This window comes from Flavobacterium celericrescens, assembly GCF_011392075.1.
In the GTDB taxonomy this organism is placed as follows: Bacteria; Bacteroidota; Bacteroidia; order Flavobacteriales; family Flavobacteriaceae; genus Flavobacterium; species Flavobacterium celericrescens.
Genome location: NZ_JAAJBV010000010.1, coordinates 1 through 83940, shown reverse-complemented (window position 1 = coordinate 83940; position 83940 = coordinate 1). Strand labels below are relative to the sequence as shown.

67 protein-coding genes, 1 tRNA gene and 1 riboswitch are annotated in these 83940 nt (G+C 31.6%); of the genes, 17 read left to right on the top strand and 51 right to left on the bottom strand.

The features are described 5' to 3' along the window. Window positions 1–667: 667 nt before the first annotated feature. Window positions 668–1900, bottom strand: a complete 1233-nt coding sequence (locus G4L40_RS11880; RefSeq protein WP_166237420.1) for an ABC transporter permease — start codon at window positions 1898–1900, stop codon at window positions 668–670. Between the two features lie 7 nt (window positions 1901–1907). Here G4L40_RS11880 and G4L40_RS11875 point away from each other — a divergent pair, with 7 nt between their 5' ends. Continuing rightward, window positions 1908–3206, top strand: coding sequence for an exo-beta-N-acetylmuramidase NamZ family protein (locus G4L40_RS11875; protein ID WP_166237419.1), 1299 nt, complete (start codon window positions 1908–1910; stop codon window positions 3204–3206). A gap of 33 nt (window positions 3207–3239) precedes the next feature. Here G4L40_RS11875 and G4L40_RS11870 read toward each other — a convergent pair whose 3' ends face one another. Together G4L40_RS11870 and G4L40_RS11865 are read right to left on the bottom strand one after the other, a co-directional pair. Next, window positions 3240–3641 (bottom strand): PH domain-containing protein, encoded by a 402-nt coding sequence (locus G4L40_RS11870; RefSeq protein WP_166237418.1) that lies wholly within the window; start codon window positions 3639–3641, stop codon window positions 3240–3242. Window position 3642: 1 nt separating this feature from the next. Then, window positions 3643–4137: a YkgJ family cysteine cluster protein gene (locus tag G4L40_RS11865; RefSeq protein WP_166237417.1), complete on the bottom strand. Its 495-nt coding sequence runs from the start codon at window positions 4135–4137 to the stop codon at window positions 3643–3645. Window positions 4138–4211: 74 nt separating this feature from the next. Here G4L40_RS11865 and G4L40_RS11860 point away from each other — a divergent pair, with 74 nt between their 5' ends. Continuing rightward, on the top strand, window positions 4212–4916 hold the full coding sequence (locus G4L40_RS11860) for a class I SAM-dependent methyltransferase (RefSeq protein WP_166237416.1): 705 nt from the start codon (window positions 4212–4214) through the stop codon (window positions 4914–4916). A gap of 40 nt (window positions 4917–4956) precedes the next feature. Here G4L40_RS11860 and G4L40_RS11855 read toward each other — a convergent pair whose 3' ends face one another. The 8 genes from G4L40_RS11855 to G4L40_RS11820 form a co-directional block, all read right to left on the bottom strand. Beyond that, window positions 4957–5334, bottom strand: a complete 378-nt coding sequence (locus G4L40_RS11855; protein ID WP_166237415.1) for an energy transducer TonB — start codon at window positions 5332–5334, stop codon at window positions 4957–4959. Between the two features lie 4 nt (window positions 5335–5338). Next, window positions 5339–5971, bottom strand: a complete 633-nt coding sequence (locus G4L40_RS11850; protein WP_166237414.1) for a 7-carboxy-7-deazaguanine synthase QueE — start codon at window positions 5969–5971, stop codon at window positions 5339–5341. Between the two features lie 118 nt (window positions 5972–6089). Beyond that, window positions 6090–7757, bottom strand: coding sequence for a tetratricopeptide repeat protein (locus G4L40_RS11845; protein ID WP_166237413.1), 1668 nt, complete (start codon window positions 7755–7757; stop codon window positions 6090–6092). An 8-nt stretch (window positions 7758–7765) separates the two neighbouring features. Continuing rightward, the gene (locus G4L40_RS11840) at window positions 7766–8692 is read right to left on the bottom strand and encodes a PstS family phosphate ABC transporter substrate-binding protein (protein ID WP_166237412.1); all 927 of its coding nucleotides are present in this window, start codon (window positions 8690–8692) and stop codon (window positions 7766–7768) included. A 229-nt stretch (window positions 8693–8921) separates the two neighbouring features. Beyond that, window positions 8922–9722: an energy transducer TonB gene (locus tag G4L40_RS11835; protein ID WP_166237411.1), complete on the bottom strand. Its 801-nt coding sequence runs from the start codon at window positions 9720–9722 to the stop codon at window positions 8922–8924. 36 nt (window positions 9723–9758) lie between these two features. Further along, complete coding sequence (locus G4L40_RS11830; RefSeq protein WP_166237410.1) at window positions 9759–10325, bottom strand: ExbD/TolR family protein; 567 nt, start codon at window positions 10323–10325, stop codon at window positions 9759–9761. A gap of 18 nt (window positions 10326–10343) precedes the next feature. Beyond that, window positions 10344–10979 carry an ExbD/TolR family protein gene (locus tag G4L40_RS11825; RefSeq protein ID WP_166237409.1) on the bottom strand — a complete coding sequence of 212 codons (636 nt, stop codon included), beginning with the start codon at window positions 10977–10979 and terminating at the stop codon, window positions 10344–10346. A 62-nt stretch (window positions 10980–11041) separates the two neighbouring features. After that, window positions 11042–11863 carry a MotA/TolQ/ExbB proton channel family protein gene (locus G4L40_RS11820; RefSeq protein ID WP_166237408.1) on the bottom strand — a complete coding sequence of 274 codons (822 nt, stop codon included), beginning with the start codon at window positions 11861–11863 and terminating at the stop codon, window positions 11042–11044. A gap of 346 nt (window positions 11864–12209) precedes the next feature. Between G4L40_RS11820 and G4L40_RS11815 the strand changes: the two genes are divergently transcribed. The 3 genes from G4L40_RS11815 (at window position 12210) to G4L40_RS11805 (ending at window position 14553) form a co-directional block, all read left to right on the top strand. Continuing rightward, window positions 12210–13727, top strand: a complete 1518-nt coding sequence (locus G4L40_RS11815) for a helicase HerA-like domain-containing protein (protein WP_166237407.1) — start codon at window positions 12210–12212, stop codon at window positions 13725–13727. Window positions 13728–13814: 87 nt separating this feature from the next. Then, window positions 13815–14183, top strand: a complete 369-nt coding sequence (locus G4L40_RS11810; protein ID WP_166237406.1) for a DMT family protein — start codon at window positions 13815–13817, stop codon at window positions 14181–14183. 4 nt (window positions 14184–14187) lie between these two features. Then, window positions 14188–14553, top strand: coding sequence for a cupin domain-containing protein (locus G4L40_RS11805; RefSeq protein WP_166237405.1), 366 nt, complete (start codon window positions 14188–14190; stop codon window positions 14551–14553). Here the strand turns inward: G4L40_RS11805 and G4L40_RS11800 are convergent. The 3 genes from G4L40_RS11800 to G4L40_RS11790 form a co-directional block, all read right to left on the bottom strand. Beyond that, window positions 14550–15770 carry a hypothetical protein gene (locus G4L40_RS11800; protein WP_166237404.1) on the bottom strand — a complete coding sequence of 407 codons (1221 nt, stop codon included), beginning with the start codon at window positions 15768–15770 and terminating at the stop codon, window positions 14550–14552. The two genes, G4L40_RS11805 and G4L40_RS11800, sit on opposite strands and share 4 nt — an antisense overlap. Further along, window positions 15760–18255: a DUF2339 domain-containing protein gene (locus G4L40_RS11795; RefSeq protein WP_166237403.1), complete on the bottom strand. Its 2496-nt coding sequence runs from the start codon at window positions 18253–18255 to the stop codon at window positions 15760–15762. Before G4L40_RS11795 ends, G4L40_RS11800 begins: the two co-directional genes overlap by 11 nt. Before the next feature lie 86 nt (window positions 18256–18341). Further along, on the bottom strand, window positions 18342–19682 hold the full coding sequence (locus G4L40_RS11790) for an FAD-dependent oxidoreductase (protein WP_166237402.1): 1341 nt from the start codon (window positions 19680–19682) through the stop codon (window positions 18342–18344). A gap of 148 nt (window positions 19683–19830) precedes the next feature. On the opposite strand from G4L40_RS11790, the gene G4L40_RS11785 reads away from it, so the two are divergent. From G4L40_RS11785 to G4L40_RS11775, 3 genes are read left to right on the top strand one after another with little or no spacing between them, the layout of a single operon-like run. Then, complete coding sequence (locus G4L40_RS11785; protein ID WP_166237401.1) at window positions 19831–20466, top strand: flavin reductase family protein; 636 nt, start codon at window positions 19831–19833, stop codon at window positions 20464–20466. Then, a complete protein-coding gene (locus G4L40_RS11780; protein ID WP_166237400.1) occupies window positions 20466–20609 on the top strand; it encodes a DUF2256 domain-containing protein in 144 nt (47 codons plus the stop codon). The genes G4L40_RS11785 and G4L40_RS11780 overlap by 1 nt, the downstream gene beginning before the upstream one ends. Window positions 20610–20630: 21 nt before the next feature. Continuing rightward, on the top strand, window positions 20631–22163 hold the full coding sequence (locus G4L40_RS11775) for a cryptochrome/photolyase family protein (protein WP_166237399.1): 1533 nt from the start codon (window positions 20631–20633) through the stop codon (window positions 22161–22163). Between the two features lie 24 nt (window positions 22164–22187). On the opposite strand, the gene G4L40_RS11770 is transcribed toward G4L40_RS11775, so the two are convergent. From G4L40_RS11770 to G4L40_RS11695, 16 genes are all read right to left on the bottom strand, one after another. After that, the gene (locus G4L40_RS11770; protein ID WP_166237398.1) at window positions 22188–22763 is read right to left on the bottom strand and encodes an NUMOD4 domain-containing protein; all 576 of its coding nucleotides are present in this window, start codon (window positions 22761–22763) and stop codon (window positions 22188–22190) included. A gap of 73 nt (window positions 22764–22836) precedes the next feature. Further along, window positions 22837–23913 carry an agmatinase family protein gene (locus tag G4L40_RS11765; RefSeq protein ID WP_166237397.1) on the bottom strand — a complete coding sequence of 359 codons (1077 nt, stop codon included), beginning with the start codon at window positions 23911–23913 and terminating at the stop codon, window positions 22837–22839. 34 nt (window positions 23914–23947) lie between these two features. Then, a complete protein-coding gene (gene kynU, locus G4L40_RS11760; RefSeq protein WP_166237396.1) occupies window positions 23948–25240 on the bottom strand; it encodes a kynureninase in 1293 nt (430 codons plus the stop codon). Between the two features lie 123 nt (window positions 25241–25363). After that, window positions 25364–26413, bottom strand: a complete 1050-nt coding sequence (gene queA / locus G4L40_RS11755; protein ID WP_166237395.1) for a tRNA preQ1(34) S-adenosylmethionine ribosyltransferase-isomerase QueA — start codon at window positions 26411–26413, stop codon at window positions 25364–25366. A gap of 165 nt (window positions 26414–26578) precedes the next feature. Then, complete coding sequence (locus G4L40_RS11750) at window positions 26579–30070, bottom strand: gliding motility-associated C-terminal domain-containing protein (RefSeq protein WP_166237394.1); 3492 nt, start codon at window positions 30068–30070, stop codon at window positions 26579–26581. A 59-nt stretch (window positions 30071–30129) separates the two neighbouring features. Next, window positions 30130–31386, bottom strand: a complete 1257-nt coding sequence (gene aroA, locus G4L40_RS11745) for a 3-phosphoshikimate 1-carboxyvinyltransferase (protein WP_166237393.1) — start codon at window positions 31384–31386, stop codon at window positions 30130–30132. Beyond that, window positions 31386–31712: a DMT family transporter gene (locus G4L40_RS11740; protein ID WP_166237392.1), complete on the bottom strand. Its 327-nt coding sequence runs from the start codon at window positions 31710–31712 to the stop codon at window positions 31386–31388. Before G4L40_RS11740 ends, aroA begins: the two co-directional genes overlap by 1 nt. Window position 31713: 1 nt before the next feature. Beyond that, a complete protein-coding gene (locus tag G4L40_RS11735) occupies window positions 31714–32040 on the bottom strand; it encodes a nucleotide pyrophosphohydrolase (RefSeq protein WP_166237391.1) in 327 nt (108 codons plus the stop codon). Between the two features lie 194 nt (window positions 32041–32234). After that, window positions 32235–34211, bottom strand: a complete 1977-nt coding sequence (locus G4L40_RS11730; RefSeq protein WP_166237390.1) for a DUF3857 domain-containing protein — start codon at window positions 34209–34211, stop codon at window positions 32235–32237. Window positions 34212–34214: 3 nt separating this feature from the next. Continuing rightward, window positions 34215–36248 carry a DUF3857 domain-containing protein gene (locus tag G4L40_RS11725; protein WP_166237389.1) on the bottom strand — a complete coding sequence of 678 codons (2034 nt, stop codon included), beginning with the start codon at window positions 36246–36248 and terminating at the stop codon, window positions 34215–34217. A 1-nt stretch (window position 36249) separates the two neighbouring features. Beyond that, window positions 36250–38154 carry a DUF3857 domain-containing protein gene (locus G4L40_RS11720; protein ID WP_166237388.1) on the bottom strand — a complete coding sequence of 635 codons (1905 nt, stop codon included), beginning with the start codon at window positions 38152–38154 and terminating at the stop codon, window positions 36250–36252. A 5-nt stretch (window positions 38155–38159) separates the two neighbouring features. Then, window positions 38160–38612 carry a D-aminoacyl-tRNA deacylase gene (gene dtd / locus G4L40_RS11715; RefSeq protein ID WP_166237387.1) on the bottom strand — a complete coding sequence of 151 codons (453 nt, stop codon included), beginning with the start codon at window positions 38610–38612 and terminating at the stop codon, window positions 38160–38162. 24 nt (window positions 38613–38636) lie between these two features. After that, the gene (gene rsgA / locus G4L40_RS11710; RefSeq protein WP_166237386.1) at window positions 38637–39614 is read right to left on the bottom strand and encodes a ribosome small subunit-dependent GTPase A; all 978 of its coding nucleotides are present in this window, start codon (window positions 39612–39614) and stop codon (window positions 38637–38639) included. Window positions 39615–39754: 140 nt separating this feature from the next. Next, on the bottom strand, window positions 39755–41404 hold the full coding sequence (locus tag G4L40_RS11705) for a hypothetical protein (RefSeq protein ID WP_166237385.1): 1650 nt from the start codon (window positions 41402–41404) through the stop codon (window positions 39755–39757). Between the two features lie 132 nt (window positions 41405–41536). Beyond that, window positions 41537–42619 (bottom strand): bifunctional 3-deoxy-7-phosphoheptulonate synthase/chorismate mutase type II, encoded by a 1083-nt coding sequence (locus tag G4L40_RS11700; protein ID WP_166237384.1) that lies wholly within the window; start codon window positions 42617–42619, stop codon window positions 41537–41539. Between the two features lie 42 nt (window positions 42620–42661). After that, window positions 42662–43489: a prephenate dehydratase gene (locus G4L40_RS11695; RefSeq protein ID WP_166237383.1), complete on the bottom strand. Its 828-nt coding sequence runs from the start codon at window positions 43487–43489 to the stop codon at window positions 42662–42664. 264 nt (window positions 43490–43753) lie between these two features. On the opposite strand from G4L40_RS11695, the gene gldA reads away from it, so the two are divergent. After that, the gene (gldA, locus tag G4L40_RS11690; RefSeq protein ID WP_166237382.1) at window positions 43754–44659 is read left to right on the top strand and encodes a gliding motility-associated ABC transporter ATP-binding subunit GldA; all 906 of its coding nucleotides are present in this window, start codon (window positions 43754–43756) and stop codon (window positions 44657–44659) included. A gap of 55 nt (window positions 44660–44714) precedes the next feature. Here the strand turns inward: gldA and G4L40_RS11685 are convergent, their stop codons facing one another. The 10 genes from G4L40_RS11685 to G4L40_RS11640 form a co-directional block, all read right to left on the bottom strand. Then, the gene (locus G4L40_RS11685; protein WP_166237381.1) at window positions 44715–45164 is read right to left on the bottom strand and encodes a hypothetical protein; all 450 of its coding nucleotides are present in this window, start codon (window positions 45162–45164) and stop codon (window positions 44715–44717) included. Between the two features lie 175 nt (window positions 45165–45339). Then, window positions 45340–45729 carry a tetratricopeptide repeat protein gene (locus tag G4L40_RS11680; RefSeq protein ID WP_166237380.1) on the bottom strand — a complete coding sequence of 130 codons (390 nt, stop codon included), beginning with the start codon at window positions 45727–45729 and terminating at the stop codon, window positions 45340–45342. Window positions 45730–46172: 443 nt separating this feature from the next. Beyond that, window positions 46173–47129, bottom strand: a complete 957-nt coding sequence (gene metF / locus G4L40_RS11675) for a methylenetetrahydrofolate reductase [NAD(P)H] (protein WP_166237379.1) — start codon at window positions 47127–47129, stop codon at window positions 46173–46175. A gap of 1 nt (window position 47130) precedes the next feature. Then, on the bottom strand, window positions 47131–49803 hold the full coding sequence (gene metH / locus G4L40_RS11670) for a methionine synthase (RefSeq protein ID WP_166237378.1): 2673 nt from the start codon (window positions 49801–49803) through the stop codon (window positions 47131–47133). A gap of 161 nt (window positions 49804–49964) precedes the next feature. Beyond that, entirely contained in the window at window positions 49965–50966 is a 1002-nt protein-coding gene (locus tag G4L40_RS11665) for a homocysteine S-methyltransferase family protein (protein WP_166237377.1), read from the bottom strand. 98 nt (window positions 50967–51064) lie between these two features. Then, window positions 51065–51171: riboswitch (SAM riboswitch) on the bottom strand. A gap of 152 nt (window positions 51172–51323) precedes the next feature. After that, complete coding sequence (locus G4L40_RS11660; protein ID WP_166237376.1) at window positions 51324–52496, bottom strand: trans-sulfuration enzyme family protein; 1173 nt, start codon at window positions 52494–52496, stop codon at window positions 51324–51326. 91 nt (window positions 52497–52587) lie between these two features. Beyond that, a complete protein-coding gene (gene thrA / locus G4L40_RS11655) occupies window positions 52588–55002 on the bottom strand; it encodes a bifunctional aspartate kinase/homoserine dehydrogenase I (protein WP_166237375.1) in 2415 nt (804 codons plus the stop codon). 97 nt (window positions 55003–55099) lie between these two features. Beyond that, on the bottom strand, window positions 55100–56065 hold the full coding sequence (locus G4L40_RS11650; protein WP_166237374.1) for an alpha/beta fold hydrolase: 966 nt from the start codon (window positions 56063–56065) through the stop codon (window positions 55100–55102). A gap of 68 nt (window positions 56066–56133) precedes the next feature. Beyond that, window positions 56134–57426: an O-acetylhomoserine aminocarboxypropyltransferase/cysteine synthase family protein gene (locus G4L40_RS11645; protein ID WP_166237373.1), complete on the bottom strand. Its 1293-nt coding sequence runs from the start codon at window positions 57424–57426 to the stop codon at window positions 56134–56136. A gap of 463 nt (window positions 57427–57889) precedes the next feature. Continuing rightward, complete coding sequence (locus G4L40_RS11640) at window positions 57890–58774, bottom strand: T9SS-dependent choice-of-anchor J family protein (protein ID WP_166237372.1); 885 nt, start codon at window positions 58772–58774, stop codon at window positions 57890–57892. A 289-nt stretch (window positions 58775–59063) separates the two neighbouring features. Here G4L40_RS11640 and metK point away from each other — a divergent pair, with 289 nt between their 5' ends. Next, the gene (metK, locus tag G4L40_RS11635; RefSeq protein ID WP_166237371.1) at window positions 59064–60314 is read left to right on the top strand and encodes a methionine adenosyltransferase; all 1251 of its coding nucleotides are present in this window, start codon (window positions 59064–59066) and stop codon (window positions 60312–60314) included. Between the two features lie 68 nt (window positions 60315–60382). Here metK and G4L40_RS11630 read toward each other — a convergent pair whose 3' ends face one another. Both G4L40_RS11630 and G4L40_RS11625 read right to left on the bottom strand, forming a co-directional pair. Continuing rightward, entirely contained in the window at window positions 60383–63115 is a 2733-nt protein-coding gene (locus G4L40_RS11630; protein ID WP_166237370.1) for a TonB-dependent receptor, read from the bottom strand. Window positions 63116–63128: 13 nt separating this feature from the next. After that, on the bottom strand, window positions 63129–64028 hold the full coding sequence (locus tag G4L40_RS11625) for a GLPGLI family protein (RefSeq protein ID WP_166237369.1): 900 nt from the start codon (window positions 64026–64028) through the stop codon (window positions 63129–63131). A gap of 178 nt (window positions 64029–64206) precedes the next feature. On the opposite strand from G4L40_RS11625, the gene G4L40_RS11620 reads away from it, so the two are divergent. Further along, window positions 64207–64950: a hypothetical protein gene (locus G4L40_RS11620; protein WP_166237368.1), complete on the top strand. Its 744-nt coding sequence runs from the start codon at window positions 64207–64209 to the stop codon at window positions 64948–64950. Next, window positions 64950–65564 (top strand): deoxynucleoside kinase, encoded by a 615-nt coding sequence (locus G4L40_RS11615; protein WP_166237367.1) that lies wholly within the window; start codon window positions 64950–64952, stop codon window positions 65562–65564. The genes G4L40_RS11620 and G4L40_RS11615 overlap by 1 nt, the downstream gene beginning before the upstream one ends. A 44-nt stretch (window positions 65565–65608) precedes the next feature. On the opposite strand, the gene G4L40_RS11610 is transcribed toward G4L40_RS11615, so the two are convergent. Continuing rightward, window positions 65609–66553, bottom strand: a complete 945-nt coding sequence (locus G4L40_RS11610; protein WP_166237366.1) for a DUF3078 domain-containing protein — start codon at window positions 66551–66553, stop codon at window positions 65609–65611. Further along, complete coding sequence (locus G4L40_RS11605; RefSeq protein WP_207785382.1) at window positions 66546–68321, bottom strand: 1-deoxy-D-xylulose-5-phosphate synthase; 1776 nt, start codon at window positions 68319–68321, stop codon at window positions 66546–66548. Before G4L40_RS11605 ends, G4L40_RS11610 begins: the two co-directional genes overlap by 8 nt. Window positions 68322–68363: 42 nt before the next feature. Between G4L40_RS11605 and G4L40_RS11600 the strand changes: the two genes are divergently transcribed. Together G4L40_RS11600 and G4L40_RS11595 are read left to right on the top strand one after the other, a co-directional pair. Next, a complete protein-coding gene (locus G4L40_RS11600) occupies window positions 68364–68804 on the top strand; it encodes a nucleoside deaminase (protein ID WP_166237364.1) in 441 nt (146 codons plus the stop codon). Between the two features lie 78 nt (window positions 68805–68882). Further along, window positions 68883–69644, top strand: a complete 762-nt coding sequence (locus tag G4L40_RS11595) for an SIMPL domain-containing protein (RefSeq protein ID WP_166237363.1) — start codon at window positions 68883–68885, stop codon at window positions 69642–69644. Window positions 69645–69721: 77 nt separating this feature from the next. Here the strand turns inward: G4L40_RS11595 and G4L40_RS11590 are convergent, their stop codons facing one another. Both G4L40_RS11590 and G4L40_RS11585 read right to left on the bottom strand, forming a co-directional pair. Then, entirely contained in the window at window positions 69722–71272 is a 1551-nt protein-coding gene (locus G4L40_RS11590; protein WP_166237362.1) for an Rne/Rng family ribonuclease, read from the bottom strand. A gap of 264 nt (window positions 71273–71536) precedes the next feature. After that, entirely contained in the window at window positions 71537–71830 is a 294-nt protein-coding gene (locus tag G4L40_RS11585; protein WP_008254909.1) for an HU family DNA-binding protein, read from the bottom strand. A gap of 128 nt (window positions 71831–71958) precedes the next feature. On the opposite strand from G4L40_RS11585, the gene mutY reads away from it, so the two are divergent. Next, on the top strand, window positions 71959–73008 hold the full coding sequence (gene mutY / locus G4L40_RS11580; protein ID WP_166237361.1) for an A/G-specific adenine glycosylase: 1050 nt from the start codon (window positions 71959–71961) through the stop codon (window positions 73006–73008). 38 nt (window positions 73009–73046) lie between these two features. Then, entirely contained in the window at window positions 73047–73448 is a 402-nt protein-coding gene (locus G4L40_RS11575) for a single-stranded DNA-binding protein (protein ID WP_166237360.1), read from the top strand. On the opposite strand, the gene G4L40_RS11570 is transcribed toward G4L40_RS11575, so the two are convergent. The 5 genes from G4L40_RS11570 to G4L40_RS11550 all read right to left on the bottom strand — a co-directional run bounded on the left by G4L40_RS11570 (window position 73445) and on the right by G4L40_RS11550 (window position 80474). Further along, the gene (locus G4L40_RS11570) at window positions 73445–74659 is read right to left on the bottom strand and encodes a BaiN/RdsA family NAD(P)/FAD-dependent oxidoreductase (protein ID WP_166237359.1); all 1215 of its coding nucleotides are present in this window, start codon (window positions 74657–74659) and stop codon (window positions 73445–73447) included. The genes G4L40_RS11575 and G4L40_RS11570 overlap by 4 nt on opposite strands. A 92-nt stretch (window positions 74660–74751) precedes the next feature. After that, window positions 74752–76161 (bottom strand): alpha-amylase family glycosyl hydrolase, encoded by a 1410-nt coding sequence (locus G4L40_RS11565; RefSeq protein ID WP_166237358.1) that lies wholly within the window; start codon window positions 76159–76161, stop codon window positions 74752–74754. Between the two features lie 3 nt (window positions 76162–76164). Then, window positions 76165–77820 carry an alpha-amylase family glycosyl hydrolase gene (locus G4L40_RS11560; RefSeq protein WP_166237357.1) on the bottom strand — a complete coding sequence of 552 codons (1656 nt, stop codon included), beginning with the start codon at window positions 77818–77820 and terminating at the stop codon, window positions 76165–76167. 1 nt (window position 77821) lies between these two features. Beyond that, window positions 77822–80245 (bottom strand): TIM-barrel domain-containing protein, encoded by a 2424-nt coding sequence (locus G4L40_RS11555; RefSeq protein ID WP_166237356.1) that lies wholly within the window; start codon window positions 80243–80245, stop codon window positions 77822–77824. Between the two features lie 147 nt (window positions 80246–80392). After that, window positions 80393–80474: transfer RNA gene (locus tag G4L40_RS11550), tRNA-Leu, on the bottom strand. 108 nt (window positions 80475–80582) lie between these two features. Here G4L40_RS11550 and G4L40_RS11545 point away from each other — a divergent pair. Further along, window positions 80583–83940, top strand: a 3358-nt coding sequence (locus G4L40_RS11545) for a S8 family serine peptidase (protein WP_166237355.1), incomplete at its 3' end; no start/stop codon positions are given.

The following is an 83940-nucleotide window of genomic DNA, read 5'->3' as shown; positions in this document are numbered from 1 at the left end:
TCTTTTTATCGCCTCTCATTCGATTAGCGGGTGCAAAAGTACAACTCTTTTTTAATCTGGCAAGCTTTTTTGAAAAAATTTTTTGATTATTTTTTCTAATCCACTTAGCCACTATTTTTAAGAACTTGTACTCCCCGATTCTTTCGTTTCGGGTCGGCAAAGATACTACCTTTACTTTATATTATCCAAATCTTTTTTTGACTTTTTTTAAAGTTTTTTTGATTTGTTTAATCTCCCAGTTTGTGTATGAACTTCTGCTCTAATGCGGGTGCAAAAGTAGAAATCTTTTCTTTATCCACAAGCCTTTTGTAATCTTTTTTTCGTCTTTTTTCTGATGTTTTTCTTAACTCACTGATAACAAGGATTTAATACAACAAAGTTTTTTTTTATTTAACCGCAAAGGTGGCGCAATGGTTGCGAAGGATTTGTTAAACATATAAGTCATGTAAGCTTTTTTTTACTTATATATAATATAGGTAAAGTTCATAGAAGTGGATTGTGGGCTTAACTCCGTTAAGCCATAGCCTGCTGCAAAGGAGATTCCTTCTTCGGCGGAAGGACAAGGGCAAGTTCAAGTACAAAGGATTCCTCGCAAGCTCGGAAAGGACAAGGGTAGCGATAAATAGATATTTATCTGGAATGCAAAAACGTGTGCTGCTAAAAAAAATTAATCGAAACGTATTGCTTTTACTGGTGAAATTTTGGTGATGATGTAAGATGGGATTAACAACACCAACAAACAAACGATTACTGTTCCGATATTTAATAATACAATGTGAATCAAATTAATACTTACGGGCGCTTCGTTTACGTAGTAGTTTTCGGGATTGAGTTGGATTACGCCGAAGAATTTTTGAATTAACAATAAGGAAATTGCGATTAGATTTCCCCAAAATAATCCGCGGGCGATTAAATAGAAAGCGTTATAGAGGAATATTTTTCTAACATTCCAGTTGTTAGCACCCATGGCTTTTAGAATTCCAATCATTTGGGTGCGTTCTAAAATTAGGACTAACAATGCTACTACCATATTAATAGTAGCTACCACAATCATTACAATTAGAATTACTAAAATATTAAAATCAAACAATTTTAGCCATTCGAAAATGCTGTAATACTTTTCTTCGATGGTGATACTATTATATGTAGGCGGAATTTCTTTGTAGACTTCCTCCCCTTTTTCTTTGATTTTTGAGAAATCATCTACGAAAACTTCAAATGCTCCGACTTCTGTTGGTTGCCATTTATTGATGAGTTGCACGTGGCGAATATCTCCTATTATATAAGTAGCATCGAATTCTTGAAAACCTGAGTTGAAAATTCCAGTAATTAGGAAGTTTCTTTTATTTGGAAGTTTTCCGTTTTCTTTCATGAAGAAAGTTAGAAACTTATCTCCTACTTTTAAATGAAGACGTTTAGATAAGTATTCCGAAATCAGAACTTCAGTATTAAGTTCGGATTTTAGATTTGGGATTTTACCATCGACTAGATATTCTTCTAAATTGGTGAAATTATAATCTTTGCCAACACCTTTATATATGATTCCTTCGAAAGCTTTTTCTGTGCGAATGATTCCGGCTTTACTTGCTACGGCTTGAACGTGACTTATTCCTTCTACATTTCTGAACCTAGGATAAAAACTTTGATTGATGGAAATAGGTTCAGTAGTAACTTGCGATTGATTGTCATCGAAATTAGAAATAATAATATGTCCGTTGAAAGCTGAAACTTTCTCGCGAATTTTATCTTGAAGTCCAACACCCGTAGCCACCGCCATAATCATCATAATAATTCCGATGGCAATTGCCGTAATCGCAATTTTTATAATTGGCGAAGAAATACTACTTTTATAACTTTTAGCAGCAATTAGTCTTTTGGTTATGAAATATTCTAAATTCAAGGTTTTTATGACATCTAAATTATTTTTCAAAAGTACATTATTATTTTTTTCTTTACTAATCGTTTCGTGTGGAAGTAACAAAAAGGCTATTCCGCAGCTAAAACCGAGCAATAATAATGTTAATTTGACTTCTTCTTCAACAGATGTCGCTTTTAAAACCGGTGCTGAAAACTTTGAAAGTTATTTGCCTTTATTGAAAGATAAACGAGTTGGAGTTGTTACAAATCAGACGGGTATTATTAAATATGAGTCAATTGAAATGATATATGTACAAGATCCAAGAATCAAACCTCAAGCTAAATTAACAAATAAAGAAGTTTCAATTGTCGATTTTCTATTAGAACAAAACATCAATCTTCAGAAAATTTATGCTCCTGAACACGGTTTTAGAGGAACAGCTGATGCAGGTGAATTAATCGTTGATGGAAAAGACACCAAAACAAATTTGCCGATTATTTCCCTTTACGGAAACAACAAAAAGCCAAAACCAGAACAATTAGAAGGAATTGATATTTTGGTTTTTGATTTGCAAGATGTTGGCGCGCGATTTTACACATATATTTCGTCGTTACATTATGTGATGGAAGCTTGTGCGGAAAATAATATTCCACTTTTAGTCTTAGACCGACCAAATCCGAATGGAACTATTATTGATGGTCCGATTTTAGAAAAAGAACATAAGAGTTTTGTTGGGATGCATGAAATTCCGGTTTTGCATGGGATGACGATTGGCGAATATGCAAAAATGATTAACGGAGAAAAATGGTTGAAAGATAGTCTACAATGCGATTTGAAAATAGCGCCTTGTTTGAACTATTCGCACGATATGAAATATAGTTTACCTGTGAAGCCTTCGCCTAATTTACCGAACGATCAATCGATTAATTTATATGCGAGTTTGTGCTTTTTTGAAGGCACGAATGTAAGTTTAGGTCGCGGTACCGAAAAGCAATTTCAAATTTACGGTTCACCATTTTTACCTGAAAGCGAATTTGATTTCAGCTTTACTCCGAAACCAAATTTTGGAGCTAAAGACCCTGTTCATAATGGAAAGTTATGTTTTGGCGAAGATTTAACAGAAATTAGAAAAGTACACCGATTAGAATTAAAATGGTTATTGAAAGCCTACGAAAACACAGCAGATAAAACCGTTTTCTTCAATGATTTCTTTACCAAATTAGCCGGAACCAAAAAACTTCGCGAACAAATTGAAGACGGAATAACCGAAAAAGAAATTAGAAAAACTTGGCAAGAAGGTTTGGAACAGTTTAAAGAAGTGAGAAAGAAATATTTGATTTATGAATGATGATGGATGATGGGAGTAAAATTAACTTACTAATTAAATTGCAACTTCAATATTGGGATTAATCTTTATCAATTCATTTACAAATAACTGCTTATCTTTTGGGGAAATGTAAATCTCATCAAATTTATTATATTTAATAACTAGTCTATCCAAAGATAAAGCTGGCGCACTAAGTATTGAATTTGATTTTTCAATTTTTCTGATTGAATTGATTTCAATATTATCATTCACAATCCACATACTTTTTACAATCAGTTTATCTTCACTAATGATATATCTTGTAGTTTTAGACACAAATAGAATTACAAAAATTATCCCAATCAATGCCAGATAACCAAACATTTCGCCATCAAAAATTGACTGTATACTTCTGAATATTGGGTAAATTAGTGGTAATCCTAACCACCAATCGACTTTTGATTTATAAATTTTCATATTACAAAGGCAACTTCTCCTTCATTTTTTCCACAATATTAAACGCAGCTGGACAAATTGCAACATTTTTCAAAGTTAAATCTGAAATTTGTTGGAATTTCTTTCTGTCGGTATGTGGGAATTCTCGACAGGCTTTTGGGCGAACATCGTAGATGAAACATTTGTTGTCACTATCTAAAAACGCACATGGCACACTTTTTAAAACGTAATCATTATCTTCATCAATGCGAAGATATTGGTCGATAAATTGTTGTGGTTTTTGACGAAAACTTTTCGAAATTCGTTCAATATCGGCCGAAGTAAATAAAGGTCCGGTTGTTTTGCAACAATTGGCACACTCCAAACAATCCGTTTTTTTGAATTCGGCATCGTGTAAATCTTGCATTACATAATCCAAATTCTTGGGTGTTTTCTTTTTTAACTTGTCAAAATACTTTTTGGTTTCGTTATGTGTATCTTTGGCAAGTTTTCCGAGTTCGTCGATTTTTGGTTTCAAGTTTAAAGTTTCAAGTTGAGCCACAAAGTTAAGAACTTGAAACTAAAAAACCCTGAAACTTTAAACAAAAAGCAATGAAAGACCTTTTCGGAAAAGCCATTTTAGACTATCAAACCAATAATTCTCCAGAAGATTTAATTACTGAAACTTCAATTTCGGAAGCAGATGAAATGAGCGTTGCCTATTTGTTTCGTGATTTTAAAGACATGCCCAAATTAGAACAAAAGGCTTTGCAATTAGCAAAAGGAAAAGTTTTAGATGTAGGTTGCGGTGCTGGAAGTCACGCTTTGTATTTGCAAGAAAAAGGTTTTGATGTTACCGCAATTGATATTTCGGAAAATGCAATTAAAGCTTGTGAATTGCGAGGTTTGAAAAATTGCAAAGTTTCGGATGTCTTGGACTTAGATACTTCAGAAAAATTCGATACTATTCTTCTTTTGATGAATGGAACTGGGATTTTCGGAAAAATGAATCAGATTTCGAAGTTCTTGCAAAAATTAAAATCGCTTTTAAATGAAGGCGGACAAATTTTAATTGATAGTTCGGACTTAATTTATATGTACGACCAAGACGAAGATGGTGCTTACGAGGTTCCTGCAAATGGTTATTATGGCGAATTAACGTTCACTATTCAATATAAAGGAGAAACCGAAGACACTTTTGATTGGTTATATTTGGATTATAACACGCTACAAAACGCCTCAAATGCAAATGGTTTAGAATGCGAATTGATTTTAGAAGGGAAGCATTTTGATTATTTAGCGAAGCTATACATATAAAAACGAAAAATCCCAAAACTATCAATTTGGGATTTTTTGTTTATTTAAATGTCAAAGGCATTTTTAAGTTAATGCTAACTGGCTTTCCTCCTCTTGTTGCAGGTTGCCACTTTGGAGCTTTTCGCAAAACTCGAATTAATTCAACAGCCGAATTCGTTCCTAAATCGCGAACAACTTTTATATTTTTTACTTCTCCATTTTCATTTACGGTGAATTCAAAAATAATTTGTCCTTTTTTTTCAACTGTTTGAGTATCAAAATTGGTAATTATGTAATCGTAAAATTTATCAATTCCTCCATTTTGAAATTTGGCTTCGATAAACTCACCATCTAAGTACACTTCATCTTCTCCTCCTAATTGAGAAAAGCTCAAGTTTGAAAACAACACAAATACGGCTAATACTAAAAACTTCTTCATATAATTAAGGAATATTCAAATATTTATGCGTTTGCAATGAAACTCTCCATTTTGGATTGTTCATCACATAATCAACAATCAAAGGTGTCATTTCTTCTTTTTTACTCCATTCGGGTTGTAAAAATAAAATGGCGTTTGGATTTACTTTAGCTGCTTGTTCTTCTGCAAAAATGAAATCGTGTTTATTGTAGATGATTACTTTTAATTCGTTAGCGATATCGTAAGCACTTTGAACTGGTAATTTATTTTTCTTTGGCGACAAACAAAACCAATCCCAAATTCCCGAAACTTCGTAAGCTCCAGAAGTTTCAATATGTACTTTTAGATTTTGTGCTTTTAATTTAGAAGTCAATAACTTCATGTCCCATGTTAAAGGTTCTCCACCGGTAACTACAACTGTATCGGCATATTTTTTGGCGTTGGCAACAATTACATCGGTATTCGTTGGAGGATGTAATTCGGCATTCCAACTTTCTTTTACATCACACCAATGGCAACCTACATCACAACCGCCAATTCTAATGAAATAAGCTGCTGTTCCTGTATGATATCCTTCGCCTTGAATCGTATAAAACTCCTCCATTAAAGGCAACATTTCGCCTTTTTCAACCGCTAATTGTGTTTCTTTCTTCAACATTTACTTTTAAAATAGTTTGCAAAGATACTTCATTTAATTAAGAATTAAAATCATCTTTATTTTACAAACAAAAAAAGCCAGTAAAATACTGGCTTTTTATATTCTTGAGAATAATTTATTATTTTAATGATTTTAAAGAATCAGTAGCATAAGCATTTGTAGCATCTAACAATAATGTTTTATTGAAAAACTCTTTTGCTTTTGCTATATCAGAATTTGCATAATGCGCACCGATATTATTATATGACTCAATTAATTTAGATTTGTTTGATGGTTTAGCCATTTCTTCAGCACCTTTAGCTGTAATTTTTTCTAAATATGCTTCATAATTCTTAGCCATATTTTCATCATTCTCTAACAATCTATTGCATCTTGCTTTAAAAATATATGCGTCTTGATAATTTGGCGAAGATTTTAAAACATTGTCAAATGCTATCTCTGCTTTTTGTAAATCTTCAATATTTGGTTTTACACCATTCTTATTGTTATCATAATAAACAGACAAACCATAAAACAAGTTATCATCTAAGTAATTTTTGTTATCTGATTTTGAAGCCCCAACTTCAAAAATTGAAGCCGCTTCTTTATATTGTTTTTGTTCAAAAAACTTAGCACCTATCGCATTAAATTCATTAACAATAATTACTTCTTTTTCAACCGCTTTATTTAATTCCGCTACAGCTTCTTTTAATAAAGTTGCATCTATAGTTTTACCATCTGCACTAGTTCCTTTTTTAATCTTTGCTAAACCTAAATACAAATAATCACGACCAATTATTTTATTATTAGGGTTTGACAAATAATCATTTAAAGATTTAATAGCTAGATCTGTATTTCCATTTTCATAAGCAGCATATCCTAAATAACGTAAAATTCTTGGATTTACATTATCTAATTCTTTCATTTTATTTGCTTCAACTTCAAGTGCTTTATACTCTTTTGCTAGAATTAAGAAATCCGCATAACGCATACGAGAACTTAAAGAATAGTCTGTCATAGACATGTATTTTTTATAAAATTCTAACGCTTTTGCAATATTTTGAGTATACGTTTTTGGTTGATTGTTTGCCCAATAATAATAAGTTTCAGCTAATTCTCTATAAGCAGGACCATAATTTGGATTTGCAGCAACCACCTCATTTAATGCCTTTTCTGCTTCAACATATGCTTTTGCTCCTTTTAACAAAACGCCAGACTGCATTTTAGCACGAATTAATGTTGGATCAAATTTATATGCATCTCTATAAGCAACATATGCATCATTTTGATTTTTATCACCATAATATGCGTCACCAAGTGCTAATAAAACTTTAGCATTTTCTGGATGATTTAATTTAGCTTTCAACATTACTTCTATAGCAGCTTTGTAATTTGGCTTATCTGCATTCATATAAGCTTGAGCCACATAGATGTATTCTTCAAAATCTTTCTTTTTAGTATCTTTTAATACTAAATCAAATTTTGTTTTCGCTTCAGCAATTTTATTGTTATCTAAATCTATTTGACCTAAACCAATTTGATTAAGCTTTGAAAATTCTGAAGCACTTACACCTTTATCAAAAAATAATTTTGCAGAATCCTGCACGTTTTGCTTAAGATATATTGTACCCAATAAAAATGCAGCTTTACCATTAGAAGGTTTGGCTTGATAGATTGCTTTTAATTCAGATTTTGCTTTTTCATATTGTTCAGCATCAATAGATTTATTAGCTTGAGCAAAATCTTGCGCATTGCTAATAGTTGCTGTTGCTAATAATGCAATACTAAAAACTAATGTCTTTTTCATACCTAATTTTATTTATTTTCTTCTTTAATTATTTCTTTTCTAGTTACAATTTTGCGGCTTGGGAAGCGAGCTGGAACCAAACCTGCTTGTAAAACAATTCGTTGTCCTTTTTCTCCTGTAATAAATGAACCAAAGCCCATTCCAAGACCTGCATAACCTTGACAATTTATAATATACAAATCACGTGCCAAAGGATATTTTTGAGAAGCAATCATGTCTTGACTTGGAAAAACAAACTCGTTTTGATTAATTCCTTTTACGCTTAACATTTTAATTGCATCTACATATTTTTGATTTTCAACTGTTGGTTGTGTAAGCCAATTTAAGCCCACAATACCTACATATTCAGGGTTTTCAGCAATATATTTTATCAATTCTTCACTTGTATTTACAGAAAAAATATTATCTGCTTGAGGTATAGTTTCAATTTTTGCTAATTCTGTTAAACTGCGAACAGTACTAGAATTAGCACTTTCAAAAACTAATCCTTTAATTGATGCAATATTTTTTCCATTCAAAAAATTTACCACATCAGCCAAATCAATTGAAGTTGTAGCCGAAGAAATTCCTTTTATAAAAACAACACCATCTGTTGCAAAATGTGTAACTTTTGGCGTTATATTTTTGTTTTTAATTTGTGTTTCTTCAGCAACTGATAATTTTCTCGACAAGATTGCGATTTTTTGTTTTCCAGAAAGCAAAGCTGCAATTGCTTGGTTTTCGGGTTGTGAAACAATACTAATAGTTGCATCATAATTTGTTTCAAAAATAATTTTTTGATCTTCTACGATTGGAAATAAAGTTTCATCAACTACTATTTCTGCGTTTCCTTTCAAAATATTTTCACTATTTTTTGCTTCATCCTTTTTGGAACAAGAAAATGAAATAAAAAATAATGCTAGTAAAAGAAAAATATAACGGTAAGTAGTTTTCATAAAAATTAATCTTTATTAAAAAAACGAAAAAATCTTAAAAATGAATACACAATTAAAACAACTCCAAGAGCTAATCTATAGTTTGGCGCCATATTTAATGGCAACTCTTTCCAGAAAATAATTATTAAACCGAAAAACAAATAGATTAAAAATAGGAGTACTCCTATAGCAAGAAGAAACCGCTCTTTGAGCGATTTCTCCATAAATTTATTAGCTAATTTTTTGAGCATTATTCAGCTGCAGCTTGAATTGTAATAGGAAGCTGGTACTGTACTCTAATTTTTTTACCATTGTTTTCACCTGGCGCCCATTTTGGACAATTTTTAAGTACTCGAATAGCTTCTTTATCTGTTCCGTGACCAATATCTTTTAATACTTTGATATCCGTTAACGAACCATCTTTTTCAACTACGAACTGTACAAATATTCTACCTTTTAATCCGTCCACTTCTGGAACTTGGAATTTACTTCCAACATATTTGTAGAATTTATCAATACCACCTGGGAATTCTGGTTTAACAGAAATAACAGCCATGTTGTACACATTATCGTCTTCAACAGGTTTAGTTGGACCATCACCTACAGGTTTCTCAAATTGACGTTCAGCATCTTCATCTCCTTTTCTGTTTGCATCAGAAATATCTTTGTCTTTCATATCATCAATCTTAGCAACAGCTTCAGTTACTTCTTCTGTTTTTGCTACGACTGGCTTAACGAATTTCACTTGATCCACTTTTGGAGGTGGTGGAGGTGGAGGTGGTAAATTTTTAATTTCCTCTACTTTTTTTGGAGGTAATTTAATGGTTACAATTTTTTCGTCTAATGTAGTCTCCTCTTTAGCCGTTGCACTTTCAATTAATGCCATAATTTTTGGCGTGCTCAATGCTAGAACAAAAACGAATGCACCTAATATCATTGCAATCGCAGTTGTTTTTGGATTTTTTTTACGCAATTCATAAGCACCATATGCTTGATTACGTCCTTCAAAAACGATATCTAACCACGAAGTTTTTAATATATCTAATTTCATTTTCCTTAATTAATAGATTACTAAATAAGCTACTGCTTATTTCTCTTCAATTAGTTTTTTCTCCTCAGGAGTAAAATCGTTCACGATAGCATAAGTTGGTACATCTGTAATTGCCATTTCATCTAATATATCTACAATATTTCTATAAGTAGATTTTTTAGAAGGTTTAATAATTACAATCAAACCATCACCAGGTTTACTTCCTTGTTTCGATGCACAATATTCAGCAACCGACTTAACTCTTTTAACTAGTTCTTTTCTGATACCATTCTTACCATAAGTAGCATCTGTAGGTTTACCATTAGGCTCTGGAGCCTCTAACAAACCGTGGAACCATTTAATTTTATTATCATCTCCCAATAAAATAGTCATAGTTCTCTTTTGATCTACTTTGATATCTTTTTCATCAGTTTTCTCATCACCTTTATCCGGCAAGCCTAAATTCATAGCTTGTGGTTTAGATAACGATGTTGTCAACATAAAGAATGTAATCAATAAGAATGCCAAATCCACCATGGCAGTAAGATCAACTTTTGCGTTGCTTTTCTTACTTCTTACCTTGCCGCCTTTGTCACCACCACTCTCGGTATTTAATTCAGCCATTGTTTATCTTTTTATATTTTAATAATCTTTACCTCTAAGACCCGTAACTAAATCAAATTGATTAACTTTTTGGTCTTGTAACATATCCATCACTTTTTTTACTGAAGGATATTCTTGTTTTGCATCGCCTTTAATAGCGAAGTTAAGGTCTTTATCTGCTATCTCAGAAGTAGCAATACGCGCATTATATATCCATTCTTTTAACTGATTGTCTGTAGAATCAGCAGGAATTCCAGGTTGGAAACCAGGTTTGTTTCTATCAGAACTTTTCATTGCAATAATTTGACTCAAATTTTGAACCGGTACTCCGAAAGATTCAATTAGTGCAAATTGTTCCATTTCTTCTTCAGAAAAAGAAAGTTTATATTTTTGAGCCATTAATTCCAGCGTACGTTTTCTAACGTCTCTTCCGGTTACTCCAAAAAATATACTAATACTATCTTTAGCATTTACATCTTTCCCTATAGTGATTGTTGCCAAATCAGTTTCTGGCAATTTTGTTTTCACTGTAGAAGAAGGCGTATCAACAGGAAGTGGCTCTTGTTGTTTTGCTGTAGCCGTCAAAATAAAGAAGGTAAGCAAAAGGAAAGCCACGTCACACATTGCTGTCATGTCGATAGACGTAGATTTTTTGGACATTTTAATTTTAGCCATTAATTCTTTTTTAGTGTTTAAAACTTTTTTGAAATATTCTTCTTAAAAATTCTAATACTTATTTAGTTTTTTAAACTTCCTCTGAAACGTCTGTAAGTATTAACAAGTGTAGATCCAGCTTCGTCGATTGAATATGTTAATGTATCAATTTTTGAAGTAAAGAAGTTATACGTTACAATTGCTAAAGCAGAAGTAGAGATACCTGTAGCTGTATTAATTAACGCTTCAGAAATACCATTTGCTAATGCAGCTTGGTCTGGAGTTCCAGTTGAAGCTAACGCACCAAACGCTTTGATCATCCCTGTTACCGTTCCTAATAATCCTGCTAACGTACCTAAAGATACTAATGTAGAAAGGATTGTTAAGTTTTTCTCTAACATTGGCATTTCTAATGAAGTTGCTTCTTCTACTTCTTTTGCGATAGTTTCTGATGCTTCTTCACTATTGAATCCTTCTTTTTTAACTTCTTGATATTTTACTAAACCTGCTCTTACAGCATTAGCTACAGAACCTTGTTGGTTATCACATGTAGCAATAGCACCATCAATATCTCCTGAAGTAATACTAGCTTGAACATTTTTCATGAATTTATCTAAACTACCTTTTCCAGCTGCTTTAGAAATAACAAAGAAACGCTCAAATGAAAAAACAACTACCATTAATAATAATCCCATCAATACTGGTACGATTGGTCCACCTTTATAAACCATTGCTAAATAGTTTCCTGGTAGTGGATGTCCTGTATTAACTCCACCTTCGAAGTTAGAACCATCTCCCATAATGAAACTCCATACTATCCATCCAATAAAGATACACCCTACAATAACAAGTCCTGAGAAAATACTACCTCCGTTTGAACCAGTTTCTTTTTTTACGTTTGCCATTTTTTTAAAAATTTTATTAGTTTTAAAATGTTGATTATTCTGTTAAGTGTTACAATTCAAACTTAACCGGGGTCAAATTTAATTTTTTACTTTGAAAAAAAAAACTTTTTTTGGGTTTTTACACCTAATGTTAAGAAATAATAACAATAAGTTTACCAACGTGTAAAGTTAATGTTAAACCATATTCTTTTTTTATCGTAAAACTTTAACATAATCTCTTTAAAAACGAGAATATTTTTCTTTTATTATAGCAACTAATAAAAAAATATTCATTTAATTACTTCTCTTTGCTTGTTGCAAAAAAAACAATAACTTGCACTACTAATTCATGAAATTTTTCAAAAAAATGAGCAAAACAACCGATTTTAGCACACACATAATCGATGGGTATACATGTAAAGGCAATTTTATTACTTTGGGTGGTGGAATTTTAGATGGAGAAGCAATTGCAAACACACATGTCAAAATCCCTTTAAAAACATTAAATCGTCATGGGTTAATTGCTGGTGCTACAGGTACTGGAAAAACCAAAACTATTCAAGTTTTATCTGAGCAATTGTCGCTAAACGGAATTCCAGTTTTAATGATGGATATTAAAGGAGATTTTTCTGGAATTGCAATGCCGGGTGAAGAAAAACCGTTTATCACAGAGCGACATGAAAAAATTTCGATTTCATATGAAACTAAAGGATTTCCGGTAGAATTAATGACGATTTCAGAGCAAAATGGTGTTCGATTACGAGCTACGGTTTCTGAATTTGGACCTGTTTTATTTTCAAGAATTTTAGATTTAAATGACACACAAGCTGGTGTTGTTTCAGTAATTTTTAAATACTGTGACGATAATAGTTTGCCATTATTAGACTTAAAAGACTTTAAAAAAGTATTACAATATGCCACCGAAGAAGGTAAATCTGAATTTGAATCTGAATATGGAAGAATTTCAACCAGCTCTACAGGTTCAATCTTAAGAAAAATCATCGAATTAGAGCAACAAGGTGCGGAGTTGTTTTTTGGTGAAAAATCATTTGATATTCAGGATTTACTTCGCATTGATGAAAATGGTAATGGTTATGTCAACATCATTAGATTAACTGATATTCAAGATCGTCCAAAACTTTTCTCCACTTTTATGTTGAGTCTATTGGCTGAAATATACAACACCATGCCTGAGCAAGGTGACGCAGAACAACCAGAATTAGTGATTTTTATTGATGAAGCACATTTGATTTTTGACCAAGCAAGCAAGGCTCTACAAGACCAAATTGAAACTATTATAAAATTAATTCGTTCAAAAGGAATTGGTGTTTATTTCATTACTCAAAATCCTATGGATGTTCCAACAGGTGTTTTAGCACAATTGGGATTAAAAATACAACATGCTTTGAGAGCATTTACAGCGAATGATAGAAAAGCAATCAAAATGACCGCTGAAAATTATCCCGATACTGATTTTTATGAAACGGATGAAGTATTGACATCATTAGGAATTGGTGAAGCCTTTGTAACAGCATTAAGCGAAAAAGGAACTCCAACGCCATTAGTAGCCACAATGATGCGCGCTCCAATGAGCAGAATGGATATTTTAACAACAACCGAAATTGAAACTTGTATTGCTAAATCAAAACTGGCTAAAAAATACAATGAAGTTTTAGATCGAGAAAGTGCTTATGAGTTGTTAAACAAAAAAATAGCTGAAGCACAAGAAATCGCTACCGAAGAAGAACAAAAAGAAGAAACTAAAAGAGCAAAAGAAGAACCAAGCACAACCGAAGTCATAGGAAAATCGATTACAAAAGTGGTTACGAGTGCGAGTTTTATTCGCGGCGCTTTTGGGTTATTAATGAAGATGTTTAAAAGATAGTTGGAAGATTGAAGTTGGGAGTTGGAAGTTGGAAGAAATAGTTTTCAAACTTTCATCCTTTTAAACTATAACCTCATAAACTAAAAAATGAAAGGTTTTATCACAATAGGACTACTAATACTTTCTAATGTTTTTATGACATTGGCTTGGTATGGACATTTGAAATTTAAAGAATTAAAATGGTTTGAGAACGCAGGCTTAATCACGATAGTTTTGATTAGTTGGGGATTAGCTTTGTTTGAGTATTTTTTTCAAGTTCCTGCAAATAAAATCGGATTTCAAGGTAATGGTGGCCCTTTTTCATTAATGCAATTAAAAGTGATTCAAGAAGTAATTACTTTAGTAATCTTTGTGATTTTCTCGATGCTATTCTTTAAAAACGAAACCTTCCGATGGAATCACGCAGTAGGATTTTGTTTTTTAATATTGGCAGTTTATTTTATTTTTAAGAAGTAACAAAATGAAAAAATATTTTATCCAAAAAGCACCATTTGTAGTTCCAACGACTGATGGAAAGTTGATTGAAGAACACCACGGATTGACAACTACAAACAATTCCAGCATTTCAATTGCGCATATGATTGCACCACCAGGTTGGAGCGAACCTTTTCAAACACCTGAATTTGATGAATACACCTACATTATTAAAGGTAAAAAGCAATTTATCATCGAAGACGAAACAATAATTTTAGAAGCAGGTCAATCCATAAAAATTGAGAAAAACACACGCGTTCAATACTCAAATCCGTTTGATGTGCCTTGTGAATACTTGGCTATTTGTACGCCAGCTTTTGATTTTAACAAAGTTCATAGAGAAGAAGATTAATTTTTCTTCTCTACATCTTTTAATAATCCTAAAGCGAAAAAACCAATAATTAATCCAGCTAGAATAATAGCGGTCCATAAAAACCATTTGGTTTGCCAGAATTGTTGTATTGGTTTTGCTTTATTAAAATTTATCTCTTTAAAATCTGAAATTCTGACTATTTTTAATTTAGACAAATCATTCGGCAAAAATTTTATCAAATCGTATTGAGGTTTTGACAAAGTAGAATCAACAATTAGTTCATAGTTTTTAGATGCATCCAAATCTGCTATCAAATAAAATTGATTTTGTAATAATTGAATCTCATGAATTTCCAACGGCTCATTATCTAAATTTTCAATTTCTATTTCGAAATCTTTTGCTTTAAAACTTTCCCACTTAAAACTATTGGCTGTATTTGAATCTAAATTAAAATTAGCAACTAACTTTCTGTAAGTTTCTTCTCTTCTTTTTACTCTCCTGGTTTCATTTATAAAGACAGAACCAGCTCTAAAAAATCTAGAATTTCTAATTTTAAAAGTAATTCCATCTATGGTATGAAAATCATTTGCTGAAAACTTAATAATGGTTTTCTTGTTCGTTTTATCAACAACTATTTTATGCTTAAAATCTTTTAATACAGCTGTTGGCACTACCTTATTTTCTCCTATGTAATAGCCTACTTCTAAAAGATTTACAGGCAAAGAGTTCTTGTTGTTAAACTCAATTTTTAAATATCTATAAGAGTTATTAGGAAATGAAACGGTTTTTCTAACATACGTTTTTTGAAAATCATTTAAATCATACAACATTGAATTCATTACTAATCCAAACCAATGAATTCCATCATCACTTCCACTTATATTGAATTCTTTATTAATTCCTGTGTTAGCAATTTTCAAACTTAATTCTGAACAGTATTTCATTCTATCAACTACATTTACAACATAGTATGAAAGCGAATCTTTAATCTGCTTGTTTTCTGCTATTCTTAATTGAGCGTATCTGTTTGAAAAAAAATTATCTTTATTAAAATCAACTACAAAAGGAATTTCTTTTTTTCTTTCATCATAAAGTCTCAAAAAATCAAAATTTTCATTACTAGCAACTCGAACTCTAGGTTCAATCAAAACTTTGTAAAATCCTTTTTCTTGTACTTTTTCAACAATTCCACTATGGCTTTGGCCAAAGCAAAAAATCGAAATAAAATAAATCGGAACAATTAAATTAATTTTCATCTGAACTAGCATTTTGAGATTCATCTACCACTAATTTTTTGATTTTTTGATATACAAACGAAATAATCAAAATCAACACTCCTAATAATATGAATGCAATTATTTTACCAGTTTCAGAAACATTATTGATATCGTAAACGAATAATTTTACAATTGTTAATCCTAACAAAGATAGCGCAATGATTCGCAATTGTTTCCACAGCTTTTTGATTCCAAATATTAGTAATGCAAAAGATAAAATTCCCCATAAGATTGGATAGCCAATTTTTATTACTTGCACTTTTATGATGTTTAATTTGCCTTGAACGTTGTATTCGTTACTGTAAAAAGTTTCTTTTGGCAAATCAGAACCTTTAAAATCTTCGTCAATTTGGTTTAGAATAGTTGTTGATTCTACTGCGAATAAATTATGTACAATTAATTCGTTGCTCAAAATATAAACACCGCAAAACACTAAAATCCAAACCGCAATTTTAGATTTTAAAAAAGCAATGTGGGATTTATTTAGAATTTGATTGGCTAAGATTAAAATATAATAGGTTAAACAAGCCAAAATAATGTAATGAAAATTAAATGCAATTGAATAGTTCAAGTTGTTGGTAATATTCCAAAGCACTTCTTTTGAAGGAATATTATACCACCAAACCACGTATAAAGCAACATTAATCATAACGAGTACCGTTGCTATTTTTTGAACCAATTCTTCTTTAGATTTTATTCCGAAGAAAACAAATACGGTACTAAAAATAAAATGATATCCAACCGACAATGACAAAGCTGACGATGAATTCGCAATATGCTGACCAGATTGGTGAATAATTTCAAAAATTCCAACAAAATATCCTAGAATCAAAGCAATCCAGATAATACCATTTCGATAAAAAACGGGATCAAAGTCGATTTTAAAAATAGAAGTGGCTTCGTTTTCTTTTTTCAACAAGAAATAAGTTCCAATTAAAAATAACAAAACTACAATTCCGGTAATGAAAATAGGATTCAATATAACTAAAAGTTCAGTGTTTGAAAAACGATATTGTTTATCCCAATCGATAATTAAACTAATAATTGATAAAAACTGAACTACCATTGCGCCCAATTTAAACAAACTGATTTTAGATTTTTGTGATAACCAAAATAACAAAACCGCTTCGGCAGCCCAAAACAATGTAATTTGATTACCTTCAAACTGAATTGGAATCGTTAATGTTACAAATGTTAGTACCAAACCAATTAATAAATACACCGCATTTTTATCCAACCCAAATTTCTTGAATAAAATAGCTGCATAAACTAAATTATAAATCGCCAACGAAAGCGTGAACAAACCTTTGAATTCAATTCCCCAATTATGTAAAATTCCCATTCCTAAACCAAAATACACAAATGTATTGGCAACTACTATAAAGTAATCTAATGTAGAGAATTCGCCCTTTCTTCTTACATTATTTAAAACGGCAACAATACTGAAAACAAAATAATACAACGTAGCAAAAGCTAAAGCGCCTTGATGTGGTAATTTATCCGCATACAATTCTTTGTAGTACCAAGAAGAGAAAAGCAAATTAGTAAACACAAAAGATAAAATGGTGACTAAATTCCATTTTTTATAATAGGCAATTCCAAGAATTCCGATGTTTAAAATAGCGATATAAGTAAATAAAACTATATAATTTCCAGAACCAGTACTTACCATAAACGGAACGGCAAATCCTCCAATTAAAGACAAAACGGCTAATTCTTGTCGATCATAATTCACTGAAACAAACGTACTAAAAGCAGTAATTACGACCATAATTGCAAAAGCAACCGTTTGACTAAACAAATGATAATCATGGAAAGCTATGGCAATAGTAAAATAAAAAATACTAATCGCACCAGCAACCATTACCGAACTAAATGCTTTGTAATTTTGTCTTAATTTATGAGCCACACCCATTACTAACGAACCTGCAAGAATTCCAATACCAACTCGAGCGGTTTCGTTAATCCAATCTTTATCGATAGCATATTTAACAAAGAAACTAATTCCTAAAACCAGAATTAAAATTCCAATTTTATTGATTAAGTTTTCTCCTATGAATTTTTCTAAATCGGGATTATTTTCTTTGAAATTTTCAAACCAAGTTTTCTCTGGTTCTCTTGCTTGTTCTGGTTCAATCGCTTGAATATAGATTTTCTTTTTGACTTCTTCTTTTTCTTTAACAGAATCTACAACTGGAATGATTTCAGGTGTTTTTTCAACAGCTTCAATTGGTTTTTCTACTATTTCTTCCACAATTGGTTTTGGAATAATAGCTTCTTTTTGAATTTCTGGAGCAACTTTTGGAATGTCTTTAACTGATTTTGAACTCAATTCATCTCTCAATTCATTGATTTTTTCGTGTAAACGATAAACCGTATCTTGAAGTTGCTGAAACTTTGAATTGATATTGGTTAAAAGTACAATCACAATAACCAAAATGGCAAGTAATAAAATAGTATCCATGAAAGTGAATATTTAGTCCATTTCAAAGATAAACTATTTTGTAAGAAAAAAATCCAAATTTCAAATTAATGAAACTTGGTTTTTAATTATTTCAATAACTCTAAAATCTTATTTTCTACTTCTTCTGAATTCCAAATTTCTTGAATATTATCGATTTTCAAAACCTCTTGCATGATTTCATTTTGAAAATCGCCGATTGCTAATGCTTCAGAATAGGGTTGTAAACTAAAAGTTACTCTACTATATAAAGGCAACCACTTGTCTGGATGTTTATCAGAAAACCATTTTTCGATTTTCTTTTGTAATAGAAATTTCTCATCGGCAGTTTTGGCACTCATCTCTACAAAATTTCTTCTCGAAAGTTCGGCAATTGCATCAGCATTTGGTTTTCTTGAAACTTCATATTCTGAAAATATTTTTGTCCAATCGTCACCGTACTTTTGCATCATTTCACTCAAAATAGTAATATCTTCAAATCCTGCATTCATTCCATGCCCATAAAATGGTACAATTGCATGCGCAGAATCTCCAATTAATGCCACTTTATCTTCAAATGTCCAAGGAAAACATTTCATAATAGCTAAATAACTATTAGGGTTTCTAAAAAAATCACGTACTAAATCTGGAATAACATCTTTTGTATCAGGAAAATATGTTGCAAAAAACGAAACCAATTTTTCTTCATTAGTCAACGATTCGAAAGAATTTTCACCTTCTATTGGCATAAATAAAGTACATGTAAATGAGTTATCCAAATTAGCCAATCCCATCAACATAAAGTTTCCTCTTGGCCAAATATGCAACGAATGAATATCAATTTTTGGTGAACCATCCGCATTGGCTGGAATATGCAATTCTTTGTAGCCAATTTTCATAAATTCTTGCGAATAATCAAACATTGATTGACGTTGCATTCTGTGTCTTATTCTAGAAAAAGCGCCGTCAGCTCCAAAAACTTTATCGTATTTTAATTCGGTCCAATCTCCTTGTTCTGTTTCACCTTCCCACAAAGTTGCTGTGGCTAATGTTACATCCCAAATTTTTCGCTCAAAATAAAATGTTACACCTTCAGCTTCAGCTAAATCAACCATTTTTCTATTTAAAACGCCACGCGATAATGAAAAAATAGCTTCACCTTCTTTTCCATAATATTGATAATTCAACTTTCCATCTTGTAAATGAATTGCTCTTTTATCTACTGGAATTCCAATTTTTCTAATTTCATCTTCTAAACCAACATCTTTCAGCGCTTTCCATCCTCGATTTGACATCACCAAATTAATTGAACGTCCTGAAAATTCAACCGTTCTTATATCGGGACTTCTGTCGTAAACATGAACAATATGCCCTGCTCTTTTTAAATAGATTGCCAGTAAAGTTCCTACTAATCCAGAACCTACAACAGCAATTTTTTGTGGGGTTTGCATGAAGATTTTTGTAAAAATTTGGATAGCAAAAGTAAGCAATTATAAATTTTAATTCCTGAATTTTATCATATTTTCAATCCAAAACAATGTTTTGTTTAATTATTTTTAATTTTAATTAAACAAAATTATATCTTTGAATAAAAATCTCATGAGAAAAATAACTAAAGAAGATTTATTCCAAATGGCTAAAGTTCCAAGATTGAACTTGGTTAATTGTTTAACCGGTTACAAATCAGCTAATTTAATTGGAACCATATCAGCTGAAGGCGTTTTGAATGTTGCCATTTTTAGTAGTGTTACGCATTTAGGAAGCGAACCACCTTTGTTGGGATTTATTTTAAGACCTATGACTGTTCCCAGAGATACCTATAAAAATATAAAAGAAATTGGATATTTTACGGTAAACCACATAACCGAAGAAATGATAGCAGATGCACATCATACATCTTCAAGTTATGAAGAGCCTATTTCAGAATTTGACAAAACTAAATTAGAATCTGAATTTATAGACAATCACAAAGTACCTTTTGTAAAAGGAAGTCCAGTAAAACTATTGTGCAAATATGTAAACGAATATAAAATCATAGAAAACGATTGTATTCACATTATTGCTTCTATAGAAACTATATATGCGGATAAAAATCTCTTTCACGATGACAATTGGATGCAATTGGACAAAGGAAATATTGTTGCTATAAATGGATTAGACGGTTATGCCGTTCCAAAATTAACCGACAGATTTCATTACGCCCGACCTGATAAACCAACAACTTCTATGTTATAATGTCACATAAAAAAGTAAATCTTCCCGAAAAAATCTGTAAAACTTGTCAGCGCCCGTTTTCTTGGCGAAAAAAATGGGAGAAAAACTGGGAGAAAATTGAGTATTGTAGTGATAAATGTCGAATGAATAAAAATTCTAAATAAAAAAATCGGGATTAAAAAAAGATGAAAACACTTCGATTACTTTTGGGCGACCAACTCAACTCACAACATTCTTGGTTTGATGAAGTCAATCCAGATGTGGTGTATGTAATGGCAGAAATGCGTCAGGAAACGGATTATGTAAAACATCACATTCAAAAAGTCGTGGCGTTTTTCATTTCGATGCGAAATTTTTCGGAGGAATTGATAAAAAGAGGTCATCAAGTTATCTATTATAAAATTTCAGATGTGAATAATCCTCAGAATTTAGAACAATTGATTTTAGATTTGGTTGAAAAGAATAAAATCGAACAATTTGAATATCAACTTCCGGATGAATATCGCTTGGATGAACAATTAAAAAACATCTGCGAAAAACTTTCCATTCCAACAAAAGCAGTAGATTCAGAACATTTTTATACGTCTAGAAATGAATTAGCTGTTTTTTTTAAAGGGAAAAAGCAACTTTTGATGGAAAGTTTCTATCGCATGATGCGAAAAAAAAATGATGTTTTAATGGTCGGCGACCAACCGCTAGACGGAAAATGGAACTTTGACCACAACAACCGTAATCAATATAAAAACGAAGTTCCGATTCCGTTTCCTTTGGAATTTCATAAAAATGTGAGTGAACTTGTTGCTGAAATTGAAGCAAAAAACATTACCATTTTTGGAAGTATTGATAAAGAAAATTTCAATTGGCCTACTTCAAGAAATGAAAGTTTGCAATTGATTGACTATTTCTGTAAGCATTTGTTGGAGCATTTTGGAGCGTATCAAGATTCCTTATTTTCTGAACATAAATTTTTGTTTCATTCGCGTTTGTCTTTTGCGATGAATTCGAAAATGATTCGTCCGAAAGAAGTGGTTGATACTGTAATATCTTACTATTATCAAAATCAAGAAACGATTGAATTGGCGCAGGTAGAAGGTTTTGTGCGACAAATTATTGGTTGGCGTGAATATGTTCGAGGAATTTATTGGAAAGAAATGCCTAATTATGCGCAAATGAACACATTAGAAAACTACAATCCGCTACCTGAATTCTTTTGGACTGGAAAAACCAAGATGAAATGTATGCAACATTCGATTTCCCAAAGTTTATCGGAAGCGTATGCGCATCATATTCAGCGATTAATGGTAATTGGTAATTTTTCTTTGTTGACGCAATTACATCCTGATGAAGTGGACGCTTGGTATTTAGGCGTTTACATCGATGCGATTGAATGGGTGGAAATGCCTAATACACGTGGTATGAGTCAATATGCTGATGGCGGCATTGTGGCAACCAAACCTTATGTTTCGTCAGGAAGTTACATCAATAAAATGAGTAATTATTGTGGTAGTTGTCATTACAAAGTAAAAGACAAATTAGGCGAAAAAGCTTGTCCATTTAACAGTTTGTATTGGCATTTTTTAGATGAGAAAAAACAACATTTTGCCAATAATCAAAGAATGAGCATGATGTTAGCGCTACTAAGAAAAATGAAACCAGAAGAATTAGCGGCTACGAAAAAAAAAGCAATTTCGATTTTGGAGGATATGGAGAATTTATAAAAAAAACCGAAGCAATGCTTCGGTTTATACTTGTATATGCCCCCAATTTTCACCACTTTTTATTCTATAAATTTGCATTTCAGAAACATTAAATTCTTTTGCGGTTTTTCTAACGCTGAATTTTTCACCTTGTCGCTTCATTTTTAATTTAATTCGAATCACTTGGGTAGACGTTAATTTTCTTCCATCTCTTTTAATATTATCTTCTTGAAATTTCTTAAATGCTGCTTTTACAGCTGGGCTTTTATGGCCGTGAGCGCGCATCTCATTATAAGTTGCCCATTTTAAATTATACAACTGATTATTCATTTTATCATAATCAAGATGTAAAACATATTCTTGGTCTTCACTTTCTCTCGGAATAAAAAGCTCAGCAACCATTTTATGAATAGCATGAGAATAATATTTTTTTTCTCCATTACACATTCTAACATAGCGCAAAAAAAGAAAACCTTCCGTTGGAGCGCCTTTTAAAATTTTTCCATTTTCAATTGTATCCGTAAAGCTTTTAAGTCTGCCATAGTTTGATACAGCATATCTAACCTTTCCGGGTACTTGAATAGAATATTCTTTCCACTGTTCAATTACAAAGTGACTCATATTTTTGTCTTTAAATAAATTATGGGGGGGAATTATTTTAAGACTTATCGTCTGATTTTATGCAAGATACAAATTATCTATTAAACTTGATTTTATTACCAACATTCATTTTCTGAGATTTTGCAAAAACACCACACATGTGGAACAACATTCTTGCGCCTACATTTCCATCCCAATCGTCATCACCTGGAGCTACTTCGACTAAATCAAAACCGATTATTTCTTTATTTGTATCGGTTAATTTACTTAACAAATAAGCAGCCTGCTCAAAAGAAAATCCTCCTGGAACTGGTGTTCCTGTATTTGGACAATACCAAGGATACATACCATCAATATCAAAAGAAATACAAACTTTTTCTGGTAACGAAGCAATAATGTGTTCGCATTGTTGTTGCCAAGTTTTACCTTCAAATGTTTCTTGTTTTAAATCCATATCTGTATGTACTAAAACTCTATCTTTCAAGGCTACCTCTACTTCTTGCTCACAAAAGTCTCGAATTCCTACTTGTACAATTTTAGAAATTTGAGGAATTTGTAACGCATTGTACATAATAGAAGCGTGGGAATAAGTAAAACCTTCATAAGCAATACGCAAATCCATATGCGCATCTAAATGTAAAATTCCAAAATTATCATATTTAGTTGCCAAAGCTTGATAATAACCTAATGGTGTTGAATGATCTCCGCCTAATAAAGCTACTTTTTTTCCTTTGTTCATCCAATCTAAAACACGATTTTTAACTTCTTCATTTAAGTCTTTACATGCTTTATTTATTTTATCCAAATCGGATTGTAATACAGGAAACATTGACACATCTTCTCCACTTTCTAAAGCTTCGATGATTGGTTGTGCCATTCCTTTGTATTTCTCAGAATTTTTCGCCCAATGTTCTGGGGCTTCATCCATATATATTCCTAATTTCCATAATTCAGGAAATTCTTGATGATTTAAATCTACCTGAAATGAAGCATCCATAATTGCCTCTGGACCTTCAGAAGCTCCAGCACCATAACTTACTGTAACTTCCCATGGAACAGGTACAATAATAATTTCGCTTTGCGCTGCTGAAAATGGCAAACCAAAAACAGTTGCATCTGCCAAACCCGGTTGTGAAGGGTCAAAATTCTCTAATATTTGTTCTTTAGTCATTTTTATATATTGTGAAAAACTGATTTATAAAAATCTATTTGTTTAAAATAGCTTGTTTCAATATCTGCCCAAATTCGTACATATCTTCGAAAGAGCAATAAAAAGGAGCTGGCGCTAAACGAATTACATTTGGTTCTCTCCAATCAGTAATTACTCCATTTTTCATTAATCGATCAAATAATTCTCTACCTTGACCATGTAAATAAACTGATAATTGGCAAGCTCTTTCATCTGGATTTGAAGGTGTTATTATTTCAAATTCTGCGCTTTCTAACTCTTTGTCTATTTCTTGAAGGATAAATTCTAAATACGAAGTTAACACATCGCGTTTAGCAATTAATTTATCCATTCCTACTTCGGCAAACATTTCTACTGAAGCCAAATAAGGTGCTAAAGACAAAATTGGTAAATTACTTATTTGCCAACCTTCAGCTCCTCGAACTGGGTCAAATTTTGGTTCCATTTTGAAACGTCGTTCTTTATTATGTCCCCACCAACCTGCAAATCTTGGCAAATCTGAATCGTTATGATGCATTTCGTGTACAAAACAACCTGAAGCATTTCCAGGCCCAGAGTTCATGTATTTATAACTACACCAAGCTGCAAAATCTACTTTCCAATCGTTTAATTGTAATTTTATGTTTCCAGCAGCATGTGCTAAATCCCAACCTACATAAGCTCCATATTTGTGACCCGCTTCTGTGATTGTTTTCATGTCAAACACTTGCCCTGTATAATAATTTACGCCTCCAATTAAAACTAATGCTAATTCTTCGCCTACTTCATCAATTTTTGCTAACACATCTTCTAATCGAATATTGTGTTCTCCTTCTCTACGTTTAATTTCAACTAAAGCTTCTTTTGGATCAAATCCTACCGATTTTGATTGAAAATCAATTTGACTTTGAAACATATATTGATCACTTGGAAATGCCTTTTCTTCACAAATGATTTTGAATTTTTTAAGTGTTGGTCTATAAAATGAAACCATCAATAAATGAAGATTTACCGTTAAAGTGTTCATTACAGTAACTTCAGTAGGTTTTGCGCCAACAATATCACTCAAAGGAACAGCAAAACGTTCGTGGTAATCCCACCAAGGTTTATCTGCATAAAAATGTCCTTCTACTGCTAAATTTGCCCAATCAGCCATTACCTCATCTATATAGGATTTCGTCCTTTTTGGTTGTAATCCTAAAGAATTTCCTGTAAAGTAGATTACCTGTTTTCCGTTAACCTGTGGGAAAATAAATTCATCTCTATAGCTTCTCAATTCATCTTGAGCATCTAAACTTTGTGCAAAATTGCGTGTATTTTCAAAAATCATTAGTCTATTGGTTGTTTGATTGGTAAAAGTATGGAAAAGTTAGAAAGTGTCAAAGCGGTTGTTTTAAATAAAAAAATCTCATCACTAGTGATGAGATTTTTTTATTTTAATTTTTTTATTACTTTAGATAATCAACATTGCGTCTCCATAAGAATAAAAACGATATTTTTCTTGAATTGCTTCTTTGTATGCTTTCATCATTAAATCATGTCCACAAAAAGCAGAAATCATCATCAATAATGTTGACTTTGGTGTGTGAAAATTAGTTACCATTGCATCTGCTAAACTGAAATCGTATGGTGGATAAATAAATTTATTGGTCCAACCTGTATATGGATTTAAAGTTCTTTGTGAAGATACTGAGCTTTCCATTGCTCGCATTGCAGTGGTTCCAATACAACACACTTTTTTCTTTTTAGCTTTTGCATTATTAATAACATCGCAAGCTTCTTGAGTAATTTTCATTTCCTCAGAATCCATTTTGTGCTTAGATAAATCTTCTACTTCAACTGGATTGAAAGTTCCTAAACCTACGTGCAATGTTACTTCGGCAAAATCAACACCTTTAATCTCTAAACGTTTTAATAAATGCTTAGAAAAGTGCAAACCAGCAGTTGGTGCCGCTACAGCTCCCTCTTCTTTTGCATAAATAGTTTGGTAACGTTCCGCATCTTCTGGTGTTACTTCGCGGTTAATGTATTTTGGGATTGGAGTTTCTCCAAGTTCTACTAATTTTTCTCTGAATTCTTCATACGAACCATCATATAAGAAACGTAAAGTTCTTCCGCGAGAAGTTGTGTTATCAATTACTTCGGCTACTAATGAATCGTCGTCTCCAAAATATAATTTATTTCCGATACGAATTTTTCGAGCAGGATCTACTAAAACATCCCACAAACGTTGCTCTGCATTTAATTCTCTTAATAAGAAAACTTCGATACGAGCACCTGTTTTTTCTTTATTTCCGTATAAACGTGCTGGAAAAACTTTCGTGTTATTTAAAACCATTACATCACCATCATCAAAGTAGTCTATAATATCTTTAAATAATTTGTGCTCGATTGTACCCGTTTTTCTGTTTACTACCATTAATCGAGATTCGTCACGATTTTCTGTAGGAAATTCAGCTAATAATTCTTCAGGAAGATTGAATTGAAAATGAGATAATTTCATAAATAAAATTTAGAATTAAGAAATTAGAATTAAGAAGATTAATCTTCTAAAAACCAATTGCGTGCAAATATACGATTATGAAATAGGGGTTGTCAAGTAAAATGTAGTTTATTTTTAAAACTAAAAAATTTAAAAAACAAACTAATTCAAAATATTGGAGTTACATTATTCTCTTACTAAATAAATCCATCCGGTTTTTTCAACACCACCAGTCAATCTTATATAATAGTAATACGTTGCAGCTGGCAGCATATTACCATTATAATCTTGCCCATACCATTCTGATTCATAATTATCTTTACTATACACTTCTCTTCCATATCTACTAAAAATTTTTAGATTGTCAACATCATAACCAGACAAATCAAAAGAATCGTTTTTACCATCATCATTTGGGGAAATTCCACTTTGAATTCCGCAAGCTGTTCCCTGAATTATTATTGACTCTATTTTACTACAACCATTATTAATTACCTGAGCACTATATTCACCAATTGCTTCAGAAGGAACTTGAATTAGATTTGAGCTATTTGTATAATTATTAGGACCAATCCACTCAATTATAACATCATTTACATTAAAGCTATCATTTTGTGGAATAACTTCTAATATTTTAATATTATCAACACAATCTTCTTTAAGAATAAAAGCTGGCTGAGCACTAACTAATACATCAATATTATGAATATTTGACTCACAGCCATCTTTAGTTACTTTTAGACTATAAATTCCTGAATCAAACAAATTTGAATCTTGAATCACTAAATTTTCATTTGTAGACAAAAAGCCATTTGGTCCTTCCCATAAATAATTTGCGTTTGCAATACCTGAATTTATTACAACATCATCTCCAACACAAATCCCAATACTATTTGCAACATTTGACAAAACAGGTTTCTCTTTCAATTCAAGCGTAATTATAGCATCATCAAATCCGCAACTTGATGACGAAACTGTGTATAAAAACTGATATGTACCATATGGTAATAAATTTGCATCCCATAAATTATCAACTAAAGTATTGCTTCCAGATATTTCAGACCAAACTCCATTTGAATCAAAATTGCCACTTAAAAAATCATTCAAATTTATTATTTGTTGATTTTCACAAAATGCAGTATTAGAATCTAATCCTGCTTTTGGGCTTTCAAAAACATTTGATATCGTTTCAGAAAGTTCTACATTAAAGCAAGAAGAAATATTACTTGCATTAGTGATTTTAACTTTATAAGTTCCATAATCAACCAAATTATTAAATGGATTAAAATTTAACACATTAGAAGTACTTAAAATATTGGTAGGATTTGAATCTTTCCACCATTCATAAGTTAAAAAGGGGTAATTAGGAACACTCAAACTAGCCTGTTCATTATTACATAATAATGTTGATGTTATTCCAAAAGGAGCAATTGACGTAATTTCAACCAAACTATTTACGATATTTCCACAAGAATCTTCAACTTGAAAATTATAAATTCCTGAAAACAAATTTGGAAAAGAGTTCAAATTATTGTTTTCAATCAAAAAAGGAGCGCCATCTTTAGTTGTTATTCTGTAATTTAAAGGTGGAACGCCATCCGCAATTACAATAGCTTCGGAATTACCATTTAAGCAACCAATAGTATCAATATTTATAATTGTTGGTCCGTCTGCAATCTCGAAAGAATGAATAGTTTTTATACAATTGATGGACTGGCCAGCAAAAGAATAAATCTTAGAAACTTTAACTATCCTGATTATTCCACTGAATTGCAGATTAATATTATTAACATAATTAGATATAGAAATTGCATTCATTCCTGTTAAAAGTGAACCATCAACATAATCAAATCCAGTTATTGGATGTTCCCATAAATTAGCAGTTGAATTATACTTTTGAATCCAAAACACTTCACTATTATCTGAATTGTTTGTATTACTGTTATGCTCAAGATATAAATTAAAAGAACCACAATATTTTTGCAACTGTACATTCGTTTGAATTTCCTGATATCCAACAACATGAATTGAATCTGTTCTTGTAACTCCACAAAAATTGGTTGACTGAACTACATAATCACCTTCGGGTAAATTAGATAAATAAATAGAAGTTCCTCCTATTATTGATAAAGACAAAGGTAATGTTCCTGCATAATTTGATGGTCCGCTTAATAATTCAGCATTTGACAATAAAACATTAGAATCTATTCTAACTGAGCCATATCCATCATCGCATCCAGGTTTTTGCAATACCACAAATGGAGTTTGAACATATGGAGGCACAATAATCGTAAGATTATAAATATTATTACATATATCAGTAATTTGAAAATTATAAGTCCCAACTGGAAGGCCACTAATGGAAAAAATGTTAGTTATTGGATCAATAAAACTTGATACATTATGTGGTATTGCATATGCATATGTTATTGGCGCTGAAGTAATAATAACTGACTGCATGGTTGCTCCTTGCAAAAAAACCGTAACTTGACCACATCCATTTGAAGAAGCAGAATATGATGGATTAACTACAGTATCTTGAATTGTAACACTTCTTGTTACCGTTCTCCCACAGGCATCAGTAATCTGGATTGTATATGAACCATTAGGAAATGAATTCCCTATACCTCCATAAACAGTTGTCCCGGATGTAAAAGGTCCTGGATGAATCGGATTAAACATTGTAGGATTAAAACCTGCTGGAAAAGCAACAAAATCTATTGTATATGGAGCTACGAAATAATCAAGTGTAAGTGATAATTGTTTAGTTGTACAATCAATTTTAGAAACTAATATAGTAAAATCAATTTTTTTATTTATTAAGTTATTATTACTTTGATAAACATTACCACAAGCATCTGTTGCTTTGATATCATAATAATAGCTTTGATTATGATAGAATGGTATTGTTAAACTAACTGAAGAAGAATTATTGTTAGCTACAACATATGAAACAAAAGGAGAACCTCCACCTGGGGGATATACAGTATATTCAAATGTTATTGGATAAGCAATTTCATATCCCATTGGAACTCCAAAAAAGTTAGTCAAATTTACCGTATTACACGATGGCAATTGTCCTGAAGTTAACCCTGGATCAATTACCAATGAAATTAATGCTTGTACAAGTGTATAAGTTTGTACTACAGCATCTCCACAAACATCAGTTACTTTTATTTCATATACTCCTACCCCTAAATTACTAAACGAATTAGATGTCTGAGGTGAAGTTGTTGTCGGTCCAGATACAATTTCATAACTAGCTGGATTTCCACTAATAACATTTACTGTTATAGCACCATCATTCCCACATTTAACCTTTTGACCGACAAGTGTATAGTCTAATGTTGCTATATTATTAATGATTGTTACATTTTGCTGTTGGGAGCCAGATGAAGCACCAAGCGACTGTGTTGCAACAACAAGATAGTCACCAGCATTCAAACCTGTTAGTGTATTTGAATTTAAAACCGCAATAGGCGAAACTATATTTGGTAATAGATAAACGCTATACACCAATGTTGATCCTGAGGTAGTACCAGAAACAGCAAAAGTTAAACTTCCATTTCCTAAACATGTTTCATTTTGAGGAGTAACTTGAAAAGTAAAATTTGAAAGTTGAGAAAAACTTAAATTACTTAAAAATATAAATAAAATTATTTGAACTGCTTTATACATTGCTTATAGATACGTTTATTGGTAGATGCGTATTTTCATAAATGGTTGCGTTAAATTTCTTACTTTTCAAAACATTCAAACCCAAAACTTCTCAAATCCTCCCAAAAACTTGGATATGATTTTGTAACCACCTCTGCATCTTCAATTACTATTGGAACTTTCAGTGCTAATGGCGCAAATGCCATCGCCATTCGGTGGTCTTGATATGTGGAAATTGAAATATTAGGATTTAGATTATCAGATTGTTGGATTGTTAAAGAATCATTCGTTACAGAAATATTTGCTCCAAATTTTGATAATTCGGTTTTTAAGGCTTCGAGTCTATCTGTCTCTTTAATTTTTAAAGTATGTAATCCAGTTAAATGACAACCAATTCCTAACCCAAAACATGTTACCCCAATAGTTTGAGCAATATCAGGAAAGTTGTTGAGTTGTGAGTTGTGAGTTGTGAGTTGTGAGTTGTGAATTCTTTCTTTTGAAATCGTGATTGAATTATCACTATTAAAAGTAGTTTCAACACCAAAATCTTGATAAATGTTCACCAAAGCACTATCGCCTTGCAAACTATCTTTTTTATAACTTGAAAGCGTAACTTGAGTTCCAATTGCTGATAAAGCAACAATTGAATACCAGTAAGAAGCTGAACTCCAATCGGACTCTACAGTTAGAAGTTGGGAGTTAGAAGTTGGGAGTGAATTAACTATTATTTTGTTTCCTTGAAATGTTGTCATCACACCTATTTCATTCAATAACGCTAAGGTCATTTTGATGTAAGGAATTGAGGTTATTTCGCCTTCTAAGCTTAATTCTAATCCATTTTCCAATTTGGGTGCAATTAGCAATAATGCCGAAATATATTGACTACTTACATTAGCTGGAAGCGAAACGTTGTTTTGAGTTAGCTTTTTCCCTTTGATTCGAATAGGCGGAAAACCATCATTTTCTTCATAACAAATTTCGGCGCCTAATTGATTTAAAGCGTCAACCAAAATTTTTATCGGACGCTCTTTCATTCTTGAAGAACCTGTTAAAACAACTTCTTTTCCTTCTTGAATTGAAAAATAAGCGGTAAGAAATCGCATGGCAGTTCCAGCGTGGTGAACGTCTATGAGTTGCGAGTTGCGAGTTACGAGTTGCGAGTTCTGCAATGCTTTCAACATCGCTTCGGAATCATCAGAATTTGAAGTGTTTTCTAAAGTTAAATTTGGATATAACTCTTGCAATAGCAACAATCTATTAGTCTCCGATTTACTTCCAGTGATTTTTACTTTTCCCTTTTCCCTTTTCCCTTTTCCCTTTTCTAAATGTAAATCCATTATTTGGTAACAATTTTTAATCCGACAATTGATAAAATTAATGTGCTAATGAAAAATACTCTCCAAAAAGTTGCGGGTTCTTTAAAAACAATGATTCCTACTAAAACACTGCCTATTGCTCCAATTCCTGTCCAAACGGCATAAGCTGTTCCAATTGGTAATTCTTTGGTAGCTTTTACTAATAATATCATACTAATCGAGAGACAAACAAGAAAACCTCCATACCAAAGTAAAGAAGTATTTCCTGTTGATTCTTTTGCTTTTCCTAGGCAAGTAGCAAAACCAACTTCAAATAAGCCAGCTATTATGAGTAAAATCCAATTCAATTTATTTCAGTTTCTCGTTATTATGATGACGGTCGTGATCACGTTTAGTTTTTAGGTCCATTTTTTTATCAAATGCAGCTTGTAAATCTACTCCTGTTTGATTGGCTAAACATAAAACTACAAAAACAACATCAGCAAGTTCTTCACCTAAGTCTTTATTTTTATCGGATTCTTTTTCCGATTGTTCGCCATATCTACGGGCAATAATTCTAGCCACTTCACCTACTTCTTCTGTAAGTTGAGCCATGTTTGTCAATTCATTAAAATAACGAACACCGTGTTCTTTTATCCAATTATCAACTTCTTGTTGTGAATTTTTTAAATCCATATTATTTTTTATTTTTTTTATTCAAAAACGGAATTCCAAATACTTGCAGAAATCCTAAAAAAATTCCAAAAAATAGTGCTTGAAAAACAAATCTAAAAGTTTCCATTTTTACTTCCATAAAGTAAATAATTACGCCATAAAGCACCGTGTTTAGTAGGGTTAAAATTAAGAATCTGATTAGATTTTGTTTCATGTTACTTTTTTATTAATACAATTTTCTCGTTTTGCTTTAAGACGATTTGATTAAAAAATTCTTTTAAATGCTGATAATAAGCACTTTCTATAATTGGAGCATTAATCTCTAAGCTACAAGCAAATTGAATTGTACCCATATTTTCAGAAACAGTGTATTTAAAAGAACCTTTATTATCCTCCATAGCTATATTCAATGACTCTGGTTTTGATTCTAAAACATAACCTTCTGGTATTTTAATGCTAAAGGTATAGGAATCTTTAATTGGAAAATTAAAATCTACTGGATATAATCTGTTTTCAGCTTTAAAAGGATTTTCTGTAATCTGGTGGAATAACATTGGTGAAAAATATATTTTAGAACCAATAATATCAACAAGGCTATTGCTAGTAAAGCTATACGTTTCAATAATTGGTTTTGTCAAATCATTTAAATTATCTAGTTTATATTCTTCAACTAACGAAAAGTTTTCTCTTTTTTCTAATTCTTCTATATAATTTTCTTTATTTCTATTTCCATTCTCATTTCTATATTCAAATGCATAATAATCAGTAAGTAACTTTCTTTGTTTTCCTTTTATTGTTCCATCAGTTTTTAGTTCTGCTAACACTGAAACATTTTCTATAGAACTTTTTTCAGGATATAAATTTACCATTTCGGACGTACCATTCTTGCGAATCATTCTTCCAAACCAATTCATTGCTCGTTCTGGGATAATATTAGGACTTGCATTTTTATTAGTAGCATCTAGTAAGACTATAGTTTTATCATTCAATTCAACTCCAGCAATAACATAGTTAAATTTAGTTCTGCTAGGAAATATCGCAATTCCATTATCTTTCGTACTAATCAAAATAGGAAAAGCATTTAACCCAGCATAATTTAACATTGAGACAAGCATTAAATTAATCTCAGCAACATTACCTGTCTTATTTTTAAATGCTTCTTCAACCCCTGTTTTAGGAAAATATCCATATTTCCCATTCCAAACTATATTATTTTTAACATAATTAAATATTAAATCCATTTTATTATTTTCTTGGTTTAATAATAAATTATTTATTTGCTTTGCAAAATAGTCTGTTTTAAATAATTCTTCTCCAAAATTTTTCTCTTTATAGATAGAATTAGTAACATCCTCCCAAGTTGTAGCTATTTTTTCAGGTTCCTCATTCGGCATTCTAATAATTTGAAGTTCATTATCAATTTTTCCATAATAATTCTCTATATTATTACTAAAGTTTTCTTCAATTAAAGATGGTACATTTTTAGTTTGATATCTTGAATTTATTTGTTTATAATTCATTGATAATAAATTTCCATATTTATCGTCAAAAGTTTGTGATGCTTGCTCAACTTTTTCATTATATTCTACATCAACATAACCTTGTTTAATTGCTTTGTATATGTAAAATTCAGGTATTTTAGAAATGTATTCTGCATAATCAACAGGAATACTATATTGAAATTGAAAATCAGGTAGAACCGATAAATTTTGAGATTTTAAAACATATCTCAATTCAATTATTGATCCTACTTTAACATCTGGAAATGCAATAATTTTAGTTTCCCAAAATTCATTTAGTTTATTCTCAAATTTACTCTCACTAGTAACTTTAGTTTTAATTATTTTATTACCACTAAGATTGTATGTATATGCCTTAACAATTTTGACACTTTCATCTCTTAGATTAGAATATCCTACAAAATAAGGAATTTTAAAATCTGCAAACTTCAAGCCTTCTTTTTTATAAATTTTAATTTTTATGGAAAAATCGGTTGTGCATACAAAACCATCATCTTTTTTATATTTAAAATTAGTTTCTTGTTTTTTAAACATTATAGAAGCTACCGCTGAAGTATCTATATGATGTTTTGACTCCATTAATTCTTCAAAGGTGACGTTTTCTAACTCATAATTTTGAGCTTCTAATTTAAACACAAAAAATAATATAAAAACTACTTGTAATATTCTCATTGATTATTTTTTTATTAATACAATTTTCTCGTTTTGTTTTAAGACGATTTGATTAAAAAACTCTTTTAAATGTTGATAATAAGCACTTTCTATAATTGGAGTATTAATCTCTAAGCTACAAGCAAACTGAATTGTACCCATATTTTCTGCAACAGTATATTTAAATAACCCCATATTCTCTTCCATAACCAAATTTATAGGTTCAGGCTTTGATTCTAAAACATAACCTTCTGGTATTTTAATGCTAAAGGTATAGGAATCTTTAATTGGAAAATTAAAATCTACTGGATATAATCTGTTTTCAGCTTTAAAAGGATTTTCTGTAATCTGGTGGAATAACATTGGTGAAAAATACATTTTAGAACCAATAATATCAACAAGGCTATTACTAGTAAAGCTATACGTTTCAATAATTGGTTTTGTCAAATCGTTTAAATTGTCTAGTTTATATTCTTCAACTAACGAAAAGTTCTCTGTTTTCTCAAGTTCTTCTATATAATTTTCTTGGTTTCTATTTCCATTCTCATTTCTAAATAAGAATGCATAATAATCTGTTAGTTGCTTTCTTTGTTTTCCTTTTATTGTCCCATCAGTTTGTAACTCAGCTAACATCGAAACATTTTCTATAGAATTTTTTTTAGGATATAAATCTACCATTTCTGACGTCCCATCCTTACGAATCATTCTTCCAAACCAATTCATTGCTCGTTCTGGAATAATATTGGGACTTGCATTTTTATTAGTAGCATCTAATAAAATTATTGTTTTATTATCTAATTCAACTCCAGCTATAACATAATTATAACCATTTCTATTTGGAAAAACAGGAATTCCATTCAGTCTTGTACTTACGAGAATAGGATTGGCATTTATTCCTCCATATCTCAACATTGCAATTAACATTAAATTAATATCTGCAACATTTCCGATATTATTTTTATAAGCATTTTTAACACCATTATCGGTATAATATCCCATATATCCATTCCAATTCATTTTTGCTTTTACAAAATTATAAATGACAGATATTTTTTGCTCATCTAAATTTATATTATTTAATAGAGCTTCAAAATCCACCTCAAAATAATTTGTTTTATTAAGCTCGCCTCCAAACGCGTTGTCATCATATATTGTTTCTACTACATTTTCCCAATCTAATGCATAATTCTTATAATCCTGATTTGGATATCGTGTAGCAGCTAATTCGTGACTAATAGAAGATGTATAATTCTTTATATTATTTACATAAACTTCGTCGTTAAATGAACTAATACTATTTAATATATATTTAGTCTCTACTTGTTCAAAATCAATATTTGTTGAAACAAAATTACTCTTTACCGCTGTCTCATATTTACCTTTTCCTTGAACATGTTCAATTTCTCTTAAAGTTATTGTTCTTTTCTTTTTATCAACAGAAATTATTGGGTTCAATCCTCCTCTTATATTTGAGTTGTAAATAAAATATTCCGGTATTTGAGTAAAATATTCCGAATATAAAACTGGTATCTTCTTTTCAAATTCCCAAATTGGGAATGATGATATAAATGGTGACCTAATAACATATTTATATTCTATAATAGATCCTTCTTTTACATTTGGCATTGTAATTTTTTTTATGCCCCAGTTTTTATTTACCTGTTCCTCAAATTCTCCCTCGCTTTTTAATTTTGTTTTTTCAATTTTATCACCAACTAAATTATATGTAATAGCATTTGAAAAAGAAATTTGTTCTTTAGTACTATTGTTTTCTATGTAAAATGGAATTTCATAATTTCCATAAGAATAACCTTCTTTTTTATATATTTTAATTTTGTTCTCAACTTCCGTAATTATTTTGAATCCATCTGTTTGACTATACTCAATATATGTCTTACCTTTAGAAAAAATATATTCAGCAACTGCCGATGTATCCATAGCACATCTATCTTGTTTGAGTTCATCAAGTGTCACTTTTCCAAGCTTATAATCTTGAGAAAAAACAATGTTTACAAAAAATATTATTGTTAAATAAATTATGAATTTAATTTTTTCCATGCTATTGTAGTTTATTAAATAAAATTTTTGAATTATCATGTTTTACAATTTGTTCAATAAATTGTCTATAATTTTCATATTCTGATTTGTCATAAAACCCTTGTTTTATTATTAAGGTTCTTTTATAATTAATTAAATTATTATTTATAAGTATCTCAAACTTATATGTTCCAAACTTATTTTCAATTGTAATATTGTCTGGCAAAGCTTCTATTTTAAAATTTTCGGGTATGTTAATTTGTATAATATCTATATCTGTATAACCTCGTTGTATTTCAAAAGGTTGTTTTCTGTTTCTATATCGCTGCGGAACGTTAGTTTTCCGATTAAAAATGTTAACTGGAAACATAAATGAATTTCCAACAATGTTCACATAATTTTCAACATTCATACTAATATTTTCCGTAAATTCAATTAGTTTTTTATCATTTTTAAATGAATAGCTGTTGATTTTTAAATTATTTAACCAGTGAAACCTAGATGATTTATAATGCTTTTCAATATCATCTTTTGCTTCATCTTCTATTTCATATATATCATCATACTGAATACCTTTAGAAACAATTTTAAGTGACCCATTAATTGTACCATTGCTATTTAATTGCACAGAACCATCAGTAGCTTGAATATTATCAGATTCAGTATAAACTGTCGTTTTTATTATCTCACCTCCATCAGGCTTAATCAACAATGCATGCCTATCATCTGTAAAATCTCCACCAAAACCGAAAGGAATTTTTTGATTAGTACATTCTAAAAAAACATTTTTATCTCCATTAGGAATCGTCAATATCACATGATTTCCTTGTTTTGAAACAAAGTCTTTTTCAAAATCTTTTTTCCTTGAATCACCATATATTACTGTATAATATGAATTAACTCCAACATTTTTCAACAAAACTCTTGTATAATTTGAGAGTGCTTTACAATCACCATAACCTAATTTATCAACGTCTAATGGCAACATTGGTTTCCAGCCACCAATTCCTAGTTGAACACTTACATAGCGAGTTTTATTTTGCATAAATTCATAAACAATTTGTGCTTTTTTTAAATCGTTCGTCTCGTTTGCTACTAATGCTTTTAGCTTGTTTTTAGTTTCTTCACTTATTTCTTCCGATTCAGAAACTAAATTTTCATACCATAACATTCCAAATTCTTGCCATGATTTTGCACTACCTTCAAATCCTTCCAAATTAAATTTATCCAATCCAAAAACAACATTTGGAAGAATTTTGTCAGCAGATGGAGCGTAATCTTCTGGCTTTTCAGCTAAAATATTTTCAACAGAAAATGTAATCGTATTTGAAGTTTCGCTTTTCTTTATTAATCTATTTTCAAAGTTTTTTTCTTTATATTTAAAACCTAAATCATTAATATAATTAACTGTTATCGAAGATTTTTCAACACTTTCAAAATAATCATCTATTGGATACCATGTTGGAATAAATGCTGTATTAATAGTTTCAACCTCACTTTCATACACAATTGTAAAAGGATAACTGGTTGGTGTATAATCTAAATACAACATTCTTCCATCTGTTAATACAGAAAATCCATCAGCAACACTTTGGTCTATAAAATCTTTCTTTTTTATCTTTTTAATTTCAGAGCCAAAATCATTGTATATAATAGCTTCAATGTTTTTTATTTTTTCTGATTTACTGTAATATTCCTTTGCATCAACATTATTCAATCCTGATTTATTAAGTACAGTAACTACCTTTTTTTTCTTAATAGTCAAGGAATTTTGTGAATTAACCGAAATCAAGATTTCTTGATTTCTAATAATACTATTAGCATTTTCAACTAACTCTTTAGGAGTTAATAAACTTGAATATTTAATCTCTTGGGAAAATGTTGAAATTGAAAATAACAGTAAAAATGTAAGGGATAACTGTTTCATTGAGTTTATTCTTTATTTTTTGTATCGATTATAATTGTTACCGGACCATCATTAATCAAACTCACTTTCATATCGGCTCCGAATTGCCCCGTTTGTACTTTTTTACCTAATTCTATTTCCATTTGTTTTACGAAAGATTCATACAGTGGAATAGCGATTTCGGGTTTTGACGCTTTAATATAAGATGGACGGTTTCCTTTTTTAGTTAATGCATGCAAGGTAAACTGACTTACAACAACCATATCACCATCAATATCTTTAAGTGATAAATTCATCACGTCATTTTCATCAGCAAAAATGCGAAGATTAGCAATTTTTGAGGCTAACCAAACAATATCCTCTTGATTGTCAGCATCTTCAATTCCAACTAAAACTAAAAGTCCTTTTTGAATTTGAGCTACAATTTCGTTATTAATGATAACCGATGATTCTGAAACTCTTTGAATAACTGTCTTCACTTTTTACTTGATTCTTTTTACTTTTTACTTTCTGGTTTCATCACTTGCTTTTCGTTCTGCGTCGTAGATATCTGCGCGATATTGCTCATCATCTCCTTCTAGAATTTGAGTATAGCTTTTATATCTCGACCATGCAATTTCATCATTTTCAAGTGCATTTTTAACAGCACAATGTGGTTCATCTTTATGTAAACAATTATTGAATTTACATTGATCTTTTAGAGCAAAAAATTCTGGAAAATAATCGCCAATTTCTTGCTTTTCCATATCTACAATTCCAAAACCACGAATTCCTGGCGTGTCGATAATTTTAGCGCCAAATGATAAATCAAACATTTCTGCAAAAGTTGTAGTATGCTTTCCTTGTGCATGCGATTCAGAAATTTGTTTGGTTTTTAAATTCAACGAAGGCTCTAATGTATTAACTAAAGTAGATTTTCCAACTCCAGAATGACCAGAAAACATTGACACTCTATTTTTCATTAACGCTTTTAATTCGTCAATTCCTTTTCCGTCTTTTGCTGAAACCCTAAGGCATTTGTAACCAATTTCAGTATAAACGTGTTGTAAATATAATTGTTCGTCTAATGTGGGGTCATCAAACGTATCGATTTTATTAAATACTAAAACAGCTTCTATTCCATAAGCTTCTGCTGTTACTAAAAATCGATCTATAAAACTTGTTGTTGTTGGTGGATTATTAATGGTTACCAATAAAAAAACCACATCAATATTAGACGCAATAATATGCATTTGATGTGATAAATTAACTGATTTTCTAACGATGTAATTTTTGCGCTCGTGAATATTTATTATTACGCCTGTAGTTTCATCAGTTGTGTTTTCAATATTATAATCTACAATATCGCCGACCGCAATTGGATTGGTACTTTTGATACCTTTCATTCTAAATTTACCTTTTATACGGCACTCCAAAAAATCACCATTTTCTGTTTTAATGGTGTACCAACTTCCGGTAGATTTATATACGATTCCTGTCAAATCAATTAAAAATTAAAAATTAAAAATTAAAAATTTCTTTCTAATGTTTAATCACATATGTTTATAATAGCAAAGATAGTGTTTCATATTAAAAGGCCATAAAAAAACCAAGAAGATAATTTCTTGGTTTTTAATAATTTTTAAAGTGTCATTCTTCCTAACTTATCTTGCGATTTTCTTGAGGCATAGATTATGAATTCTTTATTACTTTTTCGGTAATAAACTCCTGGTCTAATTACTAACTCATTTTTAATAACTTCTTCAGGATCTTTACGTGTGATTTTTCCTTGGTTATCAAATTGAAATAAAGTTGGCACAGCGTTATTATAATTTCCTAATGTTTTTATTTCATCCATATCCGTAATTCCTTTATTCTTCTTGTTATCATTAAAAATAATATTTAACTGACCATCTGCATAAATAGGAATTGCGCTTAAATATTCTGGCCCTTTACCCATAACTCCTAATTGAAAAGAAACACCAATCGCTACATTAAATCCACCATTTCCACCCGCTCCAAACATTCCTAAAGAAGCCACTGTCGCTGTTGCATTTTGATCTTTTGCTACTACATTACTCCATTCTAAAGAACCATCTGGTTTTAAACAAGTAACAATTATTTCATTAGTGTAATAAGTGATTGGTGTTAATCCAAATGGGCCAATACCTTGAGTTTGTCCAACATATATAAATCGCTCTTCTGAAAGAATAATTAAACCTCCATCATTTTTTTCAATAATCGTATGAATTTTGTAATATGGCTTTACATCCTTTCCTTTTTTAGCTTTTCTTTCCCCTAATAATTTTACTTTAGTAGCATAATCAAATTCATTAAATTTTAGATTATCATTGATATTAGAATTGATATCAATTGTTGCATTAAAAATCCCTTTTAACTCTCTATTCGCTTTACCATTTTCTCTAACTGATGAATAAAAACCAACTAATTGTACTTTGTCATTATTTGTTGACATCATTGAACAATTAATAATTTCTTTCCCTTTAAAATTAATATCAATTATTTCTTTTTTGTATCCATTAGCTTTTTTGAAAGCAAAAACTTGAAATTTCTCAACTTGTTCTTTCTTTTTACTATCTCTGTAACTTTCATTAATTACTAAAAATGCATCATCTCTATAATTCACATCAAAATCAGAAATTGTAAATTCAAAATCTTTTTTATTATCATCAAAAGAAACTTTTTCTGTATTTGAGAATAAAGTAGTTAAACTTGAATCAAATAATTTTAAATCGTATTTCATTGCATCCTCTTTCCCAAATAATGATGCATGCATAGCTAATAATTTAGTTTCATCAGCGGATGTTTTAAAATAAAAATCTCCTCTTCTTGATTTTTTTTCAACTTCAGCCTCAAACAAAGGAATCATGTTTTTACTTAATTTGCCATCTTCAGAAAACTCAACACCTACTAACTTGAAGATTTTTTCTTTACTTTGATATACACTACCAATAATAAAAACCTTTCCATTTAACATAAAGATTTCTTCAAATTCAATTTCTTTATCCTTTACTTCTGGAAGCTCAATTGGTTTATTACTAACCAATTTCATTTCTTTTGAAGTAAAAATTTTCAAAAAATATCCTTTTCCTTTCAAACCTAACGCATAAATTTTATCATTAGATTCTCCAATTATTTTAACAATTGTTCCTTTTTCATCGGTAATTTCTTCACCGTAAGTTAATTTTAAATTTTCAATATTATATTGCGCTTGAGACAAATTAATCCCTGACAACAATGTAACAATAGCTACAAATAATAATTTTTTCATTTGATAAAAATGTTATGGTTTTAAATTTGATGCAATAATACAACTTAAATTCATAAAAATTTATTTGTTAAAAATATTTATTAAACAAAAAAAGGCAATCAAATGATTGCCTTTAAAACATTTATGAAATTTTTACTTATTTATGACTTTCTCTTGATGTGTAATACTTTCTTGGTGTATTGCTTTAAACAATTGCATAACAAATTCGTTACTCAATCCTTTTTCTTCACCTTCCAAAATCATTTTCCCTAGAATTTCATTCCAACGTTGATTTTGCAAAATGGCTACGTTTTTCTCTTTCTTTAACAAACCTATTTTATCGGCAACTTTCATTCGGCTACCCAAAATCTCTAGCAATTTCCCATCAAATTCATCAATTTGCATGCGGAGTTTTGCCATTTTCTGATTGTATTCACTTTCATCGTCCGTAATTTTTCGCACTTTTAAATCTAGAAACATTTGCTTCAAAACCTTTGGTGTTACTTGCTGCGCTGCATCACTCCAAGCATTGTCTGGGTCGATATGGGTTTCAATAATTAATCCATCATAATTCAAATCTAAGGCTTGTTGCGAAACTTCTTGAATCATATCGCGCTTTCCTGTAATATGCGAAGGATCGCAAATCAAAGGTAAATCTGGAAAACGGTTTTGCAAATCGATTGCTATTTGCCATTCTGGATTATTACGGTATTTTGTTTTTTCGTAGGTAGAAAATCCTCTATGAATTACTCCTAATTTTTTAATATTTGCATTGTACAATCGTTCTAAACCGCCAATCCATAAAGATAAATCGGGATTTACTGGATTTTTAAGTAACACTATTTTATCAGTTCCTTGCAAAGCATCCGCAATTTCTTGAACCGCAAAAGGATTTACAGTTGTTCTGGCTCCAATCCACAACACATCAATATCGTGTTCCAATGCTAATTTCACATGAGCCACTGTAGCCACTTCGATTGCCATTAACAAACCAGTTTCTGCTTTGGCTTTTTGCAACCATTTCAACCCGATTTCGCCCACACCTTCAAATCCTCCTGGACGTGTACGCGGTTTCCAAATTCCTGCACGGAAAATAGAAACATCAGAATTTTTTAATTCGTGTGCTATTTTTAAAACTTGACTTTCGGTTTCTGCACTGCAAGGTCCAGCAATTACTAGTGGATGATTCAATTGAAAATCATCTAACCAAGTGCGTAATTCTTTTTTATTTTCCATAATCCTTATTTCACTGTAAAATTACTACTTATTCTTAAATTATTATTGTTTACTCTTTTCATATTCGCCCAACACCTTGAAATGCGTTGTCATGATTTCCATTACTTTTTTCGCTTTTTCAAAATGTTTGTATTTTTCGAAAACTACATCCACAAAAAAAGCATAAGTAAAAGGTGTTTCGATGATAGGAAGCGACTGGATTTTTGTTAAATTTAATTTACAATTATTCAGCACATTTAAAACTGTTGCCAAGGAACCTGGCGTATCATCTAATTCAAATTTTATCGATGCTTTATTAATGAGCACTTTTGAAATTTCTTTGTTAGATGCTTTTAAAACCACGAAACGCGTTTTATTACTCTTTACAGTGTGAATTCCGTCGGCAATAATTTCCAAATTGTAAATTTCGGAAGCCACTGGACCAGCTAAAGCTCCAATCCCTCTCAATTTATTTTCCTGAATTCGTTTAGCCGTAATCGCCGTATCGGAACTTTCTACCAACTTAATATGCGGATATTGACTAAAGAAATTCGCACATTGCAACAAAGCGATTGGATGCGAATGCACTTCTTTGATATCTTCAATCTTTTGACCAGGAAACACCATCAAATTCATGTGAATATCTAAAAAGTATTCGCCAATAATGTGTAAGTCATTTGAATCGATAAGAGCATAATTAGGCAAAATAGCGCCAGCAATCGAGTTTTCAATCGCCATAATTGCTTTGTCAGATTGATTATTCTTTAAACTATTAACCACATCTCTAAAGGAACCGCATTCCTCCAAACCAATTGCTTCACCAAAATAACAATGTGCTACTTGATGATGAAACGACCCTTGAATTCCCTGAATTGCGACTTTAATTTTCATAGTTATGAGCAAAAAAAAATCCCGATTTGCATCGGGATTGTATGTTTATAAAATAAATTTCTTTGATTTATATAATAGCAAAACAATCCCTCTTCTTTATGTAGAAGAAATAAAAAGAATTGTTATAAAAAAATGTACTATTGGTAAGCATTTCGACTTTGTTGTTATATTTGGCTAAAGTAATAAAAAAATGAAAACGAAATACTTTTTTAAATAAATTTGAGTTCTTTTAAAAAAGGTTATTTTTGCTAAAATTTATATGCTATGTCAATAGAAGTTCAAAATATTTCAAAAAATTACGGAGACCAAAAAGCGTTAGACAATGTTAGTTTTTCTGTAAAAAAAGGAGAAATCGTAGGTTTTTTAGGTCCAAATGGTGCTGGAAAATCAACTTTGATGAAAATTTTGACTACTTATTTAACAGCCGATAGCGGAATCGCAATTGTAAACGAACACGATGTAACTTCGTCACAAAAAGAAGTACAAAAATCGGTTGGATATTTACCAGAACATAATCCGTTGTATTTGGATTTATATGTGAGAGAATATTTGGCTTTTAATGCCGATTTACATAAAATTGCAAAATCTAGAATTGATGAAGTAATTTCTTTGACAGGATTAACTCCTGAAAGTCATAAAAAGATAGGTGAACTTTCTAAAGGATATCGTCAACGTGTAGGATTAGCAACCGCTTTATTGCACAATCCTGATGTAATGATTTTAGATGAACCAACTACTGGTTTAGACCCAAATCAATTAGTTGAAATTCGTGATTTGATTAAAAACATTGGAAGAGACAAAACGGTTTTTCTTTCAACGCACATTATGCAAGAAGTAGAGGCTATTTGTGATAGAATTATCATTATTGATAAAGGAAAAATTGTTACCGATAAAAAACTAAATAATCTTGTTGCTGAAGAAGCTGAACAAATTATTGAAGTGGAATTTGATAAAAAAGTCGATGAAAGCATTTTCGTTTCTCTTCCTAATTTGAAAACTGTAAAAAACACTCATGATTTAGTTTGGGAATTAACTTTTACCTCAACTACCGATATGCGTCCAACATTGTTTGATTTTGCACAAGCTAACAATTTGAGAACCCTACAAATTGTATTGAAAAACAAAAACTTAGAACAAATTTTCAGAGAAAAAACAGCAAAAAAAAAGTAACATTATAAACTCAATAATAAATTTATAATGTTACTTGAATAAATTATACTAAAACTTACTGCTTCGGATTTAAAACATAATTTCCATCAGCTAAATAATCATCAATTCCATCAAGACTTGCGATATATCTTTGTCTAAACCGATTGTATTTTGGTTCCATTTTTATCCAAGAAGCTTTTAAAAATTCTTTATCTACAATCGAATTATTTTCAAAATCTACTTTTGTAGCACCAAGTTTATAAACTGTAGCGGTCAAAACTTTATAAGCCATGACTTCTCTTCCTAACTTAAAATAACAATCTGCAATATGAAAATAAATTTCTTTTATAGCTTCATCATTATTTTTTTCAAATTTGATTGCCTTATTATAATATCTAATTGCCCTTGTATATTGTGCTCCAGACTTTAATCGATTAGCTTTTAATAAGACCTCATTATACTCAGAAGAAAAACTATTCCAAAACAACATCAATAAAAACGACAATAATAAGTATTTACTTTTCATAATTTATCAGTTTAGGGTTAAACAAGAATTGAAAGTAAAATTGACTTATTATTTTTAATATTCAATAATAAATCGACCTAAACCACTCAAAATCCGATAAATAACAAAAAACTTACAAACAAAAAAAGTCCCCTTACAAAAATTCATAAGGAGACTTGTCTATAATTTAGTTTTATTAATTCAGTGTTGCCAGGTATTGCTTTCTAAGCGAAAAATAATCATCATAAATAATAGAAAGTGCATATTCAGACAAATCTTGATTCAAAGTTGTACTGTAAATAAATTCATCTTCAGTAAAACCATACTTAGTAATTGCTCTTTTAATATATTTTACTGCTACTTCTTTTTTTCCATCTAAAAAATAACAATTTGCAACCTCAACAAAAACTTCTTTTAAATTTTCATCTCCAGCATTTTTAATATATGATTCATAAGCCTTTATAGCTTCAGTATAGTTCTTCTGCTTACCAAATTCTCTAGCTTTTGAAAGAATTGAGTCTAATTCATTTGCAAAGTTTAACTGAGAAATGAATAAAATTACGAAAGTGTAGATAATTTTTTTCATACTATTTGGTTTTTTGTTCATCATAAATTTACAATCTTTTTTTGAATAAAAAAATATACTTTTACTAATCAGGATATTATTTAACACAATACAATATAAAAAATTAACATATTTTATAAACAATATTCATTTTAAAATGTTTTTTATCGAAAAAAATCAATTAAAAAATTCAAAAATCGATGAAATACAGAAAAATTCGAAAAAATGCAATTATTTTTAAAATTTACGTGTTTAATCGATTTTATATGTTTTTCATCGGTAAATTTATTACGTTTAATTACTTGAATTATCACAAAAATGATTTAATAACAATTTATTAATCTGAAAGTACGACAGTTATATTTTAAAATACAACAACTTAACATATAAATAAAGTTTAATATGGCATAAAAAATCTCCTAAGTACAAAATACTTAGGAGATTTAACTTTAAAAGAAATACAATTAAAAAATTTCTTTTGCTATTGCTTTTACATTTTCGGCTTTACCCATAGAATAGTAATGTAACACTGGAATTCCAGCGGCTACTAATTCTTTACTTTGCTGTGTGCACCATTCAATTCCAATCTGTTTCACAGCGTCATTATCTTTTGCTTTTACAACTGCCATAATCAAATCGTCTGGTAATTCAACACTAAAACGATGCGGAATTAAATTCAATTGCTTCTTTGTTGCGATAGGCTTTAATCCTGGAATTATTGGAACGGTAATTCCAGCAGCTCTGCATTTGGCTACAAAATCGAAGAATTTTTTATTATCAAAAAACATTTGGGTAATGATATAATCCGCTCCATTTTTGATTTTTTGCTTTACAAAATGAATATCACTATCTAAACTTGGTGCTTCCATGTGTTTTTCTGGATAACCTGCCACTCCTATACAAAAATTGGTTTTGGTGGAATTTTGCAAATCTTCGTCCAAATAAATTCCCTTATTCAAGTTGCTAATTTGCGTTACTAATTCCGAAGCATAAGCATGACCTTCTTTTTCAGGTTTGAAGTAAATTTCGCTTTTAACTGCATCACCACGAAGTGCTACGACATTATCAATTCCCAAGAAATCCAAATCAATTAATAAATTCTCTGTATCTTCTTTGGTAAAACCACCACACAAAATATGCGGAATAGCATCGACTTGATATTTATTCTGAATTCCAGCACAAATCCCAACCGTTCCCGGACGTTTTTTTACTACTTTTTTCTGAAGTAAACCATTTTCTAATTCCTTGAATTCATATTCCTCACGATGATACGTTACATCAATAAATGGTGGATTAAATTCCATTAAAGGATCGATACTATCAAAAATAGATTGAATATTTTGTCCTTTTAATGGTGGTAAAATTTCGAAGGAGAACAAAGGTTTTCCGTTGGCGTTTTGTATATGTTCCGTTACTTTCATTTTAATCTGCTAAATTGGGTGATAGCCATTTTTCGGCTAATTCTACACTTATATTTCTTCTTGTGGCGTAATCTTCTAATTGGTCTTTTTTAATTTTTCCTAAACCAAAATATTTACTTTCTGGATTCGCAAAATAATAGCCCGAAACCGAAGCTGCTGGCCACATCGCCATACTTTCGGTTAACTTTACTCCTATTTCTTGTTCCACATTTAATAATTTCCAAATCGTTGGTTTTTCTAAATGGTCGGGACAAGCAGGATAACCTGGTGCTGGACGAATTCCTTTGTATTGTTCTTTGATTAATTCGTCATTTGATAACACCTCATCAGAAGCGTAACCCCAAATTTCTTTTCTAACTTTTAAATGCAAGTATTCCGCAAATGCTTCTGCTAATCTATCTCCCAAAGCTTTTACCAAAATGGAATTATAATCGTCTAATTGTTTTTCAAATTCGGATGCTTTTTCATCTACTCCAAAACCAGTAGAAACACAGAAACATCCAATATAATCTTGTTTACCAATTTCTTTCGGAACAATAAAATCTGCCAATGCGATATTTGGAGCACCAACCGTTTTTTGAGATTGTTGTCTTAAAGTTAGAAGTTGGAAGCTGGAAGCTGGAAGATTTACTTCGATATCGTCATCATTAATAGTATTGGCTGGAAAAATTCCCAAAATTCCTTTTGCAATGAACCATTTTTCCGAAACAATTTGAGAAAGCATTTTTTGGGCATCTTTATATAAATCAGATGCTTGTTCTCCTACAATTTCATCAGTCAAAATAGTTGGAAATTTTCCATACAATTCCCATGACTGAAAAAATGGAGTCCAATCGATAAAATCTACTAATTCTGAAAGCTCAACTTCAATGGTTTTTGTTCCAATGAAATTAGGTTTTACAGGTTCGTAATTATCCCAATCGATTTTGAATTTATTTTTACGTGCTTCATCAATTGATAAGAAATTTTTCTCACGACTTCTATTCAAATATCCTTCTCGAAGTGCATCATATTCTTCACGAAGTGATTTTGCATAAGTAATTTTTGTATCGGGTTGTAATAAATTAGTTGCAACCGTTACCGCACGAGAAGCATCATTCACATGAACTACCGTTTCCTTATATTCTGGTGCAATTTTCACAGCAGTGTGCGCTCGTGAAGTTGTGGCGCCACCAATCATTACTGGAATTTTGATATTCAATTTATCCATTTCTTTAGCCAAATACACCATTTCGTCTAACGAAGGCGTAATCAAACCACTCAAACCGATAATATCCACATTTTCTTTAACTGCAGTTTCTATGATTTTTTCGGGCGGAACCATCACACCTAAATCAATGATTTCGAAATTATTACAAGCTAAAACTACAGAAACAATATTTTTACCAATATCATGTACATCACCTTTTACCGTTGCCATCAACACTTTTCCTGCTGAAGACGATTTTCCGTCTTTTGAAGCTTCAATATAAGGAAGTAAATAAGCCACCGCTTTTTTCATTACACGAGCTGATTTTACTACTTGTGGCAAAAACATTTTTCCGCTTCCGAATAAATCTCCTACTACATTCATTCCAGCCATCAAATTGATTTCGATAACTTCGATAGGTTTTTCAACCAACTGACGTGCTTCTTCCACATCAATTTCGATAAACTCGTCAATTCCTTTTACTAACGAATGCGTTAATCTTTCTTGAACCGAACCATTTCTCCATTCAGCCACAGCTTTTTCATTTGATTTTACATCTCCTTTGAAACTTTCCGCTAAATCTAACAAACGTTCTGTCGCGTCTTCTCTTCTGTTTAGCAAAACGTCTTCCACATGTTCCAACAAAACAGGGTCGATTTCATCGTAAATCTCCAACATTTCTGGATTCACAATTCCCATCGTCATACCGTTTTGTATGGCATGGTACAAGAATGCCGAATGCATTGCTTCACGCACTTTATCGTTTCCACGGAAAGAAAAAGAAACGTTACTAACTCCTCCCGAAATATGTGCATACGGAAGATTTTCGCGAATCCATTTGGTTGCTCGGAAGAAATCTAAAGCATTTAGTTTGTGTTCTTCCATTCCGGTTGCAACTGGGAAAATATTAGGATCAAAAATGATATCTTCTGCTGGAAAACCAACTTGATTCACCAAAATATCATAACTTCTTTTACAGATTTCGATACGTCTTTCGTAAGTATCGGCTTGACCGTTCTCGTCAAAAGCCATCACAATTACTGCTGCTCCGTATCGTTTGATTAATTTAGCATGATGAATAAAGGTAGCTTCTCCTTCTTTTAACGAAATCGAATTCACCACACCTTTTCCTTGAATAACTTTCAACCCAGCTTCGATGATTTCCCATTTTGAGGAATCAATCATAACAGGAACGCGGGCAATATCAGGTTCGGCTGCGATTAGATTTAAGAATTTGGTCATGGCGTAAACACCATCTAACATTCCTTCATCCATGTTGACATCGATGATTTGTGCGCCACCTTCTACTTGAGCACGTGCGATATCTAAGGCTTCATCATATTTTTCTTCTTTAATTAATCGAAGAAATTTTCTAGAACCGGTTACGTTTGTTCGTTCTCCAACGTTTACAAAATTGGTTTCTGGAGTTACAATCAAAGGTTCTAAACCTGATAATTTTAAATATTTATCGGAATTATAACTCATTACTTATTCTTTTATAATGTTTCGCAACATCTTTCCAAAAGGATTTACTGTTGCTCACGTATTGGCAAACCCAACATCGTTGCGACTGTAAAAATGTCTCGAATTGTATTTTTATGGTACTGTTTTTCATTGTTTTCATTTTGGATAATTGATTAAATCAATTATTGAGACAACACATGCGTTTTCTCTACGGGGCGTGGTTTGAATTCTTTTGCTACCTCAGCAATTAATTTGATATGTTCGGGTGTCGTTCCGCAACATCCACCGATAATATTCACTAAATTTTCCTGTAAATATTCACGAATTAATTGTTGCATTTCTTCAGGCGTTTGATCGTATTGCCCGAAGGCATTTGGTAAACCTGCATTGGGATGTGCCGAAATATTTAACGAGGTATTATTTCCTAATCGTTTCAAATAGGGTTTCAATTGATCAGCTCCTAAAGCGCAATTAAATCCAACACTCAACAACGGAATATGCGAAATCGAAATCAAAAAAGCTTCCACCGTTTGCCCAGATAATGTTCTTCCAGAAGCATCGGTAATTGTTCCTGAAACCATTACGGGAATATCAATATTTCTTTCTTCTTTAACTTCCTCGATGGCAAACAAAGCAGCCTTTGCATTTAAAGTATCAAAAATCGTTTCTACCAAAAGTAAATCGCAACCGCCATCAATTAAAGCCTCAACTTGTTGCTTGTAAGCAATTTTTAAGTCATCAAAATTCACGGCACGAAATCCAGGGTCGTTTACATCAGGTGACATAGAAGCGGTTCTGTTGGTTGGTCCGATAGAACCTGCTACAAATCTTGGTTTATCGGTAAATTCATCCGCAACTTCACGAGCGATTTTTGCGGATTGAAAATTCAACTCATAGACTAAATCTTCCATGTGATAATCCGCCATTCCGATAGTCGTTCCTGAAAAAGTATTGGTTTCTACAATATCGGCACCCGCCTCAAAATAAGCACGATGTACTGATTTTACAGCTTCTGGTTGGGTAATGGAAAGCAAATCGTTGTTTCCTTTTAAAGGATGTGGAAAATCTTTGAAACGTTCGCCTCTAAAATCTTCTTCTTCAAATTTATAACGTTGCAACATCGTTCCCATCGCTCCATCGAGCACGAGAATTCGTTTTTTGATTTCTTCTTGAATTTTTGACATATTATCTTTTAACCGCAAAGCTCGCAAAGGATTTTCGCAAGGTTCGCAATGCTTTAATTTATTTAATATGTTATCAAGAAATTGGAAAGAATTTCTTTGGGTTATCTGCTTCCGATAAAAATCGGAATAGAATGTAGCACCTTCTACAAGTGTAGGGTTGCTAAGCTTTCGTAGGGTCTATTCCCTCCAGCTTTCGTGATAACAAACACTATGTTTATGAACACTGCAAATGTAGTGACAAAATTGAAATAATGAAATATTTTCTAAAATTTCATTAAAAAAAGATTATTTATAGATTTATATTCTAAATCAATTATCCTAAAAAGAATATAAATCTATAAAACATTTTAAAAACTTTTATTCTAACGCTTGTTTTAAGTCGTTAATTACGTCTTGAACCGTTTCCAAACCTACAGAAACGCGAACCAAACCATCGGTTATACTTACTGCTAATCGTTCTTCTTCAGTTAGTTTACTATGAGTTGTAGAAGCTGGATGCGTTACAATCGAACGCGTGTCTCCTAAATTCGCAGACAACGAACACAATTTGATTTTATTCAAAAACTTTCTTCCCGATTCAATTCCGCCTTTGATTTCGAAAGCTACGATATTTCCTCCTAATTTCATTTGCTTTTTAGCGACTTCATATTGCGGATGCGATTTCAAAAATGGATATTTCACAGAAGCTACATTAGGATGATTTTCTAAAAATTCAGCCACTTTCAAAGCGTTTTCGCAATGTTTTTCGATACGAACTGGCAAGGTTTCCAAACTTTTTGACAATACCCAAGCATTGAAAGGCGATAAAGCAGGTCCGGTATTTCGGGAAAACAAATAGATTTCACGAATTAAATCCGAACGACCAACGGTTACTCCACCTAAAACACGCCCTTGACCATCGATTAATTTTGTGGCGGAATGTATCACTAAATCGGCACCAAATTGAATTGGGTTTTGAATGTATGGCGTTGCAAAACAGTTATCAATGATCAAAATTAGTTTGTGATTTTTGGCTATTTTTCCCAATAATTCTAAATCTAAAATATCAACAGCTGGATTCGTTGGTGATTCTGCATAAAGGATTTTGGTATTTGGTTGGATGTAATTTTCAATCGTTTCAGGTTTGTTGACATCGAAATACGAAGTGGTGATGTTCCATTTTGGAAAATATTTGGTAAACAACGTATGTGTTGAACCAAAAACACTACTTGCCGAAACGATATGATCACCAGAATTCAATAAAGCAGCAAAAGTTGAATACACTGCAGCCATTCCTGTTGCGAAAGCGTAGCCGTCTTCTGCTCCTTCCATTAAACAAATCTTTTCAACGAATTCAGATGTGTTGGGATTGGAAAATCGGCTGTAAATATTACGTTCTTTCTCTTCCGCAAAAGAGGCGCGCATGTCTTCTGCATCATCAAAAATAAAACTGGAAGTTAAATATAACGGAACGGAATGTTCTAAATATTGTGTGCGCTCTAATTGTGTTCTGATGGCTTGGGTTTCTAATCCTAAATTTTGGTTGCTCATGGTTTTGTTTGTTGAATTGTTTAATCGTTGAACTGATAAAGTGTAAAACCCACAAGACTTTTAAAATCTTGCAGGTTTTGAGTTTGGGTGGTTATAATTTTTTTTCGGATAAGCGTAAAATATCGCCAAAAACGCCTCTTGCGGTTACAGATGCTCCTGCTCCTGCTCCTTGAATTACGATAGGTTGTTCGCCATACGACTCTGTATAAATTTCGAAAATAGAATCTGAACCTTTTAACGAACCTAAAGCTGAGTTGGCTGGAACCGAAATTAGTTTTACTTCTAATTTTCCTTTGTCTTGTTGTAAATCGCCAGATAATTCACCGATGTAACGCAATACTTCGTTTGGTCCTTGAGCGTCTTTGATGTTTTGATAAATCCCGTCTAATTCGGATAAACGTTTTAGAAAATCTGCTGCACTTCCTTCGCGTAAAGCTTCTGGAATTAAGTTTTGTATTTGGATTTCTTCAAATTCGTTTTGTAAATCTAATTCACGTGCTAAGATTAATAATTTTCGACCCACATCATTTCCGTTTAAATCTTCTCTTGGGTCTGGTTCGGTAAAACCTTTGTCGATGGCTTCTTGCAATACTTCGCTGAATTTCTTATTTTCAACTGAAAAATTATTAAACAAATAGCTTAATGTCCCAGAGAAAACCCCTTTGATTTTGGTGATGTTTTCACCTGACAAATGCAGTAATTTTATCGTATCAATTAAAGGCAAACCTGCACCAACATTAGTTTCATACAAATATTCTTTTTGATTTTCTTTTAATACTTTTCGCAGTTTTTTGTAAAAATCAAAACTTACCGTATTTGCGACTTTGTTAGACGAAATCAAATCAAAACTATTTTCTGCTAACGAAATGTAATTTTCAATGAAAGCCGTACTTGCAGTATTATCAATTGCAATTAAATTTTCCAAATGGTGTTCTTTGGCGTAAGCAATAACGTCTTCTACTTTGTAATCTTGACCTTTATCTTCTAAAGTTGCTTTCCAATTTTCACTGATTCCGAACTTATTCAACAAGACTTTCTTTGAATTCGCAATCGCAAATACATTCAATTTAATTCCTTTTCGTTTTTCGATATTTTTTGCCGATTCTAGAATTTGGGAAATCAAAGTGCCTCCAACCGTTCCGTGACCGAAAATGGCGATATTGATTTTTTTCGCTACTCCAAAAATTTCGCCGTGAATTACATTTAAAGCACGTTTGAATTCATCTTGACTAATTACCAAACTGATGTTTCTTCCCGTAACCGTATTATTCAACAAAATTGGCGTGATTTTATTTCGGATTAAAGCCGTGTAAGGTTTGTGGAAATTCGTTAAATCTTGCCCGATAATTGAAATCACCGCAATGTTATCGTTTACCGAAATTTTATTGACATCTTTTGTGTAAAAATCGGTTTCGAATTCTTTTTCTAAACCAACTAAAGCTTTAGAAGCCTTGTCAGAACTCACGACCAAACCAATTCCTCTTTCTGAAGAACCTTGCGAAATAATACTTACACTGATGTCGTTTTCAGCCATCACACGGAAAATTCGTGCATCAACACCTGTTTTTCCTAATAAACCTCTTCCTTCTAAATTAATCAGCGAAACATTCGTTAAAACCGAAAGCGATTTGATGCCTTCATTGGTTTGTTCCGAAGTGATTAAAGTTCCATCATTTTCAGGATTGAAGGTGTTTAAAATACGTAACGGAATATTTTTTTCTACCAAAGGAATAATGGTTTTGGCATGTAAAATTTGCGCTCCGAAATTTGCCAACTCATTCGCTTCGTTAAACGATAATCGCTCGATTTTTTTCGCATCGGCAACTAAATCGGGATTAGCTGTAAAAATTCCGTCAACGTGTGTGTAATTTTGAAATTCTTCGGCGTTTAGATAATTTGCTAATAAGGAAGCTGTGTAATTGCTCCCGTTTCTTCCTAAAGTAGTAGTTTCGTTGTGTAACGTTGAACCAATAAAACCTGTTACGATGTTGACTTTATCGGTGTTTTTTTCGAAATAATCTAATACGTTTCGCTTTGAAACAGCGTCAATTGGTTGCGCATTACCAAAATTTATATCTGTTTTTATTAATTGACGAGAATCAGTGAATTGTGCTTTGATGCTGTTTTCGTTTAAAACATTAGCCACATATTTTGCGGATAAAATTTCGCCATAAGCGATGACTTGGTCTTTGATTTTTTCGCTATAATCTCCTAAAAGCGAAACGCCTTCTAGTAATTTCTGCAAAACCGAGAATTCTTCTTCGAAGATATTTTCTTTCAAACCTTCCAATTGATACTTTTTGAATTGCTCAAAATCCGCTTGAAAATTGATGTTGGCTTGTGCTTTTTTTAGTAAAATTACCAATTCATCTGTAGCGTTTCCTCTTGCCGAAACTACGACTGCGATTGGTTCATTATTGAAATATTTTTGAGCAATCGTTTGAATTACTTTTTGCAATCCTTCTCCGTTTGCTAATGATTTTCCTCCAAATTTTAGTATTTTCATTTTTTTAGATTTTATTTTTCAGTGGTAAAAATGGTATCGCTTTTTTTATTGGATTTTGCTTTCGCAAAAGGTTAGTGAGCGATTTCATTGTGTGTTTTTAATTAAATATAGGTTTAAGTATGTTGTTTAGTTGTTCAAATTCTATCAAGAAAGCATCGTGTCCGTGAATAGATTTGATTTCGTGATAAAATGTATTGTTTTTGTAGTTTTTGATTTCCTGAAAAGCTGTTTTGATTTCATTTGCCGTAAAAAAATAATCGGTATTCACGCTAATTAGATGAATGTTTGATGAGATGCTTTTGATGACTTCCGATTGATTTTTGTTTTTAAAAATATCGGTCGTTTTCAATAAATGATTCATGAGTTTGTAAGCCGAAAGTTGGAATCGATTTTGCAATTTTTCGCCATGATGCAACAACCAACTTTCCACTTGAAATAATCCTTCAGAGTTTTGCAATTTGGTCTGAAATTTTTCTTGGAGTGATTCGGGTGTTCGATACAATAACATGGCGTGAATTCTGGCATCGTGAATTGGATTTTTGGAATTATTCAAAATCAAATCTTGAATAAGCACATTTCCAATCAACCAATCAGAAGCTTTCCAATTTGTTGCAACCGGAATTAAATTCGCAATCGCTTTTGGTCGAATTGCTGCCATTTCCCAAGCAATTGCTCCGCCTAAACTTCCGCCAATTACTGCAAAAACTTGATTCACTTTGAACGAATCGATTCCTTTCCAAAATAAATTAGCAATATCGCAAGTGGTGAAATCTTGATAGTTTTCAATCAAACTTTCTACATCTTGATAGCCGTTTCCTGGAATATTGAAAGCTAAAACTGCATATTTTTTGGTATCAATAATTTTATCATTACCAATTAATGATTGCCACCAACCGTTTTCGCCAATAACTTGCGAATTTCCCGTCAACGCATGATTTACTACCACCAAAGGCGCCGAACCAACTGGTTGTCCAAACAATTGATAAGACAAAGTCACTTTTGCTTGCACTACTCCATTTTGCAATGGAACATTATTGAATATTAACTTTTGAATCGTATTCATATTTCTTTTAAAAAAACAAAGACTGCCTTTAGGTGGGACTATTGGCAGTCTTTGAAACAAACAAAAACCTAAACTAAATTTTGAACTGGCAATTTTTCGAAAACACCTTGTAAATCGGCTTTCAAGTCTTCAATATCTTCTAATCCAACCGATAAACGAATTAAATCTTTCGTTACTCCAGTTGCAATTTGTTGTTCTTCTGACAATTGTTGGTGCGTCGTACTTGCTGGATGAATAATTAATGATTTTGTGTCACCAATATTCGCTAACAATGAGAAAAATTGGGTTTCATCCGCAACATTTTTAGCAGCTTCGTAACCGCCTTTTAATCCAAAAGTTACGATACCGCTTTGTCCTTCTGGTAAATATTGTTGGGCTAAATCGTAATATTTTGAAGAAATCAATCCAGGATAATTTACCCAAGCCACTTCGGGACGCTTTTGCAACCATTTAGCTAATTCTAATGCATTTTCACTATGTTTTTTGATTCGAATTGCTAAAGTTTCCAAACCTTGAATAATTTGAAATGCATTGAACGGACTTAACGAAGCACCTAAATCGCGTAAACCTTCGATTCTAACTTTTGCTATGAATGAAGCTGCTCCTAAGACTTCATAATATTTTAATCCGTGATACCCTGCTGAAGGTTCTGTGAATTCTGGAAATTTTCCGTTGCTCCAATCGAAATTTCCTGCATCGATGATAACGCCTCCAAGCGAAGTACCGTTTCCACCGATGTATTTGGTTAACGAATGAATTACGATGTTTGCTCCATGTTCGATTGGGTTTAGCAAAAAGGGTGTTGCCACTGTGTTATCCACAATAAAAGGCACTTTGTAGGTTTGTGCTGCTTTTGAAATGGCTTTTAAATCGAGTACATCTAATTTTGGATTTCCTAAACTTTCAGCAAAGAACACTCGGGTATTTTCTTGAGCTGCATTTAAGAAATTTTCAGGATTTATCGGATCTACGAATGTTGTGGTGATGCCTAATCTTGGCAAAGTCACGTTTAATAAATTGTAAGTTCCGCCATATAAACTATTGGAAGCTACTATGTGGTCACCAGCTTTTAATAACGTTAATAAAGCAGTTGAGATAGCTGCAGTTCCTGAAGCGGTTACGACAGCTCCGATTCCGCCTTCTAGTTTTGCTAATCGCTGTTCTAAGATATCGTTTGTTGGGTTATTTAATCGTGTGTAAATAAAACCCGCTTCCGCTAAACCAAAAAGATTGGCAGCGTGGTCTGAATTATTGAAAACGTAGGATGTGGTTTGGTAAATTGGAACAGCTCTTGTTCCAGCGTTTTTAGTTGTGTCGTGTCCTGCGTGTAAGGCGTTTGTTACAAATTTATTTGTGCTCATGATATTTTTATTTTTGATGTTTTTGTATTTTTAACTGTTTTTGATTCTACTAAGTTTGATTCAGCTACACATTCGACAACATCGTCTTGGATTGTAAATGGCTATTTTCATATTTGTTGTGTTTTTAGAAATAAAAAAACCTCTGCTTTCGACAGAGGTTATATTGATTATTTAAGTTTCTTTAAAATTATGCAATACAAAGCCTCTGCGAATTATTCCACATTGTCATACAGATATAGCACATTGTAAAGTTCATATTTATTCCTTTTAATTTGATGAGACAAAATTAGATTTATTTTCTACAATAAAAAAATAAATAGATTATTTTTCTAAATTTTGTTATTTTAAAATAATTTTATAGATTATTTTTCGTTAAAAACAATAAATAACAAAAATTAAAACTATCATAAAAGAAAAAAAGAGGCAAAAGCCTCTTTTTTCTAATTTATACAATAAAATATTTTTATTTTTTTACAAATTTTGCAGTTCCTTTTCCTTCATTTGTTTCAATAGAAATGAAATAAACCCCAGAAGATAAATTTGAAACATCTATTGAAGTATTTGAATCACTAGAAAACACCATTCTACCATTTAAATCTATAATTGACAAATTATTGATAGTCATTTCATTTTTCATAGAAATATTTAACACATTACTAACAGGATTAGGATATAGTGAAAAATTATTTTTAAAAAACGAATCAGAACTTAATGGTCTATCAACTGAAAATGAATCTACCCCAATATAATCAGAATTAGCTCCAGAAGGACCTCCATTTGTAACAAAATATCTAAATGCAATTTTACAATTAGTAGCTGTTGGCAAACCAGAAACCGTATAACTATACAAAGTCCATGCATTAGGATAACTTGTAGCCACCAATGAAGGATTAACATCTAATGCTAAAGTAGTATAATCCCCAACTCCTGTTGCACCAACCGGATTAGCAGAAGCAGCTCCATTAGTACTGATTCTTAATTGTAATCTATCAGCAAATGCAGGCGAAGAAACTGTTCTTGTATAAAACGTAATAACATCCCCGTTAACAAGACTAACCACTGGCGACATTAGCCAATTACTAATCGTATTGGCTCCAGCGGTACTATTGTAATTACATGCAACATAAGAATTAGTAGCTCCAGCATAGGAGTCAAAAGGCCCACCACTAGCTGTGGGATTTCCTTGAAACCAATCAGGATTAGTTCCAACAACAGTACTTTGATTTGTTGATGTCCAACCTGCCGTGGCTAAATTAGTATAAGTATCAAACCCTTCACTAATTAAATTTTGTGCTTGAAATGTTAGCGAAACCAACAAAAAGCTAAAAGAAAGTAATTTTTTAACCATATCTATATATTTTAAAAATTTGAATTATAAATATATGAATAACAAGTAATTACATAATACATTTCCGACGAAGCATTAAAAAATTCCGATAAAGTACATTTTTAAAAAAAATAAGTTAACAACTATTTGGAATTCAATTTCATTTCATACATTTGCATCCGAAAACAAAGAGGAAAAATTTGAACTGATTGCAACCTCATTAAAAAAATGCTAAAGCAGTATTCCCTACTCCTTTACGCGATTTGCAGTCTTCTTTTTTTCTCGCTTAATTTATAATAAAAATTTAATTATGGCTTATTTATTTACGTCAGAATCAGTGAGTGAAGGACATCCCGACAAAGTTGCGGATCAAATTTCAGACGCATTAATTGATAACTTTTTAGCATTTGACCCTGAGTCAAAAGTAGCTTGCGAAACGTTAGTAACCACAGGTCAGGTAATTTTAGCTGGAGAGGTAAAATCTAATACTTATTTAGATGTACAAACTATCGCAAGAGATGTAATCAAGAAAATTGGTTATACCAAAAGTGAATATATGTTTGAAGCGAATTCTTGTGGAGTTTTATCTGCAATTCACGAACAATCTGCCGATATTAATCAAGGAGTTGATAGAGCTAGCAAAGAAGAGCAAGGTGCAGGTGACCAAGGAATGATGTTTGGTTATGCAACAAATGAGACTGCTGAATTCATGCCGTTAGCTTTAAAATTATCGCATCAATTATTACAAGATTTAGCCGACTTAAGAAGAGAGAACAAAGAAATCACTTACTTACGCCCAGATGCAAAATCTCAGGTAACTTTAGAATATTCTGATGATAACAAACCTGTTCGTATTGATGCTATTGTAGTCTCAACGCAACATGATGATTTTGCTGATGAACCAACGATGTTAGCAAAAATCAAAAAAGATATTATTGAGATTTTGATTCCAAGAGTGATTGCTAAAAATCCTCAATATGCTCATTTATTTAATGATGCAATTAAATACCACATTAACCCAACTGGAAAATTCGTAATTGGAGGACCTCACGGAGATACTGGTTTAACTGGAAGAAAAATTATCGTAGATACTTACGGTGGAAAAGGAGCTCACGGTGGTGGTGCTTTCTCAGGAAAAGACCCATCTAAAGTAGACCGTTCTGCTGCTTATGCTACTCGTCATATTGCTAAAAATTTAGTGGCTGCTGGTGTAGCTGACGAAATCTTAGTTCAAGTATCTTACGCTATTGGAGTTGCTGAACCAACATCAATTAACGTAAACACATACGGAACTGCAAAAGTAAAATTAACTGATGGAGAAATTAGTAAAGTTGTAGAAAGTATTTTTGATATGCGTCCATACTTTATTGAACAACGTTTAAAATTAAGAAATCCTATTTATAGCGAAACTGCCGCATACGGACACATGGGAAGAACTCCAGAAACCGTAACAAAAACATTTTCTGCTCCTGGTGGTGAAACAAAAACATTAACTGTTGAATTATTCACATGGGAAAAATTAGATTTCGTAGACAAAGTAAAAGCAGCTTTTAAATTATAATTAAGCTATTTATACAAATAAAAAAAGCCTGACTAATATTAGTTCAGGCTTTTTTATATTAACTGTTTTTACAAATTATATTTCAAGCTTAAAATCAAATATCGTGGCTGTACCTTGTAACTTGAAAAAGTACTTGTACCACCTAATTGACTAAAACTATTGCTATCTAGTGATTTTGTATCCAACAAATTGGTTCCTGATAATTTCCATTCCCATTTACTATCTTTCTTTTGATACATGATATTTGCTGATAAAAAATCATATTCGCTATCAATTGTTTTTGATTTATTGTAATTATGAAAAAAGTTATATTCCGATGTAAAAGAAAATGCCTCCAAGAAATAATATTCTAAAGTTAAAGACGGACTATCTGTATATACAATATCAGAAAAATTATCACTAATTGAATAATTATATGATATTCCTAAATTTGGCAACTGCTTAAAATTAGTAGAAAATCCTAATGAATAACTTTGACTAAGTGATTCCGTAGTTTGAATAGCAGTTGGATTATTATCAGGGTCTGTATCGGTATCTGGATAAACACGAATATTATTAAACTTGTTCCATCCAATAGAAACACGAGCATTTGCTTTATAATATTTAAAAAACGAACGTCCATAATTTGCACTTCCACTCAATGATTCTTCTGGAAAACTAGAATTAATATTGACCGCAGAAGAAACCTGATTTACTCCAGAAAATAACGCTTTGTTTTTTATAGCATCAACTTGTTTAGTATAAGAAATATTTGCAAAAATATTTTCGAAATTAAACATGTTATACTTAAAATAACGTAACGAGTGTACTTGAGAAGTTGAATTTTCTAAATATCTATTTCCGCTAAACAAACTGTTATAATTTGAAAAAACATAACCTTGTGCTAATTTATTGATATCGGTAAAATTATTAGTCAACGAATAATTATAAGTTAATGTTTCAGATTTTTTAATTTGCCATAAAGCATAAACATCCGGCAGAATTCTTGTGAAAGATTGTTTATTTGAAGTTCCTAGTTGTTCGTCGTTCATGTTGTATTGATGCACACTAAATCCAGGATTGAATGTGAATTTTCCAGTTAAGAATTTATAATGTACTCCTAGAAACACATCGTTAAACATATAATTTACATCATTACTATTTTCAGTAGCAGTTAGATTATTTTGTGTCCCATTATCTAATATTTGAAAAATAGAAGAATCAAAATTTTGATACGAATAGGTATTTCCTAAAGTCAAATTAATATTGCTTTTTGGAGTAACCATATAATAGTAATCAAATTTTGAGTCTAATTTATTTGTTTTTACAAACCTTTTTTGACTAATATCATCTCTAGTTTGAGTAGTATTATAACCTGACAAAACAAAAGGTTGTGTTTCTAGATTAGCATTATACAATGGATCTTCATCTTGATACATGTGTTGCATTTCGAAAGCAAAAACATGTTTATCGCTTAATGTATAGTAATAATTAAGATTTTGATTAATTGAAAATGGATTTTGTTTTTTATTGGTATAAATATCAGAAAGTAAATTAGAATACAAACTTGTGTTCTCTTTTTGATCTGAAAATTTCACCAGCGCATCATAATCAAAATGTACTTTTTCTGAAGGCACATAACTAGAACTTAATTTCAACAATGCTTGTTTACTGTCTTGTCTAGTGAAATCTTCTTTTGTTTCTGAAATTGTTTGGCTTGTACCATCAGGCAATTCATCTGTACGATTTGAAATGGTTTTTGTTTCAATTTCTGTTTTGTTACCTAAAACAATTCCGAAACCACTTAATGTCCAAGCTTTTGAAGGGTTAAAACTAAAATTTGCCGCCCCAAAAGAAGACTCTATATTAGCTGCCTGGTTATTACGAAGTCCTAAAATCCCTAAATCATTTGATACAACATTAAAAGAAGAACCTCCTTTTCGCATCATGTTTTTGAATCCGCCTGTAAACTTGAAATAATCTTGAGCCGTTAATGGTAACTCGCCAATATTATTTTTATTTCCAATAACATTTAAACTAAACTTTGGATTGTAGTAAAATAATTTTGGATTAATAATATACCTATCTTCTTCGTGTCCAACACCAATACCAGCAGTAATATCACCAAACCAAAAGTTCTTTTTCCCATCTTTTAATTTGATGTTGAGCGCTACATTTTCCTCGTTATTTTCTAATCCTTTTAAATTAGTAACCTCATTATAATTTCTTAATACTTGAATTTTATCTAAAGCATCCGCTGGAATATTTTTCGTAGCTAATTTTGTATCACCATCAAAAAAATCTTTTCCTTCCACCATTACTTTTTGGACTTTTTTGCCTTCTACTTCAATTTCTCCATCTTTATTTACTTCAACACCTGGCAATTTTTTTAGTACGTCTTCTAATTTTCGTTCCGTTCCATTTTTAAAAGAATCGGCGTTATATATAATTGTATCTCCCGAAATTCTTACTGGCATTTCATGAACAATTTCTACTCCTTTTAACAGGATACCTTCTCTTAAAACTACGTTGTAATTCATATTAGAACTACCGGTTTGAACCGTTTTCTCATAATTTTCATACCCTAAATAACTCGCTTTGATAATATAAGCGGTATTAGCATTCAAATTCAAAACAAATTTTCCCGCTTCATTTGTAATAGCATAGGCATCCATTGCTTTTGTTTGCTGATTTACAGCCATAATGTTTGCCATTTCTAACCCAACACCTGTTGAATCCTTGATAATACCTTCAAAACGAATATTTTGAGAAAAGGCACCTGTAGAAAGTGCCATTATAAGAAATATGATTAATTTTTTCATCTTTTAAAATAAATTATCTTCCACCACCCATTCTAAATCCGCCACGTTGTTGCCCTCCAGGACCCGAATTCATTTCGCGCATCTCTTCCATTTTCTTTTTAACAATTTCGTCATATTCCTTTTGAGTTACTTCTTTTCCTTTGGTAGCAGGAACAATTTCTACTTTATCTTTTGGATTCATTACAATTTTTGAACACAGAATAATTGTTTTACCATCGTTTACTTCCAAAATTAATCCTGGTAATCCCCAATAATTTTCAGGTCCTTGATTAACTGGAATTTCCGGACAATACCATGCCGTAATAGTATTCTCTTTTGGCATTTCCCAATCATCAGTAAAATTTGTTTTTTTAGCTTTAGTCGAATCTTTTGCAGTTTCTTCCTTTTTTTCGCCTTCTTTATTTCTAAATCTAAAATTTCTAAAATCAGATTCACTTACTTTAACAACAGCTGTTGCTTTAAAACAATTATAACTTCCTATTTGCTTTGATTCTCCATCTAGTTTCCAATCATATTTTGGTAATGAATCTTTAATTAAAAATTCTTTTCCAAAAAATTCTTTATCTACAATTACTTGTTTCTGTTTTACATTTTTATAATGCGTTCCGCCTCCGCCCATCATAGACATCATCATTCTACCACCACCTTGTTGTCCTGGCGCATCTAATTTTTCTTCCTCTTTATATATCGAAGCCGATTTATCAAAATTTAAAATGAATGTTTTTTCAAACATTTTTTTCATACGTTCTTCGATTTGTTTTTGCATTTCAGGAGTAATATCTTTATTTCCTTGCATGCCTTTCATAAAATCTGCCGTACTTGTTTTTGATTCATAAACCGCCATACCTTGAAAATTCTGAGCTTGTATGAAACCAGAAATCATTAAAATTGAAGCAATAATTATTTTTTTCATTGTTTTAGAATAAATTAGATACTTGTTTAGACCTCCAAAAATGCAAATTGTTACACAATTTATCTACTAATTTTGTGTTAAAGTAGTATATTAGACACTTTAATTTCAAATTAGTTTAAAAACAATGTTACGAAAAACCGCCGTGTTATTTTGTTTTCTCTTTCTTTTTGCTAAAAGTGTGTTTTCTCAAGAAACAATTTTAACAGAAAAAATCAATAGCACTAAAATTCAAGCTGAAGAATTTTTAGGATTTGACAACCAACAAAACTTTTATACTACAAAAGACAATGTTCTTTTTAAAAATAATACACAAAATCATTTTGAATATAAAAATGTAAGTTTAGGAAAAATTACACGAGTAGATTTTCAAAACCCGCTTCAAATTGTGGTTTTTTATAACGATTTCAATACTGCAATTTTATTAGACAATCAATTAAATGAAACAAAAAAAATAAATTTCAATCATTTATCTGAGCCTGTCAATATTGGAGCAATTGCATTATCGTCACAAAATAAATTATGGTTTTTTGACACTATCACTTCAAAAATTGGATTATACGATTTAACCAAAGATACATTTTATTGGATTTCAACAAGTTTGGAAAACCCTATAAAATATTATCATTCAAACTATACTAATTTTTATTGGCTTGACACTAAAAACAAACTCTATTCTATTTCAATTTACGGGACAATCAAAGCCCATACTGAACTCCCAAATTTTGACAATATTCAATTGATTAATGACGAAATAGCAATCTATAGCTATGAAAATCAACTATATTATTACAAAATAAAAACTAACACAAATCTAAAAATTAAAATTGCTGAAAATTTCGCTACTAATTTTTTCTTTGCGGATGGAATTTTAGCTATTTTTACCCAAAATGAAATCACTAATTATAAAATAATTTTACCATAATGCACATAGCAGTAGCAGGAAATATAGGCGCAGGAAAAACAACACTTACTCGATTATTAGCAAAACATTTTAAATGGGAACCACATTTTGAAGATGTAGTAGACAATCCATATTTAGACGATTTTTATCATCAAATGGAACGTTGGAGTTTTAATCTTCAAATTTATTTCTTAAACAGTCGTTTTCGTCAAGTACTGCAAATTAGACAAAGTGGGAAGAATATTATTCAAGACCGAACAATTTATGAGGATGCACATATTTTTGCCCCTAATCTTCATGCTATGGGATTAATGACAAATAGAGATTACAACAATTATACTTCTCTATTCGAATTAATGGAAGGTTTGGTTGGTTCTCCAGATTTATTGATTTATTTAAGGAGTTCAATTCCTAATTTAGTGAGCCAAATTCACAAAAGAGGTAGAGATTATGAAAACTCAATTTCAATTGATTATTTGAGCCGCTTGAACGAAAGATACGAAGCTTGGATTCAAACCTACAACAAAGGAAAATTAGTAATTATAGATGTTGACAATATTGATTTTGTAAACAATCCTGAAGATTTAGGAATGATTATCAATCGAATTGATGCCGAGTTAAACGGATTATTTTAGCAAAAAAAAGGGACAATTCATGTCCCTTTTTTTTGCTAAAATAATTAAAAATTATATTCAATTCCAACACCTAATAATTGCTTTAATTGAACTCTTGGTCCTTTTATAACTTGAACACCAGCTTCTTCTTCTTTAAATTTGATATCATCATCATAAAGTAAGTGAGTTCCAATATTTGCTTTCACATATTGATTTACAACCATTGCTAATTGTAATTGCCAATCTATATCAATATTACCAAATTTATTGATATAATCAGTGTATAAGCTAATTCTATGTTCTAGGTTAATGTTTTTATATATTTCCTTTTTCCATTGATTTGTAACTAAAATTCCTACTTCTGTTCTTGTGTTTTTTCCTTCTCTAATTAAATTACCATCGATATCATAAACCGCTTTATCCACACCAAAAGCACCTTGATTGGCTAATCGTTGATCAAAAACAAGTGTAGTTTTTTGAGTTAGAGGAGACAAGTAAAGATTAAAATTCAAGTCCTTTCTAGAATATTCAGCTCCGATTCCTAAAAATATATAGGCAGGCGCAAATGGTTTTGAAATTGCTAAATCTGTGTTTGGATAAGCATAACCATTTGCAAATTGAGTATTGAAGTTGAATTTTCCAGCATAGTACCAATTTGAAATTGTATCCTTTCTATACCCAAAAGTGGAATTTATTTGAAGTTGGTCATCCGTTTTTCTAATATCTTGAGCTTCTTGCTTATTGATACCATAACGTGTTATCAATTCGTTTTTCCAATGCAAATTTCCGTTGGTATAAATTCTTATAAATTGTCCTTTCAACAAACCAGAAACAGAATTATTTCCTCCTGCATTCCAATTTACAAAGGTAATTTGAGAAATATCTAATCCTACTTTATTTTCTTTAGTCCAATTTGAAGTTGAATCAGGTAATTCAGTTCTAACAATTTGCGCAAAATTATTTTGTAAGGCAAAAAATAAAAATCCTAGTAGGCAGGCTTTTTTAATCATGTGATATAGTATTAAATAATTGAATTAAACTTTGAACGTCGATTTTGCAAATTTGTTGTTGCTCAAAAACCGTACCTTGTTCAATAAATGTGTCTGAAATTCCTAAATTAACAATAGGTTTCTTTAGATTTTTAGAGGCAATAATAGAATTAATTTGTTCTCCAAAACCACCTAGAATAACACCATCTTCAATAGTAATTATTTGGTTATGAGAGTTTATGATATTTTGAATGAAAGCAATATCTAATGGTTTTATAAATGGGAAATGATAATGAGAAAACAATTTTGAATTTTCAACTTCTTTTAAAGCTTTCGTAACGTTATTACCAATTGTTCCCGTAGATAAAACCGCCACTTTTGTTCCTCTTTGAAGTTCCATTATCTTTCCGATTTCTATTTTCTCAAAAGGCTGTTTCCAATTCACATTTTCGCCTCTTCCTCTCGGATAACGAATCGCTATCGGATGATTTAAACCTTCTGAAGCAGTAAACATGATATTTCGCAATTCTATTTCGTCTTTTGGAGCGACAATAATTATATTCGGAATACAATTCAAATACGCAATATCAAATACTCCGTGATGTGTAGCACCATCTTCACCTACCAATCCAGCTCTGTCTAAACAAAAAATAACGGGTAAATTCTGTAAAGCCACATCATGAATTACTTGATCATAAGCGCGCTGTAAAAAAGTAGAATAAATATTACAAAAAACAACGATTCCCTGAGTTGCCATTCCGGCAGCTAAAGTAACGGCATGTTGCTCAGCAATTCCAACATCAATGGCACGTTTTGGAAAAGCTTCCATCATATAGGTCATGGAACTTCCTGTAGGCATAGCTGGAGTAATTCCAATGATTTTTTCGTTTTGTTTTGCTAATTCCACCAAGGTAAGTCCAAAAACATCTTGAAATTTTGGAGGTAAATGCGATTCGTCTTTCGGATGAATTTTTCCAGTTTCGGCATCAAATTTTCCTGGTGCGTGGTATTTCACTTGGTCTTCTTCTGCCAATTGTAATCCTTTGCCTTTGGTAGTAATCACATGTAAAAATTTCGGACCTTTGACCGATTTCAATCGGTCTAATTCCGAAATTAGCTTAGGTAAATCATGACCATCAATCGGACCCGAATAATCAAAATTCAAAGATTTGATGATGTTATTTTGCTTTGGGTTTTTTCCTTCTTTTACCGCAGTTAAATAATCTTTCAAAGCACCAATACTTGGGTCAATTCCAATTGCATTATCATTTAAAATCACCAACAAATTCGCATCGGTAACTCCAGCATGATTTAAGCCTTCAAAAGCCATTCCGCTTGCGATTGAGGCATCGCCAATTACTGCAATATGTTGTTTGTCAAATTCTCCTTTTAATTGCGAAGCCAAAGCCATTCCCAAAGCTGCCGAAATTGAAGTAGAAGAATGCCCAACACCAAACGTATCATAAACACTTTCACTTCGCTTAGGGAAACCTGAAATTCCGTTTAATTCTCTATTCGTATGAAAAATGTCTCGTCTTTCGGTTAAGATTTTATGTCCGTAAGCTTGATGACCTACATCCCAAACCAGTAAATCTTCTGGTGTATTGAAAACATAATGCAACGCAATCGTTAATTCCACAACGCCCAAACTCGCACCCAAATGCCCTTCTTTCTTGGAAACAATATCAATAATAAAGTCTCTCAATTCTTTGGCTAATTGAGGTAGTTGATTTTTAGGAAGTTTCCTTAAATCGGTTGGGTTGTTAATTTTTGAAAGCAAATTTTCCATCACAGCACAAAAGTAAGAATTGGTTGTTGTATTTTTGTACTTATGGAGAATATTTTTACCGACGAGTTTTTTATGAAGAAAGCCTTACAAGAAGCCGAAATTGCTTTTGAGAAAGGTGAAATTCCTGTAGGAGCCGTAATTGTGATTGACAATCGCGTCATTGCAAGAACACATAATTTGACGGAATTACTTCATGATGTTACCGCTCATGCAGAAATGCAAGCCATAACCAGTGCTGCGAATTTCATCGGAGGGAAATATTTGAAAGATTGTACTTTATACGTGACTTTAGAACCTTGCCAAATGTGTGCTGGTGCTTTGTATTGGTCGCAAATTTCTAAAATTGTTTTTGGTGCTTCTGATGAAAATCGTGGTTTTCAAAAAATGGGAACGCAATTACACCCGAAAACCCAAGTAATTTCAGGTGTTTTGGAAAAAGAATGCGGTGATTTAATGAAGGCATTTTTTAAAAATAAAAGATAATTTTCTAAGCGGGTTAAAAATTTGTAACTTGGTATACCTTTTGATGTAGCATTAGAAAACAAGCTAATTTTATAAAGTATGGAAAGCAGATTAAAATCAACCTTAATTATTGGGATTTCAATAATTATTACCGCATTTATTTTAGGTTCAGCATTTAAAAATCGTAATGAAAACTTAGACACTATTTCAGTAATTGGATTAGGAACAAAAGATTTCGTTTCAGATGAAATTTTATGGTCGGGAAGTTTTACAACCAAGAGTTTTGATATTAAAGAAGCGTATAACAAGATGATTTCTGATCAAAAAATTGTTTCCGATTTCTTTTTGAACAAAGGTTTTAAGAAAGAAGAATTTACTTTTGGAGCGGTGCAGTTTAACAAACGTTTTAGAGAAGTTAGAACCGAAAATTCAGAAGTAGCTTACCAAACTAAATACGAACAAGTTTTTGATGGTTATGAAGCCACACAGACAATAACATTTTCAGCCAAGAAAAACCCTGAATTAATGAAACGTATCGAAGAAGTATCTAGCAAGACATCTGAATTGATTAATTCGGGAATTGAATTGTCTTCTAATTCTATTCAATATACCTATTCCGATTTACCAAGTTTAAAACATAGTTTAATTCAAAACGCTTCTAAAGATGCTAGCGAGCGTGCTCAAAAAATTGTAAAAACAGCTGATGGAAGTTTAGGAAAATTAAAATCTGCAAGCATGGGTGTTTTTCAAATTACTGGACAAGGTTCTACCGAAGAAGATAGCTATGGTGGAAATAACGATACGTATAGCAAAAATAAAACAGCAAGAATTACAGTGCGATTGGAGTATGAGTTGGAATAAATTCCTGAGTTTAAAACATAAAAAAAACCGCCAATCTTTCGAAAAGCGGTTTTTTATTTTACAGGATACATCCTATATTATTTTACTATAATTTCATTTCCTTCTTTATCGAAGAAATGATATTCTAGATACGTGTAAGCGTCACGAGGTATGATTTTCACCCATTTCTTATGTTCGAAAAACCATTTCGAACGTAATGATGGAAAACCTTTGGTAAGGTATGCTGCCACAAATGGATGTACATTAAGTACAACTTTTTTGTGGTCTTTTATAATGCGTTCTAGGTCAGCCGTTATTTTATCAATAATCAAAATTGGAGCTTCAATTTCCCCATTTTCATTGTTAGGGTCTTCTTCTCTAGTTTTGATATTAACTTCAGGTCTAACTCTTTGTCTAGTAATTTGAATTAATCCAAATTTGCTAGGAGGCAAGATTTTATGCTTGGCCTTATCGTCACTCATTTCTTCTTTCAAGAAATCATATAATACTTTGCGGTTTTCTGGATTTTGCATGTCGATAAAATCCACCACAATAATTCCGCCCATGTCTCTGAGTCTTAGTTGTCGAGCAATTTCTGCTGCAGCAATCATGTTAACTTCAAGAGCAGTATCTTCTTGGCTTGATGCTTTTGCTGAACGGTTTCCGCTATTTACGTCAATAACGTGTAAAGCTTCTGTGTGTTCAATAATTAAATAAGCACCTTTACTCATAGAAACTGTTTTCCCAAAAGACGTTTTTATTTGTCGCTCAATATGATATTTTTCAAAAAGAGGCAGTTCTTTTGACTGATAGTGTTTTACGATAGACACTTTATCCGGAGCTATTTCTTGCAAATACTCCTTCGTTTCTAAATACAAATCTTCGTCATCTACATGAATACAAGAAAATGTATCGTTAAATACATCTCTTAAAATAGATGAAGCTTTGTTTAACTCTCCTAGAACTTTTGATGGATGGTGAGCAGTCTGTAAACGACGACTCATCGATGACCATCTATCTAAAAGAGTTTGAAGATCTTTATCAAGTTCGGCTACTTTTTTGCCTTCGGCTACTGTTCTTACAATAACACCGAATCCTTTTGGTTTGATGGATTGAACCAGTCTTTTTAGCCTATCTTTTTCTTCTCTTGATTCTATTTTTTGAGAAACAGAAACTCGATCTGAAAAAGGAACTAAAACCACATATCTTCCTGCTAAAGAAATCTCAGAACTAATTCTGGGACCTTTTGTAGAAATAGGTTCTTTAACCACTTGAACTAAAATCGACTGATTTGGACTTAAAATATCCATAATAGATCCGTCTTTGTTGATTTCAGCTTCAAAAGGAAAATTTTTGAGTGAATAATCTTTTAATTTACCTGCGCTTACAAGTTTAATAAATTTCATCAAAGAAGGAAGGTTTGGACCTAAATCATGATAATGCAAAAAGGCATCTTTTTCATAACCTAAGTTAACAAATGCGGCATTTAAACCAGCAACAGGTTTGCGTATTTTGGCAATAAAGATATCACCTACAGCAAAATTGCTTTGTTTTTCTTCTTCTTTATGTAATTCAATTAGTTTTCCATCTTTTAATAAGGCAAAATCTACAGCGTCTGAACCTGAACGAATAATTAATTCTTTGTTCATGCGGTACATTTTTATCCATTCCAATTACCTTGGAACAAATGGATTAAACAATAATTTTACAGGATTTTTCCCGATAGCCAATTTTAAATCGGCTAATTTCAATGAACTTTTTTCTAAAAAAAGAAAAAGTAGTTTTAAACTACTTTTTCTTTTTATGACGGTTTGCTCTCGCTCTTTTTTTACGTTTGTGAGTTGCTACCTTATGTCTTTTTCTTTTTTTACCACTTGGCATAACATGTTGGTGTTTAGATTAATAATTTATTTTTATACTGTAACTTCTGTTTTTTCTTTAACGCTTTCAACAAACACTTTAGCAGGTTTAAATGCTGGAATGTTGTGTGCAGGGATTTTAATTGTAGTGTTTTTAGAAATGTTTCTTCCTGTTTTCTCTGCTCTTGTTTTAATGATAAAACTTCCAAAACCTCTTAAGTAAACATTATCACCAGTTTCTAATGAATTTTTTACTTCTTCCATAAAAGTTTCAACAGTTGCTTGAACATCTCCTTTTTCAAGTCCTAATTTTTCTGAAATTTTCGCTACGATATCTGCTTTCGTCATTTTCTTTCGTATTTATATTGTGTATTTTTTTGAGTTTGCAAATATAAGAATTAAAAAAATAATAAATCAACCATAATTGATTAAATTTTAATTACTAAAGATTTATTTTTGTTGACCAATATAAAAATATGCAATTTTCTAACTCTTTAATTAAATGGTATTTACAAAATAAGCGCGATTTACCATGGCGCAATACCACTAATCCTTACATAATTTGGTTGTCAGAAATCATGTTACAACAAACGCGCGTTGCTCAAGGACTACCTTATTTTAATGCTTTTACAGAAGCTTTTCCTACCATTTTTGATTTAGCAAATGCTGAGGAAGAACAAGTTTTAAAATTATGGCAAGGTTTAGGCTATTACTCCAGAGCAAGAAATTTGCATGCAACTGCAAAATTTATTGCTACTGAATTAAATGGTGTTTTTCCTGAAAATTATGAAAATTTATTAAAATTAAAAGGTGTTGGTGAATATACAGCTGCGGCGATTGCTTCTTTTTCCTACAATGAACCCGTTGCTGTGGTAGATGGAAATGTTTTTAGAGTCTTGAGTCGTTATTTTAATATTGATAGCGATATTTCTGAAGGAAAAACTAAAAAAGAGTTTCAAAATATAGCGCAAGAAGTCTTACCTACAGACAAACCAGCTCTTTTTAATCAAGCAATCATGGAATTTGGCGCAATGCAATGTGTTCCAAAGAATCCAAATTGTAATTCTTGTATTTTAAATTCGAGTTGTGCTGCACTTCAACATAAAAAAGTTTTAGAATTACCTGTAAAAACTAAAAAAACAAAAGTAACCAATCGCTATTTGAATTATTTGATTTTAAAAGATATTGATTCCAATTATATTGTTCAAAAACGTGAAGGTAAAGGAATTTGGGAGAATCTGTATGAATTTCCAATGATAGAAACGGAAGATTTAGTTTCAGAACATGATTTTATGAATCAGCTTGCTTTTGTGGATTTTTTTAATAAAAAACCTAATGAGATTTTCATTTTAAATCAGAAAATTATTCTTCATAAATTATCGCATCAAAATTTACATATTCGGTTTTTTCAATTAAATTTTAATGAGAAATTACCAGATTCTAAAACATTTGCCGAAATAGAAAAATTACCATTCCCAATTGTAATTCATAATTTTATGAACTCAAATTGTTTTAATTCATTATAAATTACTACTTTTGAATAACCCAAAAAAATATACAAGCCATGAACGGAACATTAAATAAAGTCATTTTAATAGGACATCTAGGAGATGAAATTAAAATGCATTACTTTGAAGGAGGTAATTGTATAGGAAGATTTCCTTTAGCCACTAACGAAGTGTATATTAATAAAACAACAGGTGAAAAAATTACTTCTACAGAATGGCACAATATTGTAGTTCGTAATAAAGCAGCTGAAATTTGTGAAAAATATCTTTCTAAAGGAGATAAAATTTATATAGAAGGAAGAATCAAATCGCGTCAATGGCAAGCAGAAGATGGCGCAACTAAATACACAACAGAAATTCAAGTAACTGAATTTACGTTTTTAACCACCAAAAAAGAAACAGATTTAAGTAAATCATCACTCCCTACTGGAAGTGCACCTGATGATTCTTCTTATTAATTTGTTATAGAATTCGCAACTATAAATCCTCCTGTCCAGGCGTTTTGAAAATTAAAACCTCCTGTGATGGCATCGATGTTTAGTATTTCGCCTGCAAAATAAACGTTTGGCAGAATTTTACTTTCCATGGTTTTAAAATTGACTTCTTTTAAGTCGATTCCACCAGCGGTTACAAATTCTTCTTTAAATGTACTTTTACCGTTAACTTGAAATTCGGCATTTGTAAGTTGTTCAACAAAAGCATGTAATTGTTTTTTGCTTACATCTGCCCATTTTGTTTCTTCTTCAATTCCTGCCGCTTTTACAAGATTTTCCCATAACCTTTTGGGTAATTCAAAATGCGCATATTTTGCAATAAGTTTTTTGGTATTTTGTTCTTTAATTTCTTTTAACAAATCCATTGCTTCTTCAAAAGTTGTTTCATTTAGCCAATTGACTTGAATAGCAAACTGGTATTTTTTTTCAGCTAATTCTCTTGCTCCCCAAGCCGAAAGTCTCAAAATTCCAGGCCCACTCACACCCCAATGCGTTATTAATAATGGACCCGAAGCTTGTAATTTAGATTTTTTAACTTTTACAGTCGCAAAAGCTGAGAGTCCCATCAAATCTTTAATTCGTGGATCTTTAATATTAAAAGTAAATAAAGACGGAACAGGCGCTACAATTGTATGTCCCAGGTTTTGTAGCATTTCCCACATTTTAGGATTGCTTCCAGACGCCATTACTATTTTATGACAAGTAAAAACTTCTTGTACTGTAGTTACTTTCCAATGTGTTTCCGCTTGATAGAGTTCTTGAACGCTATGGTTTGTTAAAATATCAATTTTTAATTTTTTAGTTGTCTCTAAAAAACAATCAATAATAGTTTCTGATGAATTTGAAACAGGAAACATTCTGCCATCTTCTTCAATTTTAAGCGCTACATCGTGCTTTTCAAACCATTCAATAGTATCGCCAGAACAAAACTGATGAAAAGGGCCTTTTAATTCACGTTCTCCTCTAGGGTAGAACTTTACTAAATCATTTGGGACAAAACAAGCATGAGTAACATTGCAACGACCACCTCCAGAAATTCGTACTTTTTCTAAAACATTTTTCCCTCTTTCAAGAATAGCTACTTTTAAATTAACATTTTTTTCCACAATATTGATTGCTGTGAAAAATCCGGCTGCTCCTCCGCCTATTATGATGATGTCGTATTTTGAATTCAAAGATTTTGTTTTTTTACAAATATCGGTTATAATTTTTAAATAAAAAGTCCTGCCGAAAACAACAGGACTTTAAAATTTGATTTTTTATTAGACTATTCTGTCAAAATATAATATTGCCAAGGTGTTAATGAATGAATTTGTTTTTCATTAAATTCAATTGTTTTACCTGTCATATAATCTTTAAACTGACCTTTTAATGGTACAGATACATCAACTGGTTTTGCAGAAAAGTTTGCTATATAAATTACTTTTTTACCGTTTTTTTCTCTTTCAAATACTAAGACATTTTCATTAGAGGCTTTAATTCTCTTATAAGTTGCTTTGTTTTTCCCACCGTTTAGAGCTATATTCTCTGCTTTTAATTTTCCTAATTTAGCTCTTAATTCCCATTCCGCACCTTTTGTTTTTGGAATTGAATCTTTTTCAAAGAATTTCAAACTATGGTCTAATCCATATTCGTTTCCACTGTAAATTAATGGCATCCCTGGCATTACATATGACAACGCTGTCATTGCTTCTTCTGCTGCTCCCAACCTGCCTTTAATCGTTCCATTCCAAGAATTTTCGTCATGATTATCCACAAAATTCATCAAAATATCATTTGCTTCATAGTCTTTCATACGCTTTTCAATGTAAGCATCCCATGCAGCAACAGTTTCTTTCCCTTGCGCAATTTTATTGAATGTATGATGGGCATCCCATCCATAAACCATATCAAATAAATTATCTTTAAGCAATGCTGGTTCCCAAGCTTCTGCTAACATAAAAATATTTTTTTCTTTACGTAATTCTGGAATTGCTTTTTGCCAAAATTCTACTGGCACCGAACCAGCTACATCGCAACGGAATCCATCAACTCCTTCATTTTTAATCCAATGCATCATATCTGCCGTCATTACTTTATGAAGTTCTTTGTTGTCATAATTTAAATCTGCAACATCAGTCCAGTCAGTGTCTTTTGGATGTGTAATTTCGCCTTTTTCATTTTTAGTGTAAAATTCTGGATGCTCTTTTAACCAAACATGATCCCAACCCGTATGATTTGGTACCCAATCTAAAATTACATAAATTCCATTTTCGTGTGCAGTTTTTACTAATTTTCTAAAATCTTCAATAGTACCAAACTCTGGATTAATCGCTTTAAAATCAGTTACAGCATAATAGCTTCCTAGATATTTGGCTTGTTCTTCTTTTGGCATTTCTGATGCAAATTTGCTATCCGCTCCTCCGGTTGCTTTTCTTTTTGTCTCAGAAATTGGAAATACTGGCATTAACCAAATAACTTTTACTCCTAATTCTTTTAATTTTGGAATATCTTTAGTGAATTCATTAAAAGTACCTTCTGGCGAATATTGACGAATATTTGCTTCATATATTACTCCGTTTTCTTCTACTTCAGGAGAAAATGCTGCAATTTCTGCTGTTGTATCTTCTTGTTTAGGTTCTTGCTTACAACTAATTAAAGCTGAAAGCATCATAACTGATAAAAATATCTTTTTCATAGTTTATAAAATTTCGATTAATAATATAGTATAATTTGTGTTGATTGTAATTTTTCCATTTTCCACTTTGGCTAATTGTCCTGAATAAGCATCTCTTACACTAGTGCCCTCTGGAAAATAATTTGCAACATTAATTTCTTTGTTACCGATGGGAAAATCTAAGCCCACTACAACTTTATCTGTATAGTTTTCTGAAGAAAATGTTCTGGTAAACAAATAATAATTACTTGATATTTTTTGGTGCACACCAGCTCCAATTGCAGGATGATTTTTTCTAAAAACGCCCAACTTCTGATAATGTACAAGTAATTCTTTTGTTGATTCTTTACCTACAATATCATCCCAATTCATCATTGAACGAAGTGTTGCATCACCTGTGGTTCCTTCAATATCTAATGATCGAGCGGTTTCATCTCCATAATAAATTTGTGAAATTCCAGGAGCAAGTAATAGTTTTGTGCCGCTTTCAAAAGTTTTTTCTCTTTTTTTATCAAAAGGCCAGCCATCATCATGCGAAGACACATAATTCATTACCGTATTTCCTTTTAAGTCATTTTGAAGAATATTTGAATATTTTGAAAATAATTCTTCATAATTCATTTTTGCTTCGTTTCTAAAATCAAAATTGATTAATCCTGTAAAACCATTGGCATAATAATCAACTTTTCTATCGCCATAATCATATAATCGTTTGCTACCAATATTGTACCCATAAACTTCCCCAACAGTAAAAAACGCGCTATTATCTAATACCTTTGTAGGATTTTTAGCTTTAAATTCAGCAAAAGTCATTTCGCAAACTTTTCCAAAATCTGCCCAAACATCTTCTGTAGTATGCTTTACGGTATCGACCCTATAAGCATCTATACCAAAGTCTAAAATATAATCCGACAACCACTTCATGATATAATATCTAGGTGCTCTTGGATAACCAGTTTTTTTGAAAAAAGCGTCTAATTCTGCTATTTCTTGTTCATAACGCCCTTCTTTTTTCCATTTTTCAACTAAAAAAGGTGGCAATTCTACATTTTCTTTACTTTCGGTTTTTACATCAAAAAGCCCTGTGACCAAGGTGCAATTTATATTAGAATCATATGAATTATATTTGCAATTAGGCGTTGAACGCACCCAACTATCAGGATATTTATCATCAATTTCTGTTGCATGACCAGTATGATTAATTACGGCATCAAGCATAATTCTAATCCCTTTAGCATGTGCTTTATCAACCAATTCTTTCAAGTCTTCTCTAGTACCAAAACTTGGATCAAGTGCAGTCCAATCTTTTGTCCAATAACCATGAAAACCATATGTATTGCCTGTTCCTTCATCTACAGAGCCATGAATTTGTTCCACAACAGGTGTCATCCAAATTACATTAATTCCTAAATCAGAAAAATAGCCCTCTTCTAATTTTTGAATCACACCACGAATATCTCCACCTTCAAAGCCGCGTAATTTAGCTGTTGGTTTATCTCTTTTGATGATGTTATCATTATTTGGATTTCCATTTAAAAATCTATCCGTCATTAAAAAATAAACATTGGCTCCCTCCCATACGAAAGGTGTTTTAGTTGGTGTATTCTTTATCTCTTTTGTTGATGAACAACTCGAAATTAATAAAGAAACAAGTGCAATTGTAAGAATTGAATTTTTCATATTAACGTTTAATTTCAATTTCATGTGTTAAATCTAATTCACAGTCCAAAGAAATTATTATTAGATTATTTTCAAATTTGTATTTGGATTTTTTTATTCTTTTTTGGTTCAAAATAATACTTGATGGTTTTTTATCAAAACCATGAATTATTACATTTACTTTTTTACTTTCTGTATTTAAAAATGCTCGATCGTATTCTATTTTTAGGTTTAAAATTTGATTTTTATATTTACTTTTAAAATCAAATTTTTCATATTTTGAATTTTCAAAACAATTTGGGGTAACACCATCATCATTATATAGATTTAATTTTGTTTTTTCATTAAATTCATCAAAATAAAAATGGACATCAAAATTATTTAGGCTATAATTTTGAGTGTTTTGCATTAATTTACTCATCGGTATAAAACTTCCACCTCTAACAAAAGTTGGGATTTCATTTTCTTTTAAATCTACAATTTGTGTTGAACCTCCTTCATATTTTTTACCCGTATAAAAGTCATACCAGTTCGCTGATTTTGGAAAGTAGATTTCTTTTGTTTTTTGTCCTTTTTCTGTAACTGGATATATTAAAAAATCATTTCCCCATAAATAGCCATCTGATTTTAATAGTAACTCTTTATTATTTGGTTCTTCAAAAAACAAAGGTCGCATCAAAGGTTTTCCAGTTTGCGAGTTTTCGAATGCCAAATTGTAATTATAAGGTAATAATTGATAACGTAATTCTATAGCTTGTTTTGCAAGTTTTTTTGCCCAATCGCTTCTGTAAATTGGTTCTGAAGCCACTTCTTCCTGAGCATGAGGTCGGAAAATAGGGTTAAAAACACCATATTGCAACCAACGCACATATAGCTCATCATCTAAGTTAGCGCCTGCAAACCCACCTAAATCACTGTGCATATAACTCATTCCCTGCATGCCCATTTGCAAAGCTATTTCCATTTGACTTTGCAAACCTCCCCAACTTCTATTTACATCTCCGCTCCAAGGAATCATTCCATAACGCTGAGAACCTGAATAACCAGAACGCATTAAAATGAATGGTCGAATATTTGGAAAATCTTTTTGATACCCTTCAGCAATTAATTTTGCCCAATTGTTTCCATAAATATTATGTATTTCATCAGCATTTCCTCCAGCAGTTATAACCTCTGATGGAAAAACTTCAGGCTCACCTAAATCGCCCCAAATTCCTTGTATCCCTTGATTTATTAGGCGTTTATATACATCCCAAAACCATACTTTTCCTTCGGATTTAAAAATATCAATGATCCCTGTATTCCCAAAATAGAAATTCCAAGTCGCAGGAATTCCATTTTTAGTAGTTGCTAACACATTTTTATCAACAGTTTCTTGCCATTTTGATGAAGTCGTTAATATGAATGGCTCCGTAATTAAAATCGTTTTTACTCCTTTAGCATTTAAATTAGTCATCATTCTTTCAGGATTTGGAAAATTATCTTTATCCCAATCCAAATTACCCATTGTACCTTGTATCGTTTTTCCAAACCAATACAAATCTAAAATTATTGCATCTACAGGAATTTTTTCGTCTTCAAATTTTTGAATCGTATTTTCTACTTCTTGCTGAGAGTGGTAACCAAATCGAGAAGCGAAATTTCCAAATGCCCATCGTGGCGGAAGAGGTTGTTTACCAGTTAAATCTGTATAGTTTTTCAATAAATCAGCCCAAGAATCACCAACAATCACTTGATATGTTTTTCTTCCAGAAATGGTTTCATAAGACAACGTATTATTTTTTTTGCTATCCAAATCCAAATAACCAATTGCTGAATTATCGAAATGTACAGCGTATAATTTAGAAGACAACACTAAAGGAATACAGAAATTCATAAGTTCAGCATGCGTTTCGTAACCATAATGTGCTCTGTTGTATAGCGCTAATTTATTCCCTCTTCTATTCATACCTAATGCCCTAGCCCCGCCGCCATAAAGTACCTCGTCTGTAGAAATATTAAATCGGAGCATTTCTATAGAATCAACTTTTATGTTTTCTCGAACAGATTCTAACGGAATATGCTTTTGCTTGACATAACCATCTTTTTCGGAAAGAATTTCAACACCATTATTAATATAGCTTATTTTAAAAGGTGATTTTTGTATCCTAATTTTAAATGTGCCAAAACTCGGATAACAATCTATTGAATTGGATTCTGAATAAAAAGTTAGGTTTTTAATCTTAGTACTTAAAATTACCGCATTAGAAATAGCGTTATTTTTTTCACCTTTTGGAACAAATATTGTTTCAATTATTTTTTCATTAATAAATTTTATGAAATAATTCCCATCAGAAACAGCAATAGAAATTCCATCTTCAGTTTGCGATAAATCTATATATTTTCTATCGACATTTTGAGCAAACGAAAATGTGGATAAAAAAAGAAAAAAAAGTAGTTTTTTCATATTTTTTGCGTGAATTCAAATGTATAAACAAAAAAGAAAACAAAAAAATAAGAGTTGTGTTGAATGTAACAAAAAAACATAAGTTTATAAAAAATTAAGCGCAATAAAAAACCCTTAACTTTAAACAGTTAAGGGTTTTTTTATATGTGCGGGTAAAAGGACTCGAACCTTCACACCTTGCGGCACCAGATCCTAAGTCTGGCGTGTCTACCAATTTCACCATACCCGCGACAATTGGAGTGCAAATATAAATATTCAATTTTAACTATCAAACAAATAACAAATTTTTTACTTAATTTATTTTTATTACATTAGCCGTTATAAATCCCCCAATTTTATGACTAATAACTACAAAAACTTAACCAAATTTCGATTTTTAGCAGTATTCTTAACACTTTCTTGTATTTCTTTTAGCCAAACAAAAGAACAAGTTGCTCAAATAACTGCTGAATATGATCTAAAAAAAGGCGAAGAACTTTACCTACAAGTTAAAAAAAGAGAAGAAGCACAAAAAAAAGAAGCACTGCTTTTTTCAAAAAAACACAATTTACCTATTTTCAGAGAAAATACAAAGGGTGGTTTTGATCAATTAATGTATATCAATTCTGACGGAATTCCAATTTATTACTCAATTGATAATGTTGAAGCTGCAACATCAACCAGAGTGAATTTTTTAAGAAGCGGTGGTGGATTGGGTCTTAACCTCACAGGAACAGGAATGGTTCCTAGAATATGGGATGGAGGAGCAATCTTGGCAACTCATCAAGAATATAATGGAAGAACAACATTTGGAGATGGAGTTACTGTAAGAAACACGAATAGTTTCCATGCCATTCATGTCACAGGAACAGTTTTAGCCTCAGGAGTTGTAGCAGCTTCAAAAGGAATGGCTCCTACCGCTACTGCCAGAACTTTTGATTGGGACAACGATGAATCTGAAGCCATTATGGAAGCAATGAACGGAATGTTGCTTTCAAATCATTCTTATGGCGTACCTGTTTCAAGTGTATCAAGTACTCCATGGTATATTGGTGCTTATTCCGCCGAAGCCTATAATTGGGATGTTATAACATATAATTTCCCATATTATTTACCAGTAATGTCTGCTGGAAATGATGGAAGTACTGCAAATCCAAGTCCAACAACAACGGGATATGACAAATTAAACGGAAATAAAAATGCAAAAAATATACTAACTGTAGCAAATGCTCAAGATGCAACAATTAACACTACAACTGGAGCAATTACTCTAGGCGGAACCATTCATAGCTCGTCTAGCCAAGGGCCATCAGACGACAGAAGAATAAAACCGGACATTACTGGAGATGGAGCTGGCACTGGATCTGGAATTTATTCAACTGGAAATGGTTCAGGAACTGGAGGTACAGCTACACAATATACAACAATGTTAGGTACATCAATGGCAGCTCCTAATGTTACTGGTACATTGACATTAATACAACAACATTATAATAATGTAAACGGAAAATTCATGAGAGCAGCAACATTAAAAGGTTTAGCTACTCATACAGCAACTGATAGAGGTAGACCAGGGCCAGATGCTCAGTATGGTTGGGGATACCTAGATGCTAAAAGTTGTGCAGAAGCCATTACAAATAATGGATTAACTTCATGGATTTCTGAAGAAACATTATCTCAAGGACAAACATTTACAATGCAAGTCGTTGCTACAGGCGGAACTACCCCTCTTTTAGGTTCGATAACATGGACAGACGTTCCCGATGCAAGTAAAATTAATAGCGGAACACTTAATGAATCTATTCCTGATATAACAAATGATTTAGACATTAGAATCACTCAAGGAGCTAGTACATTTTATCCGTGGGCATTACAATCTAGCGCTACTGCAAATGCAATTAGAACTGGAGATAACAATGTTGACAATGTTGAAAGAATTAATATTGACGCACCTACTGCTGGAGCTATATACACAATTAACATTACTCATAAAGGAACACTCTCTAATGGCCCACAAAGATTTGCTTTAGTAGTAACAGGTATAACTTCAAACTTTACTTTTAAATCAACAGCTGATACAAAAACTGTTTGTTCAAATGTTGGTAATGTAGTTTATAATTTTGATTTATCAAAAACTGGCGGTGCAAATGTAAATTTAACAGCTCAAAATGTACCGTCAGGTGCGAATGTAGCGATATCACCAAACTCAATGAGTGCTTCTGGCGCATTTACTGTTACTGTAAATAATTTAGCCTCAGTTGCTGCAGGAACTTATGAAATAGATATTGTAGGAAATAATGGAACAGAAACTGAAATCAAAAAAATAACTTTAACAATATATCATCCAAGTTTTACAGCCTATCCACAGACAACAACCCTTCCCGCTGATGGTAGCACGGGCGTTTCTACCTCTCCTACCTTGACTTGGAATCCAAATATTAATGCAGAAAATTATAATTTACAAATTTCTACTAGTCCAACATTTGGTACATTTGTTAGAAACACCACCGAAACCCAGACATCTGTTCTTGTCACTGGTTTATCTTCAGAAACTATTTACTATTGGAGAGTTATACCTGCAAATAGATGTGCAACAGGAAATTCGTCAGCAATAAAATCATTCCAAACTGGGACTATTGGTTGTGGTTATACTTATTCAAATGGAACAAATGTTACAATTTCAAACGCTACAGACAATTCAGGAGCATTGGCAATGGGTAATGGATGGAGCGTTTCAACAATAAATGTTCCTAATAGTTTTGCGATTGGTGATGCAAACATTAATTTACTTTTACAACACACTTACATACAAGATTTAACCATTTATCTAGAAGCTCCAAACGGAACATATACCATTGTTGCTCAAGAAGCTTGTGGAGATAATGACAATATAGATGCGACATTTATTGATTCCGGAAGCACAGTTGCTTGTACAGCTTCAGTTCCTGCACTAACTGGAAATCGTTTGCCTTTTGAACCTATGAGTACTTTTCAAAATCTAAATTCAAATGGAAATTGGTTACTATATGTGAATGATCCATATGCAGGTGATGATGGAACTATTGATAATTGGACATTAAATTTATGTAGTTTAAGTGCTGTTGCAAATCCACCTTCACTAGTGAAAAATGGAATCACAACATTAACAAATTCAACATATACCATTTCAAACACAGATCTTGAAGCCACCACTTCAGCTCAGACTGCAAGTCAACAGGTATACACATTAATTTCACCTCCAACTATTGGAAATTTAAGATTAAACTCAACAAATCTAACCGTTGGCAGTACTTTTACACAAAATGATATTAATACAGGTTTATTAAATTATATCAACACAGAAAGCTCTGCTACATCAACTTCATTCAAAGTAAATATTAAAAACAACAATAATGGATGGCTTCCTAATGAAGTTGTTTCTATAAATATAATTGCGTGTGGAGATATCGCTACCACATGGAATGGTTCTTCGTGGAGTAATGGCGCTCCATTGCGTAATGTTGCAGTAACGTTTGCGGGTAACTACACCTCTACTGGAGATTTAGAAGCTTGTTCGGTAACGGTTAATAGTGGTGCCAATGTAGTTTTAAATGCGGGTCATACTTTAATAGTAGGTGGAAGCGTTACTGTAAACACAGGCGGAAGCTTAACCATTAATAACAATGCAGCATTGCGTCAAATAGACAATGCAGCAGTAAATTCAGGAAACATCATTG

What these genes read in the sequence shown, in the direction of transcription:
- G4L40_RS11800 (WP_166237404.1), bottom strand. Translation starts at nt 15,770, where the DNA reads ATGAAAATTAATTTAATTGTTCCGATTTATTTTATTTCGATTTTTTGC.
- metH (WP_166237378.1), bottom strand. Translation starts at nt 49,803, where the DNA reads ATGAGTTATAATTCCGATAAATATTTAAAATTATCAGGTTTAGAACCT.
- G4L40_RS11835 (WP_166237411.1), bottom strand. Translation starts at nt 9,722, where the DNA reads ATGAAATTAGATATATTAAAAACTTCGTGGTTAGATATCGTTTTTGAA.
- G4L40_RS11735 (WP_166237391.1), bottom strand. Translation starts at nt 32,040, where the DNA reads ATGGATTTAAAAAATTCACAACAAGAAGTTGATAATTGGATAAAAGAA.
- G4L40_RS11790 (WP_166237402.1), bottom strand. Translation starts at nt 19,682, where the DNA reads ATGCAAACCCCACAAAAAATTGCTGTTGTAGGTTCTGGATTAGTAGGA.
- G4L40_RS11605 (WP_207785382.1), bottom strand. Translation starts at nt 68,321, where the DNA reads ATGGAAAATTTGCTTTCAAAAATTAACAACCCAACCGATTTAAGGAAA.
- G4L40_RS11765 (WP_166237397.1), bottom strand. Translation starts at nt 23,913, where the DNA reads ATGACTAAAGAACAAATATTAGAGAATTTTGACCCTTCACAACCGGGT.
- G4L40_RS11775 (WP_166237399.1), top strand. Translation starts at nt 20,631, where the DNA reads ATGAAAACACTTCGATTACTTTTGGGCGACCAACTCAACTCACAACAT.
- G4L40_RS11825 (WP_166237409.1), bottom strand. Translation starts at nt 10,979, where the DNA reads ATGGCTAAAATTAAAATGTCCAAAAAATCTACGTCTATCGACATGACA.
- G4L40_RS11585 (WP_008254909.1), bottom strand. Translation starts at nt 71,830, where the DNA reads ATGACGAAAGCAGATATCGTAGCGAAAATTTCAGAAAAATTAGGACTT.
- G4L40_RS11685 (WP_166237381.1), bottom strand. Translation starts at nt 45,164, where the DNA reads ATGAAAAGTAAATACTTATTATTGTCGTTTTTATTGATGTTGTTTTGG.
- G4L40_RS11720 (WP_166237388.1), bottom strand. Translation starts at nt 38,154, where the DNA reads ATGAAACAGTTATCCCTTACATTTTTACTGTTATTTTCAATTTCAACA.
- G4L40_RS11665 (WP_166237377.1), bottom strand. Translation starts at nt 50,966, where the DNA reads ATGTCAAAAATTCAAGAAGAAATCAAAAAACGAATTCTCGTGCTCGAT.
- G4L40_RS11870 (WP_166237418.1), bottom strand. Translation starts at nt 3,641, where the DNA reads ATGAAAATTTATAAATCAAAAGTCGATTGGTGGTTAGGATTACCACTA.
- G4L40_RS11660 (WP_166237376.1), bottom strand. Translation starts at nt 52,496, where the DNA reads ATGAGCAACCAAAATTTAGGATTAGAAACCCAAGCCATCAGAACACAA.
- G4L40_RS11610 (WP_166237366.1), bottom strand. Translation starts at nt 66,553, where the DNA reads ATGATTAAAAAAGCCTGCCTACTAGGATTTTTATTTTTTGCCTTACAA.
- G4L40_RS11645 (WP_166237373.1), bottom strand. Translation starts at nt 57,426, where the DNA reads ATGAGCACAAATAAATTTGTAACAAACGCCTTACACGCAGGACACGAC.
- G4L40_RS11845 (WP_166237413.1), bottom strand. Translation starts at nt 7,757, where the DNA reads ATGAAAAAGACATTAGTTTTTAGTATTGCATTATTAGCAACAGCAACT.
- G4L40_RS11725 (WP_166237389.1), bottom strand. Translation starts at nt 36,248, where the DNA reads ATGGAAAAAATTAAATTCATAATTTATTTAACAATAATATTTTTTGTA.
- G4L40_RS11785 (WP_166237401.1), top strand. Translation starts at nt 19,831, where the DNA reads ATGAGAAAAATAACTAAAGAAGATTTATTCCAAATGGCTAAAGTTCCA.
- G4L40_RS11795 (WP_166237403.1), bottom strand. Translation starts at nt 18,255, where the DNA reads ATGGATACTATTTTATTACTTGCCATTTTGGTTATTGTGATTGTACTT.
- G4L40_RS11560 (WP_166237357.1), bottom strand. Translation starts at nt 77,820, where the DNA reads ATGAAAAATTCAATTCTTACAATTGCACTTGTTTCTTTATTAATTTCG.
- G4L40_RS11860 (WP_166237416.1), top strand. Translation starts at nt 4,212, where the DNA reads ATGAAAGACCTTTTCGGAAAAGCCATTTTAGACTATCAAACCAATAAT.
- G4L40_RS11680 (WP_166237380.1), bottom strand. Translation starts at nt 45,729, where the DNA reads ATGAAAAAAATTATCTACACTTTCGTAATTTTATTCATTTCTCAGTTA.
- G4L40_RS11565 (WP_166237358.1), bottom strand. Translation starts at nt 76,161, where the DNA reads ATGAAAAAGATATTTTTATCAGTTATGATGCTTTCAGCTTTAATTAGT.
- G4L40_RS11750 (WP_166237394.1), bottom strand. Translation starts at nt 30,070, where the DNA reads ATGTATAAAGCAGTTCAAATAATTTTATTTATATTTTTAAGTAATTTA.
- G4L40_RS11850 (WP_166237414.1), bottom strand. Translation starts at nt 5,971, where the DNA reads ATGTTGAAGAAAGAAACACAATTAGCGGTTGAAAAAGGCGAAATGTTG.
- G4L40_RS11840 (WP_166237412.1), bottom strand. Translation starts at nt 8,692, where the DNA reads ATGAAAACTACTTACCGTTATATTTTTCTTTTACTAGCATTATTTTTT.
- G4L40_RS11590 (WP_166237362.1), bottom strand. Translation starts at nt 71,272, where the DNA reads ATGAACAAAGAATTAATTATTCGTTCAGGTTCAGACGCTGTAGATTTT.
- G4L40_RS11830 (WP_166237410.1), bottom strand. Translation starts at nt 10,325, where the DNA reads ATGGCTGAATTAAATACCGAGAGTGGTGGTGACAAAGGCGGCAAGGTA.
- G4L40_RS11595 (WP_166237363.1), top strand. Translation starts at nt 68,883, where the DNA reads ATGGAAAGCAGATTAAAATCAACCTTAATTATTGGGATTTCAATAATT.
- queA (WP_166237395.1), bottom strand. Translation starts at nt 26,413, where the DNA reads ATGAAATTATCTCATTTTCAATTCAATCTTCCTGAAGAATTATTAGCT.
- kynU (WP_166237396.1), bottom strand. Translation starts at nt 25,240, where the DNA reads ATGATTTTTGAAAATACACGCAATTTTGCACAAAGTTTAGATGCTCAA.
- G4L40_RS11780 (WP_166237400.1), top strand. Translation starts at nt 20,466, where the DNA reads ATGTCACATAAAAAAGTAAATCTTCCCGAAAAAATCTGTAAAACTTGT.
- metF (WP_166237379.1), bottom strand. Translation starts at nt 47,129, where the DNA reads ATGAAAGTAACGGAACATATACAAAACGCCAACGGAAAACCTTTGTTC.
- G4L40_RS11650 (WP_166237374.1), bottom strand. Translation starts at nt 56,065, where the DNA reads ATGAATACGATTCAAAAGTTAATATTCAATAATGTTCCATTGCAAAAT.
- metK (WP_166237371.1), top strand. Translation starts at nt 59,064, where the DNA reads ATGGCTTATTTATTTACGTCAGAATCAGTGAGTGAAGGACATCCCGAC.
- mutY (WP_166237361.1), top strand. Translation starts at nt 71,959, where the DNA reads ATGCAATTTTCTAACTCTTTAATTAAATGGTATTTACAAAATAAGCGC.
- aroA (WP_166237393.1), bottom strand. Translation starts at nt 31,386, where the DNA reads ATGGATTTACATTTAGAAAAGGGAAAAGGGAAAAGGGAAAAGGGAAAA.
- G4L40_RS11855 (WP_166237415.1), bottom strand. Translation starts at nt 5,334, where the DNA reads ATGAAGAAGTTTTTAGTATTAGCCGTATTTGTGTTGTTTTCAAACTTG.
- gldA (WP_166237382.1), top strand. Translation starts at nt 43,754, where the DNA reads ATGTCAATAGAAGTTCAAAATATTTCAAAAAATTACGGAGACCAAAAA.
- thrA (WP_166237375.1), bottom strand. Translation starts at nt 55,002, where the DNA reads ATGAAAATACTAAAATTTGGAGGAAAATCATTAGCAAACGGAGAAGGA.
- G4L40_RS11875 (WP_166237419.1), top strand. Translation starts at nt 1,908, where the DNA reads ATGACATCTAAATTATTTTTCAAAAGTACATTATTATTTTTTTCTTTA.
- G4L40_RS11600 (WP_166237364.1), top strand. Translation starts at nt 68,364, where the DNA reads ATGGAGAATATTTTTACCGACGAGTTTTTTATGAAGAAAGCCTTACAA.
- G4L40_RS11770 (WP_166237398.1), bottom strand. Translation starts at nt 22,763, where the DNA reads ATGAGTCACTTTGTAATTGAACAGTGGAAAGAATATTCTATTCAAGTA.
- G4L40_RS11695 (WP_166237383.1), bottom strand. Translation starts at nt 43,489, where the DNA reads ATGAAAATTAAAGTCGCAATTCAGGGAATTCAAGGGTCGTTTCATCAT.
- G4L40_RS11815 (WP_166237407.1), top strand. Translation starts at nt 12,210, where the DNA reads ATGAGCAAAACAACCGATTTTAGCACACACATAATCGATGGGTATACA.
- G4L40_RS11805 (WP_166237405.1), top strand. Translation starts at nt 14,188, where the DNA reads ATGAAAAAATATTTTATCCAAAAAGCACCATTTGTAGTTCCAACGACT.
- G4L40_RS11615 (WP_166237367.1), top strand. Translation starts at nt 64,950, where the DNA reads ATGCACATAGCAGTAGCAGGAAATATAGGCGCAGGAAAAACAACACTT.
- G4L40_RS11640 (WP_166237372.1), bottom strand. Translation starts at nt 58,774, where the DNA reads ATGGTTAAAAAATTACTTTCTTTTAGCTTTTTGTTGGTTTCGCTAACA.
- G4L40_RS11820 (WP_166237408.1), bottom strand. Translation starts at nt 11,863, where the DNA reads ATGGCAAACGTAAAAAAAGAAACTGGTTCAAACGGAGGTAGTATTTTC.
- G4L40_RS11575 (WP_166237360.1), top strand. Translation starts at nt 73,047, where the DNA reads ATGAACGGAACATTAAATAAAGTCATTTTAATAGGACATCTAGGAGAT.
- G4L40_RS11625 (WP_166237369.1), bottom strand. Translation starts at nt 64,028, where the DNA reads ATGAAAAAAATAATTATTGCTTCAATTTTAATGATTTCTGGTTTCATA.
- G4L40_RS11705 (WP_166237385.1), bottom strand. Translation starts at nt 41,404, where the DNA reads ATGAAAAAATTATTATTTGTAGCTATTGTTACATTGTTGTCAGGGATT.
- G4L40_RS11700 (WP_166237384.1), bottom strand. Translation starts at nt 42,619, where the DNA reads ATGGAAAATAAAAAAGAATTACGCACTTGGTTAGATGATTTTCAATTG.
- G4L40_RS11555 (WP_166237356.1), bottom strand. Translation starts at nt 80,245, where the DNA reads ATGAAAAAACTACTTTTTTTTCTTTTTTTATCCACATTTTCGTTTGCT.
- G4L40_RS11810 (WP_166237406.1), top strand. Translation starts at nt 13,815, where the DNA reads ATGAAAGGTTTTATCACAATAGGACTACTAATACTTTCTAATGTTTTT.
- G4L40_RS11630 (WP_166237370.1), bottom strand. Translation starts at nt 63,115, where the DNA reads ATGAAAAAATTAATCATATTTCTTATAATGGCACTTTCTACAGGTGCC.
- G4L40_RS11730 (WP_166237390.1), bottom strand. Translation starts at nt 34,211, where the DNA reads ATGAGAATATTACAAGTAGTTTTTATATTATTTTTTGTGTTTAAATTA.